Source organism: Tengunoibacter tsumagoiensis, assembly GCF_003967535.1.
In the GTDB taxonomy this organism is placed as follows: Bacteria; Chloroflexota; Ktedonobacteria; order Ktedonobacterales; family Ktedonobacteraceae; genus Tengunoibacter; species Tengunoibacter tsumagoiensis.
In genome coordinates this window covers 4076418-4191760 of record NZ_BIFR01000001.1, presented here as the reverse complement: position 1 = coordinate 4191760, position 115343 = coordinate 4076418, and the positions used below count along the sequence as shown (strand labels likewise).

At 50.3% G+C, this 115343-nt stretch carries 96 protein-coding genes and 1 pseudogene (2 of these 97 cut by a window edge); 54 read left to right on the top strand and 43 right to left on the bottom strand.

Annotated elements, in window-relative coordinates:
• On the bottom strand, positions 1-2413 hold the 5' portion of the coding sequence (locus EL628_RS30355; RefSeq protein ID WP_218028936.1) for a discoidin domain-containing protein. The gene continues 602 nt to the left of window position 1, outside the view; only the first 2413 of its 3015 coding nucleotides appear in the window; its start codon is at positions 2411-2413; the stop codon falls past the left edge of the window.
• A gap of 439 nt (positions 2414-2852) precedes the next feature.
• Positions 2853-3947 carry a GntR family transcriptional regulator gene (locus tag EL628_RS16500; protein WP_161975547.1) on the bottom strand — a complete coding sequence of 365 codons (1095 nt, stop codon included), beginning with the start codon at positions 3945-3947 and terminating at the stop codon, positions 2853-2855.
• Positions 3948-4235: 288 nt separating this feature from the next.
• On the opposite strand from EL628_RS16500, the gene EL628_RS16495 reads away from it, so the two are divergent.
• The gene (locus EL628_RS16495) at positions 4236-5483 is read left to right on the top strand and encodes a trehalase family glycosidase (RefSeq protein ID WP_126581017.1); all 1248 of its coding nucleotides are present in this window, start codon (positions 4236-4238) and stop codon (positions 5481-5483) included.
• 308 nt (positions 5484-5791) lie between these two features.
• Here the strand turns inward: EL628_RS16495 and EL628_RS16490 are convergent, their stop codons facing one another.
• Both EL628_RS16490 and EL628_RS16485 read right to left on the bottom strand, forming a co-directional pair.
• Positions 5792-6727 carry an LLM class F420-dependent oxidoreductase gene (locus EL628_RS16490; RefSeq protein ID WP_126581016.1) on the bottom strand — a complete coding sequence of 312 codons (936 nt, stop codon included), beginning with the start codon at positions 6725-6727 and terminating at the stop codon, positions 5792-5794.
• Positions 6728-7083: 356 nt separating this feature from the next.
• Positions 7084-8643 carry a glycoside hydrolase family 28 protein gene (locus tag EL628_RS16485; protein WP_126581015.1) on the bottom strand — a complete coding sequence of 520 codons (1560 nt, stop codon included), beginning with the start codon at positions 8641-8643 and terminating at the stop codon, positions 7084-7086.
• A gap of 318 nt (positions 8644-8961) precedes the next feature.
• On the opposite strand from EL628_RS16485, the gene EL628_RS16480 reads away from it, so the two are divergent.
• From EL628_RS16480 to EL628_RS16460, 5 genes are all read left to right on the top strand, one after another.
• Positions 8962-9807 (top strand): SDR family oxidoreductase, encoded by an 846-nt coding sequence (locus EL628_RS16480; RefSeq protein WP_126581014.1) that lies wholly within the window; start codon positions 8962-8964, stop codon positions 9805-9807.
• A gap of 344 nt (positions 9808-10151) precedes the next feature.
• A complete protein-coding gene (locus tag EL628_RS16475) occupies positions 10152-11531 on the top strand; it encodes a cytochrome ubiquinol oxidase subunit I (protein ID WP_126581013.1) in 1380 nt (459 codons plus the stop codon).
• Positions 11532-11683: 152 nt separating this feature from the next.
• Positions 11684-12697, top strand: coding sequence for a cytochrome d ubiquinol oxidase subunit II (gene cydB / locus EL628_RS16470; RefSeq protein WP_126581012.1), 1014 nt, complete (start codon positions 11684-11686; stop codon positions 12695-12697).
• A gap of 90 nt (positions 12698-12787) precedes the next feature.
• The gene (locus EL628_RS16465) at positions 12788-13642 is read left to right on the top strand and encodes a C40 family peptidase (protein WP_126581011.1); all 855 of its coding nucleotides are present in this window, start codon (positions 12788-12790) and stop codon (positions 13640-13642) included.
• Positions 13643-14200: 558 nt separating this feature from the next.
• A complete protein-coding gene (locus EL628_RS16460) occupies positions 14201-14587 on the top strand; it encodes a hypothetical protein (protein ID WP_126581010.1) in 387 nt (128 codons plus the stop codon).
• Between the two features lie 115 nt (positions 14588-14702).
• On the opposite strand, the gene EL628_RS16455 is transcribed toward EL628_RS16460, so the two are convergent.
• Positions 14703-15866, bottom strand: coding sequence for an FAD-dependent oxidoreductase (locus EL628_RS16455; protein WP_161975546.1), 1164 nt, complete (start codon positions 15864-15866; stop codon positions 14703-14705).
• A gap of 390 nt (positions 15867-16256) precedes the next feature.
• Here EL628_RS16455 and aroA point away from each other — a divergent pair, with 390 nt between their 5' ends.
• The 3 genes from aroA to EL628_RS16440 all read left to right on the top strand — a co-directional run bounded on the left by aroA (position 16257) and on the right by EL628_RS16440 (position 19681).
• On the top strand, positions 16257-17597 hold the full coding sequence (gene aroA, locus EL628_RS16450) for a 3-phosphoshikimate 1-carboxyvinyltransferase (RefSeq protein WP_126581970.1): 1341 nt from the start codon (positions 16257-16259) through the stop codon (positions 17595-17597).
• 398 nt (positions 17598-17995) lie between these two features.
• On the top strand, positions 17996-18298 hold the full coding sequence (locus EL628_RS16445) for a hypothetical protein (RefSeq protein WP_126581008.1): 303 nt from the start codon (positions 17996-17998) through the stop codon (positions 18296-18298).
• A gap of 87 nt (positions 18299-18385) precedes the next feature.
• Positions 18386-19681, top strand: a complete 1296-nt coding sequence (locus tag EL628_RS16440; protein WP_161975545.1) for a radical SAM family protein — start codon at positions 18386-18388, stop codon at positions 19679-19681.
• 9 nt (positions 19682-19690) lie between these two features.
• Here the strand turns inward: EL628_RS16440 and EL628_RS16435 are convergent, their stop codons facing one another.
• The 4 genes from EL628_RS16435 to EL628_RS16420 form a co-directional block, all read right to left on the bottom strand.
• Positions 19691-20833: a glycosyltransferase family 9 protein gene (locus EL628_RS16435; protein ID WP_126581006.1), complete on the bottom strand. Its 1143-nt coding sequence runs from the start codon at positions 20831-20833 to the stop codon at positions 19691-19693.
• A 25-nt stretch (positions 20834-20858) separates the two neighbouring features.
• Positions 20859-21680 (bottom strand): GNAT family N-acetyltransferase, encoded by an 822-nt coding sequence (locus EL628_RS16430; protein WP_126581005.1) that lies wholly within the window; start codon positions 21678-21680, stop codon positions 20859-20861.
• A complete protein-coding gene (gene waaF, locus EL628_RS16425; RefSeq protein WP_126581004.1) occupies positions 21677-23005 on the bottom strand; it encodes a lipopolysaccharide heptosyltransferase II in 1329 nt (442 codons plus the stop codon). Before waaF (EL628_RS16425) ends, EL628_RS16430 begins: the two co-directional genes overlap by 4 nt.
• A gap of 895 nt (positions 23006-23900) precedes the next feature.
• Positions 23901-24275 carry a hypothetical protein gene (locus EL628_RS16420; RefSeq protein WP_126581003.1) on the bottom strand — a complete coding sequence of 125 codons (375 nt, stop codon included), beginning with the start codon at positions 24273-24275 and terminating at the stop codon, positions 23901-23903.
• A 279-nt stretch (positions 24276-24554) separates the two neighbouring features.
• Here EL628_RS16420 and EL628_RS16415 point away from each other — a divergent pair, with 279 nt between their 5' ends.
• Complete coding sequence (locus tag EL628_RS16415) at positions 24555-25400, top strand: alpha/beta fold hydrolase (protein WP_126581002.1); 846 nt, start codon at positions 24555-24557, stop codon at positions 25398-25400.
• A 75-nt stretch (positions 25401-25475) separates the two neighbouring features.
• Here the strand turns inward: EL628_RS16415 and EL628_RS16410 are convergent, their stop codons facing one another.
• From EL628_RS16410 to ispE, 4 genes are all read right to left on the bottom strand, one after another.
• Positions 25476-26690: a glycosyltransferase family 9 protein gene (locus EL628_RS16410; RefSeq protein ID WP_126581001.1), complete on the bottom strand. Its 1215-nt coding sequence runs from the start codon at positions 26688-26690 to the stop codon at positions 25476-25478.
• Positions 26687-27826, bottom strand: coding sequence for a lipopolysaccharide heptosyltransferase II (waaF, locus tag EL628_RS16405; RefSeq protein WP_126581000.1), 1140 nt, complete (start codon positions 27824-27826; stop codon positions 26687-26689). The genes EL628_RS16410 and waaF (EL628_RS16405) overlap by 4 nt, the downstream gene beginning before the upstream one ends.
• Positions 27827-27861: 35 nt before the next feature.
• Positions 27862-28809, bottom strand: coding sequence for a hypothetical protein (locus EL628_RS16400; protein WP_126580999.1), 948 nt, complete (start codon positions 28807-28809; stop codon positions 27862-27864).
• Between the two features lie 271 nt (positions 28810-29080).
• Positions 29081-30010, bottom strand: coding sequence for a 4-(cytidine 5'-diphospho)-2-C-methyl-D-erythritol kinase (gene ispE, locus EL628_RS16395; protein ID WP_126580998.1), 930 nt, complete (start codon positions 30008-30010; stop codon positions 29081-29083).
• 249 nt (positions 30011-30259) lie between these two features.
• Between ispE and EL628_RS16390 the strand changes: the two genes are divergently transcribed.
• Positions 30260-31249, top strand: coding sequence for a hypothetical protein (locus tag EL628_RS16390; RefSeq protein ID WP_126580997.1), 990 nt, complete (start codon positions 30260-30262; stop codon positions 31247-31249).
• Positions 31250-31333: 84 nt separating this feature from the next.
• Here the strand turns inward: EL628_RS16390 and EL628_RS16385 are convergent, their stop codons facing one another.
• Entirely contained in the window at positions 31334-32128 is a 795-nt protein-coding gene (locus tag EL628_RS16385) for a hypothetical protein (RefSeq protein ID WP_126580996.1), read from the bottom strand.
• A 397-nt stretch (positions 32129-32525) separates the two neighbouring features.
• Here EL628_RS16385 and EL628_RS16380 point away from each other — a divergent pair, with 397 nt between their 5' ends.
• Positions 32526-33422: a tyrosine-type recombinase/integrase gene (locus EL628_RS16380; RefSeq protein ID WP_126580995.1), complete on the top strand. Its 897-nt coding sequence runs from the start codon at positions 32526-32528 to the stop codon at positions 33420-33422.
• Between the two features lie 94 nt (positions 33423-33516).
• Complete coding sequence (locus EL628_RS16375) at positions 33517-34350, top strand: purine-nucleoside phosphorylase (protein ID WP_126580994.1); 834 nt, start codon at positions 33517-33519, stop codon at positions 34348-34350.
• Between the two features lie 94 nt (positions 34351-34444).
• On the opposite strand, the gene EL628_RS16370 is transcribed toward EL628_RS16375, so the two are convergent.
• Positions 34445-35176, bottom strand: coding sequence for a hypothetical protein (locus EL628_RS16370; protein WP_126580993.1), 732 nt, complete (start codon positions 35174-35176; stop codon positions 34445-34447).
• Positions 35177-35719: 543 nt separating this feature from the next.
• Between EL628_RS16370 and EL628_RS16365 the strand changes: the two genes are divergently transcribed.
• The 3 genes from EL628_RS16365 to EL628_RS16355 all read left to right on the top strand — a co-directional run bounded on the left by EL628_RS16365 (position 35720) and on the right by EL628_RS16355 (position 37455).
• Positions 35720-36025, top strand: a complete 306-nt coding sequence (locus tag EL628_RS16365; RefSeq protein ID WP_126580992.1) for a twin-arginine translocase TatA/TatE family subunit — start codon at positions 35720-35722, stop codon at positions 36023-36025.
• A 121-nt stretch (positions 36026-36146) separates the two neighbouring features.
• The gene (locus EL628_RS16360) at positions 36147-36497 is read left to right on the top strand and encodes a 4a-hydroxytetrahydrobiopterin dehydratase (protein ID WP_126580991.1); all 351 of its coding nucleotides are present in this window, start codon (positions 36147-36149) and stop codon (positions 36495-36497) included.
• A 100-nt stretch (positions 36498-36597) separates the two neighbouring features.
• Positions 36598-37455 (top strand): NmrA/HSCARG family protein, encoded by an 858-nt coding sequence (locus tag EL628_RS16355; protein ID WP_126580990.1) that lies wholly within the window; start codon positions 36598-36600, stop codon positions 37453-37455.
• A gap of 68 nt (positions 37456-37523) precedes the next feature.
• Here EL628_RS16355 and ispF read toward each other — a convergent pair whose 3' ends face one another.
• From ispF to EL628_RS16325, 6 genes are all read right to left on the bottom strand, one after another.
• Positions 37524-37997 (bottom strand): 2-C-methyl-D-erythritol 2,4-cyclodiphosphate synthase, encoded by a 474-nt coding sequence (gene ispF / locus EL628_RS16350; RefSeq protein WP_371859671.1) that lies wholly within the window; start codon positions 37995-37997, stop codon positions 37524-37526.
• Positions 37998-38008: 11 nt separating this feature from the next.
• Positions 38009-38707, bottom strand: coding sequence for a 2-C-methyl-D-erythritol 4-phosphate cytidylyltransferase (gene ispD / locus EL628_RS16345; RefSeq protein ID WP_126580988.1), 699 nt, complete (start codon positions 38705-38707; stop codon positions 38009-38011).
• 104 nt (positions 38708-38811) lie between these two features.
• The gene (locus EL628_RS16340; protein WP_161975544.1) at positions 38812-39978 is read right to left on the bottom strand and encodes a PIN/TRAM domain-containing protein; all 1167 of its coding nucleotides are present in this window, start codon (positions 39976-39978) and stop codon (positions 38812-38814) included.
• A 336-nt stretch (positions 39979-40314) separates the two neighbouring features.
• Entirely contained in the window at positions 40315-41727 is a 1413-nt protein-coding gene (gene radA / locus EL628_RS16335) for a DNA repair protein RadA (protein WP_126580987.1), read from the bottom strand.
• Positions 41728-41870: 143 nt separating this feature from the next.
• The gene (locus tag EL628_RS16330) at positions 41871-44399 is read right to left on the bottom strand and encodes an ATP-dependent Clp protease ATP-binding subunit (protein WP_126580986.1); all 2529 of its coding nucleotides are present in this window, start codon (positions 44397-44399) and stop codon (positions 41871-41873) included.
• Between the two features lie 484 nt (positions 44400-44883).
• Positions 44884-46374 (bottom strand): 30S ribosomal protein S1, encoded by a 1491-nt coding sequence (locus EL628_RS16325; protein WP_218028933.1) that lies wholly within the window; start codon positions 46372-46374, stop codon positions 44884-44886.
• Between the two features lie 602 nt (positions 46375-46976).
• Between EL628_RS16325 and EL628_RS16320 the strand changes: the two genes are divergently transcribed.
• Entirely contained in the window at positions 46977-47576 is a 600-nt protein-coding gene (locus EL628_RS16320; protein WP_161975543.1) for an NUDIX hydrolase, read from the top strand.
• Between the two features lie 182 nt (positions 47577-47758).
• The gene (locus EL628_RS16315) at positions 47759-48157 is read left to right on the top strand and encodes a hypothetical protein (protein WP_126580984.1); all 399 of its coding nucleotides are present in this window, start codon (positions 47759-47761) and stop codon (positions 48155-48157) included.
• A 70-nt stretch (positions 48158-48227) separates the two neighbouring features.
• Here EL628_RS16315 and EL628_RS16310 read toward each other — a convergent pair whose 3' ends face one another.
• Positions 48228-49196: a P1 family peptidase gene (locus tag EL628_RS16310; RefSeq protein WP_126580983.1), complete on the bottom strand. Its 969-nt coding sequence runs from the start codon at positions 49194-49196 to the stop codon at positions 48228-48230.
• Between the two features lie 376 nt (positions 49197-49572).
• Between EL628_RS16310 and EL628_RS16305 the strand changes: the two genes are divergently transcribed.
• From EL628_RS16305 to EL628_RS31000, 4 genes are all read left to right on the top strand, one after another.
• On the top strand, positions 49573-50349 hold the full coding sequence (locus EL628_RS16305; RefSeq protein WP_126580982.1) for a GntR family transcriptional regulator: 777 nt from the start codon (positions 49573-49575) through the stop codon (positions 50347-50349).
• Between the two features lie 38 nt (positions 50350-50387).
• Complete coding sequence (locus EL628_RS16300; RefSeq protein WP_126580981.1) at positions 50388-51326, top strand: ROK family protein; 939 nt, start codon at positions 50388-50390, stop codon at positions 51324-51326.
• Positions 51327-51384: 58 nt separating this feature from the next.
• Complete coding sequence (locus EL628_RS16295) at positions 51385-53124, top strand: class I mannose-6-phosphate isomerase (RefSeq protein ID WP_126580980.1); 1740 nt, start codon at positions 51385-51387, stop codon at positions 53122-53124.
• A 121-nt stretch (positions 53125-53245) separates the two neighbouring features.
• A complete protein-coding gene (locus EL628_RS31000) occupies positions 53246-53323 on the top strand; it encodes a hypothetical protein (RefSeq protein ID WP_371859670.1) in 78 nt (25 codons plus the stop codon).
• A 43-nt stretch (positions 53324-53366) separates the two neighbouring features.
• Here EL628_RS31000 and EL628_RS16285 read toward each other — a convergent pair whose 3' ends face one another.
• The 3 genes from EL628_RS16285 to EL628_RS16275 form a co-directional block, all read right to left on the bottom strand.
• Complete coding sequence (locus tag EL628_RS16285; protein WP_126580979.1) at positions 53367-54353, bottom strand: nucleotidyltransferase domain-containing protein; 987 nt, start codon at positions 54351-54353, stop codon at positions 53367-53369.
• A gap of 45 nt (positions 54354-54398) precedes the next feature.
• Positions 54399-55352, bottom strand: a complete 954-nt coding sequence (locus EL628_RS16280) for a GNAT family N-acetyltransferase (protein ID WP_126580978.1) — start codon at positions 55350-55352, stop codon at positions 54399-54401.
• 212 nt (positions 55353-55564) lie between these two features.
• Positions 55565-56713, bottom strand: coding sequence for an acyl-CoA dehydrogenase family protein (locus tag EL628_RS16275; protein ID WP_126580977.1), 1149 nt, complete (start codon positions 56711-56713; stop codon positions 55565-55567).
• 279 nt (positions 56714-56992) lie between these two features.
• Here EL628_RS16275 and EL628_RS16270 point away from each other — a divergent pair, with 279 nt between their 5' ends.
• The 13 genes from EL628_RS16270 (at position 56993) to EL628_RS16210 (ending at position 71031) form a co-directional block, all read left to right on the top strand.
• Positions 56993-57271 carry a YkgJ family cysteine cluster protein gene (locus EL628_RS16270; protein ID WP_126580976.1) on the top strand — a complete coding sequence of 93 codons (279 nt, stop codon included), beginning with the start codon at positions 56993-56995 and terminating at the stop codon, positions 57269-57271.
• Between the two features lie 393 nt (positions 57272-57664).
• Positions 57665-58918 carry a transcription termination factor NusA gene (gene nusA / locus EL628_RS16265; protein ID WP_126580975.1) on the top strand — a complete coding sequence of 418 codons (1254 nt, stop codon included), beginning with the start codon at positions 57665-57667 and terminating at the stop codon, positions 58916-58918.
• 18 nt (positions 58919-58936) lie between these two features.
• Positions 58937-59311, top strand: coding sequence for an RNase P modulator RnpM (rnpM, locus tag EL628_RS16260; RefSeq protein WP_126580974.1), 375 nt, complete (start codon positions 58937-58939; stop codon positions 59309-59311).
• 454 nt (positions 59312-59765) lie between these two features.
• Positions 59766-62351, top strand: coding sequence for a translation initiation factor IF-2 (gene infB, locus EL628_RS16255; RefSeq protein WP_126580973.1), 2586 nt, complete (start codon positions 59766-59768; stop codon positions 62349-62351).
• Between the two features lie 99 nt (positions 62352-62450).
• Positions 62451-62885, top strand: a complete 435-nt coding sequence (rbfA, locus tag EL628_RS16250; RefSeq protein WP_126580972.1) for a 30S ribosome-binding factor RbfA — start codon at positions 62451-62453, stop codon at positions 62883-62885.
• Entirely contained in the window at positions 62882-63946 is a 1065-nt protein-coding gene (locus EL628_RS16245; RefSeq protein ID WP_126580971.1) for a DHH family phosphoesterase, read from the top strand. The genes rbfA and EL628_RS16245 overlap by 4 nt, the downstream gene beginning before the upstream one ends.
• Before the next feature lie 21 nt (positions 63947-63967).
• Entirely contained in the window at positions 63968-64861 is an 894-nt protein-coding gene (truB, locus tag EL628_RS16240) for a tRNA pseudouridine(55) synthase TruB (RefSeq protein ID WP_126580970.1), read from the top strand.
• A 201-nt stretch (positions 64862-65062) separates the two neighbouring features.
• Entirely contained in the window at positions 65063-66037 is a 975-nt protein-coding gene (locus EL628_RS16235; RefSeq protein ID WP_126580969.1) for a bifunctional riboflavin kinase/FAD synthetase, read from the top strand.
• Positions 66034-66978 (top strand): FHA domain-containing protein, encoded by a 945-nt coding sequence (locus EL628_RS16230; protein WP_126580968.1) that lies wholly within the window; start codon positions 66034-66036, stop codon positions 66976-66978. The genes EL628_RS16235 and EL628_RS16230 overlap by 4 nt, the downstream gene beginning before the upstream one ends.
• A gap of 12 nt (positions 66979-66990) precedes the next feature.
• Complete coding sequence (locus EL628_RS16225; protein WP_126580967.1) at positions 66991-67437, top strand: FHA domain-containing protein; 447 nt, start codon at positions 66991-66993, stop codon at positions 67435-67437.
• 97 nt (positions 67438-67534) lie between these two features.
• A complete protein-coding gene (locus EL628_RS16220) occupies positions 67535-68929 on the top strand; it encodes an FtsW/RodA/SpoVE family cell cycle protein (protein WP_126580966.1) in 1395 nt (464 codons plus the stop codon).
• 147 nt (positions 68930-69076) lie between these two features.
• Positions 69077-69865, top strand: a complete 789-nt coding sequence (locus EL628_RS16215; RefSeq protein WP_126580965.1) for a hypothetical protein — start codon at positions 69077-69079, stop codon at positions 69863-69865.
• Positions 69862-71031, top strand: coding sequence for a hypothetical protein (locus EL628_RS16210; RefSeq protein WP_126580964.1), 1170 nt, complete (start codon positions 69862-69864; stop codon positions 71029-71031). Before EL628_RS16215 ends, EL628_RS16210 begins: the two co-directional genes overlap by 4 nt.
• Here EL628_RS16210 and EL628_RS16205 read toward each other — a convergent pair.
• The 3 genes from EL628_RS16205 to EL628_RS16195 all read right to left on the bottom strand — a co-directional run bounded on the left by EL628_RS16205 (position 71005) and on the right by EL628_RS16195 (position 73372).
• Positions 71005-71409: a LapA family protein gene (locus tag EL628_RS16205; RefSeq protein ID WP_126580963.1), complete on the bottom strand. Its 405-nt coding sequence runs from the start codon at positions 71407-71409 to the stop codon at positions 71005-71007. The two genes, EL628_RS16210 and EL628_RS16205, sit on opposite strands and share 27 nt — an antisense overlap.
• 191 nt (positions 71410-71600) lie before the next feature.
• Positions 71601-72449: a DUF2705 family protein gene (locus tag EL628_RS16200; protein WP_126580962.1), complete on the bottom strand. Its 849-nt coding sequence runs from the start codon at positions 72447-72449 to the stop codon at positions 71601-71603.
• Between the two features lie 5 nt (positions 72450-72454).
• The gene (locus tag EL628_RS16195; RefSeq protein ID WP_126580961.1) at positions 72455-73372 is read right to left on the bottom strand and encodes an ABC transporter ATP-binding protein; all 918 of its coding nucleotides are present in this window, start codon (positions 73370-73372) and stop codon (positions 72455-72457) included.
• Positions 73373-73960: 588 nt separating this feature from the next.
• Between EL628_RS16195 and EL628_RS16190 the strand changes: the two genes are divergently transcribed.
• From EL628_RS16190 to EL628_RS16140, 11 genes are all read left to right on the top strand, one after another.
• The gene (locus tag EL628_RS16190) at positions 73961-74728 is read left to right on the top strand and encodes an ABC transporter ATP-binding protein (RefSeq protein ID WP_126580960.1); all 768 of its coding nucleotides are present in this window, start codon (positions 73961-73963) and stop codon (positions 74726-74728) included.
• The gene (locus EL628_RS16185; RefSeq protein ID WP_126580959.1) at positions 74709-76244 is read left to right on the top strand and encodes a hypothetical protein; all 1536 of its coding nucleotides are present in this window, start codon (positions 74709-74711) and stop codon (positions 76242-76244) included. Before EL628_RS16190 ends, EL628_RS16185 begins: the two co-directional genes overlap by 20 nt.
• A 90-nt stretch (positions 76245-76334) precedes the next feature.
• Entirely contained in the window at positions 76335-76622 is a 288-nt protein-coding gene (locus EL628_RS16180) for a hypothetical protein (protein WP_126580958.1), read from the top strand.
• 149 nt (positions 76623-76771) lie between these two features.
• Positions 76772-79558 (top strand): DNA mismatch repair protein MutS, encoded by a 2787-nt coding sequence (gene mutS / locus EL628_RS16175; protein WP_245994120.1) that lies wholly within the window; start codon positions 76772-76774, stop codon positions 79556-79558.
• A 204-nt stretch (positions 79559-79762) separates the two neighbouring features.
• Positions 79763-81778 carry a transketolase gene (gene tkt, locus EL628_RS16170; protein WP_126580956.1) on the top strand — a complete coding sequence of 672 codons (2016 nt, stop codon included), beginning with the start codon at positions 79763-79765 and terminating at the stop codon, positions 81776-81778.
• Positions 81779-81876: 98 nt separating this feature from the next.
• On the top strand, positions 81877-83019 hold the full coding sequence (gene tal / locus EL628_RS16165; protein WP_126580955.1) for a transaldolase: 1143 nt from the start codon (positions 81877-81879) through the stop codon (positions 83017-83019).
• A gap of 366 nt (positions 83020-83385) precedes the next feature.
• Positions 83386-84936 carry a glucose-6-phosphate dehydrogenase gene (zwf, locus tag EL628_RS16160; RefSeq protein WP_126580954.1) on the top strand — a complete coding sequence of 517 codons (1551 nt, stop codon included), beginning with the start codon at positions 83386-83388 and terminating at the stop codon, positions 84934-84936.
• Positions 84937-85056: 120 nt separating this feature from the next.
• Positions 85057-86307, top strand: coding sequence for a glucose-6-phosphate dehydrogenase assembly protein OpcA (locus EL628_RS16155; RefSeq protein WP_126580953.1), 1251 nt, complete (start codon positions 85057-85059; stop codon positions 86305-86307).
• A gap of 21 nt (positions 86308-86328) precedes the next feature.
• Positions 86329-87081, top strand: a complete 753-nt coding sequence (pgl, locus tag EL628_RS16150; RefSeq protein ID WP_126580952.1) for a 6-phosphogluconolactonase — start codon at positions 86329-86331, stop codon at positions 87079-87081.
• 6 nt (positions 87082-87087) lie between these two features.
• Positions 87088-87753, top strand: a complete 666-nt coding sequence (rpe, locus tag EL628_RS16145) for a ribulose-phosphate 3-epimerase (protein WP_126580951.1) — start codon at positions 87088-87090, stop codon at positions 87751-87753.
• 284 nt (positions 87754-88037) lie between these two features.
• Positions 88038-88742: an N-acyl homoserine lactonase family protein gene (locus EL628_RS16140; RefSeq protein WP_126580950.1), complete on the top strand. Its 705-nt coding sequence runs from the start codon at positions 88038-88040 to the stop codon at positions 88740-88742.
• A gap of 510 nt (positions 88743-89252) precedes the next feature.
• On the opposite strand, the gene EL628_RS16135 is transcribed toward EL628_RS16140, so the two are convergent.
• Positions 89253-90566, bottom strand: coding sequence for a hemolysin family protein (locus EL628_RS16135; protein WP_126580949.1), 1314 nt, complete (start codon positions 90564-90566; stop codon positions 89253-89255).
• Positions 90567-91280: 714 nt separating this feature from the next.
• Here EL628_RS16135 and EL628_RS16130 point away from each other — a divergent pair.
• From EL628_RS16130 to EL628_RS16120, 3 genes are all read left to right on the top strand, one after another.
• Entirely contained in the window at positions 91281-92420 is a 1140-nt protein-coding gene (locus EL628_RS16130) for an IS110 family RNA-guided transposase (RefSeq protein WP_126577820.1), read from the top strand.
• A 659-nt stretch (positions 92421-93079) separates the two neighbouring features.
• Positions 93080-94102, top strand: coding sequence for a hypothetical protein (locus EL628_RS16125; protein ID WP_126580948.1), 1023 nt, complete (start codon positions 93080-93082; stop codon positions 94100-94102).
• Positions 94103-94155: 53 nt separating this feature from the next.
• Positions 94156-94557 carry a GntR family transcriptional regulator gene (locus EL628_RS16120; protein WP_126580947.1) on the top strand — a complete coding sequence of 134 codons (402 nt, stop codon included), beginning with the start codon at positions 94156-94158 and terminating at the stop codon, positions 94555-94557.
• Between the two features lie 24 nt (positions 94558-94581).
• Here EL628_RS16120 and EL628_RS16115 read toward each other — a convergent pair whose 3' ends face one another.
• From EL628_RS16115 to EL628_RS16095, 5 genes are all read right to left on the bottom strand, one after another.
• A complete protein-coding gene (locus EL628_RS16115; RefSeq protein ID WP_161975542.1) occupies positions 94582-96699 on the bottom strand; it encodes a heterodisulfide reductase-related iron-sulfur binding cluster in 2118 nt (705 codons plus the stop codon).
• An 82-nt stretch (positions 96700-96781) separates the two neighbouring features.
• Complete coding sequence (locus EL628_RS16110; RefSeq protein WP_126580945.1) at positions 96782-97744, bottom strand: electron transfer flavoprotein subunit alpha/FixB family protein; 963 nt, start codon at positions 97742-97744, stop codon at positions 96782-96784.
• A gap of 125 nt (positions 97745-97869) precedes the next feature.
• Positions 97870-98655, bottom strand: coding sequence for an electron transfer flavoprotein subunit beta/FixA family protein (locus EL628_RS16105; protein WP_126580944.1), 786 nt, complete (start codon positions 98653-98655; stop codon positions 97870-97872).
• Positions 98656-98801: 146 nt separating this feature from the next.
• Positions 98802-100232 carry an outer membrane protein assembly factor BamB family protein gene (locus EL628_RS16100; protein ID WP_126580943.1) on the bottom strand — a complete coding sequence of 477 codons (1431 nt, stop codon included), beginning with the start codon at positions 100230-100232 and terminating at the stop codon, positions 98802-98804.
• 270 nt (positions 100233-100502) lie between these two features.
• Positions 100503-101174, bottom strand: coding sequence for a PH domain-containing protein (locus EL628_RS16095; RefSeq protein ID WP_126580942.1), 672 nt, complete (start codon positions 101172-101174; stop codon positions 100503-100505).
• 68 nt (positions 101175-101242) lie between these two features.
• Between EL628_RS16095 and EL628_RS16090 the strand changes: the two genes are divergently transcribed.
• Together EL628_RS16090 and EL628_RS16085 are read left to right on the top strand one after the other, a co-directional pair.
• Positions 101243-101761: a GNAT family N-acetyltransferase gene (locus tag EL628_RS16090; RefSeq protein WP_245994117.1), complete on the top strand. Its 519-nt coding sequence runs from the start codon at positions 101243-101245 to the stop codon at positions 101759-101761.
• Positions 101762-101845: 84 nt separating this feature from the next.
• Complete coding sequence (locus EL628_RS16085) at positions 101846-102268, top strand: YidH family protein (RefSeq protein ID WP_126580940.1); 423 nt, start codon at positions 101846-101848, stop codon at positions 102266-102268.
• Positions 102269-102360: 92 nt separating this feature from the next.
• Here the strand turns inward: EL628_RS16085 and EL628_RS16080 are convergent, their stop codons facing one another.
• Positions 102361-102594 (bottom strand): hypothetical protein, encoded by a 234-nt coding sequence (locus EL628_RS16080; protein WP_126580939.1) that lies wholly within the window; start codon positions 102592-102594, stop codon positions 102361-102363.
• 390 nt (positions 102595-102984) lie between these two features.
• Between EL628_RS16080 and menA the strand changes: the two genes are divergently transcribed.
• Positions 102985-103914: a 1,4-dihydroxy-2-naphthoate octaprenyltransferase gene (menA, locus tag EL628_RS16075; protein WP_126580938.1), complete on the top strand. Its 930-nt coding sequence runs from the start codon at positions 102985-102987 to the stop codon at positions 103912-103914.
• A 110-nt stretch (positions 103915-104024) separates the two neighbouring features.
• Here the strand turns inward: menA and EL628_RS16070 are convergent, their stop codons facing one another.
• Positions 104025-104312, bottom strand: coding sequence for a DUF5808 domain-containing protein (locus tag EL628_RS16070; protein ID WP_218028932.1), 288 nt, complete (start codon positions 104310-104312; stop codon positions 104025-104027).
• Between the two features lie 289 nt (positions 104313-104601).
• Here EL628_RS16070 and EL628_RS16065 point away from each other — a divergent pair, with 289 nt between their 5' ends.
• Complete coding sequence (locus tag EL628_RS16065) at positions 104602-105762, top strand: mandelate racemase/muconate lactonizing enzyme family protein (RefSeq protein ID WP_126580937.1); 1161 nt, start codon at positions 104602-104604, stop codon at positions 105760-105762.
• A gap of 20 nt (positions 105763-105782) precedes the next feature.
• Here EL628_RS16065 and EL628_RS30995 read toward each other — a convergent pair.
• Positions 105783-106007 (bottom strand): annotated as a pseudogene (locus EL628_RS30995) (hypothetical protein); the annotation flags it as partial.
• A 520-nt stretch (positions 106008-106527) separates the two neighbouring features.
• On the opposite strand from EL628_RS30995, the gene EL628_RS16055 reads away from it, so the two are divergent.
• The gene (locus EL628_RS16055; protein WP_126580936.1) at positions 106528-107400 is read left to right on the top strand and encodes an ABC transporter substrate-binding protein; all 873 of its coding nucleotides are present in this window, start codon (positions 106528-106530) and stop codon (positions 107398-107400) included.
• 135 nt (positions 107401-107535) lie between these two features.
• Here the strand turns inward: EL628_RS16055 and EL628_RS16050 are convergent, their stop codons facing one another.
• The 6 genes in view from EL628_RS16050 to EL628_RS16025 are tightly spaced (at most 15 nt apart) and all read right to left on the bottom strand, a layout consistent with a single transcriptional unit that may run on beyond the window.
• The gene (locus EL628_RS16050; RefSeq protein ID WP_126580935.1) at positions 107536-108210 is read right to left on the bottom strand and encodes a class II aldolase/adducin family protein; all 675 of its coding nucleotides are present in this window, start codon (positions 108208-108210) and stop codon (positions 107536-107538) included.
• 3 nt (positions 108211-108213) lie between these two features.
• Positions 108214-111111 (bottom strand): glutamine amidotransferase, encoded by a 2898-nt coding sequence (locus EL628_RS16045; protein WP_126580934.1) that lies wholly within the window; start codon positions 111109-111111, stop codon positions 108214-108216.
• Positions 111098-113164, bottom strand: coding sequence for a vWA domain-containing protein (locus EL628_RS16040; RefSeq protein ID WP_126580933.1), 2067 nt, complete (start codon positions 113162-113164; stop codon positions 111098-111100). The genes EL628_RS16045 and EL628_RS16040 overlap by 14 nt, the downstream gene beginning before the upstream one ends.
• Positions 113165-113179: 15 nt before the next feature.
• The gene (locus tag EL628_RS16035; RefSeq protein ID WP_126580932.1) at positions 113180-114076 is read right to left on the bottom strand and encodes a DUF58 domain-containing protein; all 897 of its coding nucleotides are present in this window, start codon (positions 114074-114076) and stop codon (positions 113180-113182) included.
• A 12-nt stretch (positions 114077-114088) separates the two neighbouring features.
• Positions 114089-115210: an AAA family ATPase gene (locus EL628_RS16030; protein ID WP_218028931.1), complete on the bottom strand. Its 1122-nt coding sequence runs from the start codon at positions 115208-115210 to the stop codon at positions 114089-114091.
• Between the two features lie 6 nt (positions 115211-115216).
• Positions 115217-115343, bottom strand: the end of a protein-coding gene (locus EL628_RS16025) for a DUF8809 domain-containing protein (RefSeq protein WP_126580931.1). 1553 nt of this gene lie beyond the right edge of the window; only the last 127 of its 1680 coding nucleotides appear in the window; its start codon lies beyond the right edge, outside the window — the gene reads right to left on this strand; it ends in the stop codon at positions 115217-115219.

Below are 115343 nucleotides of genomic sequence, written 5' to 3'. Positions count from 1 at the left end.
TCGCGGTCGCACCCGCTGTGCTACTACTGCCGCCTCCGGTACTGGTACGGCGCTGGAAGACGGTCCCATTGCCTGGGGTAAGCGCCATGAGGGCATGGGTCGAAGTCGCGCTCAGGCTCTCACGAATCATCACCCCTGCTTTGGCCCAGCCATCGGTGTTCTGCTGACTATCGATCCTGGCGACAATCGTCCCATCGCCATTGAGGGGTTGATAGGCATACTGGAAGGCATCTGCGGTATCCCAGATATCATTGCCGGAACCGTTGACGGTAAAGCTCCCATTATTGGCCGTGGCTGAACCAGCCAGCCCAACTGACCCGATATCCTGGTTCTGCCAGGGAGAGGGGAGTGAGCCTCCAGGAGTGGGTGTTGGTGTTGGCGTAGAAGAACCACTGATATTTTGTGTGGTAAGCCTGATTGTGCCATTGGAAGGGAAGACACCTCGTCCGGGTCCATCTACGTAGATAAAGACCGCGTGCAAGCCTGCTGAAAGTGAAAGGGTAACATCCTGAGGGGCATAGCCATCAGCGGCGGGATAAAGGGGCATCGAGAGTGTACCAGCCTTGTTGTTATCCAACATGACACGTTCCACCGCGCCACTTTGCTCCTGGTGCCCAAAGATGTTTATGCTATAGGTTCCGCTTTGTGATACACGTAGGAGTAGTTCTTTCCAGGGACTGGTACCTGGGGTAATATAATCGGTGCCTCCGCTCGTTTCAGCTATTGTTACCGCCTGGCCTACTGTGCTAGATGGTACCAGGCCAGCGGTAACAGCCGGGAGTGAGGCGTTCATCACCTGAACCATCCCGTTCCACTTGCCAGAGTTCTGGATATTCAAATCATCTGAGAGCCCCCACATCCCATAGGTGCTATAGTGCGTGACCTCCGCAAATTGCATGTAAAGCTCACCACCATTGGGATACCAGTTGTTGAGCAGATCATGGGCCTCAACATCCTGCATTCCTGGATCACGAGCAGCATAGAATTTATTGCTGAGGTTGGTATCGCCTTCTTCGTCCTGTCCACCTTCGTATACCAGTGAATGCAGGCCAAAGTAGGTCGCAATAGTACGGCTCAGCAGGTACCCCGAGGCATTGTTGTCGCTGGCAGTTTTCTCGCCATTAAGAATAGCAGAAACAGATGAGGAGTCAGCGCTTGTATAGTAGCCAGTCTGGGAAATACCGTACAGCACACTGCCGGGTGCTCCATAATTGTCAGATACATATTGCAGCATATCGACATCATTGTTGACCGAGGCATTATTAATGACTGGCCGGATACGGCTGCCATTGTCGCTAAAGACCGTTTCAAACTGCTTGCCAATCTCAATCGTACGTTTGGCGATACGACGAAAACGAATCGTATCATCGTCCGTTTTTCCATCGTAATTGAGATTGGTTCCTCCTGCCTTGACCTCATCTTGAGCTGCTTGCAGGTTCCAGGGGCCCTGGGGGAAACCATAGTGCCACATCTCGTTGCTATACTCAACATAGACATGAACATCTGAAGGAATGCCCTGATTGCCAGTTGCGGCATTACCATTTTTGAGCAGGTTTGCCACCTGAGTAACATAGTCGTCAGACGCATTTACAGGAATATTGATCCAGATATCTTTATGCGTCAACTGTGCAACCAGGATCACGTCTTCCCAGGGAATCGTTCCATGGACACCTTTGTGATTACTGCCATAGAGAGGACCTTCATTAGGTTGCATACGATCAGTGGGCCACTGCAACCGATAGGGATAAGCCTCTCCGCTTCCTGGTTGCGCATAATTATTGGTCCCTAGCGAATCCATAAAGCGGAGCGCGGTCCATTGGTAGTTATTGATGGAATGAAGCCAGGTTGTTGTGAAGACCTGGGTGGTGTTTGTAGCGTACCCTGGTCGGATCAATTGGACATTGGTTACACCAGTCCCTGGGCTATCTGTATTGTTGCGTTTCGTCTGGGTAAAGGTGATAACAGAGATTAACCCACCCGGTGGATTGCCAAAGGTGACATCAGCCGTCGTCGTATTTGTGGAGGAGCTGTAGCTTTGATTGCTAATGGTCGTGGCTTGATGGGCTGGATCATCTCCTGCTGCTGTCAGTACAGCCTGACCAGTAAACGAGAGCTTGTAAGTACCACTTAAATCTGTTGCATTTTTTAATGGGTCTATATTGGTTGCGCTGGAATTCCAGGCAAAGGTGTAGCGATTGTCCTCGGTCCACTGGAAATCACTTGTTGGCCAGCCATTGCTGTCCTCTGTCAGAGGGGTTGAACCTACCTGTTCAAAACGTTGATTGTTTTGGATCATATCAACGAGCGACTGTTCATTAAAGTCTACATTGAGTCCCAGTGGAGGTGTTCCCACTGGCGCCGCGGTGGCATAGCTCGGCTGGATAGTGAAGCTGCGATAGGCTATGAAACTCATACTCATGAGTGTCAATAGCACAACGTAGCTGAGGATCCGGGTTCTCCTCGACCTGGTACGCTTGTTTGCTTCATCAGTGAGAGACAAAAGAAGCGTACGTGTTTCTTTTTGCATCATAGAAATTTTTACCTCGTTGGATGTTGTCGTATGTGGCATTCATTGCAACACACAGAATAATTGGCCATACAAAGAAGGCATATACATGCTCTTTTTCTCACATGGCATCAGTACAACCTATCATAATGATGTCTATTTCTATCGTTCAATGAGTAGAAACGTGGCTGTGATAGATGTATTGGGAAAAGAAAGCCTGGATCAATAGAGAGGTGTGGAATGATGAGATAGTGGTTATCCTGGCATGGCCATATTCTCCTTCTCTGATATTGGCATCTGTTAGTAGTAGGATACTGCTTGACATGAGCTGGAACACTGTATGAGATTAAGAGAAAATATTCGTCGAGCCTCGTAATTTTGGTACAACTCTGGTTACTGCTTCGGCAGGTTTCTGACCAGCCATCAACGTATCGAGGACGGTGAACATTTTCTGGACAATTTCTGCTGGATCAAATTCTACTACGGTAAGGCCTGGCGTATTATTGAAAATGAGCATCGAACCAGTATTGGCATGGGTGGCAACTTTAATTTCCTCACCAATTTTTATCCCTAATTGGTGAAAAGCAGCGAGAACGCCTTCCATGAACATATCATCGGTAACGATCAAACCATCGAGAAGAGGAGGGCTGGGCTGACGGAAAACCTCCATGGCTACTGCATAGCCCTGTGCTGAAAAAGATAGGTTTTGTGGGTGCTGATGCAAAAATTCGGGCGACACAGTGCGCGCCAGCTCAGGATAAAATGGGAGGCCAAAAACATTCAGGCACGCCTGATAATCATGGAATGATGGTAGTTCTGGGCCATCTGCTGTCATGATTCTAGGGGACCAGATCCCAATGGAGTGACATCTTTGTTCGGCCAGGACTTTGACGGTCATTAAAGCAAATTGCGTCTGGTCAAACGCAACCATCCATCGATCATATCCTGCAAAAGTAACGCAAGGAATTTCTCCATGCTCACTCCATTCGTAATCTGACATGCCGATGACGAGCAGTCCATGAACCAGGTTGGCTTCCATCATGTCCGCGATTCCTTCAGGCAAGAGCGCTTGTTTGTCAGCTGTGCGCAGGACAAGATGAATACTATGATACTCATTTTTGCGCTGGACCCTGCTTTGCGCCTCCTGCGCAAACATGTGCCAGAGTTCTCCCCAGAAAGGCGAGTGACGTTGCTGAGCCAGGAGAGAAGCATCAAAGAGCACAAGAATGGTTTTGCGATGAATTTTGTCGGAGACAAAAATCCCCTTGCTGTGTTTTCGCTCAATAACATGCTGCTGCTCTAGCCTGCTCAAGGCTTCATCCAGTGTAGCCCGGCTGGTGCCAAAACGAGCACAGAGCTCATTGACAGTGGGAAGTTTCTGTCCTGGTTCCATCTGGAGGGCCAGTTCACGTACATTCTGGCAGAGACGAGGAACTGTCATTCCCTCTCTTGGCTGGGCTGCTGCCATACATTCCTCGCTCTCTTTCCCTGTGTATTGTATCCTGGCCTTTTTCATGGTAAAAATATAGAAGACTCTGTATTGTTCTATAACAATAGGATAATAGAGTGACCCATGTATTGTCAAGGGGTCTATGGATGGAGTTTTAAAAAATAATGAGGGAATGCCATGATAGCCCGGCGCTGCTAAAGCACGCCAACTCCGTCTCATGTGCTATAAATTTACATATGGCAATACGTAAATTTATTTTGTAGAAAGGCAGTCTATAGTATGGAGATAGTCTCTTTCCCCCCCCTTACCAGGCAACGCTGGCAAGCGTTGGATGAGCAGATTCGCTCCTGGTGGCAGAATGATCTGCATACCGCGCTCGAAGCAGATCTCAGGCACGATGATTCACAGACCTTACTTTTTCTCCCCTGCCCTTATAGCTCGGCAGGCGGCAGTGAAGCTATGTTTCCTGAGATGTATGCCTGGGATACTTATTTTATCAACCTGGCATTGCTGGCTCACAAGCGGGAGGATATCGTCCGCTTTCATATTCTCAATTATCTATTTGAGATTCAGCGCTACGGTTTTATGCCCAATGGGAATCGTACATTCTATACCACACGCTCACAAACTCCGGTCTTTTCTGATAGTATCTGGCGCTACTACCAGGCGACTGGTGACCGCGATCTGCTTCACCAGGCATACCCCCTGCTCAAGCAGGAATACACCCATTACTGGAACGCTCCACATCATCAGACACCAATTGGATTGGCAACCAACCAGGATCTAGGGGATACCTCCTCGCGACCCGAACTCATGTCGCTTGCAGAGACCGGTCTTGATTTCTGTTCGCTCTTTGGTCCAGATATACGCGATTGTGTCCCGCTCATCACCAATTGTGCCCTGGTGCGCTATGCCCAGACACTCGCTCATCTCGCCGATGTGCTGGGTGAGAAGGCTGAGCAGGAGCACTGGCTCAAAGAGGCGGAGACACGCGCACAGCTAGTTCGTGATTACTGTTGGAATCCGGAGAAAGGCTTCTTCCTCGAATATAACTACCGTGAGCAGAAACAGCTCCCCTTCCTCTCGCTCTGTGCCTACTGGACCCTCTGGGCGGGAATTGCGACACCTGAGCAGGCTGCCTATCTTGTCGCTCAACTGACTGCTTTTGAGCACGCGTATGGCCTGACGGTGACGGATGTTCTCTATCCCAGCCCTTTCCCTGAATTTGAGTGGGTACAATGGGGCTATCCTGCTGGCTGGTCACCGCTACACATTATTCTTATTGAAGGCCTCCAGGCCTATGGCTATCAGGCAGAGGCCCAACGTATCGCGGAGAAATACCTGAATCTCCAGGTCTCGCTTTATGAGCAGACTGGCAACCTGTATGAAAAATATAATGTTGTCCAGGGGAATACACAACTCCCACACGAAAGACAGGACGATGTCCCTCCTCTCCATGGCTGGAGCTCTGCCTCAGTAGTCTTGCTTGGCCGCATGCTTTTTGGCCACAAAGATGAGGAACAATAGACCGCAAGGTTGATCGTGTGCATCGGCCCAACGCTGCACAAGCACACGCTATATATCACGGTATATGTAGACGTGTGCTTGCGCAGCGCCGGGCCATCAGGTAGCTCTAGACATCTGTATGCTGCTCTAGTTTCGGTTTGTATAAAAAATACAGACCCGGTGCTGTTGCTGTAGACTGGCACTAAAGTCCGTGTAGAGCGAAATTTCTATCTGCACCTGATCATACTCTATATGTTTTGTGACATCAGTAATAGCCGTAATGCTCGTGGCATCTGCGGGCAAGAGCACATGAAAATCACATTGTGTGCCTATTTGGCAATAAACTCTTTGGCGAAGCGGTGAAGCGTCGTCAGGTTGGTTGCGCTGGGGAAGTCGATGATGATCTCGTGGATGCCTAACTCCTCCAGGGCAGCGATGCGCTGGCGGATGGTCTCAGGGCTACCTACGAGGGCGGTGTCGCGCAGGTTGCCACGAGCCTTCTCGGGAACCAGGGCCAGGGCCTCCTCATCGGTATCAGCGATGGCGCAGAAGGAACCAGTTGTGTTATAGATGGTGCTATAATCGCGGCCAAGCGTCTCACAGTGCTGCTTAAGCACATGTAGCTTGTGCTTGATGGTCGCCAGGTCGCCGCCGACATTGCAGGCGTCACCATACTGAGCCACCAACTTGAGCGTGACCTTCTCGCCGCCTCCACCAACCAGGATGGGAGGATGAGGTTTCTGTACGCCCTTGGGCTGATTGATCGCGCCACGTATCTGGTAGTAATTGCCCTCGAAATGGGCCTCTTCCTGTTCCCACATGGCGTGGATGACCTGAAGAGCCTCACGCAGCATGCGCAGGCGCTCAGGTGCATCGGGATAGGGATAGCCATACGCCTTATACTCGTGCTCGTACCAGCCCGCGCCGATACCGAAATTCAAGCGACCGTGGCTTAGAACGTCCAGGGTACTCGCCATCTTCGCCAGCAGAGCGGGATTGCGGTAGCTATTGCAGGTCACAATCTGACCGATGCGAACACGTTTGGTGTCGCGGGCGATGGCTGCCAGTGACATCCAGCACTCGAAGGTGACTTCCTGTGATGGCGTGGGAATAGTGTGGAAGTGATCGACCATCCACACGGCTTCAAAGCCAGTCTCGTCCGCGGCTTTGGCGACATTCGTCATCGTCTCATAGGCCTCAATGGGATCTTTAATGCCCACCAGGCTCATTGTCCAGCCATTGGGAAGTGAAATACCGTATTTCATGTATAATCTCTTTCTATTGTGATTGACGTTTAAACTACAAAAGCTTAGTCATTCCTGAGATGGGATTGCCGAGGTGGAGTAATGTATCCAAAAGCGCCTCTGCTTGAGGAGACCTGGCTGATCCTTTGCATCTTCATCTGTCTTTCTTGAATCTGAGTCATGCTCTGTATGGCTCAGTTAGCTTCGTTTTCGTTCAAACGTCACTATATGAGGAAAAAGTAAAGCGCTCTGATACTTCTCTCTTTATTTCCAATTGATATAGTATCACAAATACTTCATGAAGACGTATATATGTTTTTGCCGTAGTGTGGCTCATTGGAGGCTTTTGTTCTTGAGTGTGATAGTCAGGAATGTCTTCATGATTGAAAGTTGACCATTGCGTTCGAAACCTGGATCTGGGCACTGGCCGCAGATGTGCGGGTTGTGCCGGCGATCGAGAGATTCTGGATGGTGACGGTAATGGCTGAACTGCCCAGGCCTGTGATGACAGATGGGTTTGGACTAAATTGTGCTGCCGTGAAGTTCGTAATCTGCACATTTTTGATCTGCCCAATCCCCGAACGATTGCTAATTGAGAAATCGATCAGCCGTTGCTTCGCATCGCCCCCAATGACCTCTGCATGATTATTGAGGTAGATGATATTGGACATGACACTACCATCCTCCATATATAAGGCGAGGGCTCGATCAGCATGGATAATATCGTTGTTCTCGAAGGTAACGTTACTAATATTGTGACGGGTCTCGGTTCCTACTTTAAGCGCCGATTTGCGATCGTAGCAGACGGCGTTTTTGATGAGAACAGTATCGGTTGGCCGGGTGGTCTGGAAGAGGCCGCTGGCCTTGACGGCAAAGCAATCGTCTGTGGTATAGATAAAGGCTCCATCGATGGTGATATTGGTTGAGCCATCGGGATCGATCCCATCTCCATTGGTGTTATTCATATCGTTGATGATTTTGAGATTAGTGACGTGGATAGTATCAGAAGCGAGGAGATGAACCGTCCAGGAACCGGCGTCGCGCAGCAGGAGATCTTCAATCGTAATGTTTTTAGCGTTGAGTGTGCGCAAGATTTTGACGCGCCCTGCATTATCGTTTTGACGACGTAACTGAAGGCCCTGAACATCGATCGCTCCTCGTCCATACAGCCTGGCATTCTGTGTTCCATTGAACATCAGAAATTGTTGCCGGGTATCTTGTATCTGTCCTGTACTGAGCAGCAGCGCTCCACTGGCAAGATAGATCGAGGTATCACTTTTGATGGTCAAGCTACCACTTACATATTTGCCATCTGGAAAGTAGACAATGGCCTTTCGTTGTGAGGCATCATCAAGCGCTCTTTGAATAGGTGCTGTCTGTGGACCACTGGTGTTTGTGAGGTAGCTACTGATATTGATGACATTGGGATCACCGAGGTTGGGGGCGTCCGTCTCTGGAGCATCGGCGAAGAGAAATAGTTTCTCTGTCCCATTGGGCATCTGTAAGAGGAGTTTGCGTGGCTGATCAAGCGTGAAAGAGAGCGCTCCTGCCTGTTTCTGTGTCTGAATGGCATAACTATGGGGGCTAATCTGGTATTGTTCGGCCTGTGGTGTTCGAATAACAATCGTTGCTCTACCTGCAAAGGCAAAGCGAGCATAATTGCTGTCTTTATAGTGTTCAACAAATATTGGCTGTCCATCTACCGTTAGCTGAATGGAACTGGATAGTGCTCCTGGAAGTGGAGGATATGCGATCACCTGTTGGAGTGGCTGGTTCTGCTGCTGGATGTTTTGAGCGAGAGGAGAGGATATGTGCGTTTGTGGTCTGGGAGCTGGAATTGGAGGCGAACCGCAGGAGGCCATCGTAAAAAGAATGACCATCCAAAGAATGACCATCCAATGTACAGGCGCAAGCTTTTTTCCCGTTCTATAGTGCATAAACAACGGTTCCTTTCTTCTCTCACAAGCGTCCGGGAGGAGTCATACGACTTCTCTAGCCTGACTGCCATTGATCGTACCCCTGTTGGTGGCGAGAGATCAAAGTGAACCGATCTCTCTCTGCTTATGGATCGGTTCATCGAGAGAAAAGAAGAGGTCTTTTGTAGAGAATAGTAACTATCGCTATCTGGTTTCTTGCCTACCCTAAATGATACACTTTTTCTGGAGTGAGAAATAGCAATGAGTGGAGGCAGGCGCATCAATCGACTTTTTGATGGTTTGTCTGGTCACTCTCTATCCATAGAGAAGGATAAAACTATGTCTAAACAACAGGCCTCGACAGCTTTGATTACAGGAACCTCTTCAGGTATCGGGTTGGAGGCTGCAATTGCTCTGGCTCAGGCAGGTTTTGCCGTCGTTGCAACAATGAGAGATCTACAGCGAGCTACGACGCTTCGTCAGCGAGCACAGGCTGCGAAGGTTCAACTGGATATTCGCAAGCTGGATATCACTGATGCGCACGAAGCTGAGCACTGTGTGGCTGAAGTCGTGCGCGATTATGGTGCAATTGATCTGCTGGTGAACAATGCAGGTTCTGGATTTGTGGGATCATTGGAGCAGATCTCGATGGAAGATCTTGAGAAGGTTATGGATGTTGATTTTATGGGTACAGCAAGATTGACCAGACTTGTCTTGCCCGGTCAGCGCGAGCGACGGTCAGGTCGTATCCTCTCAGTGACCAGCGTAGGAGGCATTGTGGGCCAGCCCTTTAACGATAGCTATTGTGCTGCCAAGTTCGCCGTTGAGGGTCTGATGGAGAGCCTTGCTCCGGTTGCAAAGAGTTTTGGCGTGCATGTGGCCGTGATTGAACCAGGAGCGGTCGCAACAGAATTTATTGCGAATGCAGCACCATCGATTGAACGCCAGGGAGATGACCCTTATCAAGAGCTCTGGCAGAGTTATATCGCTCGCACACAGGCGTCATTTTCCGCAGCGCAGACTCCAGCTGGCGTCGCTGAAGTGATCGTCCTGGCAGCGACAGAAGAGCAGCCTCGTTTCCGCTATCAGACATCGGCCACGGCCCAAGCCTTTGTGGGTCAAAAGCTGAGCGATCTGGATGGTAGTAAAGTACAGAATATGACCTCCCAGTGGATCAAAAGCTGAGCGATCTGGATGGCAGTAAAGTACAGAATATGACCTCTCAGTGGGTCAAAAGCTGAGCGATCTGGATGGTAGTAAAGTACAGAATATGACCTCTCAGTGAAGTCAAAAAGACCTGGAAAACTTCTCTTGTAGGAGATAAAAGAAGCCTGTTCCTTTTTCCATTGCTACCTCCAACGGAAAAAGGAACAGGCTTCTTCTGGTTGTATGTGATCAATTTGTGATGAGGGTGAGATCACTGTGAGGTCATCGTGATAGAGAGAATTGATACTAGTGGTGAAGAAGTTTACGAAGCAGGCATCAATCCCGATGCCAGATGAAAAAGATCTTTAACTGCGGGAGGTTTTATGGATGCGCTGACTCTTGCGCGCTGGCAATTTGGTATTACCACTATTTATCATTTTTTCTTTGTTCCATTGACCCTTGGGCTCTCTCTGCTTATAGCCATTATGGAAACGGTCTATGTTCGTACTGGTAATGAAACCTATAAAAAAATGGCACAATTCTGGGGGCGCCTGTTTCTGATCAATTTTGCCATGGGCGTTGCAACAGGCATTGTGCAGGAGTTTCAGTTTGGCATGAACTGGTCATCCTACTCACGCTTTGTTGGTGACATTTTTGGGGCGCCGCTGGCGATCGAGGCATTGCTGGCCTTCTTTCTGGAGTCAACATTTTTAGGCATGTGGATCTTTGGATGGGATAAGCTCCCCAGGGGCTTGCATCTCCTTACGATCTGGCTGGTTGTCTTTGGCTCCAATCTTTCGGCCCTCTGGATTTTGATCGCGAACTCATTTATGCAGCAGCCGGTTGGTTTTACGCTGCGTAATGGGCGAGCAGAGATGACGAATTTCTTTGCACTGTTAACCAATCCCAATGTCTGGGTACAGTTTCCTCATGTGTTAACGGCAGGAATCTGTACAGCCTCATTTTTTGTCATTGGTATCAGCGCCTATAAGCTATTGAAACGAAAAGGCGACCTGGATCTTTTCCGACATTCTGCACAGATTGGTATTATTAGCGCCGTCATCGCGAGTATTCTGGTGGCGATGGTTGGGCATACGCAGGCACAGCATATGGTCCAGTCTCAGCCGATGAAAATGGCCGCAGCGGAGGCCTTATGGAATAGTGAAGATCCTGCCTCATTCTCTATCTTCACCATTGGCAATGAAAAAAATCGTAAAGATGTCTTTGCCATTCGCATTCCAGATCTCTTGAGCATCCTGTCTTACAATACGGCGGAGGGACAAGTCCAGGGAATTAATGAACTCCAGGCTCAATATGTAAAACAATACGGCCCTGGCAATTATGTGCCACCTGTGGGAGTCACCTACTGGTCGTTTCGACTGATGGTGGGAAGTGGCATGGTAATGATTCTTCTCTCTCTGCTTGCACTCTTTTTCCTGTGGAAGCGATCATTCGAAAAAGTGCGCTGGTTCTTATGGATCTTGCCATTTGCGATGGTGCTACCCTACCTGGCTAATGCGATGGGATGGATCATGACGGAGATTGGTCGGCAGCCATGGATCGTGTTCGGGCTGTTGCGCACAAGCGATGCCGTCTCACCAACAGTAAACGTTGGCTCTGTCCTTGCTTCATTAATTATCTTTACCCTGCTCTATGGTGCTCTGGCTATTGCAGATATCTACCTGCTGGCAAAATACGTGAGAACGGAGACGCCAGTCGTTGAGGAAGCAGCAGAAGATACCTTATTAGCAGGGGCCTACTAGATACTCAACATGAGCAGGTGCTTATTAGATACTCAACATGAACAGGGGCCAATATCATCTGCTCCATACAGAGTATGGAAGTGGTAGTAGTGACCCGGTTAGCGGAGTCTGCAACCTATCAAGTACAGTGGCGATTTGAGGAGAAGAAAAATATGGATCTCAATGCATTCTGGTTTGTTCTTATCACTATTCTGTTCATTGGCTTCTTCTTTCTGGAGGGTTTCGATTACGGGGTAGGGATGCTCTTGCCGTTCCTGGGGCGGACCGATAAAGAGCGGCAGCTCCTTATTCGAAGTATTGGACCTTTCTGGGATGGCAATGAAGTCTGGTTGCTTACGGCAGGTGGAGCGCTCTTTGCCGCTTTTCCGAATTGGTATGCCACCCTCTTTAGTGGCTTTTACCTGGCACTCCTGCTTATGCTTGTGGCATTGATTGTGCGTGCTGTAGCTTTTGAGTTTCGTAATCGTGATGAGCATGCGGAATGGAGGCGTCTCTGGGATTGGATGATCTTTGTTGGAAGCGCCCTGCCTGGTTTTTTGTGGGGAGTAGCCATCACGAATATTATTGAAGGCGTACCGATTGATGCCAGAATGAACTATGTCGGAGGCTTCTGGAATCTGCTAAACCCCTATGCCCTTCTCGGTGGATCTGCTTTTGTGTCCTTATTCCTCCTCCATGGCGCGATCTTTTTAAGCTTGCGGACTCAAGGGGAGATGCTTGAAAGAAGCCATCAAGTGACCAGAAAAGTCTGGTGGCCCGCAGCCGTGTTGGTCTTCCTGTTTGTCATTATTGGCTACTTTACCACAGATGTGTTTGGCCGCCTTGGCGTCGACCCTGGCGTGGCCCCGCTGGGAGCTGGTATGGCCCTGCTGTTGGCTGGCTGGTTCGTGTATGCGCGACGAAGTGGTTGGGCGTTTGCAATGACAGGTGTAACGATTGCCCTGTCTACACTCACCATTTTTATGGGATTGTTCCCTCGTGTGATGATCTCAAGCTTAGATACCCATTGGAATCTGACCATTTATAATGCCTCGTCCAGTCCCTATACCCTTACGGTGATGAGTATTGTGGCTCTGACATTTGTGCCCGTGGTACTGGTCTATCAAGGCTGGAATTACTGGGTATTTCGCCATCGACTGACTGCCGAATCTAGTGGTCATCTTTAATCTCAGAAGGAATAGAAATGTAAGAGTTTTATGGTATGCTTAAGGAGGAAGAAATAGTCTATTAAAAATTTATAAAGGTCCGAGAATGAGATGAACGGAACTGAGCTTCTTTCACATTTTGTGATTGCTGTTAGTCTGGCTGATATTCACCTTGCTCCCGATAAAAACTCTGAACTGGTGACACAGGCCTTACTGAATACACCAGTCGTGGCCGGGGAGAGTGTGGGTGCCTGGACGTTTGTGACGCTCACTGATTATGCAGGGTGGGTTCTGACAACTGAACTGGAAAGCCCTATTATACGCGGCGTCTGCGAAGGGGACGAGGGGGCATGTGGTGTGCCATTGCCTTATTCTGCAGTCATTACTGTTCCGTATACACCTATCTATGTACAGAAAGAGGGAGAAGAGGTTCTGTTGGAGGGATATCTTTCAACGGCCCTCCCTTTTATTGATCTTGCGCAGCGGGAGCGCCTGCGGATAGCTTTGCCAGGCGAACGTGAAGGATGGGTCCCTCGTGAAGGAGTTGAGATTCGAGCCAATGGTGAGCTCTATCCTCAGCAGACGGTCAAGGTAGTTACGGGATATGCAAAAGCCTTTTTAGGTATCCCCTATCTGTGGGGGGGAACCAGTTGGCGCGGGATCGACTGTAGTGGATTGGTGCAGCTCTGCTATCGGATGGCGGGGACCATCCTGCCGCGTGATGCGGATCAGCAGCATGATGCGCTTGGCGAGCCACTCCAACTTGCACAAATGCAAGAAGGAGATTTGATCTTCTTTGGCAAAGAGCAGATCACCCATGTGGCTATAGCACTGAATAACTATGAATATATCCATGCCGAAGGACAATATTTTCACCAGGTGACGATCCACAGCTTTGATCCCAAACATCCAGACTATAATGCCCATCTAGCCGGACTCATCTGGGCCATTAAGCGTGTCAATTAAAGTTTAGATCATTAAATCCCTTCGATGAGAACAGCACCTTTATCCTTTCCCATTGAGAGAGAGGTAAGACCAGAAGAGATGAACCTCGTCCTTCAGTCTGCCTCTCCTGGCGCAAGGACCTACCCAATTAGTCTGATGACATCTTTGTGGATTGAGCACACTTTGTGCCGAAAAGATCTACGTGCAAAGTAGCAACCAACCTTTGACGGAAGCCTCTTGAAAGCTGTCTGGCTGCATCCGTTCGCGTTCACCTCGACCACGTGCCACCCATTGAGAGCCTTCCTCGACTTATCGGTTGTAGACTGCTTGTAGGCACAGATTCTTCTGATATAAGCCTCATAAATCTCCTTGTTGCTTTTTGCATAGTGAAGCAGATACAATAGCAATACTCCCCCGAAAGCTCAACTGATCTGAGTGATTTTCATCTCCCAGAGAGATAGGCAAGAAGCAAGAAAATGTCTGCCCAGCCGATAAAAAAAGGAGAGACGTTATCGCATCACTTGATCAATGTGTGTCAGGGAACAAAAATATGAAGTCATTTGAAAAGGAAAAGCGACCATGCAATCCTCAGAAGAGCGACCTGCACGCACCCATGGAGGCATCTGGCCATTGAAAGCCACCTGGCATCCAGGCTTTTTCGTCAGAAAATTTATGCGGCGTTTTAGCACACAGAACTACGCTATTGTACCAACAGAAGACCAGCGTAACCTTGTCTTAACGAGCTTTGTCCTGGGTGGGATCAGCCTATTTGCAGCCTTTTTTCCTATTTGTGGGCTTCCCATTGCAGTTGCAGGTCTTCTATTGGGTCTCTATGGGCGCAGAACGCTGGCACTCCGTTCGATGGCCAACTGGGCCGTTATTTTGTCTCTCTGTGGTCTTATCCTTACGATCATTAATCTCATCGTCACACTCATTCTTTATTTTGGTACCTATTTATGGGAATGAGAGGAACAAAGAAGGGTACGTTCTTGAGAACTGGTTGGACGACAATCGGTCTGTCTCAGCGAAAGTTGTCGATCGAACCCTGTTTCTTCATGGCAGATGGCGATAAGGAAGCTGCTCAGGCAACAGAAGGTGTGGGAGTATGAAGATACTGCGAAAAACGCGCTAAACAGAAAGGCTCCATGGGAACCGGTGATGGGCCTTCGCACAGGAGACTGCTGAGCATCTCACCGAGAAGGAGACCAAACTTGAAGCTATGGCCAGTTAAGCCTGTTGCAAAAATGATACGTGGATCGGTCGGAAAGCGATCCAGAATAAAATCTTCATCGAGGCTCACATCATAGACACAGGCATCGATATGCGCTACATCAGCAAATTTTAAAGCGGGGAGCACACGACCGAGAGACTCAGCGATCAGAGCAACTGCCTGTTCATCGATAAGTGGGGTATCATCAGGATCAACGATGCTGCCAAAATGATGAGAGGTTGCTTTTAGCCAGCCAGTACTGCCATCATGAATCGGAAAGCCATAGAGATCATCGGCAATAAAGGCCGGAAAAGCGGGTTGACTGAAGGAAAAATGAGGGAGATTATCAAAATAAAGCACATATTGTCGGGTCACACGAACCGGAAGTTGCAGCTCTGCAAGCAGACGATGGACCCAGGGACCTGCCGCAATGACGATTCGATCCGCCTGAAAAACCTCACCAGATGAAAGATGCAGGTGGATAGGGCCTTGAGATCGATCATGATCAATAAAGCGGACCTGATGCCCTTCAAGGACCTGTCCACCCAGGCTAATGACACATTCTTTTAACGTATGAAGGCATGAAGATGCATGGAGGATACCAGCGTTAGAATTATAGAGAAGAAGATCATACCCATGAAGATCAAACTGAGGGAAGCGCTGTGCACAGACCTGTGGAGTAAGGCGTTCTGGCGCATATCCTAGATCACGAAGCGTGTAGTAGCTCTCTGCCGTAAAATGGTCATCCTCATTGCCCAGTGACAGGAGGCCCGTTGACGTATAGAGCGTGCGTCGTGTTCCCTGTTCAAGCTGCTTCCAGCGTTGTAAGCTGAGATGAACCATCTGAGAGTAAAAAGCATCATCACCATATTCAAAGCGTAGCAGCCGTGAAATACCATGCGATGAAGATCTCTGATGATCGACCGTGGCCTGTTCAAGAACGATAACTTTCTGCATGCCAGCTTTTAATAATGCATAAGCTGTCGATAGTCCAATGATCCCCGCTCCTATAATAAAGATACGTTGTTGCTTCACAGTAAATAAAATCCTCCTGATACCACTATTCTGCATACACGATCGATTATAACATCCCCATTTGGGAAATTCAATTGATAAAACGATCATCTACTCAATTATTAGCGGTTTTTAATGAGAGTATTTGAGTTGCACATTGTAATTACAGTGTACTGTTTTTGTTTGTTTAGTGTAAATCTAAGCAACAACAAAGAGCCAGGTATGCATATGTTGAGGGTAAAAAATATGTTGTTCTGTTACTCGACGGTTGGAGGGACTGTACCTTATAATTGTAAAGAGCAGGTTCCCCTGGTCCTGTTGAATGGCTACAATGATTGGTGTGGATGGAAACGTTTGTCTATGCTTTAATGGAAACTTTGAAGAGCTAGAGAAAGATTGAGAACAGTGAAGATGTTAAACGCGAATATTGGTTCAACCCTCTTTATTGCGCCTGCGGAACGGATTTATGGCCAGCCAGAAGTTCCCTCTTCAAAGTATTATACCTTGAGATATGTGTTAGCTGCGGCTCTGGCCAGGGGGACGAGCCGCGTGATCTTTCCTGCGCAGAGCGACGATAGCGAGGCACTTTTTCGTGGCTGTCGAGCTTTAGGAGCAGAGTTGACCTGGGAAGATGAGCAGCAGCGTACTCTCCTTGTGAGAGGGATAGGTGGGCAGACGCCAGTCAATGCTCCAGTAACGATTAACGTAGGGAATGCAGGAGCGGTCTCTCGTCTTCTTCTGGGTGTAGGTGCTCTGCTCCCTGAAGTCACGTTTGTCACAGACCATCCTGAATCCTTAGGAAAGCGGCCAAATCGAGAGTTATTGGAGGCTCTGACCTCCTTAGGGGTAGAGTGTGAAGGAACCGGTTCAGAGGGCTGTTTCCCGATTACTTTGCATCGCAGCCAATTGCATGGTGGGCGAGTACAGATCTCAGGGGCACGAAGTTCGCAGTATCTGAGTGCTCTGCTCTTTCTTGGGCCTTTATTGGATGAAGGTCTCGATATTACCGTCGTCGATGGTTTAAAGTCGCAGCCCCTGGTGCGTGCCAGCCTGGATGTATTGCAGACAGCAGGCATTGTTGTAGAGTATGATGAGACATTTCTCCATTTTGTCATTCCTGGGAAGCAGCAGTATCAGGCGCGTGAGTATGTAATTCCCGGTGATTATCCCTCAGCAGCGACGCTGTTGGCGCTTTGTGCCGCCTCGAATGATCCTCAGAGTGAGATCCGCCTGGAGCGGCTACGCTCAGGGGAAGAAGTAGGGGAGGCGCTTCTGCAAGCCTTTGTAGCGATGGGAGCGGACCTCCAACGAGATGCTGATACAATCACCTTACGTGGTGGGCGGCGTCTGCGAGGCTATGAATTAGATGGCGATGCAGTGATTGATTGTATTCCGGTCCTGGTAGCGGCGGCGTGTTTTGCTGAAGGAGAGACACGTTTCTTTAATATCGAGAGCTTGCATTATAAAGAATCGGATCGGATTGAAGATCTGTGCCGTGAGCTGAGAAAAGCAGGTTGTGCCGTCATGCCACAATCGGATGCGATTGTTGTCCAGGGGCGGCCTCAGGGGGTAGAAGGGGGTGTCATAGTGGATGGTCATCATGATCACCGGGTGCTGATGGCTCTGGCAATTGTAGGGATGCGTAGCCGCTCGGGTCTGACATTGACAGGCGCAGAGCATATTGCCAAAAGCTACCCTCATTTTTTTGAGGAGCTGCAACGTCTTGGCGTACCTGTAAGGTATCGAGACTAAAGAGCCCTGTCTCCTGCTCGACCGGACTCAGCAGCGGAAGAGCATTCCCTGGCGAAGCTGAGGGCTCTCACTTCTCACTCTTTTCATTCTTGATAGCAGGCAGGGCTTTCCAATTCTCACAGAAGAGGTCAGAAGCCAGGAAGGGAGAGGGAGGCGGGTCGGGACGCTCAAGAAATAACCTGATGCAGGAGTGTTCCTCTTCTTCGCGCTCTTCCCGATGCGAGGGCCTCTGTGGCCGTCAGAGGACCAACCCAGAAATGGAAAGCCCTGTTGATAGCGGGGAAGCTATAGCAAAAATTGTAGTAGAATGATACAATACAGTTTGGTCATAAAGGAAGACTTTTGTTGGAGGCGGGGGGGAAGGCATCTCGTCTTTGCTCAGCCGAAAGGATAAGACGGTGTACAGGTATAAAGGCTTTGATAGCGCTCTCTGTGGGGATAGTATGGTCGCGCTGGAAGCAATGGTCAATGCCTGGATGGAGGAGCAGCAGCCACGTATTCGGCAGATGTGTCAGAGCATGCGTGGAGAACATATTTTGTTAAGCTTCGTTTATGAGGACACACACCAGTTAGAGCAGCGTGTGGCGGCCCAGAAACAAGTGGGCACGCGGAGCTCTTTCTCTCGCTTTTTTGAGGAAGAGCACGTCGATGAGCGTCCAACCGTCCCACGTATTCCGGCGACCCCACCACCTCTCCATTAGCCCGGGCTTGTCTGACCGTGAGTCATGACGGATGAATGGGCTGTTGTATTCCCTGCTGAGAACAGGTCAGAAACTATAAGGACAATCATGGCAACTCCATATGTAGTATATTGCACTCCTGAGGGAGAGATTTGTGAAGAACCGCGTTTGCAGGCCCTGGCATTTGGGGATCGGCCTCTACAGGAGGCTGATCTCATTCCTCTCCCAGATGGCGTCACCCTCTCAATGATGCCAGATCGGCTGGCGATTGGCAAGAAGCGAACGGGTGAGCGGCAGATTCTTTCTAAGAAGCGTGGCTGGGCCGTGGCAGCTCTGTTGCCAATCGGGTATACCCGAACATTGCTGCCCGGGTATGAAAAAGTGCCGGGGACAGAACCTCTTCCTTTTTTTGGATATAGCGCTGTTGCAAGTATGAATGGGCGCATGTATGTAGCTGCTGTGAAAACCGATGATCCTACAAAGTGGCATCCAAAGGCCTTTAATCGGCAGAAGTTGGAGCGCCTGGTCCAGCAGAAGCAGGCGCAGATGCCAGAGAATCGTATTATTGGACAACATGCTCACTGCGCATTAGATTACTCCTGCCCTACAGCCAGCAATCTCTTCTTTGAGCGTTGGGAGATGGCTGTTGCTGTCTCACCTGGCTGCAATGCAAGATGTGTCGGGTGTATCTCCAAGCAGGAGGAAGAGGATCTGATCTCACCACAGGACCGGCTCACCTTTATTCCAAGCGTAGACGAGATTGTGGATGTCGCCTTACCGCACCTTGAGCAGGCTGAAGACGCGATTGTTAGCTTTGGTCAGGGCTGTGAGGGTGATCCCTTGCTCCAGTGGCACCGTATCGAAAAAGCGATTAAAATTCTGCGCACCAGGACCAGCAAAGGTGTTTTGAATATTAACACGAATGCCAGCAATCCGCGCTGGTTGCAGAGACTGTATGATGCAGGCCTGGATACTATTCGTATCAGTACCATCTCGGGGCATCCTGAGACCTATACCGCGTATTATCGGCCTCTAGGGTATACCTTTGAGAATGTCAAAGAGTCCATGAGGCGAGCGAGCGCTGAAGGGGTACATAGCTCGATCAATCTTCTCTGTTTCCCAGGTCTGATTGATCGCGAGCGCGAGATCGAAGCGCTACTGGCTCTTGTGCGTGAGACGGACCTCAAGTTGATTCAATTGCGCAACCTTAATATTGACCCTGAAGTCTTTTTGCCACGCATGCCTGATCCCAATACGATGGGGAAAGCACTGGGAATGAAGAAACTGATAGAAATTCTCAGGCGTGAAGTGCCGCAGACCGAGATTGGGAATTTTACACGTCCTATTCAGCGAGCGCGTAGACCTCAGGAAGCTATTGTGGGAGATGGGAAAGAAGAGGCTTAGAGTAAGTATCTAAGCCTTTAGCGTTTTCAGCATGGTACGAGCAGCAACGGCGACTGGTTCCACAGTCAGGTGCGTCAGGCAATCGCGGGTAGCACACCCTTCGGGCGTACCAAGATCGTGGCCGCGATAGAAACACGGCATACAGGCAAGGTCGAGATGGACGACCGTGGCGCGTGTCGCATCTGTATAGGGCCCCCAGGCTTTATAGTTCGAGAGACCAAAGATGGCGACTGTCGGAGTGTTGACGGCAACAGCCAGATGCATCAAGCCAGCATCATTGCCGACAAAAAGATCCATCAATTCCAGGATCGCAGCGGCAACTTTAATGTTTCCTTTGCCAGCCAGACTACGGACAGGAACGGTCGGGCTGATCTGTTGGACCATCTGTATAATCTGTTCATGAAGCGCCGCTTCTTCAGGCCCTCCGAGCAGCAGAATCTCGCCTCCTTCGGAGCGATAGAGCTGTTCGGCCAGTTGTGCAAACCGATCAGGAGCCCAGCGGCGCGCAGTGCTATAGCCACCACTACCAGGATGGAGAGCAATAAGTAACTTCCCACTGGAAGCTGCGGACCCATAAACAATCTCACGAGCCTGCTTGCGCTCGGTGTCAGTAAGAGGGATAAAGAGCCGTTTGTGTGCTGGTTGAGCTCCTACCGCCTGAGCCAGAGCTAGCATATAGTCAGCCTCATGCATAGCGCCAAAGCCCCCATCGTTGACATGGACATTGAGAAACCAGCCATGCCCATTATCAAGTCCTACGCGCCACTTTGCGCCTGCGGCCCGCATCAATAGTTGATGTTTTAAGCGGCCAAAACGCAGAGTCAGATGATGGAGAAGAAGCACTGCATCGTAGTGTGCTGAGTGGAGCGTCTGCCAGAGCTTTTGCAGCGGAAGCAGAGCCTGCGGCCTTTTTGCCATCTGCTTGAGATCATCAAAAAGATATTTATCCAGCACAATAATCGTGTTGATCGCATCCCAGCCCTGGAGCAGGCCAGCGGACTCGGGAGTCACGAGCAGATCGATACGAGCCTGTGGATAGCTGTCTCGAAGCGCCTGAATAGCTGGCGTTGCTAACAAAAGATCGCCAATGCCAGCCAGTTTTACCAGTAAAATATGCGCATCAGGCGGGAGTGTAATCTGTGTTGTCTGCATTCTTCTATCAATCTTTTTTTCTTACCTAAAAGCGGTGGTAGTAATGATGAAATTGGCAGTAATCGGTGAAGCCCAGACGCCGATACAGAGCATGGCTCATCTTTGTAGGTGAGAGCGTGACAAATTGATACCCAAGCCTTTGTGCTTCCTGTACAGTATACAACGTCAGCGCATTGGCAATCCCCTGGCGTCGATAGGTAGGAAGGGTGGTTATTCCATAGATACCGGCCACTCCTCGATGCAAGAGCAGTGCAGAGACCGCAACAGGTTCTTCATGTAGCCAGGCAATATAATGATGGAAGTGAGAGTCGGGCCCAATCCCAGTACCAGTATAGGCCTGATAGTATTGCTCGCGAACCTCATTTGAGGCTTCAAATCCAATCTGTTCGATATCACATTTTTGCTGCAACTCTGCCAGAGTTCTAACCTCCCTGATTTGCAGGCCTGGAGGTAAGGTCGCAGGAGTTGTGATACTCGACGCTGAGAGAATCATACAAGTCTGTGTTTCACGATGGGCAAAACCATTTTGTTGAAGCAGCGAGGTCAGGAGCTCTGGCTTTGTATTAGGAGTCACGCGCCAATTGAGCCCGGAGGCCTGTTGTTCCTGAAAGGAGGTCAGCAATTTTGTGATGCGCATCGTCAGCATCTCTGGATCAGAGGTCTCAAATTGAGCATGGAGGACGCCATTTGGACCAGTAGGATTGAGAAAAAACCACGTGATTTCGGGCTCGTCATGGAGGATTGCTCCAGGAAGATTGCGGGCAAAACAGGCCATCTCTTCCGTGAAATTGGCCTCAATAGCCAGGCTTAACGCAGGCTCTGAGGCCGTAAGGAGGATCTCGCTCATGTATTTTGTTCCTTTTTTTCTAAGCGCTGTGTCTGTTTATCGGAAGATGTTAGTTGTTCATGGGCGACTGAGAGCACCTGAGCAGGTGTAATATTTTTCATACACTGCGTGGTAAAGAAGCGACAATCGGCAGGGCCACCTTTGGCTGTGTAGCAGGGACTACACCAGATATCACTGCGGAGTATCACAGCAGTAGGATTGACAGGCCCGCTGAGTGCAGGATCGGTCGGCCCATGGATAGCGATGAGAGGAGTATTGACTGCGGCAGCGATATGCATAGGGCCGCTATCTCCAGTAATCATGAGATCCGCACGCTGGAGAAGGGCAGCGAGCTGAACCAGGCTTGTCTTCCCAGCAAAATTGAAGACCTTCTGGTGTGTGCGCTTGATAATTGCCTCGATCAATGGCTGATCCGCAGGCGCACCAGTCAGGATCACATTGACCTTTTCTTCCACAATCAATTTATCGATAAGCTTTGCCCAGTACGGGATAGGCCAGCGCTTGGATTGACCATTATTTGAGCTCACATGGCAGGCAATCAAAGGCCTGTCAGAGGCGACCCCGGCCTGGAGAAGGAGCTCCTGGATCTCCAGACGTGTGCCAGAGAGAACATGAAGGAGGGGAATACGATCGGCAGGGACTGGCTGGGCACCGGCTGCCTGACAGAGTTGAAGACAGTAATCCACCTCGTGGAACTGGCTGCCGGGCTGCCAATGGTGACCAGGAACTGGGTCTGTCATGAGACCGGGATAGCTCTCCTGAGCAAAGCCCAGCCGGCGTCTGGCCCCACTGACGAGTGAAAGGAGAGCGGCCCAGGGGCCAAACACGCTCACGGCCAGATCATAATCCCGTTGTAGCAGTTGGCGGCGGAGGGTACTGAGCTGTTGCCAGTTTGTACGTTTAAACAGAGCTTGTGGGCGGCGCCAGATATTGGGGTCATACCCAATAATAGTTGCCAGATCAGGATCACCTGCAATCACCTTTGCGCTGGCTGGAACGGCCAGAAGATCGATCTCGGCCTCAGGATAGGTTCGTTTTAGAAGGCGTACAACCGTCAGAGAGAGGACCAGATCTCCAATAAGATCCATACGTAGGACGAGGATACGCCGAGGATGAAAGGATGGTGGTGTCAGAGCCGGGTGAGGCTTCCCAATACGTTTCAGGCGCAGGCAGGCACCAAGTAAACTCATCATCATGAAGATTATTGTGAGTAAGATCCGTTTACTGATATGCACACTGACATTGCGAAGCGTTCGACGCGACGTAGGGCGTGTAGGATACCCATAGTCATCACGCTGCTCCAGGAATGGTGCTATTTGTGTCATTTTTTTATCCTATAGTGGCCTGGCAGGCTGATTGAGAATAGGGGGCTCAGGCCTGGCTCTCTAAGGATACATGAAGTGCCGAGAAGGGTCAAATTTTCGAGAGAATGGATGAGAAAGTGGTCACCTTCATAATCACTATGTGCGGGTGCTCAAAAAAGCAGGGATTTTGAGGTGTGCGCAGGGCGTTCCAGTTCTTGTAGATGAGGCAATGAAGCGGGAAGAGGAAGAGAGGCGGGTGAGCAAGCTCAGCGGACGCGACTGCGGTCTGGTCCATGTCCGGGGGGACAATGAATTGAAGGGGTCACGTGATCAATTCATTGAGGCTGACGACGGGGACTCGACCGCAGTCACGACCGTAAAAGTACATAATACAGTATTGTCCTTTTCTTCATTCAGCCTCCTGATAGAAGAACCTTTTCGGCTGTCAAAGGACTCACTCAGAACTGGAACACCCTGGAGTGTTGCGTTTTTGTTCAACTGAAGGTGCTTTACATGCTAGACTAGAGGCATAGCTATTGCAAGAGAAGAGCAGTCATGGGGCGAATGGCCAGATAACTAGCTACATCATTGCCTATGATATTCTCAATGACAAAAGGCGCATAAACTCATGCTGGGACATGGGAAGTGGACACAGTATTCGTTGGTTGAATGTTTCTTAACCAGGAAGCAAATGGTGGTATGTCATACTCAGGCTGCATCGATGTGAAAGACCGCCTGTACTCACTGATTGCTTTGCTTTGTGACAGTGTAGCGCAGACGGTCTTTTTTGCCTGGACCCTGAATGTGAGAGGAACATCATCGCACCTGTTCCCTCAGATGTTGCTCCCAAATCGGGGATGACTTATACTGTAAGACCTGTAAGGCACTTCGCCCTGAAGGTCTCCAGGGGTCTGGTTTACGCTTCCTGGATATCGATCCCCTCGAGTCCAGCCAGGATGCGGAAATGACGTCCGTGAGGATAGGTCTCCTTCATTTTTGCGACCACAGCATCCAGACGCCTGGCAATGTCATCATCGCTCACGCCCGGTTGTCCGCCGCAATTATTAATATGGGCCTGCCAGCCAAAGATTTGAGCGCCATGGGCAACCGAATAGACCTCTCCAACCGTGGATGCTGGAGCCACAGCAGAGCCTCCGGCATAGGACTCATGCCAATAATCGGTAGCCGCAAGCCCGGTAGCCTGTTCAAAAGCTTTGCGGGTTGCTTCAACAAAACGACGATCCATACAGGTGCGCAAGTAGCCGAGTGTTCTGTCCGACTGAGTGCTCATCAAAAACCTCCACAACATAAATTGGTATAGAGTGATTAAAACATCTCTCATGGCGATGCGCAAGAGTTGTTCCGCTAAGTACTCCTTGATTGGAAGATTGCTGTGTTAGAAGAGAAGAGGCAATCACAACGTCATTTGAGGATTTCTGATTTTCACACTATAATGTAGCCAAAGCGTATCAATGCAGACGACTTGAAATGTGGTAGGGTGGTGGATGTTACGTGTAATTTCTGTAGTCAGAGTGCCCTTCCATTTGGGAGAGAAAGAGATGGAGCCCGAATGTCACAGCAGGTTGGACGAGCCATTGGATTGATACCGGTGAGCGATACGACACTCTATTATGAAATGGCGGGCGAAGGACCAGCGCTGGTCTTTTTGCATGGCAGCATGGTCAATCGGCGCATGTGGGATGACCAATTTAATTATTTTTCGCAATTTTACACAGTGATACGCTATGATAAGCGTGGCAACGGAAACTCTGCTTTGATAACCGAACGAGATGTTCCTTATGCTTTGCACGAGGACCTCTGGCACCTTTTACGTTATTTAAGGATTGAGAGAGCGGCGTTGATTGGCCTGGCTCAGGGTGGGAGTACGGCCATTGATTTTGCGTTAACTTATCCGGAGATGGTCACTGCATTAGTTCCTGTTTCGGCATCTATCAGTGGCTATGCTTTTCGTTCGGCATCGGATGAGAATCCCCTCTGGCATGAGGTGCAGAATGCCAGGAAAAAAGGAGATCTAGCTGAACTGGTTCGCCTCTTGCAGCGCTTCTGGACTGATGGGCCCTGGCGTACTCCCGAGCAGGTTCATCCGGCAATCAGAGAACGACTCCAAAGGATGATAGAGGAGACCGTTGCCCGCCCCAATCACGCTCAAGCAGCAACGGCCCGCCCGTTAGATCCACCTGCTGCTGGTCGCCTGGCGTCGATTACGGTGCCAACTCTCATCATCACTGGAGAGAAAGATTTCTTAGATATGGCAAGCTATGCGCATATTCTTCAGACTCAGATCCACGCTGCACAAAAGAAAGTGGTTATGGGAGCTGGTCACTATGTCAATATGGAGCAGCCTCAGGAGTTCAATAGCATTGTACGGGCCTTTTTGCAAGACATTCTCAGATGAAGCAGAGGCTTTCCTGTGAGATGAGATCGTATGCTTCTGGAAGCCAGATCGCTTTTAGTGGAAAGCCTCTGCTTCTCATCTACTTGCAAGCTGAACCAGTGATTTAACGGCATGAGCGACGCGTTGTTCTGTAATGAGACGCACACAAGGGTGAGTGGCGAGCTCATTGGATGTGAAATCCAGGCGACCGCAGGGGATCGAAGGGCAATCAGCACATTTTTGCGTCGCATTCAGCACCACATGACGAAGTGTGTCTCCCCAGGGTCCAAAGATATGATCATCAGTCGGGCCATACATGCGCATACTTGGTGTATCCTGGCTTACAGCCAGATGGAGTGGCCCATTATCGACTCCCAGTACCAATTGAGCACGTCCCAGAAGGGCGGCCAGCTGGCCTACGGTCAGGGTCGTGAGAATAATGGGCGACGATGTCTGCATCTGCTGAGCTATCTCTTCTAACAGAGGGAGCTCTTTGGGGCTACCTGTGAAGATAAGAGAGGCTGCTGGTAGAGAGAGCTCGCCACGTGCCAGTTGATCTGCTAATGTAGCCCAGCCGTCTGTCCGCCAGAGTTTGACCGCTCCTCCAGTCCCAGCATGGATGACCACAACAATCCCTTCAGGTGTGATACCGATCTGTTGTAAGTAGTCCTCCACCCATTTGTGTTCGTCGGACGTTGGCCTGAAGTAGAGAGGATAACTGGCTGCGCTATAGGGTGTGGGAAGCGCAGGGGCACCCAATGCCTGGATGGCTGCGCTGGCTAACCGTAAATTTGAGCGAGTGGCGTGCTCGGCATGTGGGAATGACAGCGCCTCAGTCAGAAAAGGAGCGCCAGGTTGAAGGGCATAGCCAATGCGCTGAGGTATGCCTGCAAGGTAGATTAAAGCGGCCCCCCACCAGAAATCTGGGCGTAGATTGATAGCCAGATCATAGCCTCCCTGACGTAGCTGACGAGCAGCCTGCCAGAGCTGACGGTAGGGAGCAAGAGCCCCCTGCGGAGCACGTTGGAAGCCAGGAAAAGGGAACGTAAGAAGCTCATCAAGGGCGGGATGGCGCTCTACGATCTCGCTGGACCAGGGTCCTACCATCATTGTCAGATGAGCTTCAGGCAAAGCTGTGCGCAGGGCAGAGAGCACAGGCGTTGTCAAGACAAGGTCACCCAGGTGATCGGGCCGTAGCAGCAGGATGCGAGGCCGTACGCCCGGTCTGGGCCTGCGGCGGGCCAGAAGTGCACCGGGGGCGCCAAGGAAACGGATTATCAGCAGAAGAAGCGAACGAAAAAGGAGCTTCATTGGAGACTCGCTTTACTAGGAACTTGTGGTAAGAGACGGAGCACTGCCTCCCACACATCTTGTACAGTGACCGACTGCATGCAGGTACAGTTTGAGCAGGCTTGCATCTTTCCCAAAAAGAAACAGGGCTCCCCCGTTGGATGTCGCCAGATCGCTATATGCCTGGGATTGTCAAGTGGATATGGTCCGTACTCTGCCGGACTGGTGGGTCCGAAGATAGCAATGACAGGCGTACCAACGGCGGCTGCCAGGTGCATGGGACTACTATCATTGCCGATAAAGAGAGCGCACTGCTCAATGAGAGCAGCCGTCTGCCCAAAGTTCGTTGTTCCTGCAAGATTAAGCACGCGATCAGTTGGACCATCTAAGCCCTCCAGCAGAGACGTCGTCAGTGCTCGATCTTCGGGTCCACCAATCAAGAGCACCTGGACATCGAACTCATGGATCAACCTGGCGACCAGCAGGCGATACTTCTCTAAAGGCCAACGTTTGGAGGTGAGCTGCATGCCAGGATTACTCCCTCCTCCAGGAAAGACAGCAATCTGCGGACGAGGTACAGGCTGAATACTTGCTCGCTCTTCAGGCGTAGGCACGAAATGCATGCGTGGTTGCTGAATGGGAATATGGAGGGCTCGAGCAAGATCAAGATAGATCTCGGCCTGATGTTGAAGCGTTGAACGAGATGAAGAGACGGGGACGCGATCAGTTAACGAGAAACCACGTCCCAGACTATCGGGTCCGACGCGTCTGGGGATGCCTGCAAGCCAGGGTAACAGCGTGAGCATAGGTGAGCGATCGAGCACAAAGGCCAGATCAAAATGCTGGCTTCGTAGCTGACGTGCAAGCTTGAGATAGTCAGAAAAGCGATAGCGGCCAGGAATTCCGACGGTTCCGCAATCGATAACATTCGATAAGCCCGGTTGATGTTCGGCGATTGTTTTGGACCATGAGCCCACAACATACGTCATCCTGGCATCCGGGTAGCGCTGTTGAAGCGTCTCCAGCAGAGGAGTAGTCATCAGAATATCGCCAATGCAGCAGGGCTTGATAATGACTATCGAGCGTGGATGCTGGCGGGCCTGACGAACAAAGGGCCTGCGTATGCTATCAAAGAAGGCAAATGGCAGGCGCAACAATAGACAGAGCGTGGTAATAAGTTGTTGACGCAGAATTATTTTCCTCCATCCAATGGCGTATAGTCTGGCAGTGTGGTACTATCGCTGGACTGACTGGCCTGTTCTTCTGTTTCAGATGCGCGTATTGTCTCCTGTTCGGGAGCGGAAAGGGTTGCACTGGCGCGGATCGTTGGTTGCTGTTCGCGCTCATGGGTCTGAAGTAGAGAGCCGCAGTGCTGGCAGAAATGAGTGCCAGATGGAGAGAGCATACCACAGGAGCGACAGATAAGACGTTCCTGCGATCCATTACTGCTGGATCGTATTGTTCCTTGATCTGCAACCTCTGGCACAAAAGCAGGTGGAGGAGGCGGGTCAAGTCGTGTCTCCTGACTGCTAATGGTAAGAGGATGAAGCGTTGACGATTGGGGCAAGGCTGGCTCTTCCCTGCGCGTCTCCTGTTCATGGATAGCAGGAGCAGGTGCAGGTGTGTATGCTGATGCACCTGGAGGTGGAGGTGGAATGGTTCCACTGGATTGAGCATATATATCTGGCTGTTGATAGGGCGGTGGTGGTGGCGGAGGGATAGCTGGTCCAGAGAGTTGGAAGGGCTCGGTGCCATAGGGCGTACTGGAGGATTGGGCTAGCAGCGTAGGGGGGATGCTTTCTTGCACTGTTGGCAGGGTGGGTGTGGACGGTGGTGCAGAAGTAGGAGCTGCTGCTGGCGTAGAAGGTGTGTTCTGGCTTAACTGCTGTAATTCTAATTGCGCCTGTTGCACTTGCTGATGAAGCGAGAGCAATTCCTGGCAAAGAGGAATAAGTTCGGGCTGTATCAGCGTCCCTCGTGAGAGCAGATCCATGGAGGTTGCGAGGAGCTGTTGTTCTTGAGCGGTAATCTGTCGTGAGAACTTCTCAAGAGAGGCACGAAGGCGTTGTCCTTTTGCGATGCGAGCAGCTTCATTGGATGCCTTTTCCAGACCCCGTTGGACCGAGTCCCATATATTCATGATGTGGCCCTTTCCGTTCCATGCGAGCTTCGCAGGAGATAGATACTATACATCCTGTAGACGCTTCAATTATAACAAAGCCATGGAGCGAAGTCGAGGCAAGCAGACGAGAGTCCCAGGCTCTGCCCCTGTTGGAGCGCATAGAGCCTCACCTTTCCTGCTGGGATAAAATGAACACATTCGATCAGGGAAAGAAGCTGTATGCTCTGACCCGAATCGAATGTGTGCCCCACTGCTCCTCTGCCATTCTCTAAGAAGATAGAGCTTTGTCTTAAAAATAGGTTATGGCATGGTGTTGGGGATGGATGGCGTGCGTCAGATAGAGTTCATACCCCTGGTTCTGGAGACGTTGATAGACCTTCTGCGCCTCTGTCAGTTGCTCGAATGAAGTAAAGAGGGTTGGCCCACTCCCCGAGAGCCGCACATAGTCAGCGCCAGCAGCCAGGAGATCTGCCTGTGCTCTTGCTACTTCAGGATAGTGCTCCAGCACTCCGCGTTCAAGGCTGTTATAAAGCTCAGTTGTGGCAAATGGTTGTCTGGCAAGGAGTGCTTTCTGAAGCAGATGGCTTGGGCGACCATCAGAATAATCGGCAGGAGAGAGATTGCGAAATACCGTGGCCGTTGAGACACCAATGGAAGGTTTTAGCAGGAGCACCCAGCGCATCGCCGAAGGCCAATGGTCAGGTAACCGGGTAATCAATTCGCCGCGCCCCTCGCAGAGAGCCAGGCCTCCATCAATAAAGAATGGCACGTCGGAGCCTAAAGTCGCAGCAATCTCAACGAGTTCAGCGTTAGAGAGAGGGAGCTTCCACCAGTCCCGCAGAGCTACCAGTACTGCCGCCGCGTTGCTGCTTCCGCCACCTAAGCCCGCTGCCATGGGCACGCGTTTATGCAATTCAATCTCCACGCCTCGCGTTAACCCCAGCCGTTTGCGTAGAGACTGAGCGGCGCGGAACGCCAGATTCTCCTCAGTGCTCAGCTCGGAGCGAGAGCAGAGAATACGTACCTGATCATCGGAGCGGGCAGTCAAGCAAAGGATATCCGAGAGATTAATCGTCTGCATGATCGTAAGAAGATCATGATAGCCGTCCGAGCGGCGACCTGACACATCAAGCGTCAGATTTATTTTAGCGTAGGACTGAACGAAATAGGAATCGCCAGTAGCGTACGCAGATGGTTGAGTAGAAAGTGAGTGGTTCATAGTACTATTGTGCTTAGAAAGAGGAGGCTTGTCAAGCGTTTCACGCTAAAGTCTTCTGGCTCTTTGACCTCGACTTGTCGCTCGCAAAAGAAGCGAAAAGCCCTTCCATCTCCTCCCTGGTTGGTAGTTAGCCTATAAATACCACTGATTGGGAGCAAGATAGACGTATGCTATACTAGAGCGGTAGATGTATAAATGAAAGATTCATCCTTGAAGTCTATGTGCGGAAATTGCTAGCTTGGAAGAGACATGGATATAACCGTTGCCTATTTTCACCCGTTGTTCCATCCGGAGACCGTCAAAAGAGATTTTGAGCAGATTCGCGCTGTTGGAGCTACCAGTATTGTCTATGCGCTCCATGAGCAAGAGGAGCAGCGCTGGCCATATGATCTAGAGCGGGGACTTCGTCTTGCGCAGGATGCCGGCTTGAAGGTTTCATTAAGTCTGGGGAGGTTTGGTAATTTATTTGCTGGACCTATCTTCATGCCCAGTTGGTATACCTTTCGTCACCCACAGTCACTTGTCAAAGATCGCCATGGTCGGGATCATGATATGTCCTGCTTCAACCACGAAGATTTTCGTTCCTGGTTGTTTAAAGAGATTGAGTATTACCTTTCCGCCTATCCCATTCAAGGTATTCTGATCGACGAGCCACGGGTGCCAGATGTGACCTGTTTCTGTTCGGTCTGTCGGGCGCTGTGCCCAGATATTACCGATCTGCAAAATTTTCGTCAGCGCTCAATGCTCAGCTTCTTCTCGGAACTGTTCAATTGTGTGAAACGTGTGAAACCGCAGGCCAAAACCTCTTTGGTATTGTTGCCCCAGGATCTGGCATTGGCAGAGGATCTGTCAACCGTACCGGCCCTGGATTCGATTGGGTGCCATCTTTTCTGGCAGCTTCTGCAAGAGGATGTAAGCCAGGTGGAAGCATGGAGCAAGTTGTTGGTGAAGCAGATGAAAGCTTCAGGGAAGAAGAGTCAGCTCTGGCTCCAAAACTTTAATCTTACAGCGGAGAGCGAGCCAGACATGGAGACAGCCTTCACAGGATTAATGGCTGCCGATCCTGATGAGGTTGCTTGCTATTATTTCTGGCGGAACAACCAGGAACCTGAGCGGGTCTGGCAGAGTACCCGTACATTATTGAGGCGCATCCCCCGGCGTCAACTCTATTGGAAATCTACCCAGCCACGCATTCCTGTTCCCATTATCGAAGACTCTGAAGAGAAGAAGGTCAATTAAGATCGAGAGACAAACAGCAGAGATGCTCTCAAGAGAGGCTCTGCTGTTTTGTGCCTGGATGAGGTGTGCAGAGGAAACAGCGTACTATTTTCGGTTCAGACCTGGGACCGAGGGAGTATCTTTCTCCTTCTCATCTTCATGAATCTTGATCAAGAGATCGCGAACGGCCTTGATCTGTTCGACCGTCTTTTCCAGTTTCTCTGCTTTCAGGACAACTGCCTGTGCGCCCAGAGTTGCAAGGGTATAGGCATCCTCCTCAGTCAGATTGGCATTGATTGGTAAGAAGGCAGGAAAGCGAACTGCTTCGCGAACCGCCCGATAATCAAGGACCTCTTCGATCGTCATCGAGCTCACCTTAGAGATAAGACCGAAATCGAGCAAGACTGCTGCGATACCATCAAAAGCCGTCAGGTTATGAATATAGAGCGGATAGATCTCACCATCGCGCATGGGCACGATGACAACCTTCTCCAACTCTTTTGTTTCGACTGCGAGTAAGCGAGCTGGCGCATCAAAAGGGAGCACAATATATTGGATGCCTGCCTCTTTGATCTGAACCAGTGTTGCGCGTTCGAGTTCCTCCAGATTTCCTGTAAGGGCCAGACCAGTGACCAGCTGGTCATTACTCGCCTGAGCCGAAGCGATCTCCGCTTTAAGCGTTGTGAGCTCGGACTCATTTTGAGGATTCCAATGGAAGAGCAAGCCATCAGCGCCTGCTTTAATCGCTGCTTCGGCCTGGCCGGCGCTGATCGTTGTGAATTCGACAACGAGTGCAGCCGAGCGAGCCTTTGATTCCGCTTTATTTTTGCCAAGAAACCCCATGCCGCCGCTATTCTGGGTTCGGCGCGCCTGCGTAAACAAATCGTGCAGTTTAGCCATTCCTACAATCTCTCCTTCTCAAGACACAGTGATCCAAATTGGCTCGTGTCAGAGCCTACCTATAAAGACAGTGTTGTAAAGATCGGAGTGGTGTGGTCCACAGTAGAAGGTGACCAGCCACTTCTTTTTTACACCATGAGTTTGAACACTCTCTGAAGTAACGCAGTTGAAACGTACAACCATTATAACACTTGAGATGTGAGAGCGTCAGAGAAGGGAAGGACAAAGCAGAGCTGACGAAATTTTCAATTTGACAGAACGAGGCAGATTCTTGTCAGATCTTTTTCTTGTGTTTGTTGCACTTTATAGCATTTAACATTATAATAGACCGTGTTTCAAGCGAAAGCAGACTTTTCTTGGGTGATTGGTAGTGTACAAAGAGGCGTGGAAGGGTGTTATGTTGCAAGAAGCCGTTGAAGAGTATCTGAAGACCCTACTCACCAGGGGCTATGCACGCAAGCGCAATAGTCAGAATACGATCTTAGCGTATAGTAATGACTTAGGGCAATTGTGTACCTATCTTGAGGAGCAGAAGGTCGAGGCCTGGTCGCGTGTGACCAGCGAACTGATGAGAGCCTATCTACAAGAGATGCACGAGACTTTAGAATATCGCTCAACGACCATCGCCCGTAAATTAGCGGTTTTTAAGTCTTTTTTTCGTTATCTCCATGCACTTGGAGCAATAGTATACGATCCTGTTGAGAAATTAGAGATACCATTCAAGACAAAGGCAACCGTAGCTATTCTGAATATTGAGCAGATCAGACACCTGTTTGCGCAGATTGCAACTGATCTGCCCGGGGGGCTACGCGATCTTGCGATGCTGCATGTCCTCTATGCAACCGGAATGCGTTCCTCTGAACTCGTGGAACTGCGTGTGGATGATTTTGATGGACAGGGGAGAAGTATTCGTTGTCCTGCAAGAGGGAGACAGGGGAAGCGTTTTGATCGTATCTTCCCTCTCTCGAAGGCTGCCATTGAGGCTATTGAGCGGTACCTGGAGCAAGGACGGCCACGACTTCTGCGCTATTCGTGTGAAACGGCTCTATTTCTCAATCATCATGGTGCTCATTTAACGCGACAGGGCTTCTGGCTGATCATTAAAGGACATGCGCGGCGAGCCGGGATTGTTGGCCTGACGCCCCATATTCTCCGGAACTCATTGGCTGTCCTCCTGCTGAATGAGGGGCCAGAGCCCCGTTCGCTTGAAGAATTATTAGGATATGCAGATCTTTCGACCAGAAAGACAGGCTCTTCACCTCAGCGAAAGGACGAGCCAGACCCCTCAATATAAGAGCAAAGCGCAGCTCTCTGGATGCCACATCTTCTGTTTGTACCAGGAGATGTGCTATTCTGGAAGAAACGTCCTGGAAGAGGAGAACATTGGTATGCTCTATGATCAAATAAGTGAGGCCGTCACAGCCATTCGAGCGCACATTCAACAGAAGCCAGCGGTTGCGATCATCCTGGGTTCAGGATTGGGAGCACTGGCAACTGAGATTCGTCATGCCGTTGCCATTCCCTATAGCGAGATTCCGCACTTCTCACGTTCAACCGTTGTTGGACATGCAGGAAGATTATTGATTGGCACCCTGGAAGATGTTCCTGTCGTAGCCATGCAGGGCCGTTTTCACCTGTACGAAGGATATTCAGCGGAAGCCATTACCCTCCCTGTACGGGTAATGAGAATGCTTGGAGCAGAGACCTTGATTGTTAGCAACGCCGCAGGCGGGGTCAATCCTGACTACCGAACAGGTGATTTTATGCTATTGAGCGACCATATTAATCTGCCTGGTATGAGTGGAAATAATCCGCTGGTAGGAGCTCAAGATGAACGGTTGGGAGTGCGTTTCCCGCCACTGGCCCATGCCTACGATAAGCACTTGCGGACGCTTGCCCAGACCGTAGCCCGGGAGATTCAGGGAATCAAGCTTCACGAAGGGGTCTATACCATGCTGGTAGGCCCAACCTATGAGACCTCAGCCGAGCTGCGTTTTCTACGTACCATTGGCACCGATGCAGTAGGTATGTCTACGGTCCCAGAAGTTGTTGTAGCGCGGCAGATGGGGATGCGAGTGTTGGGGATTAGCCTGATTACCAATGAGGCTACCGGGAACGAAACACAAGAAGTAAATCACGAAGAGGTCATGCAAGCGGCTGAAGCGGCCAGAATCAAATTTGCGGCCCTGGTCACAGGGATTGTAAGAGAGATTGCTTCATAGCATCGGCAACATGCAGAGTGGCCAGTATCTCTACTGGCCACCTTCAATGAGTAAGATGTTTTGAAAGCACTGGCGAGCGAGAAACCAGCTGTGCTTATTTGGCAGCCGTAACGGTCACATTTTTCCAGCTCCAGTTGGGATATTTATCCCAGACCGTCAGAGCCATCAGTTCATAATCGCCAGCTGGAAGAGTATCGCTCAGCGTATACTGCCAGTTTCCCTGGCCTTGAGCATTGCACTTTTGCGTCTGGGAAGTTGTGGGATCAAATTGTAGCCCTGAAATCTCCGGGTACTGATCGCCTTTATTGCCGCCCTCGACATCAACCAGAACCGTCAATGGATTTGCAAGATCGCCCTGAGCGATCCGTTGAGTCTCATCTTTAGAGAAAGAGGTCGTCATCTTGGCATCAGGAAAGGCTTTAATGAGCCAGATTTTGCAGACCAGGCCAGGAACCGTGAGAGATTTATTCTGAGTAGGACTGCACCCCGACCCTGATGAGCGATCTTGAGCTTGCACAGAGATCTTATAGGATGTTTTGCCATCCGCAATCTGGTTGAGAGGCACAGACATATTCGGGCAACCTATGGGTGCGGGCGGAATAGTAGGGGTTGCAGTTGGAGTAGGTGTTGAGTGTATCTGAGTTGGAGTCGCCGTCGTTTTTGTCAGAGATTGATCCGTACCTGATCGGGGAGGACGTGTATAGACACCAACAGCCAGACCAACGATGAGACCAGAAATAGCAAACAGAGTAATCGCAGTAATGATCATCGTCTGCACCTGGGCGTGTCCCGGATTCGGTTGTTGTTTTGAAGCCGTTTGTTGCATTGCTTATCAGTGCTCTCTTCTACTTATGACGTTGTGATCCATACGGTGTGTTTTTATCATACCACCCTCCCTCCAATACGCTAGATGGAAGAAGGGGAAAATAGCCAGAATTGGTACTTTTTAGGCCGAATCTGGGGGCGAGGTTAAAATTACGTACACAAAGAAGGCTAGCACTTGAGGAGTAGGCAAAAGAAAAGAGCGACCAGACCGTTGTGGGACGGAATGATCGCAATGTGTCTGTCTGGAATAGGCAGTGCAACACATCATAGAGCCCCTGTAAAGATCAGCTCAAGCGTAGAAGGTGGGTGGGCGTCGCACCTGCCAGTTGTGGCAGGCACATCTTCTCGCATTCAGGCTGTTTTCTCGAGAGAGCCTCTCATCTTATTTAAGATAACGTCATTCGAAGACTTTTTTGCATATACCCACAATTGCTGATCCCAACAAACCGGAGTAATTAAGGGAATGCAGCAGTATGGTACCATAGAAGGGTAGCGAAAGCATGAAAGGGCAACGATGTCCTGTATACAAAGGGAGCTGTGAAGCATGCATTTTTTAAATGAGATTATTATCGCGGGCATCATTCTGGCCTTGTTTGGTCCCAAAGTCTTACAATCCATTGCCCATGGTCTGGGCAAAGGAGTTGGTCAGGCCAAACAGGTGAAAGACAAAGTCATGAAAGACGAGACCGTAGCAGAGTTTGCGCAGATGAAAGAGGCACTGTCGAAGGTTCCGCTGACGCCCCAGCAGGCCTCTAAACAGGCTTTTCAGATGGTTATAGGAGCGGATAAGCCAGTTGAAACCCCGGAGAAAGAAGCTCCTGTCCAATCACCTCCTGTAATTGAAGGGTAAAGCGAAGGTAAGCAGGGTCAGTCTCTTACAGTATCACCTGAGGGGGAGTCATGGCAGAGACACTATACTAGTAAAAGAGAGCCCTATTCGCAAAGAGCAAAGCAAAAAAAGAAGGTGAGCAATGGTTAAAGAGCTGAGCAAAATGAAATGTGAAGCCTGTCAGGTGGGAGCCCCAAAAGTGACAGATGAAGAGGCGAAAGAATACAGCAAACAGATTCCAGAGTGGATCATCATGAAACGTGAGGATCTGCAGCGCCTCGAGCGGGTCTACTCCTTCAAAGATTTTGTAACTGCCTTAGACTTTACCAATAAAGTTGGCGCATTAGCTGAGAAAGAGGGGCATCATCCAGCCATTTTAACGGAATGGGGGAAAGTTGGCGTAGCCTGGTGGACACATGCGATTAGCGGACTGCATCGCAATGATTTTATCATGGCAGCCAGAACCGAAGAGATCTATAAAACCTTTGTCTAATTGAAACAGGTTCAATGATACCCGGCGCTTGAACGCAAGGCATCTCTCCATAGAATGTTTGCTTGGCTGTGGGAGCTATACTGAAGTAGGAGGTGCTGAGATGGAGACACGAGGCAAAACCATTTTAGTGACTGGTGCGACAGGGAATCAGGGCGGCGCAGTGACCTGCCATCTATTAATGGATGGATGGAAAGTGCGGGCCCTGGCTCGTGATCCGCAGAAGCCAGCTTATCAAGCCTTGAAGAAGGCTGGCGTAGAGCTTGTCAGAGGGGACCTTGATAATATTGCTTCGCTGGATGAGGCACTGACAGGCGTCTATGGAGTATTTAGCGTTCAGAACTATATTGAGCATGGTCCAGCGGGCGAGGTTATTCAGGGGAAGTCTCTGGCCGACGCCGCAAAAAATGCGCATGTGGCACATTTTGTCTATAGCTCGGTTGGAGGCGCCGATCGGCATAGCGCTATTCCACACTTTGAAAGCAAATGGGAGGTTGAGCAGCATATTCGCACGCTTGGCCTGCCAATGACTATTTTACGTCCAGTCTTTTTTATGGACAACTTCACCAGCATGTATGGTCAATCAATCGAGCAGGGGGTACTGACCATGCCCCTGAAGCCCACAACAAAAGTGCAGGTCATTGCAGCAGATGATATCGGAGCCTTTGCTGCCCTGGCCTTGAAGGAGCCCCAGAAATTTCTTGGCAAAGCCATTGAACTGGCCGGTGATGAACTGACCATGCCTCAGGTTGCAGAGACATTTACCCGTGTGTTTAACCATCCGGTCAGGTATGTAGAGCAGCCTCTGGAGCAAGTGATGAGCAGCAACGAAGAGATAGGTGTCATGATGGAGTGGTTTAACACCCATGGCTATCAGGCAGATATATCTTCCTTACGCCAGCTCTACCCGCCATTACTTACGCTGGAAGCCTGGTTACGGAAAGGTGCTGGTCATCAATAAGAGTGCGCTGAGAACGAAGAGCGTCAAGATTAAGCCATCGGCCCGATCTTGACGCTCTTTTCTCTCAGCTAGTCTTTTTCGAGGAGAGCCACGGCAGAGCAAGCTATTCCTTCGCGGCGACCAGTAAAGCCAAGGCCATCGGTCGTAGTAGATTTAACGCTCACCTGAGCGAGATCCAGCCCAAGATGCTCGGCCAGGTGGGCTCGCATAGCAGGAATATGAGGGGAGAGGCGTGGGCGTTCGGCGATAATAGTGGCGTCGATATTGCCAATCTTCCAGCCTTGCTCCTGAAGAAGCGTATGGACATACGTCAGGAAGACCGTACTTGGTTTATTGCGCCAGCGCTCATCGCTCGAGGGAAAGTGCATGCCAATATCACCCAGTGCGGCGGCACCGAGCAGGGCATCGACAATGGCATGAATGACAGCATCGGCATCTGAGTGTCCAGCGAGACCAAGTTCATAAGGGATAGTCACGCCCCCCAGGACGAGAGAGCGATTGGGAGCGAAAGCATGCACATCATAACCTGATCCAATGCGTATAGTCATAACATCTATCCTTTTAAGAGAGCTTCGGCAAAGAAGAGATCTTCTTGCGTCGTAATTTTAATATTCGTGTAAGAGCCTGGGAAGACCGCCACTGGCTGACCTGCACGTTCAATCAGAGTGGCATCATCGGTGGCATCTTCCTGTGCAAGAGGGAGATGATGGACCTGATGAATCAGCTCAAACGAGAAGACCTGTGGAGTCTGAATAGCCCAGAGCTGTGAGCGATCGGGCGTCGAAATAATCTGTCCTGCCTGAACCACCTTGATCGTATCTTTTACGGGAACCGCAGCCACAGCGGCCAGAGAAGCCTGAGCCGAGGCCAGACCCCTTTCCAGGATCTCAGGAGTTACAAAAGGACGAGCGGCATCGTGAATCATCACCCAGCGGCAGCCTGGAGCCTGTTGAGCGAGGGCATCGAGCCCCTGGCAGACCGAATCCTGTCGTCTGGCCCCTCCAGGAACCACTGCAAGAATTTTGGACCAGCGTTCCTGAGAACAGAGAGCCTGAGTCTCTGCAATGCGTTCAGCATTAGTGACCACCACAATCGTCTTCACAAGGGGTGAGGATTCAAAAACATCGATTGTGCGTGCCAGTGTAATACGCCCCGCCAGCGGAGTCCAGAGCTTATCGCGGCCCTGCATTCGTCGGCTAGAGCCAGCGGCAACAATCACCACAGCGGACGTCTCATGTATACTACTACTCATGCGAGAAAAGATCTCCTCTGCAAACAGACTCTTGCAAGTCAACCTAATAAGCGGCATAAAAAAGGGAGCATCCACAAAGGATACTCCCTTTTTGAAATGCTGCGTTAGAGTTGCCTTTGTTTAGCGGTTGTTGACTGTGGAGAGGGAGTGGCATTGATACTGGCCTGTTTCGGGTGAGCAAAGATCATCCGACCAGCGACCGTCTGAAGAACCCGTGTAACCGAGACCTCAATCGTCATATTCATAAATTGACGACCGTTCTCAACCACAATCATCGTCCCATCATCCAGATAGCCAACGCCCTGTCCAAGTTCCTTCCCGTCCTGCATAATTTTAATGTGAATATCCTCCCCTGGCAAGAGGACGGGTTTAATCGCATTGGCGAGCTCATTGATATTGAGCACCTTCACGCCCTGGAGTTCAGCAACGCGGTTCAGATTAAAATCATTCGTAATAATGGGACAATGTTTATCGCGAGCCATCTGCACCAGCTTGCCATCGACATCAGCGATCCCCTCCACATCGGTATCAATGATCTCAATGGGAACAGTAGCATCCTTCTGAAGGCGATTGAGGATCTCCAGACCGCGGCGACCGCGATTGCGGCGCATCGTATCGGCTGAATCGGCGATGCGTTGTAGTTCATTCAGAACAAAGCGGGGGACAACCAGCGTCCCAGCGATAAAACCAGTCTGACTGATATCGGCAATGCGTCCATCGATGATCGTACTGGTATCCAGCAGAATCGGCATAACTGGTTCGGACAGAGCGGGAAGGGCATCCTTCTCTTCACGGTTTTTGTTTTTCCCACGTTCGCGTGGCTCCCGATCATCATCGCGATCGCGATTGCGGCGGAGAAGATTGGCCTGAAAGAGGTGGGCGATATCATTTTTGCGCAGAACAGACGCCGTCACGCCCAGATAGCCGCAGATGATAGCGCCAATAAAGGGACAGAGCCGTCCGAAGTACCATGGGAGATAGGACAAAGGAAGAGCCAGGAGTGCGGAGATAATCAGCCCAATCATCAGGCCAATGGCAGCGGCCACCAGATCGCTGGCGGCTGCGACACGAATTTTTTCGCGAAGCCAATGATAGGGGACAACAGTAATGTAAGGCGTAATGATAAAAGCGATAATAGCACTCACCGCTCCAATAGCGATGATCAACTGTAGATTGGCCCCGAAGAGGGGGCGATCGAAGAGCGCCATGCTAATAATGAGAGCAATAGCACAGAGGGCTCCTACGATGCGAGCAGTAATATTTTTAAACATCCCTGCATCCTCCAAAGCAGTGCACATCAAAGTGCGATAATCTTAAGGATAGAGGTACGTATAGAAGCAGTAAGCAGGGCGGTGATAAAAAACAAGAATGATAAGTGCAAAAGTGTGTCGCCTGAACTGCACTATAGTATGGACAAACAGGATCCTTAAGAAAAACATTTCAACGAAAACGAATTCAGTGATCGAATATGCAGTATACACCGTTCCTGCACAGGAATCAATAGGTGTATGTTTATCTGCACTCTATAGCTTCATGAAAGCCCTTAGAAAGAGTAAGTCATCTTCAAACGAAAAGAGACCCGAACGTGCTCTCCTCTTAGTGTACCTTTAGTGTAAAGCCACCTCCAGTGCAACCCCAAGAGAGCTTGCCGTAATAACTTTAAAATCGGCTGGTAGGCCAGCCTCCTCGAGCTCAGCGACGACTCGTGGACCTCGTCCGGCGGCGGGCACAATACAGCGTTTAAAGCCTAATTTCGCCGCCTCACGGACACGAATACCCAATCGACTGACTGCACGTAGCTCGCCCGAGAGGCCAATCTCGCCGATAAGAGCCAGATGGGGGTCGAGTAAGCGTTCACGATAGCTTGAAGCAATAGCGGCAGCCACACCGAGATCGATAGAAGGTTCTTCGAGAGTAAAGCCACCTACCACATTAGCATAGACATCATGAGTACCAACAGCGAGTCCAACGCGTTTTGTCAGAACCGCCAGCAGCATCAGGAGTCGATTATGATCGATACCATTGGTTGTACAGCGTGGATTCCCAAAATTGGTTGGTGTTACCAGCGCCTGAACCTCAACCAGGAGAGGCCGGGTGCCCTCCATACTCACCACCACGGCGGAGCCGGTTGCCCCCTTGACGCGATCGGCCAGAAACACAGCGGAAGGATTTGTCACCTCGACCAGACCTTCCCCCTGCATCTCAAAAACGCCCACCTCATGAGTTGCACCAAAGCGATTTTTCACACCTCGAAGTAAGCGGTACGAATGGTAGCGTTCCCCTTCGAGATAGATCACCGCATCCACGATATGTTCCAGAGCTTTAGGCCCGGCGACAGTCCCCTCTTTTGTCACGTGTCCAATAATAAAAATGGGGACATGCGAGCTCTTTGCCAGATGCATCAACTGGAGAGTACATTCGCGCACCTGACTGATACTGCCTGGAGCCGAAGTAACGTGATTAGCAATAACAGTTTGAATAGAGTCGACAATAATAAGGGAAGGTTTAAGCCGATTGGAGGCCTCAGCGATCACCTCAAGATCAGTTGCAGCGAGAAGATAGAGTTGTTCGCCAGTGATATCCAGGCGTTCAGCCCGCATCTTCACCTGTTCAATCGACTCCTCGCCGGAGACATAGAGCACAGGCCCTACCTGTTGAGCAATCATGCCAGAGACCTGTAGCAGGAGCGTCGACTTCCCAATGCCAGGCTCGCCGCCAACGAGAATGAGAGAGCCAGGAACGAGCCCACCACCGAGAACGCGATCCATCTCCGCGTAACCGACAGAGACACGCGTCTGGACCAGTGGTTTAATCGCGGGCAGAGCCACAGGAGTGAGCGTCCCCTGTGCGACCTGTGAAGGGCCCATCAGCGTCTGACGGCGTTGTTGAGCGGCACTTTGAGGGACATCGACCGACTCTTCCAGCGTATTCCATGCCCCGCAATCGGGACATTTACCCATCCATTTACTTTGTTCACCGCCACATTGTTGGCAGATATATTTTGTGCGTAATTTGGCCATACAAAAGATACGACTGAACCTTGTGAAAGTTGTGAGTTTTAAGGTGAACATTTCAGGTGGGGGAGCCACCGCTACCATCCAGCCACAGCATGCCAAAAAGAAGAAAAAGAAGGGACGTGATTTCTCACATCCCTTCCAGAAAACTATGCTTCGTTGGGTGTTGAGCCCTCACTACCAGCCGAAAGAGCGGCTTCCGGAGTTGCAGGAGGTGGGAGCTGCTCGATGCGATTACGCACCTCTAAGACCAGATCATTATCGACCACACTTGCCTCGATCAGATCGCCGGGGTGGAACTTGCCCTGGAGCAAGCCTTCGGCCAGTGGATCTTCAACCATGCGCTGAATAGTACGGCGCAGAGGTCGAGCCCCATACTGAGGGTCAAAGCCCTTATCGATCAAGAAATCCTTCGCGGTTTGAGGAACCACCAGTTCCACCTGTTGTTCTGTGAGCTGATTGCGGACGCGGTTCAGCAGGAGATCGACAATGGAGTACATCTCTTCCATACGTAGAGAATGGAAGACGATCACCTCATCGATACGATTTAAGAACTCAGGCTTAAAGGTATTCTTCAACTCGCCCAGCACCTTACTCTTCATCGCATCATATTCATTCTGCGTTGCCTTCGCCTTATCTTTCGACTGTCTAAAGCCAAGGGAAGCCTCTTTATTGAGGAGAGCGGCACCCACATTGGATGTCATAATAATGATCGTATTACGGAAGTCCACCGTACGCCCTTTGGCATCCGTCAATTTACCATCTTCAAGGATCTGAAGCAGCATATTGAAGACATCAGGGTGAGCTTTTTCGATCTCATCGAGCAAGATCACACTGTAGGACTTGCGGCGAACCGCCTCGGTTAGCTGACCTCCCTCTTCATAACCGACGTAGCCAGGAGGGGCACCGACCAGCCTTGCGGCAGCATGGCGCTCCATGAACTCTGACATATCGATTTTGATGAGAGAATCCTCGCTTCCGAACATAAATTCTGCGAGTGTTTTGGCCAGCTCAGTCTTACCGACGCCAGTGGGGCCCATAAAGATGAACGACCCGATGGGGCGTTTGGGATCTTTCAGGCCGGCGCGAGCGCGGCGGACAGCGCGAGCGATCTTCTCAATCGACTCATTCTGGCCAATAACGCGACCATGGAGAGCATCTTCCATTTGTAAGAGGCGTTGAGACTCCTCCTGAGCGATGCGCATCACCGGGATACCGGTCCACATAGAGACGATCTGAGCGATCTCCTCCTCGCCGACCGTTGGCTTCTCATTGCCACGTTCGCGGTGCCAGCCGGACTCAAGCTTCGTGATACGATCGCGGAGCTTCACCTCTCGATCGCGTAATTCGGCGGCCAATTCATACTCTTGTTGCTGAATGGCAGCTTCCTTTTCACGTAAGACCGACTCCAGACCTTTCATAGCCTCCTTCAGATTGAGGGGAGCGAGCGAGTTCTGCATACGAACGCGGCTGGCGGCCTCATCGATCAGATCGATCGCCTTATCGGGCATGAAGCGGTCAGTGATATAGCGGCTGGCCATATCGGTAGCGGCCTTGAGAGCCTCATCAGTAATAATTAAGCGATGATGTTGTTCATAGCGCTCGCGAATTCCTTTGAGGATCTCCACCGTCTCTTCGACCGTAGGTTCACGAACAATGACCTCCTGGAAGCGGCGCTGGAGAGCGGCATCGCGTTCAATATATTTGCGGTACTCATCGAGAGTTGTTGCGCCAATACATTGGAGCTCGCCACGTGCCAGAGCAGGTTTCAGGATATTCGCGGCATCGACAGCCCCTTCGGCTGCGCCAGCGCCGACCAGTGTATGTACCTCATCAATAAAGATAATACAATCGCGGCTATTGCGAATCTCCTCGATAATTTTCTTCAGGCGTTCTTCAAACTCACCACGATATTTGGTGCCAGCGACAAGAGAGCCAACGTCCAGGGTCAGCAGGCGTTTGCCGGCGAGGGTTTCGGGAACCTCGCCCGAGATGAGCCGCTGAGCCAGCCCCTCAACGATAGCGGTCTTACCGACACCGGGTTCACCGATGAGAGCAGGATTATTTTTATTGCGGCGGGAAAGAATCTGAATAACGCGTTCGATCTCCTGATGGCGACCGATAACGGGATCGAGAGAGCCGGCGCGAGCGGCGGCGGTGAGATCGATCCCCATCTGATCGATAGTGGGGGTTTTCGAGTGCTTTGCATCGCGCTCATGGGGAGCCCCAGACTGGCTAAGGACCTGGATAGTCTGTGTGCGCACCTTTTCCAGATTGACACCAAGGCTTTCAAGCACGCCAGCAGCGATTCCCTCACCCTCGCGGACCAGACCCAGCAAGAGATGTTCTGTCCCGATATAATGATGATTCAGGCGACGAGCTTCATCAACGGCCAGCTCGATCACCTTTTTAGCCCTTGGAGTCAGGCCAATTTCGCCGAGAACGATGCGATCGCCGCGGCCAATAATGAATTCAACGGCGCTGCGAACCTTATTGAGCTCGACGCCCAGGTTAGCCAGAACCTTTGCGGCCACGCCTTCGCCCTCGCGGACCAGGCCCAGCAGAAGATGTTCTGTGCCGATGTAATTATGTTGGAAGCGTTGAGCTTCTTCTTGAGCGAGACTCAGGACTTTCCTGGCGCGCTCCGTGAACTTATCGAACCTATCTCTGTCGTTCACCTGTTTGTCACCCCCCTTTACTTTCATTGGCAGAGGGTGGAACCGAGCCCTCTGTGTCGCTCAGGTAAACTATATGATTCATCATACAACACCCATCATACAGCGTCAAGGATACCAACCGTAAGCCTCCCGTCTAGCAATATCTGCCCGATTCTCGCGAAAACGATCGACCTATGCACTGCTAGACAGGAACATGAGCAGTGAGAAGGTCGTGGAAAGGATCTATCTATTCAGGTATGAAAGAGCGGAAAGAGTAGTAGTGGCTTCGAGCCAGGGAAAGAAAGGGGCGCCCCCCTAACTGTTTAACGAACTGCGTATTTCATCATACTACAACTCTTTTTGCAACGTCAAGGCTGTGCAAGGAAATCGAGCGCAAGAAGGGACGACATGCGAGAGATGGCAAACCGCCCCGTGGCATTCCTCACAGAATGGCGGGGCGGTGGAGAGAGCCTGCTACCTTGCTAGTAAGGCGCGAGAGTAGAGACTACTCGGCTGACTCGTTCTCATCTTTCGAAGAGCGATTGCGAGCAGCGGCGCGGAAGGCCTCGGCCATAGCGGTCAACTCACCCTCATCGGATGCGAGGCCACTGAGCAAGCCACTTTCGTTTGTGCGCTCCTGGCGATCGCGGCGGTCGCCCTTCTCGCGTTTCGTGGTGTGCTCTGGTAGAGACTCCAGTGAGAAGGCGGGGGCCTCAGGTTGAGCAGGTGCGGCAGGCTGTTGTTGAGCCTGTTGCTCCTGAGCGGCCTGAGCCTCAGCGGCTTCAAACTGTTCTTCAGTTGGGCCTTCGGGCAGTTCTGTCCCTTCGGCGACGGCATCGATCTCATCGGCCTGGCGCAGGCTTAAGCCCAGGCGGCGGCGTTCGGCGTCGATGCGCAGGATGCGTAACTGGAGCTGTGCACCCTCGTGGAGGACCGACTTTGCATCGGTGCCAGGAGTGAGCTCAGAGAGGTGGATCAGACCCTCAATGCCATCCTCGATCCGAGCAAAGGCACCGAAAGGAGCAATCTTGGTCACCACCCCGGTTACCACCTGGCCGGGAGTATAGCGCTGTTCCACGGTTGTCCAGGGATCGACCTCTGCGCGTTTGATCGAGAGAGCGATCTTCTTTTTGTCTTTATCGACGCTTAAGACCTGAACCTCGACCTCCTGGCCAACATGAAGGACCTCGCTGGGATGATTCACGCGGCTCCAGGCGAGCTGGCTGATATGAACCAGTCCGTCTGCGCCTCCGAGATCAACGAAGGCACCAAAGTTGGCCAGATTGCTGACCACACCTTTGCGAACCTCACCGGGTTTCAGCTCATCGAGCAGTTCCTCGCGGCGACGCTGGCGCCATTCCTGGACGGCCAGACGCTCTGAGAGGATCAAGCGGTTGCGAGCGCGGTTGATCTCAATGATCTTCAGCTGCAACTCTTTATCCTTCATGCTCTGGAGCTTCGCTGCAGTCTCCTGGCTCTCGCCACCAGCAGCGACCTCTTCGCGTTTCAAATTCAGGATCTGTGAGATCGGCACGAAGCCGCGGATCCCGGCCACGTCAACGATCAGGCCGCCTTTGTTGTAGTCAATAACTTTCGCCTTGAGGAGCTCATTGTTTTTGTACTGCTCTTCGGCGATGCGCCATTGGCGCTCGGTGTTGGCGCGTTTGAGAGAGAGGACAGCATGGCCCTCTGACGTCTCTGGTTGAATGACATAGACCAGAACTTTGTCATCGAGGCTGAGCTCGCTAAACGAGCCATAGCCGCTGGCTGGCAGCTCTTTTGTAGACAGGACGCCTTCTGATTTCAGACCAATATCGACCAGAATCTCATCCTGGTCGATACGCACGATGACGCCCTCGACTACATCGCCGCGTTTGATGCTGATAGGATTATTGGCTGCTTCTGCCAGCAACGCTGCCATATCATTCTGGTTATAATCTTCTACTTCTTCTGTGTTGCTGTTCATATGCCCTTGTGGGTCAATTCCTTCGATCATCGTCTGTACCGCCCGCTTTTTTGATTTGCCGCTGGCATTGTCGAAAGGTCGCCGTGCTTTTGTGCTTGCATGGGTTGATAACCCCCTTCGAACCACGGTTTTTGCCTTGTCTTAGACACTACACCCTCTGCCGACACCCTGTTGACTCTGTGCGGTCAATACTGTCGGTCGTTTCAGACCGAAAAGTTCTTAACAAGAGAGAACGTGATGGACTGCACTGCACGTTGTGACCATGGGGAGTGTACCATCGGACTTGGGCTGTATCGGAGGAGGTGCTTTGGCGGTCATCGTTTCGGTCTTCTGTCAAATATCTTGATAAACCAAGAATATTTTTGTACGACCTAGAAATTGCCCTACAGAACGGTGATACGAAACGATACTCGCATGAAAGCACGCCATGGCGCTGTAAAAAAGCGCTAGAACGTAAGCATACCCCCACTCGATAATACAATTATACCAAAAGCCGTCGCTAAATGCAAGACAATCTTCAGCCTTTTCGCATTTCTCTCCGATATTTTTCTGACCCACATTGTAACACACCTACGCAATCCCTCGCCAGTGTATGTTTTCAGGCTTCAATGTGCTACAATAAGGGTATGGATGTGCTCAAGAGCACCGATCTGGTGCAGGTATTACAGAAGCGTTTATTCCCGCTTGAGCGTGCGGAACTGCTCCTTGATGGTCTTGAGGGAGATCAACCGCAAGCGAAAAGGGCGGCTGTCCTGGTTGCGATATTTGAGCAAGATGGGTCGCCTCATCTGGTATTTATTCGTCGTGCCAGGGCTTTACGAGCTCATAGTGGTGAAATTGCTTTTCCTGGTGGCAAAGTGGACCCTCTCGATCTCTCACTTGAGATGACGGCTCTGCGGGAGTCTCAGGAGGAGATTGGCCTGGCTCCTCATCTCGTCCAGGTGCTTGGCGTGCTGGAGCCTGTCTTTACGGTGGTGAGTAATTATCTGATTACTCCAGTGGTGGCCTATCTTCCACAGGGATTAGGTGCGCTTCAGTTGCAGAGGAGCGAGGTAGCTGAACTCTTGCTGATTCCTTTAAGGACCTTAATGGAGCCGCACATCGCGCATACAGAGCAGTGGACGCGAGATGGCAAGGCACGCACTGTCTATTTCTATACGTATGGCCCTGATCAGATCTGGGGCGCGACCGGTCGCATTCTCGCGCAGCTTCTGCATCTTCTCATCATTTGAGCAGGCAGGCATGCTGACCCGGTTCTTTCCAGGGGGTCACCCATTAGTCATAGAGCTCTTGCGTATCTCTGGTATTTGACTACAATTAAAAGTAGTCGAACAACACTACTGTAGTGCGTACGTTGTATGCTGTCACTATGATTGCGGTTCTGGCTCAGAAGTGTCCAGAGTGGAGAAAAGCTGTGACGTTGCCACCTCCTGATGCTCGTTCGCCGAGATCCATGCCTCGACGCCCTACTATGATCTCTCCGACCCACTCGAATCCTTCGATCTCCCCCTTGCAGGCGGCTTCAGCTGCCTCACTTCCTCCTTTGGCGTCAGCCTATGAATATGCGAACGATGCTGATCATGAGCATGCAATCAACTTTGCTACACACTCCTGGGACCTTGCTACCGGTGGTTTGAAAACCTTAACCGCGAAGAGAGAGCTCCCCATCAGACCCGAAAGACGTGCTGCGGATCTATCTCCAGAGGTTCAGATGAGCTCGCGAAGCTACTTGCTTGTGCTTGTCATTCTGCTCTGTATTGTCTTTATGCTGATTGGTGGGGGCATTGTGTTATTTGTAATGATACAACCGTAGAAGGCTGCACAATACAGAATGGGAGTTCGCTTGACCACACTGAAATAACACTCTTTCTATAAAGCTTGATTTAGCTAGAATATCCAGATCTATGATTGCTTGCTGGGATTCCGTGGAGCTCTTGAGCTGCTCGAACCCCCTTGACGATTGCTCGGGCTACTGTCTGTGCGGCGACAGCACCAAGTAGGCTGACGTTTTGCGCGGCTCGTGCGGGCTCAGGGATCGTGCTGGCTTTTGGCCCCAGGGCGAGAGCAAAGACGGTATCACCATCAAAGGGCGTGTGTGCAGGTCGAATGACCTGTGCGATGCCATTGTGCGCCATCTGTGCCACTTTATTGACTTCGGCCTTTGTGAGTGAGGCATTGGTGGCAACGACGGCAATGGTGGTGTTGCCAAAAAGCGTCTGGCTGGTGCCTGATTGGGAGCTGCGTGCTCCTGCAAGTACCTGCTGTGTCTGTGGATCAAGGATGTCGCCAAGGGCATTGACGGCTACAATGGCTCCTAGCCAGAGGCCATTAGGGAGTTGCGCGCTCGCTGAGCCCAATCCTCCTTTCATGGCCAGGGAAGGGCCTGCACTCTTGCCAACCGTTGCTCCTGTGCCTGCACCCTCGTTTCCCTGGATGATGGCCTCGGTAGAAGCTTGCTGACAGGCACGATACCCATCTTCTGCATCTGGACGAATGGTTGCTGAACCAAGCGCAAGATCGAAAAGCGCGGCTGCTGGCACAATAGGCACACGGGCAACTCCTGTGTCGTAACCGATGGTGTGCTCGGCAAGGTATCGTACGATTCCGGTCGCTGCATCCAGTCCGAAGGCACTGCCTCCGGTCAAGAGGACTGCATGCACTTCGTCGACGAGGCAGAGTGGATGCAGCAGATCTGTTTCGCGGGTTGCAGGTGCTCCGCCGCGCACATCAACACCCCCGACTGCCGCCGTGTCGCAGAGGACGACGGTGCAGCCCGTTGCTGCCTCAAGATTGGTTATCTGACCAACGCGGATGCCAGGCACGTCGGTGATATCATCATGTTGAATCTGCATTGATCTCCCCTTTCTATTGCTCTCCTGTTAAAAGAACGTAGTGAGCGGGCTTTTTGTCTTGTATCTCTGCCTTCTATTGAATATTTCGTATGTTCGATGCACTATGCAGATTTAAAAAGGCTTTGGTTAATAGCTTTATTTTTTGCCCCCTATAAGAAGACTCGGAAATGCGATCCGGGTAAAAATGAATGAAGCAGGTGATCTTTTGCAGGAAGTGAAAGGTCCTATCTGAGTACTATTTTGTCTTGACAGATGGAGCTTGCTGGGTCATAATAACGATATGTCTGACTCATTATAATGAGTCTCTCTGGAATGAGGGTGTTAAGCTCTCTTTCATTCAGCATGCCAGGCTAATAGAGCAGGGAGAGGGTAAGGTATGATGGCAGATTCAAACAGGTTAACAGGTGCTGATGGCCTTGAGCATTCATCTGTTCCCGTTCCAAAGTATCATCTGGTGAAGGAAGCTATTCAGGGATATATTGCGGATGGAAGCTGGGCTCCTGAGACATTGATTCCTTCGGAGCCAGAACTCTGTCGCGAGTTTGCGGTGAGCCGGATTACTGTCCGTCGCGCTATTGGCGATCTGGCACAGGAAGGAAAATTGCGAACGGTTCAGGGTAAAGGGACGTTTGTTGCCTCACCCAAACTACAGCAGCAATTTGTGCAAAGAGCATTTGGTTTTTATGAGGATATGCAGCGGCGGGGTCTACTGCTGACGACTGAGGTCTTGCGTCAGGAGATGGTCCCGGCCTCGTTTGAGGTAGCGTCTCATCTTGGCATTCAGCCACGTGAGCAGGTCTTTCTTCTGGTTCGGCTTCGTTCCGTTGCAGAAGAGAAGATACTGCTCTCTACTACCTATCTTCCAGCTCAACTCTGTCCGGATCTGCATCTGCATGATTTTTCGACGGGCTCGCTCTATACCTATCTGCAAGAGCGCTATGGGCTTTCGATTGCGCGTGGAAAGCGTACACTGGAGGCAGTGGCGGCTGGGCAGTGGGAGGCTCGACAGTTAGAGATGGCACTGGGGAGCCCACTGCTCCGGTTGGATGGTGTGGCTTATCTCGCCAATGGAAAAGCGTTTGAGTACTCCCAGACACTTCAGCGTGGAGATCGCGCTCGTGTGGCTGTTGAGTTTATTGCTTCACAAGAATAGCCCTGGGAGCAGGGTTGGTAGTTGGAGAAGGAGCCCTTATGCAGGGGGACGCAATCGTTCTGGCCTTTGATATGGGCGGAACACGCATCAAAGTTGGTCTGGTACAGGATGGCCAGATTCTTGCTCAGGAGGTTATTGATGTTGATGCGCGGAGAGCAGACGAAGGACCTCTGCCAACTGTGCTGGAGTATGTTGCGAAATATCGTTTGATCTATCACCTGGCTGCTATTGGTATCAGTATTCGTGGCATTATCGATCCTATCTCGGGCGTGATTCTGGATGTGAAAGGGGCCTATGAACAGAGTATTGGCCAGCCCTGGGGACAGATGATCGCTCAAGAGACAGGCCTTCCAACCTATGTGGAGAACGATGCTCGTATGTATACGCTGGGCGAGCTCACTCATGGGGCCGGGAGAGGGGCCAGTAATCTCTTTTGTCTGACGCTAGGGACAGGAGTAGGCTGCGGCGTTGTGTTGAGCAATCGGCTTATGCGTGGGATGCGCAGTGTGTTTGGAAGTGTCGCGGGACATATCACGATCGCGAAAGATGGTCCAGTCTGTAATTGTGGGAATATTGGTTGTCTCGAAGCACTTATTGGTACTGCTGGCCTGAGTCAACAAGCGATTGAACGCGGGATTGGTGGGATTGAGCCACAGTTACCGCCGACGCCATACGCTATATTTGCGCATGCTCGACAGGGGGATAGTGCCGCTCAGGCGCTTGTAGACTGGTTTGCGCGTACATTAGGGGCTGGCATTGTCTCATTAATTCACACGTATGATCCTGATATTGTTATCGTTGGAGGCGGAATAATGCATTCAGCGACACAATTCTTGCCTGCGGTCCAGGCATACGTAGATGAGCATGCCTGGACTGTGCCTCGTGGGCGTGTACGTGTGCTTGCGGCTCAGCTTGGAGATGCTGCGGCTCTGATTGGAGTTGCCGAACTGACTCAACGGCCAGAGCTTTTATTTTGATCGTATGAGATTGCATTGTCACTCATATTTATACTGTCCAGAAGGGCTAAAGGATTTTATGTCTCCTCATAACGAATATACGTATCGAACACATCCTATTCATCATTTTTCAGCGCTGACGATTCAGATTGGCCAGCAGTCGCTGGCTACCTTGATTCAGGAGCAAGTACAGATAACTGGTCAGAAGTTTATCGTTATTGATGGCTTTGTTGGAATCCAATGGGAGCTGTTTATTGCGGGTTTGCAGGCTGCCTGTGAGGGACTGGGGTTGAAGGCTCGCTGGCTTTCAACGGAAGGGTGTTTCTTGTCGGAAGAAGCAATTCAGCAGAAGCTTGAGAGCTATCTCACGGCTGATCCAGTCTTTGGGCAGATCTTTCACGGGACACTGGCTGATCTCTGGGATCCCGAGCAAGTTACGCTGCTGAAAGAGCGCCTGGCGGAGACAGATGACATTACAGTTCTATCTGGTTTTGGAGCCTCTCTACTGGTTTCTAATGGTTTCCAGATCTATGTGGATGTGCCAAAGGATCGTGGACAGGAGCTGGCTGGCGATGGTCGAGTGTGTAATGTCGGTCTGCACAAAAAGTATCCATACGGTGAGACGTATAAGCATCTCTACTTTATTGATTGGCAGATGCTCAATCGAATCAAGCGGCAGGCGCTCAGCAAGATCACCATTTTTGTGGATGGGACAGATAGTGCAGAGCCACGGAGTATCCTGGGGACTGCATTCCGGGCCGTCTTGCATGAGCTATCCCAGCAGCCGTTTCGTGTCAAGCCCTGGTTTGCGCCTGGGGTCTGGGGTGGGCAGTGGATGAAAGAAAACTTCGGCCTGCCACCTGAGAAACCTAATTATGCCTGGTCCTTTGAATTGATCGCACCTGAGAATGGTCTGTTGCTAGGGGATGGTACGGAAGCAGTAGAGTGTTCATTTGATTATCTACTCTGGCAAGAGACGGATGCAGTTCTAGGGAAGCCGGTAGCCGCACGTTATGGAAGCTATTTCCCTATTCGTTTTGATTATCTAGACACGATGGGCGGTACCAACCTCTCCTGTCAGGTGCATCCGCGTGTGGATTATATTCGCAATGAATTTGGTGAGCCTTTTACGCAGGATGAGACCTATTATATTGTGACCTGTGATGAGGATGCACGTGTCTATCTGGGTCTCCACGAAGAGACAGATATTGAGAGGTTCAAAGCCGACGCTTATAATGCACGCGAACGGAAAGTTCCGTTTGAGATCGACACGCATGTGAATAGCCAGCCAGCTAAGCCACATGATCTCTTTTTGATTCCCAGCGGCACCGTTCATTGTAGCGGGGCGAACAATCTCGTGCTGGAGATCAGCGCAACTCCTTATATCTATACTTTTAAGATCTACGACTATCTGCGGAGCGATCTGGCCGGGAATCTGCGCCATACACATCTTGAGCATGCCTTTGCCAATATTGACGAGACGCGCAGAACCTCCTGGGTGCGAGAGAACCTCTGTCCACAGCCGCTGGCTCTGCGTTCAGGCGAGGACTGGACCGAATATAGTATTGGGAATATCGACGAGCTTTTCTTTGGTATTCATCGGTTGGAGTTTAGCAACGCCATTCACGACCAGACTGCCGGAAAATTTGTGGCCCTTAATCTGGTAGAAGGCGAACGGTGTGAGATTGTCACGGCCAACAATGAGACTATTGAGCTTCGTTTTGCAGAGAGCATTATTGTGCCAGCCAGCGTTGCAGAATACACCTTGCGAAACCTGGGCGAGAAGCCCTGCAAGGTCGTGAAAGCGTACGTGAAATAGTCGTCGTGGCCGTCATCCTGTACTCAATCATGATGATGGCCCTATTCCCTGGCGTGCCAAACTCCGTGGGCCATCTTTTGTCCATCTTCAGATCCTCCCAGAACTATTGCGGTGACACAAGATAAGTGACGTCATTGCCATTATTGGGAGCCTCGATTTTGTGCTGGGTGAGGTTGATCGTGAGCTGGTGATGTGGTAGTGCTGCCCCTCTGCTAAGAAAGTGCGTCAGAGCAGGGGCCCGTTTACAATGGCCTTAAGATTTCTTTTGCGGTCAATGCAATCTCCTCGTGTGGTGAATAAGTGAGTGCGTTGAGCGTCGCATCTATGGTTTGATCCCGATAAGGAGTCATCCTCAAAAAGAAGAGCGCCTGTTGCTGTGCAGAAACGTTCTGTTGGGCCAGCTCCTGGAGAAGATACTCTTTATAGAGTAAGAGGAAATGATTTTCGAACCTCAATGTTTGCTCACAAATAGACCGAAGCTTCCGACGCTCTGCCGGGTCTTCTGGTAAGAGATAGTTCCACCGTCCTCGACAGAGCTCATAAATCTCTTGCAAAAGATCCGCCAACTGGTCATCTGCAACATATTTTCGATACATTTGATGACAGTCACTCTTTCGAGCCACATATTGTCCAGCTTGATAAGCAATCAAGGCCGTTGCAGACCAGCCTACCAGACGAATAAGATCACGAGTGCTCTTTACCTCTCGACCATCTTTTAGTTGTACCGTTCGTTGATCATAGCCATAGAACTCCTCATCGGGCTGGGGATACTGAAGCGGATAATCGAGAGGGAGCGTCCTATGAAACAGGTGTCCTGTGCGCCAAAAAGAAGAGTGCATGCGATCGCGTGTCCATTGCTCTAAAGAGATTAAAGGCAACTGATCTCTAATCTCTTCACCATACACGAGCTCGCTACCAAACTTCAGGGCGGGCCAGACGCCCTCTTGTAGACGTAGCTCATCCTTCCAGTCCAGGTCAAGCTCGATAGGAGAGGTCTGTGCCAGCCTTTCAGCAAGTGCCTCGACCCGCTGACTTTCAGCTTCATCGACAAAACGCCCTTTGAAGATAAGTAGGAGATCGATATCGCTTGTGCTAACCGTACTTCGATTGGCCAGACTACCTTCAACATAATAGCTACGAATACGATCAGGAAAGGCCTCTTCAAAGGATTGAATGAGCAGCTCGAGCACCTGATCCAGTGCCGGTTGCTGAGTTGAAAAAGTTAACAAAATAGCGCAACTCCTTTGCTCTATAACGAAGAAAGCGGATTTTACTTAACGAAGCATTTTTTTGTATGTTAGTTCGATTGGCCCGGGCTGAAAGCCTAAATGTTGATTGATGGCGAGAATGGGTTCGTTATTTTTGCGATTGGAGGTTAGGAGCATTCGGTAGCCCTGTTGCTGTAACCGTTGCATCACACGAAGCTTGAGCGTCGTGGCAATACCACGACCTTGATAGGCTGGTAGCGTCCCTGTATAAGGAATACGTGCAATCCGTTCCTCTCGATTAAAGGTTTTTGCACTGGAACAGGCAATCCATTTGCCATTGAGTTCAGCGATCAGATAAACGTCCTTCTCCCAATCAGTCTGTTCAATGGTGGACTGAACCCAGGAAGTATAGTCGGCTTCTGGCGGAATATGTTCGAGCTCTTTGTCGAGCTGAAAGAGATTCTGTCGTCCTTCAGGTGTATCGAGAAGATCAATGCCATAGGCAAGTATGCGAATCCCTTGCCATTCCATAGAAGCGGCATATTCCTCTAACTCAGCAAAATCATACCGGGTAAGGTCAATCTGCCAGGTCTGACGCTGTGCCTCTTCTACAAAGCCACGGTGGACAAGAAAATCGATGCCATCTGTTTCGGAGCCATACTGATAAAACCAGGCTCGAAGGGTGTTAGCATTGCGCTCGCGAGCAAAGTGTAGCGCTTGCTCGTAGAGGGCGCTGCCAATTCCCTGTCTCCGTTGCTCCTTTGCTACAGAGAGTTCAATTTCGCAGGTCCCTTTGACGCTGCGAAAGCCTGGGGGAGTTGTCCCCATATCAACCACCTCAAGGTAAGCAACGATGGGTTCTCCTACAACGAGGCGTCGATAAACCTCATGTGGACTGCGCTGTGCATCAATCTGGCGATGATCTTCAACCGTATATTGCCGATATGGAGGGCGTTCTCGATTATCTAGCGCAACCAACCCGGCTCGATCTTCCTCACAAAACGCACGTACCTGATCCATTCTTTAATCGAGCTCCTCATATAGGTTTCAATACATTCTATCGCATCAGACATTTTTCAGATCCCGTAAGAGAGTATAACATGTTTAGCTCATACTCTACCAGTAGAGCGATTTTTAGCGTATAGCGTATAGTATCCTCTGATCTCAAAGTACTTGAGAGGAGCGCAAAACGTCCTGAGAGAGCGCAAGATAGGCCATCGAAAAGCGAGCCTTCAGAGCTCTGTCAGCAATGCACGAGCAATCACCAGGCGTTGAATCTGGTTAGTCCCCTCATAGATCTGAGTGATCTTCGCATCGCGCATCATTCTTTCAGCGGGGTAGTCCTTCATGTAGCCATAACCACCCAGCACCTGAATTGCGTCGTTTGTGACATCCATAGCGGCATCGGAAGCAAAGAGCTTGGCCATAGCTGCATATTTGCTAATCTGTTTCTCATGGCGATCGATCATCTCAGCCACGTTATAGACCAGTAAGCGTGCAGCTTCAACTTTCGTCGCCATATCGGCCAGCATAAACTGAATGCCCTGATTGTCGGCAATGGGCTTATTAAATTGTACGCGCTGCTTTGCATAGGAGACAGCCAGATCTAGCGCGCCCTGAGCCAGACCTACTGCCTGTGCGCCAATGCCCGGGCGGGTTCGATCAAGCGTCATCATCGCAATTTTAAACCCCTCGCCCTCCTGTCCCAGAAGATTCTCAACGGGCACTTCACAATCGGTAAAGATAAGTTCAGCCGTCTGTGAACCTTTAATCCCCATTTTCTCCTCAATGCGACCGACCGAGAAGCCAGGAAAATCCTTTTCGACGATAAAGGCGCTAATTCCACTCGTGCCCTTAGCTGGATCGGTGAGCGCAAAGATACTATTGACCTGAGCCAGCCCACCATTAGTAATAAAGCGTTTTGAGCCATTGAGAATATATTTGTCGCCGCGCCGTACTGCAAAGGTCTGCATTGCGCCAGCATCCGATCCCGATCCTGACTCAGTGAGGCCAAAGGCTGCTAGCCATTCGCCGCTCGCTAAGCGTGGAAAATAGGTCTGTTTCTGCACCTCATTGCCTGCCAGCAGAATAGGGGTGCTTCCGAGTTGTTGGACAGCGAGAATTAAGCCTGTTGTGGCACAGGAGCGTGAAAGTTCTTCGATAGCCATCACCGTCGCCAACTCACTTGCGCCCACGCCACCATATTCAGCAGGAAAGGGCATCGCCAGAATATCTTGCTGTGCTAAAAGCTCCTTCATATCCCAGGGAAACTCGCCGGAGGCATCAATAGCAGCGGCTCTAGGAGCCACCTTTTCCTGTGCGATCTCGCGAATTGCCTCAATAAGTGCCTTTTCATCCTCTATGATATGCGACACAGCCATTGCAGTACTCCTTTGTTGTGCTTTGTACTTCAGACACAGCTCTATTGAAAAGTATAGCACAACTGAAGTAGAGATCCATTCACTGCTTCTAAAAGGATAGTGTTTTGCATATATATACGCGTATAAGTATACAATGGTATTCCATCATTGAGCACAGGAATGGAAGGTTTGTACGGATTGAAGCCAGGGATTGATCTTTTCAGGTCATCGCAGTACACTATCGAGACAGATTGCCCGATGCTTTTTAAGAAGAGAGGCAGGAAGAAAGGTCAGCGTATCATGGAATGCCGCGCCGGTTGTGGGGCATGTTGCATTGCTCCCTCTATTACCTCTCCGATTCCAGGAATGCCCAATGGCAAACCTGCGGGGGTGCGTTGTGTGCAACTGAGCAGTGATAATCGTTGCAAGATCTTTGGGCACCCTGAGCGCCCACCAGTTTGTAGCCTGCTTCAACCATCGATCGACATGTGTGGGACGACCGCCTCCGAAGCCATGCATCATCTCACCTGGCTAGAGAGAATCACTGCGCCCCGCAACGGTAACGAAGAGAGCATTTGAAGGCTCAGAAAGCAGTATAGTTGGGATAGGGGCTTTCCATTTGTGACAATCTGTGGTATAATTTCCTCCGTATGACAGAAACGCATGTAAGGTGGAATCCCTGTCGTTTCTGATAGCAAAACTGTAGATAATGTACCAATGTACAGATACCGTCCCCTCTTGAGGGCACATCTCTGGTGTGCTCAGATTGGCTATGCGCGTAGTAAAAAAAGTTCCATACGAGCTAGCCAGACGGGATGATGCATGCTATACTTTTTAATGTTCGTACAGAATTGAAGAAAACTTTTTGAAAAGTGGGCAGCCCCCACTTTTCTGTTTGCCAGAGGCTTTTTTTCTGGTGCACTCGAAAAATTGAGTAATTACTACCGGACGCCGGCGGGAGGAACATGGCATATGAAGAGCGAATTTCAGACAGCTATCGCACAATTAATTGCCGAAAAGGGTCTACCCCGCGAAGTAGTCATGGAGACTGTTGCCACTGCTCTCTTAGCCGCTTACCGCAAAAGCTTTGGCGGCGGCGAAAATGTACGTATTGAGGTTGACAAAAACGGTGAAGTCCACGTCTGGGCGTCCAAACGCGTGGTGGCTCAGGTCTATGATGCGAATGAAGAGATCTCTCTGGCAGAGGCTCAGCGCCTGATCTCTAACGCTGCCCTGGGCCAATTTATTGACGTCGATTCATCCTTTATCTTTGCTCGCATTCCCACGCAGACTGCCAAGCAGGTGATCTTACAACGTATTCGTGAGGCCGAGCACGAGCACCTGTATGACCAGATTAAAAATTGGATGGGGGAGATTCGCCGTGGCCGCCTCACCCGGAAAGACCCTTTGCGAGGCTGGCTGATTGATTTTGATCTCAATCAGGTGGATAAAGTTGAAGGGGTGATGCCCTTTAGCGAAGAGGTTCCAACGGAGAATTACCGGGCAGGGGCCTATATGCAGGCTCTGGTCTTTGATGTTCGTCGCACCCAGGGTCGCATGGTACAGATTGTCGTTTCGCGTGCTCACCGTGATTTTGTGCGCCGTCTCTTTGAAGCCGAGGTGCCCGAAATTTACGAAGGGACCGTTGAGATCAAAGGCATTGCACGTGAGCCAGGGAGCCGCTCAAAAGTAGCTGTGGTTGCGCGGCAGGAAGGGCTTGACCCCATCGGCTCATGCGTTGGTGTTCGTGGCTCTCGTATCAGTCAGATCGTCAGTGAGCTTAACGATGAGAAGATTGACATCATCCAGTGGAGCGCTGACCCCGCTACGTATGTAGCGAACGCACTCAGTCCGGTGAAGCCGTTGCGCGTCGAGTTGCGCGAGAGCGATCATACGGCTGTGGTAACCGTTGCAGAGAAGCAGCTCTCCCTGGCCATTGGAAAAGATGGGCAGAACGCGCGCCTTGCCGCAAAATTGACTGGTTGGCGCGTAGATGTTACGAAGCCAGTCGAGGGCGAGAACTACGATGTACGACCTGAGGAGCCAGCCGAGCCCGTCAATTCGTACCCACGTCGTGAGCGTCCCTCTGATCGATCTGGCAATAGTGATCGTCGTGGCGGAAACGACCGTCGAGGCGGCAGTGATCGCGATCGTCGTGGAGGCGGCTCCTCCCAAAGGTCCGGTCATCGCCGACATCAATCTTCGTATGGCTACGAACGGGACTAATGAGGAAAAGGAGGTCGTATGGCAAAAACAGCCCCAAAACAACAGCCAAAACCTAAACATCTCCCGATGCGGACGTGTATCGCTTGTCGGCAGATGAAGTCAAAACGTGAGCTTTTACGCGTCGTGCGCACTCCTGATGGGCATGTACAGATCGATGCTACCGGCAAAAAGTCTGGGCGTGGAGCATATCTCTGCGCCAAGCTCTCTTGCTGGCAGAAGGCATTGAAAGAGAAACGGCTGGAAAATGAGCTGGAGACGACCATCTCTGACGACGATCGTGCCGAATTAGAGGCGTATATGGCCACTTTGCCTGCCGATGAGCCCATCCCAGCCAGACCTCCCAAAGGTAAAACGCAACCGTCTAGCTCAACCAATAGTATCGCGTCTAAATAGCCTCCTATGCTGTTTCATGCAAGGATTCAAGCGTCCTGCATGAACTTGCAAGGATCTAGAGAGTGCGCTATACTGAGGTGAGGTAAATGTATATTGTCACTATCCCCTTGAAAGGATAGAAATGTTCAATGCTGGCATCTGATCTACGGGTTAGATGAGGATTGAAAAATGTGTCATTTTTTCTCTACTCTTTATAGAGACACAGCCCCTCGTATGCAGGGCAGTTGTAAGCGAATGTTTGCGGAGCGATCAGCTATGATGAGATAAACATAGCCTCTACGCCGGAGAGCGCAGACGTAGATACGCCTGGCACTGCACCCCACGAGGGTCTGTCCCCTTGCCTCTTGATATAGATAGACATTTTAGGCATGGGCGGCAGACCTTTTTTATGGCTGTGAAGAGAGATTTCCGTCGCCACTTATGGCACACCATTTGATAGGAGGGAGTCTTCTTCATGAGAGATATATCAGAAATTCCCGGTGGTACCGAGCAGAGCAATTCATCTACGACACCTAATCAGAAACCTAAAGCTCCTGCTCGCTCGAAACCAGAACAGACTGCACCAGGTAGCCAGGAACAAGAACCCAAGCAGCAAGCGCCTCGGCGTCGTCCAACTAATCCTTCTACGCAGAATGCTCCAACAGCTTCAACTGATACGCATGAGAACACCGAGGGTGCTTCGGCACCCACTCAGACAAATGCGCGTCCAGCGCAATCTGGAAGTGCACCAGCCCAGCGACCAATGGGGCAGGGAGGGCCACGCAACCCGAATCCCAGACCCAATGGTCCTAATCCGAATTATCGTAATAACAATGGCCCACGTCCTGCTGGCATGGGTGGCCCTGGCAACAACCCGGGTGGCCCGCGCCCCGCTGGAATGAATGGACCCAATAATGCAGGTGGCCCACGTCCCGCTGGCATGGGTGGCCCTGGCAACAATGCTGGAGGCCCGCGCCCACCAATGAATCGTGATCGGTTCCAGAATCAGCCCCCACGTTCCAACGTTGGAGCTCCACAGCAGCAGCGCCCTCCCATGCCAGGGAATGCCCCGGGGCCTCAGGGACCGGGATCATATGGCCCGCCACAGCGACAATCCAATGGTCCGCGCCCAGGTAGTGGGAGTGGCCGCTCTGGTGGACCAGCAGGCCCTCGTTCTGGTGGACCAGGACATAGCGGTGGCAATGGTAATCGACAGTCAAATCGACCTGCGAATGCTCCAGCACGTCCACCACAAGAGCGCCGTCCAGCTCCTGTAAAGGAGAAACCAACTGGCCCTATCTCTCTTCCGCCACAGATTGTGGTGAAAGATCTGGCAGAGCTCCTGAGCGTCTCTCCGATTGAGGTGATTAGCAACCTGATTAAAAAGCATAGCATTTTCGCGAGCATCAATCAGGTGGTTGAGTACGAGAAGGCTGCTCTGGTTGCCAAAGACCTTGGCTTCGAGCCTTCCCCTAGCACCATGACGACGACGCCCGCGGTCCAGAAGCAATCAGCTTCAGAAGCGCAGTCGATTGCCGCAGAGACGGATCGCACCGAGGTCATTCCACCAGTTATTACCATTATGGGCCACGTTGACCACGGTAAAACCTCTCTGCTCGATACCATTCGTAAGACCAAAGTTGCGGCTGGTGAGGCTGGTGGTATTACTCAGCATATTGGGGCATATCAGGTTGAGGTAAACGGAAAGAAGATCACGTTCCTGGATACTCCAGGTCACGAAGCCTTTACCGCTATGCGCGCTCGTGGTGCCCAGTCCGCCCACATTGCGATTATTGTAGTGGCTGCTGACGACGGTGTGATGCCTCAGACGCGTGAGGCTATTGACCACGCCAAGGCTGCCAAGATGCCACTCATTATTGCTTTGAATAAGATTGATAAGGCCAACGCGAATCCCGACCGTGTGAAACAGCAGTTAACGGAGATCGGCGTCGTGATTGAAGAATACGGCGGCGATATCGTCTGTGTACCAATCTCAGCCCGTCGTGGCGAAGGTATCGATGAACTGCTCGAGTATATTCTGCTGGTCGCTGAGGTCCAGGACATTCGTGCCAATCCTGATCGTCTGGCTACTGGTATCATCATTGAGGCCAAACTGGAGAAGAATAGCGGTGCCACGGCAACGGTTCTGGTTCAGCAAGGTACCTTGAAGCGCGGCGATAATATCGTCGTTGGTGGTATCGCTGGTAAAGTCCGAGCGATGTTCAACGATCGCGGCAAGCTGATTCAGAAGGCCACCCCAAGCACTCCAGTGAGTATCCTGGGTCTGCCCGAGGTCCCAAATGCAGGTGATCGCCTGGAGGTCGCGGCTGATGAGAAGACAGCTAAGCAGATGGCTCAAGACGAGGCCGAGAAGCGCCGTCTGGAGACCATGCCTCTAGGCCAGGTCAGCCTTGATACGCTCTACATGCAGATGCAAGAGGGCAAAGTCAAAGAACTGAACGTCGTTCTCAAAAGCGACGTTCAGGGATCATCCGAGGCTATCAAAGGCTCCCTCTCCAAACTGGGCGAAGATAACATGAAGGTTCGCCTGATTCACGAGGGAATTGGAAATATTAGCGAGACCGATGTCCATCTGGCTGGTGCCTCTGGCGCGATCATCATCGGCTTTAACGTGAAGGCTGATGGTGCAGCACAGCGCGAGGCTCAGAAAGAGGGCGTTGATATTCGCTATTATAATGTCATCTATAAGCTCATCGATGATATCCAGGCCGCTCTGGTTGGTATGCTTGAACCAACGTATCGTGAGGTTATCGACGGCCATGCCGAAGTCATCCAGATCTTTAAAGCTGGTAAGACAACGGTTATTGCTGGTAGCCGTATTACTGATGGGAAGTTAACCCGCTCATCGCAGGCGCGTCTATTGCGTAAGGGTGAGAAGGTTCATGAGGGGAAGATTGGTTCTCTGCGTCGTGGGAAAGATGACGTCCGTGAAGTGGCCAGCGGCTATGAGTGCGGAATCGTTCTCGAAGATTTCATCGAATTTGAGGTTGGTGATATTATTGAAGCCTTCTCTCAGGAGCGCGTTCTTCCGGGAGCCTGAACAAGATAGCAGCACCGTTTTTAAGGCCGCTTTGTTGCGTTTGCGACAAAGCGGCCTTGTGCCCACAATGGTCTACAATGGTCTACAAGGAGAGGTTGCATGGCAAATCCACATAGACAAGAAAAATTAGGTGAATTGTTCGCCGCAGAATTGAGTGAGCTCTTACGTACACGTCTGAAAGATCCACGGGTTGGCTTTGCGAGCATTACGCACGTTGAAGTAAGTGGTGATCTTCGCCACGCCAAAGTTTTTGTCAGTGTGATGGGAACGCCCGAAGAGCAGAAAGAGACAATGCAGGGACTGAGAAATGCCTCTGGCTATCTTCGCCGTGAATTGGCTAGCCGTATTACTTTGCGCTATATGCCAGAGCTCGTCTTTAAGCTGGATACTTCGATTGAAGAAGGAGCGCGGATCATTGATCTTTTGAACAGGATTGAGCTTGAAGATCAGGAGAACAAAGTACAGAGTGAGCAGTTCGCCAGCGCTGCTTCCGTTGAGGAAGAGACTCCTACACAGAAGGCAGAGGCCGAATGAGTGAGATAGTTGCCTCATCAGACTTCCCGTTGGCTCAACAGCAGCTCCCTGCTGCTAAGGTCCAGCAGGCTATGCATTTCATTACTGCTGCTAAACGCATTGCATTGCTTGCACACGAACGCCCCGATGGAGACTGCCTGGGTTCTGCCCTGGGCTTTGCCCATATGTTACGCCAGTTAGGAAAAGACTGTGTACCTGCCTGTGCAGATCCTGCTCCTTCGTCTTTCTCTTTTCTGCCTGATGTTGAGACGCTGCAAACAACGCTGGGCGATGAACAATTTGATCTTGTCATTGCTCTGGATGCTGGTGAACTGAGCCGTTATGGAGCTCTCTATGAGCAGCATCGGCATTTCCTGGATACGGCAACGATTATCAATATCGACCATCATGTCAGTAGCGAAGGATGTGGGACGGTCAATATTATTGAGACCGGGGCGGCCTCGACGACTGAGCTGATTGTCCTTTTCCAACAACAGGCAGGCCTTCCTCTCGATAAAGATGCTGCGATCTGTCTGCTGACCGGTTTAATTACTGATTCAGGCTCATTTCAGTATCCCAGCACTTCCGCACGTACCATGGAGGTTGGTGCAATCCTTCTGACGGCTGGCGCAACTGCTGAAATGATTGTGAAGCCCCTCTTCCGTACGCGTCCTCTGGCTCAATTGCGTTTGCAAGCAGCTACCACCAACAATATCCAGACCACCCTGGCTGGACGTGTGCTCTGGTCGTATGCCAATGATGAGACGCTGGCCCAGGCTGGCGCTACCGCTGATATGGATGATGCGATTGTTGGGTCTCTGCGGGATATCGCAGGTGTCCAGGTTGCCGCTTTTTTTAAAAATTATGGTGATCCTTCTCTGACACGAGTCAGCTTGCGGAGCACAGCTCCTTATGATGTCGCTGCTATCTGTATGCGCCTGGGAGGTGGTGGTCATCCTCGAGCGGCTGGAGCAACCATTCATCAGCCCTTAGCAGAGGCCACGAGGCTGGTAATCCAGGAGATCGTGCAACAGATTGAGGCCACCGATCAGCAGCTACAAGAGCAGTCAGCTCAAGCATAGAAAAGAAGGAATGGTACATTTGTGGACGGAATTCTCAACATCAACAAGGGATTGGGCTTAACATCGCATGATGTTGTGGCTAAAATTCGCAAATTGCTGAAGCAGAAGCGGGTTGGCCATACCGGGACGCTGGACCCAGCCGCCAGCGGTGTCTTACCAATCTGTGTGGGTCAGGCAACCCGCGTCGCCGAATATCTCAGCGAGAGTGGCAAAGCCTATCAGGCAGAGATCACTTTTGGGGCTGTGACCGATACCTATGATGCTGAGGGGACCGTCCTTCGAAGTGCAGAGCCTGCTCTTCTGCAAGCATTGACGTTGTCTCAGATTGAGGAGGCTTGCGCCCATTTTCTGGGCCCACAGATGCAACTTCCTCCCAGGTATTCTGCGATTAAAATTCAGGGTCAGCCAGCCTATAAGCTAGCTCGTGCAGGGGCAGAAGTCGTGCTTACGCCACGTCCAGTTGAGATCTCAGAGCTCACGATTCTCGATTGGCAGCATCCTCATCTCACGCTGGCAGTCTCTTGCAGCAAAGGAACCTATATTCGCTCTCTGGCATATGATCTGGGTGAATATCTAGGCTGTGGAGCTTACTTGACCGGGCTGATTCGTACGCGTAGCGGCCCTTTCTCGCTCACCGAGAGCGTAACAATAGAGGAGTTAGCCCTGGCTCTGGAAACAAAGAGCATAGAGAGCTATCTTTTCCCTGCTGATACTGCCCTGCACCAGTATCCTGCCCTCTATCTTGATGCCCCCACGATTGAACGCGTCCTCCACGGTAATACTTTTTCTCATCCTACTGTTCAACCCATGGCAGACCTGGCACGTATTTATAATGAGGATGGACAGTTTCTGGCAATTGCTACCTGGGATGCGAACCAGCAGCTCTGGCAGCCCAAAAAAGTACTGAAAAGTTAACCACCCTTCTGCCCGATCCACCAGATCAGCACGTTGCATCGCTCGATCGGTCGTACCAGGTTTTGACCTTCTAACAAGCAATCGTACATTAAAAATCGACATCCTGGTCTTATTGCTAGCGTGCATCGGCTGTGGTACTATTAGCGAAAGAAGACAAAGGATAACAAGGCCTCCGACACATGCAAGTGGATGGCCTGGTAGATGAATAACAACACGATGGAATATCAGACAACCCTAGCAAATAATGAGCCGATTGCCATCACGATTGGTAATTTTGATGGCATCCACCTGGGACATCAGCAATTGCTGCACAAACTGCGGCTGCAAGCACAGGAGCTGCACTGCCGTCCGGTCCTGGTGACCTTTGCTCCACATACCATTATCGTGGTGCGACCCGATATCCAGGCCCAATTTTTAACCACGCTTAACGAAAAACTGGCCCTGGCTGCTCGCTATGGTCAGGTTGCTGATCATATCGTGATTACCTTTACGCCAGAAGTAGCTGCGATGTCCGCAGAAGAATTTATGGATGCTCTGACCCAGCGCTTCTCGATTCGTGGGCTGATCGTAGGAGAAAACTTCAGCCTTGGCCATAATCGGAAAGGGGATGTCTCGTTTCTGAAACAGTATGGTCAAGATCATCATATTCAGGTCCTGGGAATCCCGTTGGAAGAAGCTGCAGAGGCGCGGATCAGTAGCACCCGCATTCGGACCCTGGTTACTGAAGGGCAGATCAGCGAGGCCAATGCTTTGCTGGGTCATCCTGTGATCGTTGATGGAGTGGTGAGCCACGGCGATAAACGTGGCAGGTTGCTTGGTTTTCCAACGGCGAATATTCTGCCTGAACCGCATAAATTGCTACCAGCTAATGGGGTTTATGCAGTCTATTGCTCATTACATGATGGCCGCGCCTGGCGTGTAGAGCATGACGTATCCACGTATCAAGGCGTGGTCAATATTGGAGTGCGTCCAACGTTTAATGGAAAAGAGAGATTAGTAGAAGCACACCTTCTCGATGTCGATCTGGATCTCTATGATCAGCATCTGAAAATAGAGTTCATTGAACGTTTACGTGGCGAACAACGCTTTTCAGGAGTCGACGCCCTGAAGGCGCAAATTGCCTCTGATATTCAGAGCGCACGTCAAATACTTGAGATCAGGAGGGTGAGCCATTGAAAGCTCGCCAAAACCCATTAACAAAATTAGAAGCGTTTATGCAGCGCATGGTTGAGGGCCCCTTTGCACGCCTGTTCCCATCTCGGCTGGAGCCAGTCGAACTGGAACGGAAGCTTGAACGGGCGATGTCCGATAATACCTTGCTGCAAAGCGAGGGCCGCCGTCTGGCGCCCAATGTTTACGACATCTTTCTTAGCATCAAAGATCATCAACAGATGGCAAATAGCCAGACGTCATTGATCCGCGATTGGCAGAACCACCTCGTTGAGGTCGCTCGCCAGCGCCATTTTACGCTGAGAACGATGCCGATTATCCGCCTGCATGCCGATAGCTCTCTCCGAATGGGAATTGTTCGCATCGAAACAGAGCTGGCTGATCGGCAGAGCGGCAACGCCGAGGGACAGATGCATACTCAGGCCCTGACTCCCGAGCAGCTGGCGCAGATTCGTGCTCAGCTTCCCGCTGGACAGAATCTCCCTGGGATTACAGGTAACTCTGCTCCCGCTCATAAACCTTCAGCGTCTCATCAGCGCACAGGGAGTACCAGCCATAGCGCTCATCAGCCCGCTCACAGTAGTGGAACAGGATACAGCAATCCGAGCGGAGAGTATGCTCAGACGGTGCCTCCTCAGTCCCAACAGATCCCATATGCTAAACTGACGATCCGGCTACCACAGGCGGGACCGCAAGTCTATCAAATTGAAAAACCTATTATTAATATCGGTCGCCAACTGAGCAATGATATTATTGTAGAAGATAAGCGCGTCTCTCGCTATCATGCACAGATCAAATATCAAGCAGACGGACAGTTTGCCATCTTTGATCTTGGTAGTACCAATGGCATTACTATCAATAATACGCCTGGCATGCGCCAGCATGTGCTTCGTAATGGGGATCGCTTCACCATTGGGAGCTATGATTTTCAATTCGATAGAAGGTAAGGTCTCCGCCTTATGCAACTACCAGTGTTTTTATTGGTCTTACGCTTACTCTTTATTGTCCTGCTCTATCTCTTTTTGATGCAGGTGGTCATTGCCATTACCCGCGATCTAAAGAAGACGGCTAAGGCTAGCCAGGATCCGGACAGTAAAGCGTCTCCTATTCTGGGACATTTGATTGTGGTCGATAGCGGCCCCAGCAGTATTCTGCCAGGAACCCGCTTCGACCTGGAGCCACAGACAAATATTGGTCGTGGCCCAACGAATGTGATTCAGATTCCAGACAATTTTATCTCGTCCGAACATAGCCGGCTCTGGTTTCGCAATGGCGTCTGGTATGTTCAGGATGCTGGCAGCGTCAATGGCACGTATGTGAATAATCAGCCTGCTCGTGATGCGCTTCCGGCCAAAGCAGGCGATATTATTCGTGTCGGCTATATTCAATTTAAATTAACGCAGTGATACCGATCTATGCAGCGCTTGGGAGCTGTTGAGATCGGTGGCGCTGATTTTTACGTATGCATTGCACTAGATTGAGAGGTAGAGAGAGATGGCACAGATGGCACAGCGCTCTGCAGGCGTATTGCGGCGCTACCGCTGGACCGAGCTATGGTTATTAATTCTCCCTTTCGTCCTATTTCTGCTGGCGATGACCCAGCTTTTATTATCGAACCTTGACCCTACGTCTTCGCTGAAGATTAATAATTTACCAATTGGTCAGGGGCTGACCCCCATTGTTGGTCTGATTGCTGCTTTGCTCGGTTTTCATGTGGTCATGAATATCTTTTTCCGCAAGGCTGATCAGTTTCTTCTGCCTCTAGTTGGTGTGCTGACGGGATTGGGCGTGATTATGTCTACCCGTTTGGGGCCCGACATCGGTATACCGGGCCTTGGTAATCGGCAGCTTACCTGGGTGTTTATTGGCCTGGTGATCTGTCTGGGAACGATGTTTGCTCTCCGCAATATCAACTGGCTTGCTCGCTATAAATATACTGCGGCCCTCTTTGGTGTGGTTATGTTTTGTACAACGCTGGTGAATACATTCAAGGTCAAAGACTTGAATAGTCCCACCCACGACCAGTTGAACATTGGCCCGTTTAATTTTCAGCCTTCTGAACTGCTCAAGATCTGTATTGTGATCTTCTTTGCGGCTTATTTAAGTGAGAATCGTGAGATTCTGGCAGAGGGCAGCTTGAAGTTTGGGCCATTTCGGCTTCCGCCTTTGAGACAGCTTGGGCCCATTCTTATGATGTTAGGAATTGGTCTGTTGTTGTTCCTGGTGGTTCGTGAACTGGGGTTGGCGCTACTAATCTATGGTATCTTCCTGTGCATGATTTATCTGGGGACCAGCAAGATCAGTTATGTCGTGACCAGTGCTCTGATGGCTGTCGTCTTTGGCTTTATTGGTTATCTACTGCTTGGGTATGTGAAGCAGCGCTTTGCAGTAGTTGGCATTGATATGGTGAACTGGAATGCCCAGAGCGATGCTTTGTACTATGAGATTGGTGGCGGCGGCCAGGTAGTGCAGGGATTAATCGCGATTGCAAGTGGAGGTATTCTGGGAGCTGGATTGGGTCTGGGACATCCTGCTGGAAAGTTTTTTGTCCCTGCGGTCCATACTGATATGGTGCTGACAGCCTTTGCTGAAGAGCTTGGTCTGGTTGGTCTGTTTGCGATTATTGGTATCTATCTCTTGATTGTCTACCGTGGGTTCCGCATTGCGATGGAGGCAAGTGATCCGTTTCAGCAGTTACTGGCTGCTGGCCTTACCTCGATCTTTGCGATTCAGACGCTGATTATCAGTGCTGGCAATTTAAAGATTATGCCTTTGACTGGCATTCCCCTCCCCTTTATGACCTATGGTGGTAGTTCGGTCTTTGCTAATTTTATTATTGTTGGTCTGCTATTGCTGATCTCACATCGAAGCAAAGTGGAGCGCGAGGGCGATTTTTAAGGCACTCATTGTTCATAAGAGAGGCAGGCGATTCGCACGCAGAGTGGCTATCCGGTGCGGCTATTGCTTGTCTCATTTCTTGTCTCATGCTATACTGCCTCTGAGATCTCCTGAACAGAGCGTTTAACAGGAACGGAATGTACGTGCATGGGTCAATATCGACAATGGCTCTATTACCGCGAAGTCGACCGGAAGCTTCGCGCTCAACTCGCTCTACTGGAAAATGAATTCAGCCAGCTTCATCAACAGATGAACTTGTTGGAGAACGATGTTTCGTTTGCGGGTAATAAGATTATTCAGGCCTTGATCAGTCAGCGTACCGATCAATTGCTAGCAGAGGTTGCAGAGGCTTCAGAGCCCCCTACCTCTCGTTCGATGGCCATGCTCTTTCCAGATACTCCCGTCCTGCCTTCTCTGATCGATCATCCTTCCACTTCTATCGAGCTAGAAATGGACCTTCCTTATCCCTTACCGGAAGAGCTTCCAATGACCTCACTGCTCTCGCCTACATTCTCTTCTGATCTTCCCATTCCTGAAGAAGATCAAAGCATTGCTGATCCATCGCTCTTCCCCGCATTCGCTGCTGATCTTGCCATTCCTGATGAAGAGCGAGGCATTGCAACGCCTTTGATCTCAACACCTGACTATGCCCATTCTGGCCCGGAGAAAGAGGAGCAATTTGAGGATCTTAGCGCCTTTGTTCATACCTATAATCTCACCGATCCTCAGATCCCTCTGCCCTGGTGGCTGCGCAACGCGGTAGCTCATGCTACTCAACCAACAGTGAAAGAGCCCATGGATTCTGTAGCGTCGCCAGCGGCAGTTCCAGTCAATCAGCAGAGCCGTCGTACCGATCGTCTGGTTGAGCGCTGGTTTGAACGCTGGGGACAACAACCAGATCTTCATCAAAGCGGACAGAAGGGGACTGAGGGATGAGTCAATCGTACGAGTCTTCTAAGGAGCGAATTGGCTTTGCAGAGGTCGCTCGCCTCTTTGCTGAATTGCCAGGTACGGATCTTCAGCAATTTGTTTCGGCCTACCATGTGTGGATGGCTCAGCAGCGTTTAGAAGATATTGCACGCGAGATCGCAGTCTTCCAGAATCGGATTGCTGAGAATGAAAAGTATTTGCAGCCTCTCCAGCCTTCTCCTGTAGCTCTGGCGGCTCTGGCTCAGTTTCAGGCTTATGGTGTCTCAGATAGCGATCTGTTGGATCGGATGCTGGAACGTGGGGATGAGTGGTTGGACCATACTCTCGCCTTGCTCGAACGTTGTGACCAGCTTGATATGATCGGTAGCGATTATACTTCCTGGTGCCATCATGCTCTCGAGGGAGCCTATGATTGGATGACTTCAATCGAGGATGAGGCTACTCCCAGGCAGCCAGTAGATCCAGTTGATGAACAGCAAGTTCAGCTTGAACATCTCTTTGCCGATGTGACAGAAGACCTGCTATTGCAAAAGTTGATGAGTGAGCCTGATAGTCTACGGGAAGAGCCACCTGCTGCTCCAGACATTCAGGATGAAGGTGAAGGTCCTGAAGACCTCTATCTGCTCAATGATGTTACGGAGGAGATTCTGTTCCAGAAACTTATGAGCGATTCAGGCAGCCTTCCCGTTGTTAGGCCAGATACAGGTTCCTCTAGAGTTGTGGATGTTGAAGAGGAGATGCTCCAGCCTGATACTGAAGAGGAGAGGGCTCCGCAGATCCTTGAAGGAGCCGATATTGAGGGGCTATTAAGTGCGTTGGAGCAAGTTTTTGCAGGCGATCCTCTTCTATCAGGCGATGACTATCTGCCTCAGCCTGTTGAAGAACTGGATGAACCTTCTGGACAGACAGCAGAGAATGAAGAAGAGGCATTGGTGGTTCGCGCCGATGAGGAGAGAGATGATCTGCCCGTTCGTATAAATGAAATGGACGACTTGCCCGTTCGTATAAATGAAATGGACGACTTTTCCGAGACGCCCCTGGTGGAAGAGCGTCCGGAAAAGCGTCGTAAGTATGTAAAAAAGAAAAAAGAGCAGAAATTACGGCGTTCCCACTTTATTCATAAAAGTTCAGGCGGCTTTCGGCGTTCAATTCGGAAAGTTCGGCATCGGTAAAGAGCTCTGGACGTTAGAAGCTGGCGTGTTTGGTTGTACTCGCAATGGCCTGGTAATAGAGCGAGGAACTGCTGCCGGCTGATTAAAAAAAGGAGTTTGAATAGAGGCCCGAGCTGATGCAATCTGTTCTTCTAATTGACCGATTCGTTTACGCAACTTTCTTATCTCTCTACGCTCGTGCCAGGCTGAGATTGCCGAAACGATATAGAGTAGCAGTGCTCCCAATAAAAAAGCTGTGACAATCCAGAGTCCAATGGGAAGATCTGGTGTGGCCCATAGTAACAAGCTTACATGAACCGGTGTGGAAAGGTTGTCAACAGCTACCACTGTCAGTACCCCGCCAAACACGAGAAGAAACAAAAGAACCAGGTAAAACATCAGCGCCCCCTCTTTTTTTAGTACATAAGGTTTTCATGAGTACATATGTACTTTTACACCAATTCTCGTCAGATTTCTTACTATACTGATCAGACAATGAAGTTACTTTTGATACGTAAAACTTGTCATTTCATATACAAAAGTTCTTCAATTCAGAGAGGAAGGCGCATACAGTTCATTGTTTCTCAGGCTTAATCGGTGAAGTTTTGCTGGAGGAAACGCCAGCTACCAATACCTGCAAACAGGACTATATAGAGAGTGATCGCAGCGAGAGCTATCCATGGAGATGAATAATGGATATGGAATATATTAGATGATGAGCCAGATCCTGTTCCGGTTGTTACACTATTCAACAGAGACTCTTCCAGACCCGTGGGAAGATACTGTCCTATTTGTGCAGCCACCCCCCCAATAAAGTTCAGGATGGTGTAAAGGAGAGATTCTATAAAGAGTAAAAAGACTAACCCTACTCCAATGGCAACCACAGATGAACGACTAAGCAAGACCAGCATAAAAGTTAATGCAACATAAGGTAAAAGACAGTAGCTGATAATGGGTAGAGTGAGCACTATCTGTAGCAGATTGATCTTCTCGATAGAAATCGTACCATAAACAATATAGGTTAGAGCCCCCGTTACAACTCCGCCTACAACAAAGGCAATGAGTACCATAAGGACAGCCGTGAAGATGCTTATGACAAACTTCGCACCCAATAAAGTACTTCTTGGCACACCGCGACTCAGCCACAAATGAAAGGTTCGCCAGGAATACTCGCGCGCAGTGAGAGATCCAAAGAGAATGACCAATAACAAGCCACCAAAGGTATGTGCTCCCGCAAATTGAATTGAGCCTACCAGACCCGCAGGCCAGGTAAAAAGGCTGGCTGTAGCCTTTAATTTTGTCGGTGCAGCAAGAGAGATGAGAAGATATTGCCCAAGATCGACTATGATAATCAGCGAGACCAGTAGTATCAGCTCAATTTTGAGAATCAAGCTCTTCTGTAGCTTATCTTTTTCCAGTAGAAGCACTTTCCAGAACATACAATTTATCTCCTCGCACTATTCTCTTGTGTTAGATTCAAAAACACACTCTCAAGATCATGGCGAACATGTCCTACCTCATGCGGAGTAAGACGTTTTTCAACCAGATATTCAATAACTTGCTCGCTTGTAAAGCCATGAATATCGATATAGTCACCATTTATCTGCACCTTACCTGCTCCATGCATGATCCCTTGCAAAGCGTCGCTGACCGACTCAGGCTGACTGGTCTTAATGCGCACAATCTCTTTGCCCGCCAGGAGCTCTTCCATTGTACCTTCAGCGATAATTTTGCCCTTGAAAATGATGACAGCTCTATCGCAGATCATCTCCATCTCGTGAAGAAGATGGCTGCTAATAAAAATGCTGATGCCCTGTGCCACCAGATTACGCAATAATAGTCGTATCTCATGCATGCCTGATGGATCCATACCATTGGTTGGCTCGTCCAGAATCAAAAGTTTGGGGTTGTCGAGTAAAGCCAATGCCAGGCCAAGGCGTTGTTTCATACCAGTTGAGTATTGCTTAACTAATCGATGGGCATCCTGCTGTAGATTTACCATCTCCAGAACCTGCTCAATGCGTTGAGGTGTAACATTGTCATACAGGCGACCGAGCAATCGAAGGTTATCTCTGGCTGATAAAGAGAGCATTAATGAGGGTGCTCCCATCAGTGTTCCAACATTTTGTAAAGCTCTATTCTGTAGCGGTTTGACTGGTTTCCCTAACACTTCAATGCTGCCAGCTGTTGGATAGATGAGACCCAGGATCATCCCAATCGTTGTCGTTTTTCCTGATCCATTAGGTCCTAGAAAACCAACGATCTCTCCCTGGTTAACATATAAAGAGATATCTTCAACTGCGTGTACAACGCCATAACTTTTCTTCAAGTGCTGCGTTTTCAGCACAACTTTTACGGTCATAAAGCCACTCCATTATTTCCTTCTAATAATATTGGAACTATGCGAGTATGGTGCAAAACATCTATAGCTTACTCAAAATAAAATCAAAGTAATAACATACCATAAAGCTGATTTTATAATTACCATATAAAAATCATAAAGTCAACTGATACAGAATGAAATCCAGACACATTATAAACATACAAGAAAATTTTAATAATTACTATATATGCATTACAGCTATAAAAAACTAATAAATGCCAGGCATATAGAGCATTTATTCTTGATAAAGATGGTGAATATTGCAAAAAAGGATGATTTTTGCAGCAGCTTTTATAAAAATATTCACTCCTTCCCACGAAATATAACGTATAATTAGATCGGATTAGAATACGCTGCTTATATGATTAAGATAGAGAAGGGAGATAAAATCTTGCCACCTATTACCCGGTATATAGTAGCGCCACTGCTCTCTTCGCATTTACTACTGATAGTAACGTAGCTATGACAATCTGCCATGTTGAGAATGAGAAATTTGATTTTTAATTTTTATTGCGTTTGAATTATTTAAAATATGTATATGCGTTACACTCTTGAAGAGGAGAGCTTATGAGCGAAAATATTCTTGAAGTGAGTCAGATTACAAAAAGATTTGGTGCATTTACAGCAGTTTCTGAGGTCTCTTTTCAGATTGAAGAGGGGACTATTCTGGGGCTTCTTGGTCCGAATGGGGCTGGCAAAACAACGCTTCTTTCAATGCTTGTTGGGATTTTTCCTCCGTCATCGGGGAAGATCATCCTTGGTGGAAAGACAATGTTGCGAATGAGTGCAGCAGAAAAATACAATTTTGGTTTTGTGCCAGACTCTCAGGATGTTATTCCGTATTTAACTGGCTGGGAGTATCTGCAATTTGTGCATAGAATTTATCAGTTGCCCGATGAAAAATGGACGACTGTGCAGGATTACCTGTCGCTTCTGCATATGGAAGAGAAAGTTCACCATTTACTTGAAACCTACTCTCATGGACAGCGAAAGAAAATTCAACTTATTAGCGCCCTTCTGCACCAGCCACCATTGCTTATCCTGGATGAGCCTTTCTCTGGACTGGATCCGGAAATGATTGCTCTCACGAAACGACTATTACGCAAGCTTTGTGAAAGAGGAGTCGGCGTCCTTTTATCAACCCATGATCTCTTACTGGCAGAAGATATGTGTGATACAGTAGTTTTACTGAATCAAGCAAAGGCTGTTGCAACAGGGTCACCGAATGATCTACGCTCCTTGTATAAAGTGACCAATTTAGAAGAGGTGTTTCTAACAGCTCTCGACATTGAAAAGCAAGAGGAGGAATTGGATCATGTTCTGGCAGATTTCTAAACTTATTCTGACGTTATGGCGGAATCGTCTGCGCCAGCTCTTTCGTCGTGCACCCTATCTCTGGTTTATTGTGTTACTGCTAGGTATGTGCTACCTGAGTGGGGCCTATCTGGCACATGATTTTTTTTATCAAGCATTATTGCCTCTCGCCTCTGGAAGATCACAAAACCTGGTGCTTAACTCCATTCTTCTGTCAGGTTTTTTTTGTTCCTTTGGAATCTCTGCATTTATACTGTTAATTGCTTTTTTGCTACTTACACCAGATGACACCGTTCTTAAGCGAATATTCTTGCCTCTTCCGATCTCTGCAACCCAGCAGCGTTGTGGGGTTGTATTACCAGGTTTCATGTTATTACTTGCTTCACAGTGTTTGCTCTGGGTACCTATATTACCGATCTTTGTACAATTGGGCCTGGCCCAACCGCTTCCATTGCTTGGAGCGACGATATTTGGATTACTCTGCTATAATGCCATGACCCTCGCCTTCCATCAAGGAATTCTCTATGTGACAACATTGCTTTTTGGTGCGGATCGCGCTGCAATACGCACAACAGCTATGGGATTGACCATGTCTGTTGGTCTGATTCTCTTAATGATCCCTCTTATTTACAGTGGTGTGGAGCTTGTACGAGGCCAGATTGGCTGGCTTATCTTCCTCCCTTCTTATTGGATGCTGCTGGTGCTTGACTCACGACCGATCATCATATTTACGGGCGTAGCACTACTCCTTTCGGTCTCGTTTATCTGCGCCCTATTGTACCTGTTCTTCATCGAACGTAGCGACAAACTTGTTCTAGGAACAAAAGGATATTGGGTACCATTACGTGGCCTGACTTTTCCACGCAACTTTTTTCTGACGAGCTGTGTGTATGAATTGAAAAGCCTTCTGCGGGATGAACAACTGGTTATCGGCCTCTTTATGATTATAGGGATCTGGCTTGCTGCTATCGGTGCAAACTCCTGGATTGGGAAAAGCAATGTATTGCTGAATTTTGCCCTTCTTCAAGTGGCCGGATATCTTATCACAATGATGCTTTGTGCTGCTGCTCAATTATCCTGGGGGCGAGATCGCCGCGCCTATCAGGTTCTCGCAAGCGTACCTTTGCAGCGACGCCGGTTTCTCGATGGCAAGCTTAGCACCACTTTTCTTGTAAGTGCAGGTTGTTGGCTCTTGCTGATGGGATTACTGGTATGGATTACCAATACATCGGGCTTGCTGCTGGAACTCTTGCCTCTCCTTCTGGTCGGTAATCTCTTTAGTTTTTGTCTGGGTATTGCGCTTCCTTACTCACCGGATGATCCGCTCTCAATGCTTCCAGCACTGTTCATCGTGACAGTGTTATCTCTTCCCGCCTATATATTTGCACAGTATATCCAGGGCATCCTGGAACAGGTGCCAGGAGGAGTCTGGGCGCACATCGGTGTGCAATATGGTGGTATCACGGTGATACTAGGAGCACTGTACATTGCTATACATATATGGAGTCAAAAAAAGTTGGAGGCGTCGCACGATTGATGCATTTTTAAACGTTTTTTATGGATGATTTGCAATTAATTTTACTATTCATTAATAAAGACACTTAAATTCACAAAGGAGTATTGTATCATGAAAACCATCTCTACAGGGCTATTCATTGGTGCAATCATTGCACTTTTTATCCTTATCATAGGTAGTTTTGGCATTTTTATGTTTGGAGTGACCCATCCTCCACAACATATTCACTTGAGCCTCTTCTCGCAAGGGTTCTTTGATTTCACCAGTACATCGGCGACGAAGTTTGAAATGGCGGTGAATCCACAAGGAATCTTGAGCCTGGTTATCTTCATAATGGTGCTAGTAGCCATTCTATTCGGGATTTTGAAGCGACTATTCCATTCCACACCTGCTCAATAGAACCATTGCTTGTTGGGGAAGCAGGAGCTCTTCCCCTCTGCTTTTCCCTCGATTTGACCGCCTGGTCGTTTAAGAAAACTTTCTTAAGAACAAATTGACGTCCCCTCTGATTAGGCTTATACTGAGATAGAGTATGAGGAGGGTTGCACGTGTTATTTGAAGAATTTAAGAACGAGCCACCGGTCCACAGCCCGGTGCGCACTCAGTACTTATCTATTAAACGCCAGAATCCAGATGCCATCCTGTTCTTTCGCATGGGCGACTTCTATGAAATGTTTGATGATGATGCAGAGATTGTTGCTCGCGAATTAGAGATTGCTTTAACACGTCGCGATTTTGGCCGCGGCGAGAAATCTCCGATGGCAGGTATTCCACACCATGCTGCCGATGGTTATATTGCTCGTCTGGTAAGCAAAGGGTACCGCGTCGCGATCTGTGAACAGACCAGTGATCCCGCCCTCTCGAAGGGCCTGGTTGAGCGCGAGGTCGTGCGTATTGTCACTCCGGGCACTATTATCGATCCAGCCATGCTGGCTGCCAAGCGCAATAATTTTCTGGCCTCAGTCATTGCTGGTCGCGATGCAGTGGGCATTGCCTACCTGGATATCACGACCGGCGAGTTTGCTGTGACGCAGTTTAGTACCCCCGAACCAGAACTGGCGATCCAGCAGGAGATGTCTCGCGTTGGACCTGCTGAGGTCCTGGTCGAGGCCAACTATCATCGTCACGGGCAACGGAAGAGACGGTGGTTGGCTGCTGTTTTAAGTGAGAAGCAGGTAACGAAACTTGGGAGCAACGGCAATCCGAATGCCGAAGCACCGGAGATGGAAGAAGAAGAAGAGGATGATATTGCGCCACTAGCAAAGCTTTTGGAGAGCGTGACAGGTCATGTGACACCCTACGATTCGCGCTACTTTCATGAAGATGACGCCCGGCATCGGCTGCTGCAACAATTCCAGGTTGCCTCTTTAGAGGGCTTTGGCTGCGAACGGTTGCCACTGGCCATTCGCGCGGCTGGAGCTGTGCTTGCCTATGTACAGGAGACGCAGAAAGGCCTCCTCCAGCAGCTTAATGCACTGGAGACCTATTCGACCACAGGCTTTATGACGCTGGACCCCTATACGCGCCGCAACCTTGAACTGTTTGAAACAGGGCGTCAGAGCTCAGTCAAAGGTTCCCTCCTCTGGGTGCTTGATCGAACAAGAAGCCCTATGGGTGGCCGGCTCTTGCGCCGTTGGATCGGTCAGCCCCTGCTTGAGATTGGTATTCTTGAACAGCGTCAACAGGCCATTGGAGAGCTGTTGGGGGATGGTCTCTTACAGGCCAGACTGGCAGAAGGACTGAAAAAAGCGGGTGATGTTGAGCGGCTAACCAATCGTGTGCGCCAGCGCATCGCCAATCCCCGCGATCTGGTCGCCCTGGCCAACGGGCTCCATGCCGCAGCCGAAGTTCGCACCTGCCTGCAAGATACTCCTCCCTCCTCTCTCCCTACCCTCTCTCGCTTGCTTGCTCGTCTAACCGATAACGACGATATCATCACCTTAATTGAACGGGCGATCGTCGATGAGCCACCATTGAGCATTACCGAGGGGGGAATTATTCGGCCTAATTTTAGCGCTGAGCTCGATCAACTGAAAAATGCATCGCAAAATGGCCGCCAATGGATTGCCGATATGGAGCAACGTGAGCGGAAACGCACCGGCATCTCCACATTGAAAGTTGGCTACAATAAAGCTTCAGGCTATTTTATCGAGGTAAGCAACTCAAACCTGAACCGTGTACCAACAGAGTATGTCCGCAGACAGACGCTTACCAATTGCGAGCGCTATATCACCTCTGATCTTAAAGAGTATGAGACCCTTGTTTTGAATGCGCAAGAGCGTATCAACAAGATGGAGAACGAGTTCTTTGTCCAGCTCCGGGCAGATATCGCCGCTCATGCCGCCGAACGTATTCTGGATACTGCCCATGCTCTGGCCGAGATCGACGTCTATCTGAGCCTTGCCGAAGTGGCAGCCAGACAGAATTACTGCCGTCCACAATTAAATGAGGGGGATACGATCCATATCGTTGCTGGCCGCCATCCTGTTGTAGAACAGGCCCAGACCGATGCACCCTTTATTGCGAACGACACAAATATTTCTAATTCTTCGGCCCAGATCAATATAATTACGGGGCCCAATATGGCAGGCAAATCAACGTATTTGCGACAGGTTGCCCTGATCACGTTGATGGCTCAGATTGGAAGCTATGTTCCGGCTGAGGCCGCCACAATCGGTATGGTTGATCGCATCTTTACCCGTATCGGAGCTCAAGATGATCTTGCGACGGGGCAGAGTACATTTATGGTGGAGATGGTGGAGACCGCCAATATTTTGCACCATGCAACGCCTCGCAGTCTCATCATTCTGGATGAGATTGGACGTGGTACCAGCACCTACGACGGACTGGCTATTGCTCGCGCCATCGTTGAGTATCTGCACAACAATAAACGAAGTGGTGCTCGTACGCTCTTTGCGACCCACTATCATGAGCTGGTCGAAGTCGCACAGCTCCTGCCACGCATTCGCTGTCTGAATGTTGCAGTAACTGAAGAGCATGGACATGTTGTTTTCCTGCGTAAGATCGTTCCTGGTGGAGCGGATCGCAGCTATGGTATCCATGTTGCACAGCTTGCGGGTATTCCACGTCCTGTGATTCATCGCGCCGAAGAGATTTTGCAGGAGCTGGAGAGCAAAGGCGACGCTAAAGTCAGGCGTAAAGCCATGCGCGACATGACGATGCCAGTAGCCTGGCAGATGACGTTGCTGGCCAATGAGAACGAGAAACATCCTTTGATTGAGGAATTGGCCGCGTTGTCAATCGATGAACTGACACCGATTGAGGCCATTAGTAAACTTTATGAGCTGCAACAAAAAGCTCGTAGAGAGATCTAGCTCTGTTCATAAAGCTTCATCTCATGAAGGCAAGCACTGGCAGGGAAGGAGAGACAGGCCCCTTTCCTGGTGATGTTTTTACAAGATTTGCCAGATGGAGAAGTTTTTGTGATGTTGTTACCACAAGGCTGTTTACCTATGTGATAGAATACTAAGCGGTTAGTGTATTGAGTACAATAATCACTTAGGAAAACTGGAGGATCAATGACTACTCAACAGCATACTCCCGTCGATCATAAGACGCTCGAGCAACTTTGTATTAATACAATTCGCACTCTGGCCATGGATGGCGTTCAAAAAGCCAATTCCGGCCATCCTGGTACAGCCATGGCGCTGGCTCCTCTTACATATTTACTCTGGACGCGCCATATGCGCCACAATCCCCATAACCCTCAGTGGTTGAACCGAGACCGCTTTATCCTCTCTCCTGGTCACGCTTCAATGCTGATCTACAGTATGCTCTATCTGACTGGCTATGACCTCTCACTAGACGATCTGAAGAACTTCCGTCAGTGGGGAAGTAAAACGCCTGGTCATCCAGAATATCATCATACCGCAGGTATTGAGACCACAACCGGGCCACTGGGACAGGGTGTGGGCAATGGCGTTGGAATGGCGATTGCACAGCGCTATCAAGCGGCTCGCTTTAATCAGCCTGATCAGACCATTCTTGACCACTACATCTATGCTATCGTCAGTGATGGTGATCTCATGGAAGGCGTTGCTTCCGAAGCTGCATCCATGGCCGGAACACTGAAACTTGGCAAACTGATCTATTTCTACGATGACAACCACATCACTATTGAAGGTGATACTGCAATTGCCTTCCGAGAGAATGTTGGTCAGCGTTTTGAGAGCTATGGCTGGCATGTCCAGCATATCTCAGATATCAATGATCTTGAGAAACTCAATCAGACTATTCTGAACGCGCAGGCCGAGACTGAGCGCCCTTCATTAGTGGTCATGCGCACCCACATCGGCTATGGTAGCCCCAATAAGCAGGATACGGCTGGTGCCCATGGGAGCCCACTGGGTGAAAAAGAGGTCTTGCTGACCAAGCAGAATCTTGGTTGGGTGAGCGAAGAGCCATTTTATGTTCCGCAGGAAGCCTTGAACTACTTCCGTCAGAGCGTAGAGCGTGGTGCCGAGCAGGAGCAGGCCTGGCAGAAAGAGTACGATGCCTATGCCGCCGCCTATCCTGAACTGGCCGCTCAGTGGCAGCGAGAGCTAAAGGGCGAACTGCCCGCCGATTGGGAAGAGCATATCCCAACCTTCTCACCAAGTGAGACGATGGGAAGCCGCATTGCTTCTGAGAAAACTCTGAATGCGATTGCGCCCTACCTGCCCAATCTGCTTGGTGGATCAGCCGATCTGGCCCCTTCAACCAATACCTACATGAAGGGTCGCGGCGACTTTGGCCCCGAAGAGTCGGGCAGCAATCTGCACTTTGGCATCCGCGAACATGCCATGGGCAGTCTTCTCAATGGTATGGCCCTCTATGGTGGTCTGATTCCTTTCGGTGCGACCTTCCTGATCTTCTCGGATTATATGCGCCCACCGATCCGCCTGGCCTCACTGATGAACCTGCATACGATCTATGTCTTCACCCATGATAGCATTGGCGTTGGTGAGGATGGTCCAACCCATCAGCCAATCGAACAGCTTGCAATTCTGCGCGCGATTCCTGGAGTAACCTTGATCCGTCCTGGTGATGCCAATGAGAGCGCAGAAGCCTGGCGCGTCGCCATCAAACACCATGGTCCTGTTGTGCTGGTCTTCTCACGTCAGAACCTGCCGACATTTGATCGGAGCCAGGTTGCCAGCGCCAGCAATGTTGCCAGGGGTGGGTACGTCTTGCTGGATACTGCAGAGCATCCTCAACTGATTCTGATTGCAACTGGTTCTGAGCTCTCTCTTGCTGTGAGCGCTGCTAAACAGTTGCAGGAAGAGGGGATTGCGACTCGCGTGGTCAGTCTGCCAAGTTGGGAGCTTTTTGATGCTCAGAGCGCTGAGTACAAAGAGTCCGTTCTTCCTGCCAGCATCACCGCCCGCATTGCCATCGAAGCTGGTATCCCATTGGGCTGGGAGCGCTACATTGGCGCGAAAGGCGACACCGTCACCCTGGATCACTTTGGCGCATCTGCTCCTGCCAAGACCCTGTTCGAGAAGTTTGGCTTCACCGTCGAGAATGTCATTGAGAAAGCAAAACGTCTCGTTTAAGTGACATACTAGTAGTATCAAAACGTCAAAGATAGATTTTGATGAAACGGTGCGATCTCCTGGTACAATCGATCGCACCACTCAAAGGAGATGTACAAATGTCTACTCCATTGCAAGAACTAGACAAATTGGGACAGAGCGTCTGGTATGACAATATTGACCGCGCTCAACTAGCTTCTGGTAAATTTGCAGCTATGTTGAAAGATGGTGTCCTTGGCGTAACCGCTAACCCCACCATTTTTGAAAAATCCATCGCTGCTGGCCACGCTTATGACGAACAGATCTCTCAGCTGATCAACGAAGGCAAGGACACGAACGCTATCTATGATGCAGTGATTATTCAGGATATTCGCTCAGTAGCTGATCTGCTGCGCCCGATCTACGATCGCACCCATGGGAAAGATGGATATGTCAGCCTCGAGGTCTCTCCAGAACTGGCCAATGATACCCAGGGCACGATCGATGAGGCCAAACGTTTCTGGCAGCTCGTCAATCGTCCGAACCTGATGATCAAGATCCCAGCAACTCCTGCCTGCATCGAGGCCATCTATCAGGTACTGCGCGCTGGCATCAACGTGAACGTAACGCTGATCTTCTCAATCGAGAGCTATCGCGACGTGGCCGATGCCTATATTCGCGCCCTTGAAGAGCGCAATAGTAATGGCGAAGACATCAGCAGTATTGCCTCAGTAGCCAGCTTCTTTGTCAGCCGTGTTGATACCCTGGTCGACAAACTGCTGGAGGATAAGATCAAAGCGAGCAGCGATAGTGCAGAGCAGCAGAAGCTGAAGGCTCTTGAGGGCAAGGCAGCCATTGCCAATGCTCGCCTGGTCTATCAAGACTTCAAGAAGATCTTTGGCTCCCCTCGCTTCGAGACACTGAAGCATGCCGGTGCCCATGTCCAGCGTCCTCTCTGGGCCAGCACCAGCACCAAAAATCCAGCGTATCGCGACGTTCTGTACGCAGAAGAGCTGGTTGGACCTGATACCGTTGATACGATGCCTCAGGAGACGATCGTCAATTTCCTGGATCATGGCGTTGCTCGCTTCAGCATTGAAGATGACATCGCAGGAGCCAGACAGGCGTTAGCCGACCTTGAGAGCATTGGCATCCACTATGCTCAGGTTACCCAGCAGCTTCAAGATGAAGGCGTTCAGAAGTTTGCTGACTCCTTCCATCAGCTTTTTGCCGGTATCGAGAGCAAGAAAAAAGCGATCGAAGAAGGCAAGGTTGCTCGTTAAGCTGATGCTGTGAACCTGGTCACAGATTTCCAGACAGATTTCCAGAAGGTAGATCACGCTCCTGCTGAGTTGTCAGCATTTTCTGATTGGCGACCTGCCAGCGGATGCAGGAGCGTGAGTCATCCCCCAGCCTTTGATGAGATCAGAGAGTATGGATGGAAAAGACAAACTAGCAGAGTCCACTGAAAGGTGATAAGATGGTACGGAATACAGAGCCGCATCGAACGCTTTCGCTCGCGGCAGGAGGAGCCTATCACTGTTAAAGTGATGGCTGCACTGTGCAAAGAGTTCGGTGGACATGCAGTTAAATCAAGCGAGAAATAGTTTCTTCTACACACGTTGTTACCATATATTAGGAGATTTCGCATGCCTCAGCGTAGCGTCGTAGAGGCGCAGAACCCTTTTCGTGAGGGGTTACGCATTAAAGAGAGCTTAGAGCCTTGCGTCATGGTCATTTTCGGTGCTACCGGTGACCTTACGCACCGCAAGTTGCTGCCAGCACTATATAACTTAGCGTTGGAGCATCCATTGCCAGCCGGGTTCTCTGTTGTTGCTTTTGCACGACGGCCTTATACCGATGAGACTTTCCGCCAGCAAGCACTTGACTCTATTAATCAATACTCACGCCAAAAACCAGTGAATCCCCAGGTCTGGGAGAGCTTTGCTGCCGGTCTGCATTACCTGCAATCAGATTTTCATAATCCAACTGGATATGAACAGCTCAATGAACTGCTAAACAAGTTGGATCAAGAGCGTGGCACGAGTGGAAATCGCATTTTCTATCTCTCGACACCACCAAGTCAGTATCCTGAAATTATCCAGAATCTGGGGGCTGCAGGACTCAATCGCAACCGTAAAGGGTGGACACGTATTATTATTGAGAAACCCTTTGGTCATGATGTCGCCTCTGCTCATGAATTGAACCGCCAGGTAGGAAAAGTTTTCAAGGAAGAGCAGATCTATCGTATCGATCACTATCTAGGGAAAGAGACGGTTCAGAATATTCTGGTCTTCCGTCTGGCCAATGGTATTTTTGAGCCAGTCTGGAATCGCCGTTATATCGACCATGTGCAGATTACAGTTGCCGAGAACCTGGGCCTGGAGGGCCGCGGTGGGTATTACGAGGAATCGGGTGCCATTCGCGATATGATCCAGAACCATATGCTCCAACTGATGACGCTGGTCGCGATGGAGCCGCCCATTGCCTTTGACGCCAATTCTGTTCGCGACGAAAAAGTAAAGGTGCTTCATGCACTTCAGCCTTTAACAGGCCGCGACGTCTTAACGAATACGATTCGTGCTCAATATGGTCCAGGCTGGGTTGGTGGACGCGAGGTCCCCGGATATCTCCAGGAGAATGGGGTCTCACCAACGTCTATGACCGAAACGTATGTTGCAATCAAGACGTTCATTGACAACTGGCGCTGGGCTGGCGTACCATTCTACTTACGGACAGGCAAACATTTGCCAAAACGTGTTTCGGAAGTGGCTATTCAGTTCAAGCAAGCACCGCTGATGATCTTTAAGAATAGCGATGCTCAAGGCCAGGTGGAACCGAACGTTCTTACTCTGCGTATACAACCTGATGAAGGTATTTCGCTAAAGTTTGGTGCAAAGGTTCCCGGAACCGATATGCAGATTCGTGCAGTTAACATGGACTTCTTCTATGGCTCCTCTTTTGTGCGCGAGCAACCGGAAGCGTATGAACGCCTCTTGCTCGACTGCATGCATGGGGATTCGACTTTGTTTACGCGTCGTGACGAGGTTGAAGCAGCCTGGGTGTTTGTACAGGGTATTCTAGATGAGTGGAAGAGCGCGCCGCGCGAAACCATGCATACCTATGAGTCTGGTACCTGGGGACCGCAAGCAGCAGATGAGTTCATCTGGCGCGAGGGTCGCCGGTGGCGACGCCCTTAGCCCGCAGAAGACCCTTTGCCGTGAAGGATTCCATGCGTGGTTACAGGAGCTAGCGAAGAACAGATAGCACAATGTTGTCCATTGGAACAATGACGTTCAAGCTGAGGAAGGGTATAGGGAATGGCAACGGATAAATCCACGACTCCAGGGCTGCGGTTGCCCTGGGCCGGTAAACAGGTTTCCCCTGAGCTGGTTGAAGAGGAATTAACTTCTCTCTGGCACCTGGCCGCTGACAACATGCGTATTAGTCAGAACATGAATGTGCGTACAAGTGTCCTTAATCTGGTAATCTGTGTCTCAGATGTACAATCGGCTTATAAAGTAAGCACACTTTTACGTGATTTGTCCAGCACTCATATTGCACGTGTGACCCTGTTGATCCTTGATACGCGCAGTGACCAGCCTTCGAATGTGTCGACCTGGGTGACGCTGCGCTCTTTCTCTATCATTTCGGATGTGATGCGCCATCATTTTGAGCAGATTGTTGTTCATATGTCTGGCGAGGCTGTTCACTCTTCGGCTCCCATTGTCTCATCTTTACTGAAGCCCGATCTTCCCGTCTATCTCTGGTGGCCAAGTGATCTGCCTGCTGATCCAGGGCTCTTTCATCAGCTGACCCGGGTGAGTAGCCGGGTGATCGTGGATTCAGATACGTTTTTAGTACCCGAACAACGTATCCGCACACTCTCCTCTCTCTTACAGGAGACACCTGATTGCGCTTTAAGCGATCTCTCCTGGGGCCGTATTACGTCCTGGCGTGAACTGGTTGCCCAATTCTTCGATGTAGCTGAATATAGATCCTATCTGGGGGATGTTGATACCATTGAGATTGAACATTCCGTCTTACCTGCTACATCCCACAGTACCAATGCTGTCTCGCCTAATCCAATCCGCGCTCTTTTGCTGGCCGCCTGGCTCAAAACGCGCCTGGGCTGGAAACTTTCTTCCGATACGTCGCACAATCTGCATGAGACAGAGACGGGTACCTATAGCTGGAAGATGGCACGAGTGACAACGCTCTCCGGTCATTTGCTGGCCGTTGCGCTGGATCAGGTGGAGAAAAAAGCTGTTCCCACTCTGACAATCTCGGTTCGCCCACGGGAAAATGCTGATCTATCTCCAGGTTCACTCTGCCTGGTTCGTATGAGAAGCACATCTGGAGATCAGCACGCAGCGTTTACTATCGATCGTGAAGATGATAAGCATGTGCTGACCGCTGTTGAACTGCCTTCCAGCTCTCGTCCCCAGCGTACAGTGAATATTACGGCGACACAAAAAGAGGATGAGCTGCTCCATAACGAGTTTGAAATTATGGGTCAGGATCTTCTCTATGAAGATACGTTGCATGAGGTGTTCTCACTACTCGCCTGATGGCGATCTAGGAGTTCTTTTATGGCTGTCGATGTTCTTATTTATCCGACAACGGAAAAGTTAAGCCTGGAGGCCGCCGACTTTATTGTGAAGGCGGCCAATGAGGCGATTGCTGATCACGGTCGGTTTACGCTTGCGCTCTCTGGTGGCTCTACACCCAGAAAGCTCTATGGAATGCTTGCTGGTGATCCTTATAAAGATCAGATTGATTGGTCGAAGGTTGAGATCTTCTGGTCCGATGAACGCTGTGTGCCACCGACCGATGCCGAAAGTAATTTTCAACTGGCTCAAGAGGTGATGTTCAGTAAGCTACAGATTCCTGCTGCCAATATCCATCGCTGTCCTGCCGATGAGGCTGATCGCGATGCCGCCTCTCTGGCGTATACTCAGGAGATGAAGCGGGTATTCCAGACCGATGGCGTGCCAGCCTTCGATCTGATCCAGCTCGGCATGGGGCCTGAGGCACATACCTGCTCTCTCTTCCCACATCAGGCTTCATTGCAGGAAGAGGTTCGCCTGATTATGCCTGTGACAGTTCCCAAGCCTCCTCCCCCTCGTCTGACGTTCACTCCGCCATTGCTCAATGCTGCCCGGCATGTTCTCTTTCTGGTTACAGGTGCTGAGAAGGCCGAAGCGTTGCAGGCAGTGCTGGAGGGGAGCTACCAGCCCGATGAATATCCTGCGCAGATCGTTCGCCCTACGAATGGTCATGTTACCTGGATGCTCGATAATGCTGCTGCTGCCCGGCTCAGTCAGAAGGAGCAGGAGAGGTAATTTTTTATGGTTGGTTTAGTTCCTTCAATTTTATCAGCCGATTTTACACGGCTGGGTGAGCAGGTCCGCGAGGCTGAGGCTGCGGGGGCTCAGCGCATTCAGATTGATGTGATGGATGGCCATTTTGTGCCCAATATCACTATGGGCCCCATGGTTGTCGAGGCGGTTCGCAGGTGCACAACTCTTCCATTAGAAGCTCATCTGATGATCAGCAATCCACAAGAGTACATTGAGACCTTTGCGAAGGCCGGGGCCGATGTCATTATTGTGCATCAAGAGGTCTGCCCACATCTGCATCGTGTGCTGAAACAGATTAAGGCAACTGGCAAACAGGCTGGCGTAGCGCTTAATCCGTCAACGCCGGTTATTCTGCTTCAGGATATGTTTCATTTTATTGATCTTCTTCTGATCATGACGATCAATCCAGGTTTTGGTGGACAGGAGTTCATACCCGAGACATTGCCTAAAATTACACAGGCCCGCCAGATTATCAATCATCGTGGTCTGCACTGCGATATTGAGGTTGATGGTGGTGTCAATGCGCAAACTATTCCACAGATGCTCCATGCCGGGGCAAATCTCTTTGTAGCTGGTTCGGCTGTCTACAACAATAAAGAGACCGTTCAGGAAGCTATGGATAAATTGCGTCTGGCTGCAAGTGTAAAGCTCTAAGACCGTGTTTGGGAATGCGCGGTGGTAATGCTGCATAGCCAAAGAGCAAGCACGCTCTGATCGGGGCTCCACTTATTCAGGCTTTGCGCTCTCCTTTGTCAAGCCCATCAGGGCTGGTTCTCGCACATGAGCCTTGAAGAGGCGAACAGCTCACGTTGGCCCGTTCATAGAGCGGGCCAACGTGAGCTTTTAGAATGTGTAAGCAGAAACCTCACGCCGGACCGATACGAATGCCAACACGATTGATAAGAGAGAATAGCTATTTCAATTCCGAGGAGGAGCTTATGAGCCAGAATGCCATGAAGCGTCTTTATCTGATGCAGGTTGGGTTCATGCCGGAATACCAGATTCCGATTGTGTGCTATCTGGTGCAAACGGGTGACGGCAAGAATATCCTGATTGACAGTGGTCTCCCTGAGATGATGCCTGAAGGAGAAACAGAGTTCGAGAATGGGCAGGACGTCATCGAGCAGTTGGCGAGCATTGGCTTAAAACCTGATGATATTGATACAGTTATTTCGACGCATTATGATATCGACCATGCTGGAAGACACGCAGCATTCACGAAGGCACACTATGTTGTTCAGCGTGTGCATCATTTGGATGCGGCGAGCAACCCACGTTTTGCGGCCAATCGACCTCAATGGGATCAGCCAATGGAGCGCATTCGGCTGGTGGACGGAGACACGGAACTGCTGCCAGGGCTGGAGCTGATTGAGACGAGCGGGCATGTGCCGGGACATCAATCGGTGCTGGTGCGGCTTCCTAAAACGGGGGCCATTGTATTGCCGATTGACGCTGTACCCTTCGGTGTGGGCTTTACCCGCAACGAGGGGGATGACGGGAGCAACCCGGACGCCGAAGCGATCCGTGCCAGTACGATGAAACTGCTTGATCTGGTCGAACGGGAGCATATCGGGCTGGTGATTTTCGGTCATGACAAGGAGCAGTGGGAAGGGCTGAAAAAGCTGCCGGAGTATTACGAGTGAGGGTGCAAGCCCCTTTTCCGGTTCGGAGTACCGATCAAGAAAGGGGGAATGGTTCTATAGTAAGTGGGAGTGTTAGCCACAGATCTCAGACGATTCCTCAACCGTTTTCTCGCTTTGAGAATCCTTGCAGGAGGTCATCTCCACAATTAACAAAACATGCTCTAAGTAGATGCACTAGATTCTGAGGAAAGCAGAGCAATGAGTCGCAAAAAACGGATGATTGATGAGACAAGCAAGGGAGTTTATGTGGGAGGCGGAAGAGGCAGGTTTGTCGATTCAACAAGGGAACCATTAGGAGATAGACAGGAAGGCAACATCAGAAGTCGTTGCTTTCCTGTCTATCTCCTAATGGTCTGTTCTCGTTCCTTTGCCGCTTTGGGACAACCAGCCCTCAGAGGAGAGGCAATGCATTCCTGTTCCTGTGAGAGAAGATCAACGTCTGACTAGGGACAGGTAAAGGGATGACCCACTCCGTCTGGTTATGTGATCCTGACCATCGTACACCAGGGCTCAGTCTTTGGCCTGTGGCCGAATTAAGATCTTGTCAATGCGTCGTCCATCCATATCCACGATCTCAAAGATGAAATGCCCGATTGTGGTGCTATCGCCAACTTTGGGGATACGCCCGAGGTGGGCGAGCACCATGCCTGCCAGGGTATGATAGTTGCCGCGCTCCTCATCTTGAGTAGAAGGGAGACCAATTTTCTCACGAACCAACTCGTGATCGGTCATGGCATCAACTAACCAGCTCCCATCTTCGCGCTGAACAAAGGCGGTATTTGCCGGTTCGTCATACTCATCTTGAATCTCACCGACCAGCTCTTCGAGTACATCCTCCAGTGTAACCAGACCAACAATCTGACTATATTCATCAATGACAAGCGCGATATGAATCCCCTTGCGACGGAATGTTGCCAGGAGGTCATCAACGTGCTGATATTCTGGGACAAAGAAAGGTGTGCGAGCGATGGTACGCAGGTCCAGGTCTGTCTGCTGGTTTGCTCGAGCGCGTAATAGATCTTTCGCGTAGAGGACGCCAATCACATTATCGAGCGAATTCTCATAGAGAGGCAGCCGTGTATAGCCTGAACTCAAGAAGAGTTCGATAACCTGTTCCAGGGATGTGCTCAGTTCGATTGCAACAATCTCGGTGCGTGGCTTCATAACGCTACTGACAGTGCGATCAGTGAAGCGAAAGATCCGGCTAATAAATTCTTGCTCGTTGGTCTCGACTGTTCCGCTTACGGCCCCTTCGCGGGCAAGATAGACAATATCATCTTCTGTAACTGTCTCCTGTTTACTTTCATGCTTGCCCAGGATGCGAATAATGAGATCAGCGGAGAAGGTCAGGATTGCGACCATCGGTCGAGCTATCACAGACATTCGATTCATAAAAGGGGCAACACGTATCGCAAGTTTCTCTGCTGATTGGAGGGCAATGCGTTTGGGGGCAAGTTCGCCGATGACCAGCGAGAAATAGGTAATTAAGAGGACAACCAATGCCAGAGAGATGGTATTGGCATAGGGTTTGAGGATGGGAACAGTACTGATCCACTCGGCTAAAGGCGCACTGATGCTTGCACCACCAAAGGCCGATGCGAGCGTGCTGATCAGTGTGATCCCAACCTGGACTGTCGCCAGGAAGCGATCAGGATGCTCAGCAAGATCCAGTGCCTGTTGTGCACCTTTGTTGCCAGCTTCGGCCTGCTGTTGCAGGCGACCGCGGCGTGCTGAGACAATAGCAATCTCAGAAGCAGCAAAGAAGCTATTGGCAAAAATCAGAGCAAAAATAATGATAATCTCGATACCAGTAAAACTGTTCATGAGGAGCACCTTTATCTAAATTTTTTCTTGGTAGTGAAATCCCGTGGGTTTTTGTTACTCAAGATAATTGTTATACGCACCATTCTAACATAAGGAAGACGAACTGAAGCAAACACCCTACAATTGCGCAAAATCTGTAGTGTGAGATTCAAATTTGTGCAGTCTCAGGCAGATCTATGGCCATGGAGAGGTTTACAGAGCAGAGTGGGGAGCAGAGGAAAGAGACAAGCGACCTGCTCTATTTGACATTTCATAATATGTTTTTTGTGCATGAGATAGAAAGACAAGTAGGGCAGGTCGCTTGTCTCCTGCCAAAACGTCCCATTCTGCTCTGCCAGCCCCTCCATAGCTTCTGTTCCCGTTTTCCGTTTCCCATTGAGCCATGGAGGGGCTCACCGAGAGGAGTGGGAGCAGAGGAAAGAGACAAGCGACTTTCCCTTGTATCTTAACAACAAGGAAGGTTTCTTGTATGCTAGAAAGAAGAAGAAAGATCAGTTCAGCACTCAGTGAAGACGAACTTTCCCTTGTTGGCTTTGACCACGTTCAGTAGATCGTTCTCCTAAGTGCTGTTTCCAGACGTCGAGTTCCAACGGTATCAAGGAGCCTTCCCCCACCAGTTGCCCACTGCAAGGAAGAGCCCGCATACAAGGGTGACACCGAGTCGGGACAACTGATCTTGTGAACAGAGTATATCAGAAACAAGGAGGTCTTCCTATGGCGTATCCTCTGCAATCCACCCTGCTTCCTCTTGGTGCGGATGTGTCCAAGCTCACCATCGATCTGCATCTGGGGACCGAAAAAGGCCGTCGTTTCCACAAGCGCATCGCCAATACCCTCTCCGGTTTTCAAGAAGCGCAGCAGTGGCTTGTTGAGCAAGGGGCTCTTCAGGTTCACGTCTGTGCGGAAGCCACCGGAACCTACTCTGATGCCTTTGCGACCTTTATGGATGCTCAAGGCCATCGCATGAGCGTGGTCGCTCCACATAAAATGCACGCATTTCGCAAAAGTGAAGGACAACTGGCCAAAACGGACCCGTTGGATGCCCGCCTTTTAGCGTTGTATGCCGCTCAAAAACAGCCCCCTGCCTGGCATCCTCTTGATGATCTTCATATCCAATTGAAACTGAGCCTGGAGCGGCTCGATCAATTGGAAGGCCTCAAGCAACAGGAGGTGAATCGCCTGGAAAATCAGCGGCTTTCGCCTGCCCTCCGCGAGCAGATTCAAGCGCTGATCGCCTTCGTCGAGCACCAAAAAGAACAGGCGAATGCTCATATGCGCGATCTGTTGAAGCAGATCGCGCAGCAGCAACGCCAGACATCTGAGGAGGCGTTGTCTGCATCCGAGCGGACTACGACCACCCCACCCCCCGCAAAAGAGGAGCCCCTGGTACTGGGGCACAAGAAAGCGGTGGGCCTCGCGTGTGTCGATCATTTTCAGGAGATCAAAGGGATCGGACTGTTGACCGCCGTGCGCATGTACAGCCTGTTGAAGACGATGCAAGAGGTTCATTCAGCGGCTCAGCTGGCTGCCTACATTGGGGTGGTGCCTCATGCTGCCACCTCGGGCACCTCTGTCAGAGGCAAAGCTCAACGGCGAGGAGGCAATGCCAAAGCGCGCAGCTGGCTCTACATGTCGGCGCTCAATAGCAAACGATTTGATCCTGATATGCGGGAGTGGGCGCAGCAACTGCAAGCTCGAGGGTTGTGTCAGAAACAGATTCTGGTCGCAGTCATGCACAAACTGGTGCGTATTCTCTTTGCGCTCTACACGACCGGCCAGCGCTATGATGCGAGAAAAGCCTGGCCGACCCATGGGAGCAAAGATGCGTCATCGGTGATGTCACAGGTGGCCTAACAGCTCGATCCAGGCACATCGTTCCTCGTATTGCTCAACAAGAGCGTCGTGGTTTTCGACGCTCTTGCACATCGGTGTGGGCTCCAGCAGGCCTGTTTTTCTTTCGTTTCTGAGGCAGGCAATGGTCAACCGAAGCCGCAGCTGGTGTCAAGGGAAAACGCAGTGGCCTTGACGCCAGTTGCGGGCTTCGGTTAGGCTTTCAGCCTGTCAGAAACGAAGGAAAAACAGGTCAACAAGAAAAATTGGTCACGTTTCCTCTTGACAATCAAGACGGTATCTACTTTACATTGTTTTGTGCCTGAAATAGAGCATCATAAACAAGACAAGTAGGGCAGGTAGCTTGCCTCCTGCCAAAACGTCCCATTCTGCTATGCCAGCCCCACCATAGCTTCTGTTCCCGTTTTCCGTTTCCCATTGAGGAGTGACCATCATTGAGAGGAAAGAGACCACCTTGAAATAGTTGCATCTATTTACTTGTCTATTTCGATGACAATCAAGAAAAGAGGGGGCACAAACAGGTGAATTGTACCCAGATCTGTATCAACTAATTGACACAGATGCCCTATCTGGACTATACTATATCTGTATCACTCAGGTGATACAGATATAAAATGCCGAGAAGCAGGAAGCTGTGATGCAGCCAGTAAGGACGTGTTAGAATGAATGTTTTCGCGCTACTTATGGGGATTTTTCTGATAAGCCTCTTGTTTTTAGGGGGGGTAGCCTTACGTCTACGTGGAGTATCAATGGAATATGCTGGTTGGCATAAGCAACTGGTAAGATGGAACATTTTGGGGACAAAACTTAAAGAAGAGCCGACGAGCGAATGGAACGTGATTGGAGATGTAGATCTGCCAGTTTGGGTATTGAAGGATATTCAAAATACCTGGAATTTCGTCCTGTCCTGTTCATTGTTTGGGGCCAGCATTTGTCTTTTGCTAGTAGACATCGTTACCATTGTGGTTATCTGGCTTGTAACGAGAACGGTGCAAATTCCTTTTCCAATTGCAGAGCTCTACTTCAGTATGATGCTTGGGCTTGGTCTGGGTACATTTTATGGCGTCTGGTATCTGCATACACAGATCAAACGCCGCACCACCTATGCTGATGTGCAGCAGCGTAAAATCTCAGATTATCGTCATCCATTTCTTCGTTGGCTCCCTTTAATGTTCATTGTTGTGTTGCTCATTGAGACCATAGTGTTTGCTCCGCATGTTGCTCCGGTTCTTGATTTAGAGGTGATCAATCTTTACCAGGTAGTTTTACCCAGAACTCCATGGATCTGGGGCATCCTGCCACTGATTATGGCTGTCATCTACTTCTTACTTGAATGTTTGCTTATGCGGATGACTGCCTTTTCACGATTGTATATCACCGAAGATCCGATCATTTCTCGAAGAGTTGATACGATGTTACGTGCTGTTTGTATTGTGCTGATCCAGTGTTTCGGGCTTGTGGCTATGAGTGAACTGGGTTTTTTACAGAGTGATCTGCTTATAAGGGCGGCCTGGTTATCACATTATTGGGTCACTGGGAACAGACCCTTCCTCTGGTTAAGCGATAGTGTTTCAATGCTGTTTATGCTAGTTCAAGCCATTGGTTTGTTAGGGCCTGCGCTACAAGGACGTCTGGGTGGGCGTTTGACGGGCTGGCCATGGCAGGGCAGAGTAAAGACAATGTAAAATGAAGGGAGAGTTATTGGTTACTAGTTTGGAACAAGAAAGACGAATAGTTTATGGAAGCTCCTCTGCTCATGCTCAATCAAGCGAGTCCTGTTCCACCATATGAGCAGATTCGTTTGCAGATCCAGTCATTGATAGCGTCGGGTCGATTAGTCGCAGGAGATTTCTTACCATCTGTCAGACAGTTGGGGAGAGATCTTGGGGTGGCCCCAAATACAGTTGTTCGTGCGTATAGTGAACTGGAACAGGGTCATTGGATCACGACGGTGCCACGGCGAGGGGTGATGGTGGCAGCACATCCGCCAGTAATGATGCCTGAGGAGAGGGCTCGTAACTTAGGGGTTGCAGTGCATGAGTTATTGGTCAAAGCTCATCAGATGGGAGCGAGCCTGGAAGAGATCTATCAAGAAGTGGAGAGGCAGGCGGGCATGCTACAGTTCCATGCCCGCCAATAGCATCTTCCATGTATCAGGAACGTATCAGGCTTTTGCTTCAAGAGCGCGGGCAAGGATCTCTGAGATATCCTCAACCTTCATCTTTTCTTCAGCCTCGACCCCTTTAATACCGTCTTCAAACATTGTAATGCAGAAAGGACAGGCGGCAGCCATGACTTCAGCATTTGTCTCCAGGGCCTCGTTGACACGAGTCTGATTGATACGTTTGCCGATCTTCTCCTCCATCCAGACGCGACCGCCGCCGCCACCGCAACAGAAGCTCTTATTCTGGTTGCGGCGCATCTCTGTGACTCCATTGCTATTGAGCACGTTGAGCACACGGCGCGGCTCATTATAGACGTCGTTATAGCGTCCAACATAGCAGGGATCGTGATAAGTGAGCTTTCGTGTATCAAAGCCCTCGGGCAGTTTGAGCTTCTCATTGGCCAGCAACGTATCAATGAAGACCGTATGATGGACGACCTCATAATCGCCACCCACCTGTGGATACTCATTTTTAATCGTGTTGAAGCAGTGGGGGCAGGCGGTCAGAATCGTGCGATGTTTCGTTGCGATCGCCTGGTTTTCCTGTCCCTGTGTTGCAGGTTGGGAGCGATGAAAACCATAGCTATTCAAGGTCTCCACGTTCTGTTGAGCCTGCATCTGCCAGAGGTACTCGTTGCCAATACGGCGAGCAGGATCGCCAGTGCAGGTCTCTTCGGGTCCGAGAATCGCAAAATCGATCTGTGCAGCCTGCAAGACCTTTGCCACAGAGGTGGCAATCTGCTGATTACGGCGATCAAACGAGCCCATGCAGCCCACCCAGTAGAGCACATCCGCATCGGGCTTCTCCGCCAGCAGGGGGATATTCAGGCTGGCAGCCCACTCTGCTCGTTTGTCATTATTGATCTCCCAGGGATTTCCATTGCGCTCAATATTATTGAAGAGCGAGGTGACCTCGGGTGGGAAATCGCTCTCTTCCATGACGAGTGAGCGGCGCATATCGACAATTTTTGGCACATGTTCGATTTCAACCGGGCAGACCTCCATACAGGCCATACAGGTTGTGCAGGACCAGAGCGCCTCTTTGCTGATAATGCCGCCGACCATAGGCTCGAAATGGTCCGCCTTCTCTTCAGGCGTCTTATCGGCACGAATGCCAGCGACTCCAAGCTTATTGTACAGCGAATCCTTGCCGAGAATCTCTCCGCTTCTGACAAACAGAGCCTCTTTTACTCCCAGGATAATCTCTTTTGGATAGAGAGGCTTGCCTGTGGCACTGGCAGGGCAGACCGTATTGCAGCGTCCACATTCTGTACAGGCATAGCCATCTAATAGATCCTTCCAGGTGAATTGTTCAACCTTAGAGACGCCATAGTCCTCTCGCTCCTCCAGATTCTCAATGGCGGGGAGCTCTCCCTTCGGCTTATAGCTACGGAAGAAGACGTTAAATGGCGTTGCCAGCAGGTGCAGATGTTTTGAGCGTGGCAGATAGATCAAGAAGCCAAGCACTGTAAGGATATGGAGCCACCAGAAAGTACGATATGCTCCAGTGTTAAAGGTCGTGCCAGCCGGTTGAAAGAGACTGCCAACAAGGGCTCCAATCGGAGTCCAGGCGGTTCCATTGCTGGCCGCATATTCAAAGCCCTCCACAAGCGCAAGTGTGAGAATGACCAGGAAGATGAGGCCAAGGATAATAAAGCCATCCCAGGGACCATGGAGCTTACTCGTGAGCTGCTTAGGGCGCACAATACCTCGACGAATCGCAAAAACGATGAGCGAGACAAGTACCAGAGCGACAAACACATCCAGGAGTGTCGCAAACGCGCGGCTCTCGCCAATCCAGGGGAGCGAACCATTGAAAGCGCCCAGGAGCAGATTGAGCAGGCCAAACTGAATAATGATAAAACCCCAGAACGTAAAGAAATGAGCCAGGCCGGGGATAGGATCTCGGAGAACGCCACTCTGCCCCAGCACAACTTTAAAGAACTCACCGACGCGCCGCCCCATATGATCGGTGCGGTTCTCCGGCTGTGCTTTTTGCAGCAAAGTAATCAGTCGGCCAGCCCGAATGCCAAAGAGCACCAGGGCGGCCAGAAACAGGAGCACAAAGAGCGTCGTGCCGAGCCATCCTCCGGTGGGCGAGATTGCAGGGGGGGTCATAATGTACACCTCCATCTTTAAATCGCATGATCAGGAACCCCTGCCTTCAGGCATAGGGAGGAACATTGACAGAGTGAGTGGTTCAGGCTTTACGACGTTTCACTTCTTCGGTTAGCTTTGGAAGAACCGTGAGCGCATCTCCGACGATGCCGAGATCGGCAACAGAGAAGATCGGAGCATGTTCATCTTTATTGATGGCGACAATATATTTTGAGCCTTTCATCCCGGCGAGATGTTGAATCGCTCCACTGATACCACAGGCGATATAGAGCGTTGGTTTCACCGTCTTACCGGTCTGACCAACTTGATAGCTATAGGGGAGCCAGCCAGCATCCACAATCGCTCGTGTTGCACCTGGAGCGCCATCCAGGAGCGTTGCCAGATCCTCAACGAGCTTAAAATTCTCGGCTTTGCCCAGCCCACGGCCACCACTGACGACCACAGGCGCATCTTCAAGATCGGGCCCTTCAGTCTGCTCTTCGACCGTCTCCAGGATCTTGATCGTCTGAGTTTCTGGTGCAAGCGTATGGGATAACGTCACGATATCCGGTGTGCGATCGGCATAGTTTTCGATTGTGAAGGCTTTAGGGCGCGTCAACACAATGCCAGTCTGTGCTGGTAGAGTGGCAGTAACAACGGTCTCACCACCCCAGGGAACCGTTACTTGTAAGCCATCAGCAGTAAACGCCAGGTCTGTCGCATCGGTAATTAAGCCAACAGTACTGCGTACACTCAGGCGAGCGGCAATATCACGTAAAGCATAGGTTGTGGGCAGCAGCAAGAGAGAGGGTTTGTGCTCTTGAATGAGTGAGTGCAGTGTTGCTACAGCCGGAAGAGTCAGATAGGTATCGTAGGTAGAATCGGTGTGAACAAAGACCTTTTCTGCGCCATAGCGTCCCAACGTAGGGGCAACTTCAGCGGCAGAAGCACCAAAGACAAGAGCCTCGGCGCGGCCAAGTCTGGCAGCTTTGCCAAGAACTTCAAGTGAAGAGCGGACGGGCTGGCCATCTTCTAGTTCGACCAGCACCCAGATTGTCTGTGGCATATGAGAACTCCTTCCAGGCTAGAAGCCAGAAGGCTTCCAGATTGTCTAGCGTGAGCGTCATTGATCTATGCCAGGCGTTGGCATAGGAAGCGCTAGCATAAAGAGTGAAAGAGGAGATAGACAGACTAGAGCAATTGATAGCGCTGCAAAAAATCAGCAATCTGCTGAGCGGCGCTGCCATCATCTTTAATAATCTGGCCTGCGGCACGAGCCTGCGCAGAACCGATGGTTAGAACGCGTTCGCGGGCCCCGGCCTCGCCCACAAGGGAAGCATCGACTCCAATATCGGCCAGACTGAGCTGGCTAAACGGCTTCTTTTTGGCTCCCATAATGCCTTTCATCGTCGGGTAGATCGCTTCATACGAGCCGCTTGCAATCGTCACAACGGCAGGGAGCGAACTTTCAACTGTCTGATAGCCTTTCGGGATCACGCGTTTGATAAGAGCTTTGGAGCCCTCAACGCGAATTTCACGGGCGAAGGTCAGTTGGGGAAGCGAGAGAAATTCTGCAATGGCACCAGGAACCATGCCAGTATAGCCATCGGTACTCTCCGTTGAGCAGAAGATCAGATCGGCTCCCTCTTTTTTGAGGACAGCCGCGAGAACACGGGCGGTAGCAATCGCATCTGAGCCAGCGAGCGCGGGATCAGTCACCAGAAACGCACGATCTGCCCCCATGGCCAGAGAGCGGCGCATCGCCTCTTGAGCGCTGGCAGGCCCCATACTAAGGGCGACAACTTCGCTGTTACCGACCGTATCGCGTAGCTTGAGTGCAGCTGAGATGGTACTTTCATCGCCTGGATCTAAGACAAGAGAAACGCTGGAGCGGACAAGTCGTTTCGTTGTGGGATCGAGTGTATTGATCGTCGTATTGGGGTCAGGAACCTGCTTAATACAAACAAAAATCTTCATCGTCATGCGCCTCGTCTTCCGTCTTCTAGTATATAAGGGACGTAGGAGATAAGGGAAGCTACATTGTTTCCCCGAGCAATCTTATTGTACCTGTCGTAAAAAGAAAGTGTCAACGTACCTAGCTAACAACTTCATTTGCCTCAGAGTCAGGTAGAAGGGCGCTTGTACTGCCAGAGAACCTTCTGTGCATTCAAGCGAATGGCAGTGATGGTGTTTCCATCTGGCGAGGTCTGATAAAGGGTGTCCTGCCAGAGCCCGAGATACTCAGGATGCTCAGGAAATTGATAATGCCAGAGAACTTTTCCGCTGTTTGTATCAAGCTGCCATGCTTCTAGTGGGCTAGCATTATAGGACGTAGCTGTGTAGAGAGAGCTGCCATTGATACTCAGGTCAAGGATATTTTGTATGGTTGTCTGCCAGAGCTGCATGCCATCGCTATTGCGGATCGCCAACAGGCTGTTATCGCCAGTCAGGTACGTAACGCCATTCTGGTTCAGTCGCACAATGCCTTGAAATGTCGCCTGCCAGAAGATCTGTCCTGTCGTAGCAGATAGAGCGGTAATCAAGTGGTTGTTGCCATGAAGATAGAGAATAGAATCCCTGATATCCAGTCCAGATGTGAATTGTTGTCCCGTTTGCTGCCAGAGAACGGTCCCGTCGCTACTCCGAAGGGCTGATAAGGTATTCTCGCCTTGCTGATTTGTTGTATAGAGAATACCCTGAGTACTGCCCAGGATGGACTTAATATTGTCCTTTTCCCAGAGTGTGGTGCCATCGCTGCTTCGTAGCGCTTGTAAGTGGCCAAAATTGTCCGAGGCTGTATAAATAATCTGGTTATCGAAGGACCAGAGCACCTGGTTATGCCTTTGCGACCATTGATCAGAACCTGGCTGAACGCTTTGGATCATGATATTTCCAAGCAGCTGGAAGCCGCCCGGGATGAGAATCGTGTTATCTATCGTCGCAGATGTATCCCAGAGTGGCGTGCCATCGCTCAGATTCATGACGATCAGTCCAGGGGACTTTACTCGTGAGGCTGTCAGGGTTGTCTCGGTCAGCGAGGCGATCTCTGCCTGGATATTCTGATGCCAGAGGAGCGTATGCTTGTTTTCACTCAGAGCATTGATGCCATCAGATGTTGAAAAATACAGAATGCCATGTTGTGAAAAGGCTGTTCCGAGCACTGGTTTATCATACTGCCAGAGCTGTTTCCCTGTGAGAGGCTGGATGGCACGAAGCGTACCACTTCTCAGACCATTGGTTGAGCCTGAAAAAAAGAAGAGATACAGTAGATCCTTACTATAAGGGAATAGCTGGCTCTGGGCAGTTTGGGTTGTAGAGAGAGGACCGGGTTGTAAAGAATTGGGCTGAAAGGGTAAAGGGAGCCTGGGCCGGAGCAGAAGGCCAAGAAGAAGTGTAGCGCTTGTGAGGAGCAGTATCCCCATGATCCAGCGAGCCCGCCTCACACCGTCTCTGACCTTTTTTCTTTTCTGTGGAGGCTCTGGATCGAGACTAACAATAATTACTTCTTGATCATCGTACAGCGATGCTTTATTGTCTTCATTTGATAGAGTCATTCTATTGCTATCCTCTGCATAAAGAAGCTAGAGTGCACTATAGCACACGTATTGGCACAAAAATTTCTCTTTACAGCATAGAATATAGACGGTGTTTTTTCAACTATAGATGATAGCAGTGTTTTACAGGCCACGTCTCATAGAATGAGGTGATAGTGAAGCAAGATTGGCAAAAAGCACCTTATGATTCTCAGCTAAACATTGCTGCTCATCATGCTCTTGATAGTATTGATTCAGTCTTTTGATCGAGTGGGTCTACCCTGGACCTGCTCAATTCTTCTGGCGTCGTAATAGAAAGGCGACTGTGACCGCCACAAGTCCAGCGAAGATCAGTGGTAGCCCGGTTGGCGCACTGCGGGTTGTCGCCAGGACGATTGCCCCAAGGACCTCAAGGAAGAGACCACCAGTGAACAGGATCGAGATTGCCAGCGGTGAATTTTCAAACTGTTGGCGCAGAGTCTGGCGCTGATAGACAGGTGGAACAAGCGTCTGCGATTGACCAGCATCCTCAGCCTCAATTTTATGAGACGATGGAGAGGGGGGAACGGTATGAGAAGTGTAGCTCTCGATAGCTGAACGGATCGTTGCATAGAGCTGCTGCGCTTTTTGTTTAGGGGCACGAATATAAACGCGCCGTTCGGCATTGGCAATTAATAGTTCACGGAAGACAGGAGAGAACTCTTTTTCACGAAATGTGACGCTGGTTATGCCTGCAAGGGGAATGGAATCGAGGAAGAGCCGTTCGCGAGGAAAGTTGCGGTAATAATAGCCAAGCACTCGCTGGTCTGTAACAATGACATCGCAGGTCTCACTATGTTGATTGCGACCACTATCCCAGATCGCAGGCAGACTCAAGATGGCCTGCTCATCAGGTTGCAGATGGTTGCGCAAGCCTTTTATGTTTGCTATTATTTTCTCTGACTGAGAAGTTATATCAGACACGATCTTAATACGACCTTTCCACTAATCTGGCTTGATTATAGCATATGAAAGCGCGTGAAGGCAGCGATATGGAGACGATTAGAGCAGCTCGACAAGAGGATGCATGGGGGATGGCCCATGTAAGTGTCGATAGCTGGCGTACCACATATACAGGGATTGTGCCCGCAGACTACCTCGACCAGCTCTCGCTTTCGAGCAGAGCCCAGGGCTGGCTGGCGATAGTCGAGGCGCGGCAGAGCTTTACGTTTGTGGCTGAGAATGAGCAAGGGAAGATTGTAGGTTTGGTGAGCGGTGGGCCTGGAAGAGGAGAGGATGCATATCAGGGAGAGCTCTATGCTATCTACCTGTTGCAGGATTATCAAGGCATGGGCCTGGGGACGCGGCTCATAAAAATTCTGGCAGAACATCTCTTGAAGGCGGGAATACAATCCATGTTTTTATGGGCCCTGACGGAGAATCCCGCCTGTCGTTTTTATGAAGCGCTCGGCGGCCAGCCGTTCAAGACGCAGCAGATAGAGATTGGCGGCGCAGACTTACAAGAAGTTGCCTATGGCTGGTCTGATCTATCTCGCCTCTTCGTTCGTTAAATTCAGCATCGAGATAGATAGGCGAAGAGGAAAGAAGAGTATCTCAAATGATAAGTTAGCAGGCACAGAAAGGATAGAGAAGATATGTCATCCACAGAGAAGAGTGAAGAGACCAGTATGGGATCGCATGCTTCTGAACCGTTTACCAGCAAGCGTGTAACTGATCATCTAGCTAATGAGCGGACATTTCTGGCCTGGATCAGGACGGGCCTGGCGACCATCACATTTGGCTTTGTTGTAGCTCGATTTGGCCTGCTGCTACGCGAGATAGGTTTAAAGAGTGCTCCACTCCCGATTATCTCAGTGCATTTCTCATCAGTCATTGGGGTTGCCCTTACAGCTCTGGGGACGATCTTGATGCTGCTCTCTTTATTTCAATATCTCCAGAATCGCCGCACCATTGATCAGGGGAAGTTTCATCCTCAGGCGGGTTTCTCCATCAGCCTGACAATTTTAGCTTGTTTGATTGGTATACTGCTCGCAATCTATCTGCTATTCACCGCATAGAAAAAAGATGACCTTAGATCCGGATCTAAGGTCATCAGGCAGGACACCGGACACGTCTGTAAGAGAATAGCTGGAGATTGACGGATAGATGGCTAACTGCCGATGTGCAATAATTTATGGAAGAGCCCAAAGAGCAGGAAGGTGGGTGGCCACTGACCAACAAAGATGCTCCAGTCGCGTTTGCCTGAGACAAAGAGGATTGCGGAGGCAATAATAGAGCCCAGAGCAGCCCAGTACCAGACCTCTTCAGGAACCTGATCAGTCACGCGGAAATACTGATCCTGGACGTCACTGGGAGTATCACTAGAGATTTTGAAATTGGACATTGGTAATGTATCCTTTCCTTTGCTAGTCGTTTCTACGTTCTGGTTGAGAGGGTTGTAGAATCTCCCACACCATTGACGTCAGATATTTCGAGTATGGGTACTGAATAATTTTAGAAAAGGGTAGAAGCGATGGATATGCATATTTATCGGATTGTATCATAAGAATGTATTGATATACGCAGAGAAACCTTTCATAAAGGAGAGAGACGACTTCTCTCCTGTGTCTGTTCTGGTAGAGTGCTACCTGTAGATTATGAGTATGAAGAGGTTTAGATTTGGTATAATAGAGTCTATAGAGAAAGTGTGTTGTCAGGCCAATCGTGGCCAATACCAGAAAGGGGGCGTGCATCTCCTCCATAATTTTGAGGGGTATCTGCGCGCAAGTGTCAGATGAATGATATACAGTCACTTCCAGCACAGGGGGCTCGAACCTTAAACTGGAAAGTATGGATAAAGACCAGCAGACCTTTTACCTTGACTGCGGCTGTGAGTCCTGTATTGGTGGGAAGCGCAATTGCAGCGTATGCAGGTACATTTCATTGGATAACGTTTCTCGCAACGTTATTGGCCTGCCTTTTTTTACAGATCGGCACGAATTTTTTCAATGAATATTTTGATTATCGCTATGGACTTGATCATGCGGGATCGTTGGGGGCCAGTACCGTTATTTTTCGGAGCGAGATGACCGCGAATCAGGTGCTGGGTGGAGGGATTGCCTCGTTTGTGATTGCTGTGCTACTGGGTTTTCTCCTCATTTTTCTTGTTGGCCCTGCTATTATTCTCTTTGGCCTGACTGGAATGCTTATTGCCTATTTTTACAGTGCCAGGCCCTTCAAATTCTCCAGTCGAGGTCTGGGCGATGTCATGGTCTTTCTTGCCATGGGAGTCTTGATGACCTGGGGATCGTACTATGTGCAGATCCATCAATGGTCCTGGCAGGCTTTTGCAGCCAGTATACCAGTAGGTTTTCTCGTGACAGCTATCCTCAACATGAACAATGTGCGCGACTATCAGGATGATCTGGCGGTCAACAAAAAGACCTTGCCGGTGCGCTTTGGACTTCCCTTTGGGAAGCGTTTTCATGCCAGCTTGTTGATGGGAAGTTATGTTGCAGCCACCATCTTTACGCTGGTTGGCCTATTGCCTGTCTGGAGTTTGCTCGTCTGGTTGACCTTTCCACTGGCCTTCACAAATGTGCGAGCAGTACTGACAGGTCAGGAGCGCAAAGTGTTCATGATTGCGATTAAGCGGACCGCACAATTGCTCCTCATCTTTTGTGTCGTATTGACAGTTGGCATTGTAATTGCAACTCTAGTATAAGAGTATCAAATTCAGGAGAAACCGGAGGCCCGAATCATTTTTGACTATAAAAGGCAAAATGATTCGGGCCTCCGGTTTCTTATAGACGATAACAGAGCAACCAGGAAATGTTAATTAATTTTCTTCAGTGGATTCAGGAGTGGATAGAGATTGATGCTCCACCCGATGCCAAAGACATGGGGCGTGAAGATTTTATCGCTATCGGCATTCCAGAAGGCAGCCTTTAATCGTTCAGGGGTAGGCGGTCGAAAGTCATAAGGGATGCCAATGACCTCTCCCTGCCAGGTGCGCTCCTCTTCTGGCCGCTTCAACTGTTCGACGATAGCAACGGTTGCCAGGGTCGCGAAAAAAGTAGTAATTGCAACATTTACTGTTGATCGGCGTTTTTTGCGTGACATTATCGGAACCTCCTCCAAAGAAAGAAGTGCTTGTAGAGATGCTTCAGGAATAATAACCTCTCTCGTAAAATTACGAAGAGAGGGGTCTGGAGTTGTACAATTGCCTGTATTGCGGACAGAAGAGCCCGAAAGCTATTCCTATCGGGTGGTTGGTCGAGATATAATGATGCTAGCTTGAAAACAGCGTTGTTTGTAGAAATAAAGCGAGCTACTTGACAAAAAGTATCTCTTCGCTTCATTACAGGGCCGATGCAAACGTGTAGGCATTGCCGATGAGGAAGGAAACTCGATGAGAATCAGCGATGTTCAGACCCATATAGTGGGAACTGAGTGGCGTAACCTGACCTTTGTGCGTGTACTAACCGATGAGGGGTTGGAAGGGATTGGGGAAGTGAGAATGCTCAATCACACCGATGCCTTGTTGGGATATTTTGCGGAAGCAGTTCCCAATCATATCCTTGGGCATGATCCTTTTGAGATTGAATCTCTGGTGCAGAAGATGTTTCGAAATGATTATGCCCGGGCTGGCGAGATCGCAATGTCTGCTCTAGCCACGATCGAAATGGCCTGCTGGGATATTAAAGGAAAAGCCCTGGGATTGCCGGTCTACAAGTTATTAGGAGGGGCCGCGCACTCCCGTATCAAGGCCTATGCGAATGGATGGTATACCGTTGAGCGTACTCCGGAGCAATTTGCCGCCGCAGCCAGGCGTGTGGTAGAGAAAGGGTATCGTGCGCTCAAATTCGATCCCTTTGGAGCCGGTTTCTATGAGCTAGAGCGTGCTGAGAAAATACGTTCATTAGATCTGGTTGAGGCCGTACGTGCAGCAGTTGGACCAGAGGTTGAGATTCTGATTGAGATGCATGGTCGCTTTAATCCGATTACCGCGATTGAAATTGCCCGTGAGTTAGAGCGCTTTCAGCCTTCCTGGTTAGAGGAACCAGTTCCTCCTGAGAATCTGGCAGCTCTCAAGAAAGCGGCTGAGAAGATTAATCTTCCAATTGCTACCGGCGAGCGCATTCATACGCGCTACGACTATCGTGAACTGTTGGAGTCTCAGGCCGCTGATTATTTGCAGCCAGATATCTCCCATTTTGGTGGTATCCTGGAGACCAAGAAGCTAGCGGCATGGGCAGAAAATTATTATGTGTTGATGGCACCTCACAACGTAGGTGGGTCAGTCTCTACAGCGGCAGCTTTGCACTTTGCTGCCTCAACTCCCAACTTTAAGATTCAAGAGCATTTCAATGATTTTGCCGATGAATGGGTGAAGGCAGTGGCACCAGGAAACCCGGAGGTTGTGGATGGGTATTTTGCCTTGCCAGATAAGCCCGGGCTTGGCGTAACCTTTGATCCTGAGGTTGCCTCTGCGCATCCAAGGCAGCAGGTATTCTTTAACCTCTTTACAGAGAACTGGCACCGGCGGCAGGCTCTGCGCGAAACCCACTAATGGTCCGTTTGAGCTTCGCCCTACTCTTCTGGGCGAGGCTCAAGCCATGCGGATTGGAGCCCACCTCTATCGGATTGATCGTGGATCTTGAGAAGCAATTGCTGTTCTTCTATGGTACAGCCGAGAAGGATCTTCACTTCTGCATCTCGTTTGTGGAGATCGATCGTCATAATAAGCGCAGTGACCCGTTTTTCTGGAAGAGAACCAACCCAGACATCAATACCATCGCCATCGTTAGATCGCGTGCCTGCTAAATAGCCGTAATCTAAAGGATAGACAAAATCACTATAACGTGGATGTGATGAACCATGGGACGGTCAATCACAACCTCGCTTGTCTCCATCAATGTATCGAGCGCCCTCCAATATGATCGAGACATCGAAGCACCTCCAGGATAAAAAACACTTTACAGTAACCCGGAAAAAATGATGTTGTGTTTTTTTCTGTTTTTAAACAGGCAAAGAATTATATGAACGAGAATAAAGATAAAGTCTATTTCGAGGATATTTTATCATCTATTTGCTTTGATAACGGCAAAAAAATCTGCGTTTAGTATAACACAGCAATGAGAAATTAGTGTATGCTTGATAGGAACATATTTTTGATCAGCTTGATACTGGCTGGGAAAAGGCAAGCGCGTAGGGATATGTGCAGATCGTACAGTGATCAAAAGTATGGGTTGCAGGGTACGGCCTGCGTATTGATTATTGTCTATTGTTAGAGGCGAACTGTGACATGTTTGCTGGGAAGGATTCAGCTTTTTTTATGGCATCGCATACACCGAATGGATTAAAGCGTCTTCCTGTTCTCGTTCTTTTCTTTTCGCTCTTCCTCTCCCTTATTTTGTCAGCATGTGGGAGTGATAGCCCGGCGACCACAACTCCTGCAAAGAAGGCTGATGTAACACCTCCTAAGAATCTGATCAGCCAGGGAACCCTTACAGTTGGGACCGATCCTACCTATTTTCCCATGGAATATGTGGACCAGACTACGAATAATTATGCTGGTTTTGACATTGAGCTTTCACAGGCTCTGGCAGACCACATGGGTCTGAAGTTGAACATTGTCAAAACGAGTTTTGATACCTTGTTGACAGATCTGGATAACAAACGTTTTGACATTGCCAACGCGAGCATCTATGTGAGCGAGAAGCGCAAAGCCAAATATGACTTTGTCACCTATATGACTGCCGGTGAGGCCCTGCTGGTCCCAACCGGTAATCCGAAGCATCTGAAAGCCTTAAGCGATCTGTGTGGTCTGACGGTAGGTGTTGGCTCGGGTACGGAGCAGAAACCGGAACTGGATACAGCCAGCGCTGATTGTCAGTCCAAAGGAAAGCCAGCGATCAATCAGACCGTTCTTCAGAGCGAGACGGAGGTCATTCAGCTTCTAGTCTCTAAGCGTGCTGATGCGACCTTCCAGGGCTCTCTCTCGGCAGGTTATTACAATACGCTCCATCCTGGTCTATTTGAATTTGGTGGACCGGTCAGCAATGCTGGACCCAGTGGAATCGCGATCCGCAAGGGCGATACAGAGATGTCCGATGCCATTACGAAGGCTTTGAAGGCTCTCCATGATGATGGGACGTATAAAAAGCTTTGCGACAAGTATGGCTTCCCACCTGATGAGCGCCTCTAAAAGGGAGCTTCATCGCTTCTCATGAGAAGGGCCGCAATGGGCGTTACGCCTGTTGCGGCCCCTTTTTTAGAGAATTCTGGCCAGTAGTAGCATGTACCAAAAAATTCTTTGATCAGATCTAGAAGGTTATACTGATTAGGAACGGGCTGCCTTTTCCTCGATAGAGGTTTGCTGGTAGCCTTGTAGCCAGTGAGAACGTAAGGCCGTAATCTGCTCACGAGATAGCTCGACGGGGGTCCCTAATTGTTTAGCGATGGCGTAGACCTGAGCCGTATCTTCAAGGGCGTGAGCAGTCGAGAAAGTTAGAGCGAGTGTCGTCCCGACAACCATTGCCCCATGATTGCCCCAGATCACTGCCGGTCCGTCGCCCAGAGTGTTGGCGATTAATTCCGCAAATTCGGGTGTTCCTGAGATCTGATACGGGGCAATTGGAATCTCTGCACCGAGACAGGCCGCACTTTCAGCCAGAATCATTGGGATACGTTGATAGACAGTTGAGCAAGCGGATGCATACAACGAATGGGTATGCATAACACAATGAATGTCCGGTCGTCGACGGAGAATATAGGTATGGAGAGGCGTTTCGACAGAGGGCTTCCATCTCCCTTCGACAACATGTGCGAAGGCATCAACGACGACAATATCTTCAGCCAGTAAGGTCTGATAATCGGCCCCACTGGGCGTAATACAGATAAGCTGAGTGCTGGGATCGCGTGCGCTGAGATTACCCTGAGTGGCGCGTACCAGGCCGCTTGCGTACATTTTTTGTGCGTAACGTGCTACTTCTTCACGGAGATCCGGGAGTAACATGGGCTAACCTTCTTTCTGTCCGCGTCGGCGTTTGGCTTCAACCAGTCTACTGGTAGTCGAGCTCGTTGGGACTGGCTTCGGTGCTGGCTGAGGGGCTGCCTCAGGCGCTGGTGCTGCCTTAGCGGATGTTGTTGTCTGTGTTGGTTCGGCTGCTTTCTGAGGAACGATTTTGGGCGTAGTGAGCGTCTGTTTATTGCTGGACGCGCGTCTATCGCGTTGTTCGCGTCTGGCTCGTAGCGACCCAAGAGAAGAGAGCGAAGCTTCGGCTGTGCTTGTTGTGCCCTCAACAGAGGCCAGTGCCAGCGCACTTGCGGGTCGGAGATGTGCCAGAAGCCATTTGTAGCCGTTGGTCAGGAAGTCCAATCCAGCCAGGCGGCGTACAGCGATATCGAATGGGAGCAGAAGAGCTGCCAGGATAAGCAAGAGCCAGGTGAGAGGCACAGAAGCCGTTGCAGCGCTCAACTTCTGATTAAAGACGTCTGCTGCCGCATTGCCCGCGAGCACCGTGCCACCGCCAGCGTTAGCAAGAAGCTTCAAGAAGCGTAGATCTGTCCCCTGAGTATGAAACTCAGGAGAGTAGGGCACAACCAGCCCCGTAGCTGCTGTGAGCGTACTGGTTCCATTTTGATTATTGGCATTCGTGCCCTGCCATGTCACTTGAAGTAGATAGGCCCCCACCTGTGAAGCAGGAAAGCTTCCTTCCCAGCGCTCTGGAGCAGTCGCTTCAAGCGTAATGGTCTGTTGTGAAAGATCTGGTGCGATAATATGAGCCTGTACCTGTTGTTGCCCACTGGTAGGGCTGCCAGTAGGAAGGTCGACCGTAAGTTGAGCCGTCGCATTCGCCACTGTCCCATTGATAGTAAGTGCTCCATTATCAGCTGATGGGAGCGACCAGGTGGTCACATTTGCCCACCAGCGGGCGGCATTGTTCCAGGAAATCCAATCTTTGGTCCATAGTCCCAGAGCATCGCTGGTCCAGGCCGCCACATGTCCCAGTCCATATTGCCAGACGGCCAGAACAGGGTCATCAAGATGGCTGACCAGCACTATCTGAGCAGCAGGTTTAGGAGTAGTGGCGATATAGCCATCAAGAGAAGGAATGCCGTCGATACCAGTCAGGATGGAATGGTTCCCTACGATGGCGGGCTGAAATCTTTCATTGATAACTGAGCGTTTTGCTGCTCGCTCCGTCTCCTGGAGCAAGAGCTGTGGGATAATGGCAGCATTCTCTGCATGGTAGAAGCGCCCTTTACCCCACTCTGCGATCTGTTGCATAGTAGCGATCTCATTGGGCGAATTTGCATTGGTAGCAACCGTCGAAACCGTAATCTGCTCATTCGCCATTTTTGTAATCTGTTGTGAGTAGGAATCGAAGGCATCGCCATCGCCCAGCAGAATGACATGCTTAATTTTGGCATTTGTATGCAAGAGAACCTGTTCAGCATTGATGAAGTCGGGCATATAGCTTGGTGGATCGTCGGGGTTCATATCATCAATGCCCTTATCGATACTTTTCTTATCAGTAACGGGCTGCATCTTAATGCTGAGTGTCCCATAGCCGGAAGAGATGCCAACCTGATCGTTGGGGGTGAGAAGATTGACAACCTCTTTGGCGGCCTCTTTGGAGATATTAATCTGCGTCTGTTCCTCCAGGCTCTCAACGATCAGGACAACAGCGATACTGGGAGTCTCCTTATGCTGAGGAATATCCATCCGCACAGGGAGAGTCTGTTCCAGAGGCGTATTGGCATAGCCGCCAATGCCATAACTATTCTCGCCGCCGCTCACCACAAGTCCATGTCCAAGATCTCGGACAAAGGTCTGGAGCAGTTGCATACGGGTATTGCCCAGTGCTACAGCGGGCACATCTGCTAGAATAACGCTATCATATGGAACAAGGCCATCTAATGTGACCGGTACATCGCTGGGCGTCCCAACCGTTACATTGATATTGGTCGCTTTGAGCGCGGAAACGATATTCTGCCCACTACCAGGTGCTCCCTCAATGACCAGCACGCGGGGCGCACCCTGAACATTGACAAAAGCAGAAGCCTCATTGTTCTGTAAAATGGCATCATTGGGCGCTTCCAGCGTCACGCGATAGGTATGAAAGCCAGCCGAGGGGGCAGGAAGGCTGAGAGTCAGCTCTTGCGAACCAGAGATCAGATTAATGCTCTGCTGTCCAATTTGAGTGGTATCCAGATAGAGGCGAAGGGTTCCCTGTTGAGCCACACTACTGAACAGCTTGATATGCATCGCAAAGTGTTCGTTGGTATGCATCTGGGCTGGAGCTGTGAGCCCATCGATGCGTGCATCCTGCCCATTACTTGAAGGGAGTGGCACGATATCCAGGCGGATTCCTTCTTGCTGGAGAATTTGAGCCTCTTGTAGAGCATCTCCTAGATTTTGCTGACCATCTGTCAACAAAACGATGTGGCGCTGACTATCTGGTGGCAGAATCGCCGCTGCCAATCGCAGGCCAGCGGCCAGATCGGTATAATTGGTATCGGGCGTCGATTCAAAATGGGCAAAATCTATCTGATCAGATTTGACCGATTGTTCAACGAGAGCATTGCGGCCCGTAGCCACAATCCCTATACTATCATCCGTATGTTTATGCTGGAGTGCTGAGCTAATCCATTGCTCAATGAACGAACGCTGGGTACTGGTGCTGGAAGAGATGTCCCCAACAAAGACTGTTGCCTGGTGATTGGTAGGTTGAGCCCAGGCTGCGCCAGCCAGCGCAAAGATGAGAAACGCAAAGAGCAGGCAGCGGCTGATGAGAATCAACAGTCGCTGACGTTTCCCATAGGGCAGAGCCATCTTTTTCCATGTCAGATAGACCAGAAGGCCAATCGGAATGACAAGGAGCAAGATAAGTGGTTGCTCAAACGTGAACATTACGTTCCCCTTTCGCTGGTCGATGCAGTCTTCCTTTCAAGCGTTTACGTAATTTTCGTGTCCGCCTTTGGGCCTCTTCAGAGCGTATCCGCCATTGCTTCTGAAACTGAGCGAGAAGTTTGTGGACTTGTGTTGGGCGCTCCAGACCAGCTAACTGTCTGGTTGCTCCTGTTTTACCATTTTTGGTAGAGGCTGTCTGGGCGTAGGTGCGACTGAAGAGCCACCATTCAAAGCAGAGAATGAGTAAGAGGAGGGCTGCAATCCAGGGCCAGATCTCGCGCAACTGATGCGTAATAGGGTTGCTGTCAGTCGTCATGGTGGTGCTATGTTGAATAGGGAGAGCATGTGCAGGTGCCAGACGCGATTGTACAGCATTAAACAGATTTACCGTGAAAGCTCCAGTAAGCTGATGACCATGGACCTGTTGAGTAACGGTATAGATACCCATGGCATTCGTTTTTTCATAGGGATCGACCGGAAACGGCGGTCCCACTTTCGTCGTTTGATGATCAGGATTCGTAATCGTGACCTGATCAGCGCCAGGCCAGGTCTGCATGGTTACCGTTTGACCAGAGCTAATCTGTCCATCCCCGCTGACAGGCGGAGGGAGAAACCAGTTGATGAGATTATGGATCAGGATAGGAAAGGCGGGTTGGAGCGCGATATCAGATTCGTGAAGATCAAAGCCAAGGGCTGCAATACGGCGATTGTCGTTTTCACCAGCCACTAAGACGGGCGTCTCCTGAGCCACCACAATGGACTGAGCCCAGACCGATGGTTGGAGCAGATGGCTGGAGCGAACATGCGTTGTGCTCAGATCCACATCTGCCAGGAGTTTGAGCGTATCATTGCCTGGATTAAGATGGGTGATACCAGTTGTATCGCCCGCTTTTCCGAAGAGATAATCGCCCTTTGGAGGGCCAACAACGAAGATATTGCCATTGGGGAGCGTAGGTGGAACGAAGCCATCAAAGACCGTGAGATCATAGCTCATCGTGCTGGAATATTTATCGGGCGTGATCTGAAACAGATCTACATTGGGTTGAAGGCGCAGGGCAGCCTGAAGATAACTATTCTCTTTCGTCACCAGTAAGACCTTACCACGGAGCGAGCTACCAACGATTGCCCAGGCTTCGTGATCAACCATAAAAGCATCCTGTGAGACCAGACGAGCGTGGAGAAAGCGGGTTGTAGCCGGGATATCGTTCCACTGAATCGAGCTACTGGCCCCAGGCGCAAGCGTAATTGTTTTGACGCCAAGTAACTTGCTACTCTGATCAGTATTGCCGTAGAGCTCAACAGGTATTGAGCGTTGCTGATGGCTATAATTGGCCACCTGCGCGAGAGCGACAAGCTTGCCTTGTAACGTGCGAGCGGAGAGGGCCTGGAACGCGACATTGGGAGCATCTGTTCCCACAGTGATATAGCGGACGGGAATAGGTGAACTAATTGTCTGATTTCCCGTATTGACATGGCCATCCCCGATCACCAGGATCTGGCTTCCACTCTGGCCTAAGGTCATCGAGCCAGCCAGAGAGATTGCCTGTTCCAGATCGGCATCCTGATTGGTCACTCTGGCCTGTTGGAGTGCAGCAAGGAGTTGGCCACGATCCTGGAGTTGAGCGGCGAGAATATGTGGTGTGTGGGCCATCGTCACCAGTGAGATATGGTCGCCAGGTCCAATCGCATCAATGAGATTCGTGACACTGCGTTTCGCATCCTCAAAGCGATTTGGGGCAACATCGGTGGCCTGCATACTGGCAGACGCTTGTAAGATAATAATCGTATTGCCGCTGATGGGACTGGGGCTGAAGATAGCGGGTCGCGTTAAGACCAGTACAATAAAGACCGCCGCCAGCAACTGGAGAAGAAGCAGAGGCGTAATGCGCAAACGCTGCCAGGGCCGGCTGGCCTGGAGATCTTGCATGGCCTGTTGCCAGAGAAGCGTGCTTCCAATCACCCGTTCCTGGCGTTTGGGACGCATAAAATAGAACAAGAGGATGATAGGAATGATCGCACTAAACGCGAGTGCAGCAGGAACAAGCAAGTTCATCGTCTGATCCTTCCCTCATCTCACTAATTCAATCTGTCGTAAGAGCCGTTGGACAACATCAATAATTGCGGTATCGCTCGAGATCAAGGTATAACTGCCCATATGATCGTGAGCAAAGCCTGCAATCTCCTGCGTGAACGCTGCCAGCCTCTCACGATAGGCCTGGACGACGGCTGGTGATGAACTTACCTCCACCGAGCGTCCTCCTTCACTATCGCGGAGCCGCCAGTCGCCTTGCAGATCGGGTTCGATCTCATCGGGCGAGAGAATTTGCAGGAGTGCAACCTCCTGGCGCAGTTGCCGCACTGCTCGAACGCCAGTCTGATACCCCCCTGGGGCTAAGAAATCAGAGATGACAATGGTTAGCCCGGGAGCAGTTACTGCTCGTCCAATATCGTAGAGTGCGCGATTCAGATCAGTACTGCCTGAGCGCGGCAACTGATTGAGAAACTCGCCCAATTGCCAGAGAGAATTGCTTCCGCTGGCAGCTCGCCGGTAAGAGACCAGATGATCGGTCAGTGCACCAACAATCACCGTATCCTCGCATTTTAATGCGATATAGGCCAGGGCTGCGGCCAGAGAAAGGGCCAGTTCAGCCTTTTGTGGAGCACCATGATACATTGAATCCGAACAGTCAATCAGAATGGTGACCGTAATATTCTCTTCAGCTTCAAAAACGCGTAGGAAGAGGCGTTCAAGTCGAGCATACGCTCGCCAATCGATCCGGCGAAAATCATCGCCGGGCGAATAACGACGGAAGTCTGAGAACTCTAGCGATGAGCCCGCCTGCGGTGAGCGACGGCGTCCAGGTCGGCCAGTAGCCATTGGGCGGCGTGTGATCAACGCAATATTATCGAGCCGTTGCAAAGTCTGAGCATCGAGAGGAAAAGGCTTTCTCGTGCTATCCTGCATAAGAGAGCCTTTCTACTTCTCGCCAGAGAGATCAGCAATAATCGTCTCAATCAACTGTTCCGGCGTCAAGCCATCGGCCAGACCATCAAAATTTAGCATTAAGCGATGGCGCAGGGCCGGGTAAGCAACCGCATTGATATCCTCGCGAGAGACATTGTAGCGTCCCTCCAACAGAGCTCGAACTTTGGCCGTCATAATCAGAGCTTGCAGGCCGCGAGGACTTGCCCCATAGCGCACATAGCGCCGTACTTTTTCGGGCGCATCTTCATGATCAGGATGAGTCGCCAGGAGCATTCGGACCGCATATTCTTTGAGCGTTGTTGCGACAGGGACAGCACGAGCGATTGTGATCAGATGGCTAAGCTGTTCACCCGTAGCCACCGTTTTGGCGCGTGGAGAACTTGTTCCCAGCGTTGTATCAATAATGCGTAAGAGATCCTCCGCCTTTGGGAAATTGACAATGATTTTGAGCAGGAAGCGGTCAAGTTGTGCTTCTGGTAGTGGGTAAGTTCCTTCCATCTCGAGAGGATTCTGCGTTGCTAGCACAAAGAATGGCTGAGGCAGATTGCGCGTGCGATCCCCAACGCTGACTGTGCGCTCTTGCATGCCTTCCAGGAGCGCCGACTGGGTTTTGGGTGTGGCGCGATTGATCTCGTCAGCAAGCACAATATTTGCAAAAATTGGTCCTGGTTGGAAGCTAAAGACGCGTGTAGAGCCGCTTGTACCATCGGCCTGCTCCGTCACAATGGTCGTACCTACAATATCGGCTGGCATGAGATCTGGTGTGAACTGGATGCGCGAGAACTTCAAAGAGAGGGCATCCGAAAGCGTGCGAATCAGCAATGTTTTACCAAGACCAGGCACGCCCTCTAACAGCACATGGCCGCCAGCCAGGAGTGCCAGGAGCAGTTCACGGATCACTCGTTCCTGACCAACGACAATTCGTGTTAGTTCCTGCTCTAATTGCTGACTTATCTCCATAAATTCAGCAATTGACTTCTCATCGGGTTCGCTCGTAGTTGGCGATGAGAGCTCTTCGACATCTTGAGTAGGTGGCGTTTGATCAAGCTCTGATGGTTCATCAGAAGTAGTATAAGGGTTTGATTCAAATGATCTTTTGTCGCTACTTGCCATGAGTATTTATTGCCCTTCTAATGTATTAAAGTAATCATGCACAAGGTCTTTGAGATTGGGGGCAACATTGCTATTATCGATGGCGTCATGAGCACTCTGATCATACTGGGAGATGACCTGTGAGTAGGGGACT

What these genes read in the sequence shown, in the direction of transcription:
- EL628_RS16500 (WP_161975547.1), bottom strand. Translation starts at nt 3,947, where the DNA reads ATGACAGTTCCTCGTCTCTGCCAGAATGTACGTGAACTGGCCCTCCAG.
- EL628_RS16495 (WP_126581017.1), top strand. Translation starts at nt 4,236, where the DNA reads ATGGAGATAGTCTCTTTCCCCCCCCTTACCAGGCAACGCTGGCAAGCG.
- EL628_RS16490 (WP_126581016.1), bottom strand. Translation starts at nt 6,727, where the DNA reads ATGAAATACGGTATTTCACTTCCCAATGGCTGGACAATGAGCCTGGTG.
- EL628_RS16485 (WP_126581015.1), bottom strand. Translation starts at nt 8,643, where the DNA reads ATGCACTATAGAACGGGAAAAAAGCTTGCGCCTGTACATTGGATGGTC.
- EL628_RS16480 (WP_126581014.1), top strand. Translation starts at nt 8,962, where the DNA reads ATGTCTAAACAACAGGCCTCGACAGCTTTGATTACAGGAACCTCTTCA.
- EL628_RS16475 (WP_126581013.1), top strand. Translation starts at nt 10,152, where the DNA reads ATGGATGCGCTGACTCTTGCGCGCTGGCAATTTGGTATTACCACTATT.
- cydB (WP_126581012.1), top strand. Translation starts at nt 11,684, where the DNA reads ATGGATCTCAATGCATTCTGGTTTGTTCTTATCACTATTCTGTTCATT.
- EL628_RS16465 (WP_126581011.1), top strand. Translation starts at nt 12,788, where the DNA reads ATGAACGGAACTGAGCTTCTTTCACATTTTGTGATTGCTGTTAGTCTG.
- EL628_RS16460 (WP_126581010.1), top strand. Translation starts at nt 14,201, where the DNA reads ATGCAATCCTCAGAAGAGCGACCTGCACGCACCCATGGAGGCATCTGG.
- aroA (WP_126581970.1), top strand. Translation starts at nt 16,257, where the DNA reads ATGTTAAACGCGAATATTGGTTCAACCCTCTTTATTGCGCCTGCGGAA.
- EL628_RS16440 (WP_161975545.1), top strand. Translation starts at nt 18,386, where the DNA reads ATGGCAACTCCATATGTAGTATATTGCACTCCTGAGGGAGAGATTTGT.
- EL628_RS16435 (WP_126581006.1), bottom strand. Translation starts at nt 20,833, where the DNA reads ATGCAGACAACACAGATTACACTCCCGCCTGATGCGCATATTTTACTG.
- EL628_RS16430 (WP_126581005.1), bottom strand. Translation starts at nt 21,680, where the DNA reads ATGAGCGAGATCCTCCTTACGGCCTCAGAGCCTGCGTTAAGCCTGGCT.
- waaF (WP_126581004.1), bottom strand. Translation starts at nt 23,005, where the DNA reads ATGACACAAATAGCACCATTCCTGGAGCAGCGTGATGACTATGGGTAT.
- EL628_RS16420 (WP_126581003.1), bottom strand. Translation starts at nt 24,275, where the DNA reads ATGAGCACTCAGTCGGACAGAACACTCGGCTACTTGCGCACCTGTATG.
- EL628_RS16415 (WP_126581002.1), top strand. Translation starts at nt 24,555, where the DNA reads ATGTCACAGCAGGTTGGACGAGCCATTGGATTGATACCGGTGAGCGAT.
- EL628_RS16410 (WP_126581001.1), bottom strand. Translation starts at nt 26,690, where the DNA reads ATGAAGCTCCTTTTTCGTTCGCTTCTTCTGCTGATAATCCGTTTCCTT.
- EL628_RS16400 (WP_126580999.1), bottom strand. Translation starts at nt 28,809, where the DNA reads ATGAATATATGGGACTCGGTCCAACGGGGTCTGGAAAAGGCATCCAAT.
- ispE (WP_126580998.1), bottom strand. Translation starts at nt 30,010, where the DNA reads ATGAACCACTCACTTTCTACTCAACCATCTGCGTACGCTACTGGCGAT.
- EL628_RS16390 (WP_126580997.1), top strand. Translation starts at nt 30,260, where the DNA reads ATGGATATAACCGTTGCCTATTTTCACCCGTTGTTCCATCCGGAGACC.
- EL628_RS16385 (WP_126580996.1), bottom strand. Translation starts at nt 32,128, where the DNA reads ATGGCTAAACTGCACGATTTGTTTACGCAGGCGCGCCGAACCCAGAAT.
- EL628_RS16380 (WP_126580995.1), top strand. Translation starts at nt 32,526, where the DNA reads ATGTTGCAAGAAGCCGTTGAAGAGTATCTGAAGACCCTACTCACCAGG.
- EL628_RS16375 (WP_126580994.1), top strand. Translation starts at nt 33,517, where the DNA reads ATGCTCTATGATCAAATAAGTGAGGCCGTCACAGCCATTCGAGCGCAC.
- EL628_RS16370 (WP_126580993.1), bottom strand. Translation starts at nt 35,176, where the DNA reads ATGCAACAAACGGCTTCAAAACAACAACCGAATCCGGGACACGCCCAG.
- EL628_RS16365 (WP_126580992.1), top strand. Translation starts at nt 35,720, where the DNA reads ATGCATTTTTTAAATGAGATTATTATCGCGGGCATCATTCTGGCCTTG.
- EL628_RS16360 (WP_126580991.1), top strand. Translation starts at nt 36,147, where the DNA reads ATGGTTAAAGAGCTGAGCAAAATGAAATGTGAAGCCTGTCAGGTGGGA.
- EL628_RS16355 (WP_126580990.1), top strand. Translation starts at nt 36,598, where the DNA reads ATGGAGACACGAGGCAAAACCATTTTAGTGACTGGTGCGACAGGGAAT.
- ispD (WP_126580988.1), bottom strand. Translation starts at nt 38,707, where the DNA reads ATGAGTAGTAGTATACATGAGACGTCCGCTGTGGTGATTGTTGCCGCT.
- EL628_RS16340 (WP_161975544.1), bottom strand. Translation starts at nt 39,978, where the DNA reads ATGTTTAAAAATATTACTGCTCGCATCGTAGGAGCCCTCTGTGCTATT.
- radA (WP_126580987.1), bottom strand. Translation starts at nt 41,727, where the DNA reads ATGGCCAAATTACGCACAAAATATATCTGCCAACAATGTGGCGGTGAA.
- EL628_RS16325 (WP_218028933.1), bottom strand. Translation starts at nt 46,374, where the DNA reads ATGATCGAAGGAATTGACCCACAAGGGCATATGAACAGCAACACAGAA.
- EL628_RS16310 (WP_126580983.1), bottom strand. Translation starts at nt 49,196, where the DNA reads ATGCAGATTCAACATGATGATATCACCGACGTGCCTGGCATCCGCGTT.
- EL628_RS16305 (WP_126580982.1), top strand. Translation starts at nt 49,573, where the DNA reads ATGATGGCAGATTCAAACAGGTTAACAGGTGCTGATGGCCTTGAGCAT.
- EL628_RS16300 (WP_126580981.1), top strand. Translation starts at nt 50,388, where the DNA reads ATGCAGGGGGACGCAATCGTTCTGGCCTTTGATATGGGCGGAACACGC.
- EL628_RS16295 (WP_126580980.1), top strand. Translation starts at nt 51,385, where the DNA reads ATGTCTCCTCATAACGAATATACGTATCGAACACATCCTATTCATCAT.
- EL628_RS16280 (WP_126580978.1), bottom strand. Translation starts at nt 55,352, where the DNA reads ATGGATCAGGTACGTGCGTTTTGTGAGGAAGATCGAGCCGGGTTGGTT.
- EL628_RS16275 (WP_126580977.1), bottom strand. Translation starts at nt 56,713, where the DNA reads ATGGCTGTGTCGCATATCATAGAGGATGAAAAGGCACTTATTGAGGCA.
- EL628_RS16270 (WP_126580976.1), top strand. Translation starts at nt 56,993, where the DNA reads ATGGAATGCCGCGCCGGTTGTGGGGCATGTTGCATTGCTCCCTCTATT.
- nusA (WP_126580975.1), top strand. Translation starts at nt 57,665, where the DNA reads ATGAAGAGCGAATTTCAGACAGCTATCGCACAATTAATTGCCGAAAAG.
- rnpM (WP_126580974.1), top strand. Translation starts at nt 58,937, where the DNA reads ATGGCAAAAACAGCCCCAAAACAACAGCCAAAACCTAAACATCTCCCG.
- infB (WP_126580973.1), top strand. Translation starts at nt 59,766, where the DNA reads ATGAGAGATATATCAGAAATTCCCGGTGGTACCGAGCAGAGCAATTCA.
- rbfA (WP_126580972.1), top strand. Translation starts at nt 62,451, where the DNA reads ATGGCAAATCCACATAGACAAGAAAAATTAGGTGAATTGTTCGCCGCA.
- EL628_RS16245 (WP_126580971.1), top strand. Translation starts at nt 62,882, where the DNA reads ATGAGTGAGATAGTTGCCTCATCAGACTTCCCGTTGGCTCAACAGCAG.
- EL628_RS16235 (WP_126580969.1), top strand. Translation starts at nt 65,063, where the DNA reads ATGAATAACAACACGATGGAATATCAGACAACCCTAGCAAATAATGAG.
- EL628_RS16225 (WP_126580967.1), top strand. Translation starts at nt 66,991, where the DNA reads ATGCAACTACCAGTGTTTTTATTGGTCTTACGCTTACTCTTTATTGTC.
- EL628_RS16220 (WP_126580966.1), top strand. Translation starts at nt 67,535, where the DNA reads ATGGCACAGCGCTCTGCAGGCGTATTGCGGCGCTACCGCTGGACCGAG.
- EL628_RS16215 (WP_126580965.1), top strand. Translation starts at nt 69,077, where the DNA reads ATGGGTCAATATCGACAATGGCTCTATTACCGCGAAGTCGACCGGAAG.
- EL628_RS16210 (WP_126580964.1), top strand. Translation starts at nt 69,862, where the DNA reads ATGAGTCAATCGTACGAGTCTTCTAAGGAGCGAATTGGCTTTGCAGAG.
- EL628_RS16205 (WP_126580963.1), bottom strand. Translation starts at nt 71,409, where the DNA reads ATGTTTTACCTGGTTCTTTTGTTTCTTCTCGTGTTTGGCGGGGTACTG.
- EL628_RS16200 (WP_126580962.1), bottom strand. Translation starts at nt 72,449, where the DNA reads ATGTTCTGGAAAGTGCTTCTACTGGAAAAAGATAAGCTACAGAAGAGC.
- EL628_RS16195 (WP_126580961.1), bottom strand. Translation starts at nt 73,372, where the DNA reads ATGACCGTAAAAGTTGTGCTGAAAACGCAGCACTTGAAGAAAAGTTAT.
- EL628_RS16190 (WP_126580960.1), top strand. Translation starts at nt 73,961, where the DNA reads ATGAGCGAAAATATTCTTGAAGTGAGTCAGATTACAAAAAGATTTGGT.
- EL628_RS16185 (WP_126580959.1), top strand. Translation starts at nt 74,709, where the DNA reads ATGTTCTGGCAGATTTCTAAACTTATTCTGACGTTATGGCGGAATCGT.
- EL628_RS16180 (WP_126580958.1), top strand. Translation starts at nt 76,335, where the DNA reads ATGAAAACCATCTCTACAGGGCTATTCATTGGTGCAATCATTGCACTT.
- tkt (WP_126580956.1), top strand. Translation starts at nt 79,763, where the DNA reads ATGACTACTCAACAGCATACTCCCGTCGATCATAAGACGCTCGAGCAA.
- tal (WP_126580955.1), top strand. Translation starts at nt 81,877, where the DNA reads ATGTCTACTCCATTGCAAGAACTAGACAAATTGGGACAGAGCGTCTGG.
- zwf (WP_126580954.1), top strand. Translation starts at nt 83,386, where the DNA reads ATGCCTCAGCGTAGCGTCGTAGAGGCGCAGAACCCTTTTCGTGAGGGG.
- EL628_RS16155 (WP_126580953.1), top strand. Translation starts at nt 85,057, where the DNA reads ATGGCAACGGATAAATCCACGACTCCAGGGCTGCGGTTGCCCTGGGCC.
- pgl (WP_126580952.1), top strand. Translation starts at nt 86,329, where the DNA reads ATGGCTGTCGATGTTCTTATTTATCCGACAACGGAAAAGTTAAGCCTG.
- rpe (WP_126580951.1), top strand. Translation starts at nt 87,088, where the DNA reads ATGGTTGGTTTAGTTCCTTCAATTTTATCAGCCGATTTTACACGGCTG.
- EL628_RS16140 (WP_126580950.1), top strand. Translation starts at nt 88,038, where the DNA reads ATGAGCCAGAATGCCATGAAGCGTCTTTATCTGATGCAGGTTGGGTTC.
- EL628_RS16135 (WP_126580949.1), bottom strand. Translation starts at nt 90,566, where the DNA reads ATGAACAGTTTTACTGGTATCGAGATTATCATTATTTTTGCTCTGATT.
- EL628_RS16130 (WP_126577820.1), top strand. Translation starts at nt 91,281, where the DNA reads ATGGCGTATCCTCTGCAATCCACCCTGCTTCCTCTTGGTGCGGATGTG.
- EL628_RS16125 (WP_126580948.1), top strand. Translation starts at nt 93,080, where the DNA reads ATGAATGTTTTCGCGCTACTTATGGGGATTTTTCTGATAAGCCTCTTG.
- EL628_RS16120 (WP_126580947.1), top strand. Translation starts at nt 94,156, where the DNA reads ATGGAAGCTCCTCTGCTCATGCTCAATCAAGCGAGTCCTGTTCCACCA.
- EL628_RS16115 (WP_161975542.1), bottom strand. Translation starts at nt 96,699, where the DNA reads ATGACCCCCCCTGCAATCTCGCCCACCGGAGGATGGCTCGGCACGACG.
- EL628_RS16110 (WP_126580945.1), bottom strand. Translation starts at nt 97,744, where the DNA reads ATGCCACAGACAATCTGGGTGCTGGTCGAACTAGAAGATGGCCAGCCC.
- EL628_RS16105 (WP_126580944.1), bottom strand. Translation starts at nt 98,655, where the DNA reads ATGAAGATTTTTGTTTGTATTAAGCAGGTTCCTGACCCCAATACGACG.
- EL628_RS16100 (WP_126580943.1), bottom strand. Translation starts at nt 100,232, where the DNA reads ATGACTCTATCAAATGAAGACAATAAAGCATCGCTGTACGATGATCAA.
- EL628_RS16090 (WP_245994117.1), top strand. Translation starts at nt 101,243, where the DNA reads ATGGAGACGATTAGAGCAGCTCGACAAGAGGATGCATGGGGGATGGCC.
- EL628_RS16085 (WP_126580940.1), top strand. Translation starts at nt 101,846, where the DNA reads ATGTCATCCACAGAGAAGAGTGAAGAGACCAGTATGGGATCGCATGCT.
- EL628_RS16080 (WP_126580939.1), bottom strand. Translation starts at nt 102,594, where the DNA reads ATGTCCAATTTCAAAATCTCTAGTGATACTCCCAGTGACGTCCAGGAT.
- menA (WP_126580938.1), top strand. Translation starts at nt 102,985, where the DNA reads ATGAATGATATACAGTCACTTCCAGCACAGGGGGCTCGAACCTTAAAC.
- EL628_RS16070 (WP_218028932.1), bottom strand. Translation starts at nt 104,312, where the DNA reads ATGTCACGCAAAAAACGCCGATCAACAGTAAATGTTGCAATTACTACT.
- EL628_RS16065 (WP_126580937.1), top strand. Translation starts at nt 104,602, where the DNA reads ATGAGAATCAGCGATGTTCAGACCCATATAGTGGGAACTGAGTGGCGT.
- EL628_RS16055 (WP_126580936.1), top strand. Translation starts at nt 106,528, where the DNA reads ATGGCATCGCATACACCGAATGGATTAAAGCGTCTTCCTGTTCTCGTT.
- EL628_RS16050 (WP_126580935.1), bottom strand. Translation starts at nt 108,210, where the DNA reads ATGTTACTCCCGGATCTCCGTGAAGAAGTAGCACGTTACGCACAAAAA.
- EL628_RS16045 (WP_126580934.1), bottom strand. Translation starts at nt 111,111, where the DNA reads ATGTTCACGTTTGAGCAACCACTTATCTTGCTCCTTGTCATTCCGATT.
- EL628_RS16040 (WP_126580933.1), bottom strand. Translation starts at nt 113,164, where the DNA reads ATGAACTTGCTTGTTCCTGCTGCACTCGCGTTTAGTGCGATCATTCCT.
- EL628_RS16035 (WP_126580932.1), bottom strand. Translation starts at nt 114,076, where the DNA reads ATGCAGGATAGCACGAGAAAGCCTTTTCCTCTCGATGCTCAGACTTTG.
- EL628_RS16030 (WP_218028931.1), bottom strand. Translation starts at nt 115,210, where the DNA reads ATGGCAAGTAGCGACAAAAGATCATTTGAATCAAACCCTTATACTACT.